This is a genomic window from Neobacillus sp. PS3-12 (assembly GCF_030915385.1).
Classification (GTDB): Bacteria; Bacillota; Bacilli; order Bacillales; family Cytobacillaceae; genus JAEVLT01.
Map to the genome: position 1 here is coordinate 461,371 of NZ_CP133268.1, position 115,343 is coordinate 576,713.

The 115,343-nt window shown below is 37.4% G+C and carries 101 protein-coding genes, 4 pseudogenes and 2 riboswitches (2 of these 107 only partly in view); of the genes and pseudogenes, 35 read left to right on the forward strand and 70 right to left on the reverse strand.

Annotated elements, in window-relative coordinates; all coding sequences use genetic code 11:
* Nucleotides 1–500, forward strand: partial view of a CBO0543 family protein gene (locus RCG17_RS02410; protein WP_308173684.1) — the 3' portion only. The gene continues 25 nt to the left of window position 1, outside the view; the window shows 500 of its 525 coding nt (coding positions 26–525); the start codon falls outside the window, past its left edge; the stop codon is at nt 498–500.
* Between the two features lie 70 nt (nt 501–570).
* Here RCG17_RS02410 and RCG17_RS02415 read toward each other — a convergent pair whose 3' ends face one another.
* The 7 genes and pseudogenes from RCG17_RS02415 to RCG17_RS02445 form a co-directional block, all read right to left on the reverse strand.
* Entirely contained in the window at nt 571–2,769 is a 2,199-nt protein-coding gene (locus RCG17_RS02415) for an ABC transporter ATP-binding protein (RefSeq protein ID WP_308173685.1), read from the reverse strand.
* Nucleotides 2,766–4,493: an ABC transporter ATP-binding protein gene (locus RCG17_RS02420; RefSeq protein ID WP_308173686.1), complete on the reverse strand. Its 1,728-nt coding sequence runs from the start codon at nt 4,491–4,493 to the stop codon at nt 2,766–2,768. The genes RCG17_RS02415 and RCG17_RS02420 overlap by 4 nt, the downstream gene beginning before the upstream one ends.
* A 203-nt stretch (nt 4,494–4,696) precedes the next feature.
* Nucleotides 4,697–5,842: an ABC transporter permease gene (locus tag RCG17_RS02425; RefSeq protein WP_308173687.1), complete on the reverse strand. Its 1,146-nt coding sequence runs from the start codon at nt 5,840–5,842 to the stop codon at nt 4,697–4,699.
* A pseudogene (locus tag RCG17_RS02430) lies at nt 5,842–6,962 on the reverse strand (ABC transporter permease). Before RCG17_RS02430 ends, RCG17_RS02425 begins: the two are co-directional and overlap by 1 nt.
* Nucleotides 6,963–6,981: 19 nt before the next feature.
* Nucleotides 6,982–7,920: an ABC transporter ATP-binding protein gene (locus tag RCG17_RS02435; protein ID WP_308173688.1), complete on the reverse strand. Its 939-nt coding sequence runs from the start codon at nt 7,918–7,920 to the stop codon at nt 6,982–6,984.
* 117 nt (nt 7,921–8,037) lie between these two features.
* The gene (locus tag RCG17_RS02440) at nt 8,038–9,144 is read right to left on the reverse strand and encodes a sensor histidine kinase (RefSeq protein WP_308173689.1); all 1,107 of its coding nucleotides are present in this window, start codon (nt 9,142–9,144) and stop codon (nt 8,038–8,040) included.
* 14 nt (nt 9,145–9,158) lie between these two features.
* Nucleotides 9,159–9,779, reverse strand: coding sequence for a response regulator (locus RCG17_RS02445; RefSeq protein ID WP_308175754.1), 621 nt, complete (start codon nt 9,777–9,779; stop codon nt 9,159–9,161).
* Nucleotides 9,780–10,223: 444 nt separating this feature from the next.
* On the opposite strand from RCG17_RS02445, the gene RCG17_RS02450 reads away from it, so the two are divergent.
* Complete coding sequence (locus RCG17_RS02450) at nt 10,224–10,724, forward strand: hypothetical protein (protein WP_308173690.1); 501 nt, start codon at nt 10,224–10,226, stop codon at nt 10,722–10,724.
* Between the two features lie 287 nt (nt 10,725–11,011).
* Here the strand turns inward: RCG17_RS02450 and RCG17_RS02455 are convergent, their stop codons facing one another.
* Nucleotides 11,012–11,569: a hypothetical protein gene (locus RCG17_RS02455; protein WP_308173691.1), complete on the reverse strand. Its 558-nt coding sequence runs from the start codon at nt 11,567–11,569 to the stop codon at nt 11,012–11,014.
* A 222-nt stretch (nt 11,570–11,791) separates the two neighbouring features.
* On the opposite strand from RCG17_RS02455, the gene RCG17_RS02460 reads away from it, so the two are divergent.
* Nucleotides 11,792–12,247 carry a C40 family peptidase gene (locus RCG17_RS02460; RefSeq protein WP_308173692.1) on the forward strand — a complete coding sequence of 152 codons (456 nt, stop codon included), beginning with the start codon at nt 11,792–11,794 and terminating at the stop codon, nt 12,245–12,247.
* 90 nt (nt 12,248–12,337) lie between these two features.
* Here the strand turns inward: RCG17_RS02460 and RCG17_RS02465 are convergent, their stop codons facing one another.
* From RCG17_RS02465 to RCG17_RS02480, 4 genes are all read right to left on the reverse strand, one after another.
* Nucleotides 12,338–12,604, reverse strand: a complete 267-nt coding sequence (locus RCG17_RS02465) for a hypothetical protein (RefSeq protein WP_308173693.1) — start codon at nt 12,602–12,604, stop codon at nt 12,338–12,340.
* Nucleotides 12,605–12,777: 173 nt separating this feature from the next.
* Complete coding sequence (locus RCG17_RS02470) at nt 12,778–13,104, reverse strand: hypothetical protein (protein ID WP_308173694.1); 327 nt, start codon at nt 13,102–13,104, stop codon at nt 12,778–12,780.
* 95 nt (nt 13,105–13,199) lie between these two features.
* Nucleotides 13,200–13,301, reverse strand: a riboswitch (SAM riboswitch).
* A gap of 203 nt (nt 13,302–13,504) precedes the next feature.
* The gene (locus RCG17_RS02475) at nt 13,505–14,005 is read right to left on the reverse strand and encodes a DUF1648 domain-containing protein (RefSeq protein WP_308173695.1); all 501 of its coding nucleotides are present in this window, start codon (nt 14,003–14,005) and stop codon (nt 13,505–13,507) included.
* 150 nt (nt 14,006–14,155) lie between these two features.
* A complete protein-coding gene (locus tag RCG17_RS02480) occupies nt 14,156–15,001 on the reverse strand; it encodes an aldo/keto reductase (RefSeq protein ID WP_308173696.1) in 846 nt (281 codons plus the stop codon).
* A gap of 1,037 nt (nt 15,002–16,038) precedes the next feature.
* Between RCG17_RS02480 and sigH the strand changes: the two genes are divergently transcribed.
* Nucleotides 16,039–16,728 (forward strand): RNA polymerase sporulation sigma factor SigH, encoded by a 690-nt coding sequence (gene sigH / locus RCG17_RS02485; protein WP_374120891.1) that lies wholly within the window; start codon nt 16,039–16,041, stop codon nt 16,726–16,728.
* Nucleotides 16,729–17,280: 552 nt separating this feature from the next.
* On the forward strand, nt 17,281–17,811 hold the full coding sequence (locus tag RCG17_RS02490; protein ID WP_308173697.1) for a hypothetical protein: 531 nt from the start codon (nt 17,281–17,283) through the stop codon (nt 17,809–17,811).
* Nucleotides 17,812–18,076: 265 nt separating this feature from the next.
* On the opposite strand, the gene RCG17_RS02495 is transcribed toward RCG17_RS02490, so the two are convergent.
* Complete coding sequence (locus RCG17_RS02495) at nt 18,077–18,319, reverse strand: hypothetical protein (protein WP_308173698.1); 243 nt, start codon at nt 18,317–18,319, stop codon at nt 18,077–18,079.
* 137 nt (nt 18,320–18,456) lie between these two features.
* On the reverse strand, nt 18,457–18,768 hold the full coding sequence (locus RCG17_RS02500; protein WP_308173699.1) for a hypothetical protein: 312 nt from the start codon (nt 18,766–18,768) through the stop codon (nt 18,457–18,459).
* Nucleotides 18,769–18,976: 208 nt separating this feature from the next.
* Between RCG17_RS02500 and RCG17_RS02505 the strand changes: the two genes are divergently transcribed.
* Nucleotides 18,977–19,465, forward strand: a complete 489-nt coding sequence (locus RCG17_RS02505; protein WP_308173700.1) for a YsnF/AvaK domain-containing protein — start codon at nt 18,977–18,979, stop codon at nt 19,463–19,465.
* Nucleotides 19,466–19,535: 70 nt separating this feature from the next.
* Nucleotides 19,536–19,919, forward strand: coding sequence for a YsnF/AvaK domain-containing protein (locus tag RCG17_RS02510; RefSeq protein WP_308173701.1), 384 nt, complete (start codon nt 19,536–19,538; stop codon nt 19,917–19,919).
* Nucleotides 19,920–19,985: 66 nt separating this feature from the next.
* Here the strand turns inward: RCG17_RS02510 and RCG17_RS02515 are convergent, their stop codons facing one another.
* The 3 genes from RCG17_RS02515 to RCG17_RS02525 all read right to left on the reverse strand — a co-directional run bounded on the left by RCG17_RS02515 (nt 19,986) and on the right by RCG17_RS02525 (nt 21,869).
* Nucleotides 19,986–20,471 (reverse strand): GNAT family N-acetyltransferase, encoded by a 486-nt coding sequence (locus RCG17_RS02515; RefSeq protein ID WP_308173702.1) that lies wholly within the window; start codon nt 20,469–20,471, stop codon nt 19,986–19,988.
* Between the two features lie 229 nt (nt 20,472–20,700).
* Nucleotides 20,701–21,507, reverse strand: a complete 807-nt coding sequence (locus RCG17_RS02520; protein ID WP_308173704.1) for an HAD family hydrolase — start codon at nt 21,505–21,507, stop codon at nt 20,701–20,703.
* Between the two features lie 200 nt (nt 21,508–21,707).
* Nucleotides 21,708–21,869 (reverse strand): Fur-regulated basic protein FbpA, encoded by a 162-nt coding sequence (locus tag RCG17_RS02525; RefSeq protein ID WP_308173705.1) that lies wholly within the window; start codon nt 21,867–21,869, stop codon nt 21,708–21,710.
* 228 nt (nt 21,870–22,097) lie between these two features.
* Between RCG17_RS02525 and RCG17_RS02530 the strand changes: the two genes are divergently transcribed.
* The 4 genes from RCG17_RS02530 to RCG17_RS02545 all read left to right on the forward strand — a co-directional run bounded on the left by RCG17_RS02530 (nt 22,098) and on the right by RCG17_RS02545 (nt 24,934).
* The gene (locus tag RCG17_RS02530) at nt 22,098–22,295 is read left to right on the forward strand and encodes a PLD nuclease N-terminal domain-containing protein (protein ID WP_308173706.1); all 198 of its coding nucleotides are present in this window, start codon (nt 22,098–22,100) and stop codon (nt 22,293–22,295) included.
* Entirely contained in the window at nt 22,295–23,212 is a 918-nt protein-coding gene (locus RCG17_RS02535) for an ABC transporter ATP-binding protein (protein ID WP_308173707.1), read from the forward strand. Before RCG17_RS02530 ends, RCG17_RS02535 begins: the two co-directional genes overlap by 1 nt.
* Complete coding sequence (locus RCG17_RS02540) at nt 23,209–23,973, forward strand: ABC transporter permease (protein ID WP_308173709.1); 765 nt, start codon at nt 23,209–23,211, stop codon at nt 23,971–23,973. Before RCG17_RS02535 ends, RCG17_RS02540 begins: the two co-directional genes overlap by 4 nt.
* Before the next feature lie 151 nt (nt 23,974–24,124).
* Entirely contained in the window at nt 24,125–24,934 is an 810-nt protein-coding gene (locus RCG17_RS02545; protein WP_308173710.1) for a hypothetical protein, read from the forward strand.
* 46 nt (nt 24,935–24,980) lie between these two features.
* Here the strand turns inward: RCG17_RS02545 and RCG17_RS02550 are convergent, their stop codons facing one another.
* The 5 genes from RCG17_RS02550 to RCG17_RS02570 form a co-directional block, all read right to left on the reverse strand.
* Complete coding sequence (locus RCG17_RS02550; protein WP_308173711.1) at nt 24,981–25,727, reverse strand: TSUP family transporter; 747 nt, start codon at nt 25,725–25,727, stop codon at nt 24,981–24,983.
* Nucleotides 25,728–25,810: 83 nt separating this feature from the next.
* Nucleotides 25,811–26,443, reverse strand: a complete 633-nt coding sequence (locus RCG17_RS02555) for a nitroreductase family protein (RefSeq protein ID WP_308173712.1) — start codon at nt 26,441–26,443, stop codon at nt 25,811–25,813.
* Nucleotides 26,444–26,629: 186 nt separating this feature from the next.
* Entirely contained in the window at nt 26,630–27,163 is a 534-nt protein-coding gene (locus tag RCG17_RS02560; RefSeq protein ID WP_308173713.1) for a methylated-DNA--[protein]-cysteine S-methyltransferase, read from the reverse strand.
* A 48-nt stretch (nt 27,164–27,211) separates the two neighbouring features.
* Nucleotides 27,212–27,493 (reverse strand): hypothetical protein, encoded by a 282-nt coding sequence (locus tag RCG17_RS02565; protein ID WP_308173714.1) that lies wholly within the window; start codon nt 27,491–27,493, stop codon nt 27,212–27,214.
* A gap of 260 nt (nt 27,494–27,753) precedes the next feature.
* Entirely contained in the window at nt 27,754–28,059 is a 306-nt protein-coding gene (locus RCG17_RS02570; RefSeq protein WP_308173715.1) for a hypothetical protein, read from the reverse strand.
* 151 nt (nt 28,060–28,210) lie between these two features.
* Here RCG17_RS02570 and RCG17_RS02575 point away from each other — a divergent pair, with 151 nt between their 5' ends.
* Nucleotides 28,211–29,047, forward strand: coding sequence for an RMD1 family protein (locus RCG17_RS02575; RefSeq protein ID WP_308173716.1), 837 nt, complete (start codon nt 28,211–28,213; stop codon nt 29,045–29,047).
* 641 nt (nt 29,048–29,688) lie between these two features.
* Here RCG17_RS02575 and RCG17_RS02580 read toward each other — a convergent pair.
* Complete coding sequence (locus tag RCG17_RS02580) at nt 29,689–31,065, reverse strand: MFS transporter (RefSeq protein ID WP_308173717.1); 1,377 nt, start codon at nt 31,063–31,065, stop codon at nt 29,689–29,691.
* A gap of 252 nt (nt 31,066–31,317) precedes the next feature.
* Between RCG17_RS02580 and RCG17_RS02585 the strand changes: the two genes are divergently transcribed.
* Nucleotides 31,318–32,574 carry an MFS transporter gene (locus tag RCG17_RS02585; RefSeq protein ID WP_308173718.1) on the forward strand — a complete coding sequence of 419 codons (1,257 nt, stop codon included), beginning with the start codon at nt 31,318–31,320 and terminating at the stop codon, nt 32,572–32,574.
* Between the two features lie 76 nt (nt 32,575–32,650).
* Here the strand turns inward: RCG17_RS02585 and RCG17_RS02590 are convergent, their stop codons facing one another.
* Together RCG17_RS02590 and RCG17_RS02595 are read right to left on the reverse strand one after the other, a co-directional pair.
* Nucleotides 32,651–34,828, reverse strand: coding sequence for a transglycosylase domain-containing protein (locus RCG17_RS02590; protein ID WP_308173719.1), 2,178 nt, complete (start codon nt 34,826–34,828; stop codon nt 32,651–32,653).
* A 73-nt stretch (nt 34,829–34,901) separates the two neighbouring features.
* On the reverse strand, nt 34,902–35,135 hold the full coding sequence (locus tag RCG17_RS02595; protein ID WP_308173720.1) for a hypothetical protein: 234 nt from the start codon (nt 35,133–35,135) through the stop codon (nt 34,902–34,904).
* A gap of 391 nt (nt 35,136–35,526) precedes the next feature.
* Here RCG17_RS02595 and RCG17_RS02600 point away from each other — a divergent pair, with 391 nt between their 5' ends.
* Complete coding sequence (locus tag RCG17_RS02600) at nt 35,527–35,910, forward strand: hypothetical protein (RefSeq protein ID WP_308173721.1); 384 nt, start codon at nt 35,527–35,529, stop codon at nt 35,908–35,910.
* 17 nt (nt 35,911–35,927) lie between these two features.
* On the opposite strand, the gene RCG17_RS02605 is transcribed toward RCG17_RS02600, so the two are convergent.
* Nucleotides 35,928–36,434, reverse strand: a complete 507-nt coding sequence (locus RCG17_RS02605; protein WP_308173722.1) for a hypothetical protein — start codon at nt 36,432–36,434, stop codon at nt 35,928–35,930.
* 154 nt (nt 36,435–36,588) lie between these two features.
* Here RCG17_RS02605 and RCG17_RS02610 point away from each other — a divergent pair, with 154 nt between their 5' ends.
* Nucleotides 36,589–36,789, forward strand: a complete 201-nt coding sequence (locus RCG17_RS02610) for a hypothetical protein (protein ID WP_308173723.1) — start codon at nt 36,589–36,591, stop codon at nt 36,787–36,789.
* A gap of 3 nt (nt 36,790–36,792) precedes the next feature.
* A complete protein-coding gene (locus tag RCG17_RS02615) occupies nt 36,793–37,062 on the forward strand; it encodes a hypothetical protein (protein ID WP_308173724.1) in 270 nt (89 codons plus the stop codon).
* 55 nt (nt 37,063–37,117) lie between these two features.
* On the opposite strand, the gene RCG17_RS02620 is transcribed toward RCG17_RS02615, so the two are convergent.
* The 6 genes from RCG17_RS02620 to RCG17_RS02645 all read right to left on the reverse strand — a co-directional run bounded on the left by RCG17_RS02620 (nt 37,118) and on the right by RCG17_RS02645 (nt 43,105).
* Entirely contained in the window at nt 37,118–37,366 is a 249-nt protein-coding gene (locus RCG17_RS02620; protein ID WP_308173725.1) for a hypothetical protein, read from the reverse strand.
* A gap of 64 nt (nt 37,367–37,430) precedes the next feature.
* A complete protein-coding gene (locus RCG17_RS02625; protein ID WP_308175756.1) occupies nt 37,431–38,165 on the reverse strand; it encodes a bifunctional metallophosphatase/5'-nucleotidase in 735 nt (244 codons plus the stop codon).
* A gap of 11 nt (nt 38,166–38,176) precedes the next feature.
* On the reverse strand, nt 38,177–39,040 hold the full coding sequence (locus RCG17_RS02630) for a metallophosphoesterase (protein WP_308173726.1): 864 nt from the start codon (nt 39,038–39,040) through the stop codon (nt 38,177–38,179).
* A gap of 147 nt (nt 39,041–39,187) precedes the next feature.
* Complete coding sequence (locus RCG17_RS02635) at nt 39,188–40,294, reverse strand: GerAB/ArcD/ProY family transporter (protein ID WP_308173727.1); 1,107 nt, start codon at nt 40,292–40,294, stop codon at nt 39,188–39,190.
* Nucleotides 40,294–41,505: a Ger(x)C family spore germination protein gene (locus RCG17_RS02640; RefSeq protein WP_308173728.1), complete on the reverse strand. Its 1,212-nt coding sequence runs from the start codon at nt 41,503–41,505 to the stop codon at nt 40,294–40,296. The genes RCG17_RS02635 and RCG17_RS02640 overlap by 1 nt, the downstream gene beginning before the upstream one ends.
* Entirely contained in the window at nt 41,495–43,105 is a 1,611-nt protein-coding gene (locus RCG17_RS02645; protein WP_308173729.1) for a spore germination protein, read from the reverse strand. The genes RCG17_RS02640 and RCG17_RS02645 overlap by 11 nt, the downstream gene beginning before the upstream one ends.
* A 134-nt stretch (nt 43,106–43,239) precedes the next feature.
* Here RCG17_RS02645 and RCG17_RS02650 point away from each other — a divergent pair, with 134 nt between their 5' ends.
* Entirely contained in the window at nt 43,240–43,431 is a 192-nt protein-coding gene (locus RCG17_RS02650; RefSeq protein ID WP_308173730.1) for a hypothetical protein, read from the forward strand.
* 93 nt (nt 43,432–43,524) lie between these two features.
* Here RCG17_RS02650 and RCG17_RS02655 read toward each other — a convergent pair whose 3' ends face one another.
* Nucleotides 43,525–43,848 carry a hypothetical protein gene (locus RCG17_RS02655; protein ID WP_308173731.1) on the reverse strand — a complete coding sequence of 108 codons (324 nt, stop codon included), beginning with the start codon at nt 43,846–43,848 and terminating at the stop codon, nt 43,525–43,527.
* A 313-nt stretch (nt 43,849–44,161) separates the two neighbouring features.
* Here RCG17_RS02655 and RCG17_RS02660 point away from each other — a divergent pair, with 313 nt between their 5' ends.
* The 3 genes from RCG17_RS02660 to RCG17_RS02670 all read left to right on the forward strand — a co-directional run bounded on the left by RCG17_RS02660 (nt 44,162) and on the right by RCG17_RS02670 (nt 46,584).
* Entirely contained in the window at nt 44,162–45,010 is an 849-nt protein-coding gene (locus RCG17_RS02660; protein WP_308173732.1) for a basic amino acid ABC transporter substrate-binding protein, read from the forward strand.
* A 185-nt stretch (nt 45,011–45,195) separates the two neighbouring features.
* On the forward strand, nt 45,196–45,789 hold the full coding sequence (locus tag RCG17_RS02665; protein ID WP_308173733.1) for an amino acid ABC transporter permease: 594 nt from the start codon (nt 45,196–45,198) through the stop codon (nt 45,787–45,789).
* A 69-nt stretch (nt 45,790–45,858) separates the two neighbouring features.
* Nucleotides 45,859–46,584 (forward strand): amino acid ABC transporter ATP-binding protein, encoded by a 726-nt coding sequence (locus RCG17_RS02670; RefSeq protein WP_308173734.1) that lies wholly within the window; start codon nt 45,859–45,861, stop codon nt 46,582–46,584.
* Between the two features lie 71 nt (nt 46,585–46,655).
* On the opposite strand, the gene RCG17_RS02675 is transcribed toward RCG17_RS02670, so the two are convergent.
* Nucleotides 46,656–48,107 carry a DHA2 family efflux MFS transporter permease subunit gene (locus RCG17_RS02675; RefSeq protein ID WP_308175757.1) on the reverse strand — a complete coding sequence of 484 codons (1,452 nt, stop codon included), beginning with the start codon at nt 48,105–48,107 and terminating at the stop codon, nt 46,656–46,658.
* A 265-nt stretch (nt 48,108–48,372) separates the two neighbouring features.
* Here RCG17_RS02675 and RCG17_RS02680 point away from each other — a divergent pair, with 265 nt between their 5' ends.
* The 3 genes from RCG17_RS02680 to RCG17_RS02690 all read left to right on the forward strand — a co-directional run bounded on the left by RCG17_RS02680 (nt 48,373) and on the right by RCG17_RS02690 (nt 52,114).
* A complete protein-coding gene (locus RCG17_RS02680) occupies nt 48,373–49,134 on the forward strand; it encodes an SPFH domain-containing protein (protein ID WP_308173735.1) in 762 nt (253 codons plus the stop codon).
* Between the two features lie 160 nt (nt 49,135–49,294).
* Nucleotides 49,295–50,371, forward strand: coding sequence for a PrsW family intramembrane metalloprotease (locus RCG17_RS02685; RefSeq protein ID WP_308173736.1), 1,077 nt, complete (start codon nt 49,295–49,297; stop codon nt 50,369–50,371).
* A 369-nt stretch (nt 50,372–50,740) separates the two neighbouring features.
* The gene (locus RCG17_RS02690; RefSeq protein WP_308173737.1) at nt 50,741–52,114 is read left to right on the forward strand and encodes an extracellular catalytic domain type 1 short-chain-length polyhydroxyalkanoate depolymerase; all 1,374 of its coding nucleotides are present in this window, start codon (nt 50,741–50,743) and stop codon (nt 52,112–52,114) included.
* A gap of 34 nt (nt 52,115–52,148) precedes the next feature.
* Here the strand turns inward: RCG17_RS02690 and fabF are convergent, their stop codons facing one another.
* From fabF to RCG17_RS02730, 8 genes and pseudogenes are all read right to left on the reverse strand, one after another.
* Nucleotides 52,149–53,405, reverse strand: a complete 1,257-nt coding sequence (gene fabF / locus RCG17_RS02695; RefSeq protein WP_308173738.1) for a beta-ketoacyl-ACP synthase II — start codon at nt 53,403–53,405, stop codon at nt 52,149–52,151.
* Nucleotides 53,406–53,570: 165 nt separating this feature from the next.
* A complete protein-coding gene (locus tag RCG17_RS02700; protein WP_374120937.1) occupies nt 53,571–54,722 on the reverse strand; it encodes an RNA-guided endonuclease InsQ/TnpB family protein in 1,152 nt (383 codons plus the stop codon).
* Nucleotides 54,697–55,235 (reverse strand): annotated as a pseudogene (locus RCG17_RS02705) (MerR family transcriptional regulator). The gene RCG17_RS02700 and the pseudogene RCG17_RS02705 overlap by 26 nt, the downstream one beginning before the upstream one ends.
* Nucleotides 55,236–55,567: 332 nt before the next feature.
* Nucleotides 55,568–56,263, reverse strand: coding sequence for a Crp/Fnr family transcriptional regulator (locus RCG17_RS02710; protein ID WP_308173740.1), 696 nt, complete (start codon nt 56,261–56,263; stop codon nt 55,568–55,570).
* Between the two features lie 178 nt (nt 56,264–56,441).
* Nucleotides 56,442–57,131, reverse strand: a complete 690-nt coding sequence (narI, locus tag RCG17_RS02715) for a respiratory nitrate reductase subunit gamma (protein ID WP_308173741.1) — start codon at nt 57,129–57,131, stop codon at nt 56,442–56,444.
* Complete coding sequence (gene narJ / locus RCG17_RS02720; protein WP_308173742.1) at nt 57,107–57,682, reverse strand: nitrate reductase molybdenum cofactor assembly chaperone; 576 nt, start codon at nt 57,680–57,682, stop codon at nt 57,107–57,109. The genes narI and narJ overlap by 25 nt, the downstream gene beginning before the upstream one ends.
* Nucleotides 57,683–57,737: 55 nt before the next feature.
* Nucleotides 57,738–59,204, reverse strand: coding sequence for a nitrate reductase subunit beta (narH, locus tag RCG17_RS02725; protein ID WP_308173743.1), 1,467 nt, complete (start codon nt 59,202–59,204; stop codon nt 57,738–57,740).
* Nucleotides 59,194–62,878 (reverse strand): annotated as a pseudogene (locus RCG17_RS02730) (nitrate reductase subunit alpha). Before RCG17_RS02730 ends, narH begins: the two are co-directional and overlap by 11 nt.
* Before the next feature lie 361 nt (nt 62,879–63,239).
* Here RCG17_RS02730 and RCG17_RS02735 point away from each other — a divergent pair.
* Nucleotides 63,240–64,562 (forward strand): MFS transporter, encoded by a 1,323-nt coding sequence (locus RCG17_RS02735; protein WP_308173744.1) that lies wholly within the window; start codon nt 63,240–63,242, stop codon nt 64,560–64,562.
* A 60-nt stretch (nt 64,563–64,622) separates the two neighbouring features.
* Here the strand turns inward: RCG17_RS02735 and RCG17_RS02740 are convergent, their stop codons facing one another.
* Both RCG17_RS02740 and RCG17_RS02745 read right to left on the reverse strand, forming a co-directional pair.
* Nucleotides 64,623–65,156 carry a DinB family protein gene (locus RCG17_RS02740; protein WP_308173745.1) on the reverse strand — a complete coding sequence of 178 codons (534 nt, stop codon included), beginning with the start codon at nt 65,154–65,156 and terminating at the stop codon, nt 64,623–64,625.
* Between the two features lie 207 nt (nt 65,157–65,363).
* Nucleotides 65,364–67,004 carry a GMC oxidoreductase gene (locus RCG17_RS02745; protein WP_308173746.1) on the reverse strand — a complete coding sequence of 547 codons (1,641 nt, stop codon included), beginning with the start codon at nt 67,002–67,004 and terminating at the stop codon, nt 65,364–65,366.
* A gap of 215 nt (nt 67,005–67,219) precedes the next feature.
* Nucleotides 67,220–67,399: riboswitch (Lysine riboswitch) on the forward strand.
* Between the two features lie 127 nt (nt 67,400–67,526).
* Here RCG17_RS02745 and dapA point away from each other — a divergent pair.
* Nucleotides 67,527–68,414, forward strand: a complete 888-nt coding sequence (gene dapA / locus RCG17_RS02750; protein ID WP_308173747.1) for a 4-hydroxy-tetrahydrodipicolinate synthase — start codon at nt 67,527–67,529, stop codon at nt 68,412–68,414.
* Between the two features lie 135 nt (nt 68,415–68,549).
* Nucleotides 68,550–70,013 carry a hypothetical protein gene (locus RCG17_RS02755; protein WP_308173748.1) on the forward strand — a complete coding sequence of 488 codons (1,464 nt, stop codon included), beginning with the start codon at nt 68,550–68,552 and terminating at the stop codon, nt 70,011–70,013.
* Nucleotides 70,014–70,084: 71 nt separating this feature from the next.
* Here the strand turns inward: RCG17_RS02755 and RCG17_RS02760 are convergent, their stop codons facing one another.
* From RCG17_RS02760 to RCG17_RS02775, 4 genes are all read right to left on the reverse strand, one after another.
* Nucleotides 70,085–70,942 (reverse strand): dimethylarginine dimethylaminohydrolase family protein, encoded by an 858-nt coding sequence (locus tag RCG17_RS02760; RefSeq protein ID WP_308173749.1) that lies wholly within the window; start codon nt 70,940–70,942, stop codon nt 70,085–70,087.
* A 97-nt stretch (nt 70,943–71,039) separates the two neighbouring features.
* Entirely contained in the window at nt 71,040–71,468 is a 429-nt protein-coding gene (locus RCG17_RS02765) for a hypothetical protein (protein ID WP_308173750.1), read from the reverse strand.
* Between the two features lie 984 nt (nt 71,469–72,452).
* Complete coding sequence (locus RCG17_RS02770; RefSeq protein ID WP_308175758.1) at nt 72,453–73,325, reverse strand: DMT family transporter; 873 nt, start codon at nt 73,323–73,325, stop codon at nt 72,453–72,455.
* Nucleotides 73,326–73,584: 259 nt separating this feature from the next.
* Complete coding sequence (locus RCG17_RS02775; RefSeq protein ID WP_308173751.1) at nt 73,585–74,535, reverse strand: ribose-phosphate diphosphokinase; 951 nt, start codon at nt 74,533–74,535, stop codon at nt 73,585–73,587.
* 251 nt (nt 74,536–74,786) lie between these two features.
* Here RCG17_RS02775 and RCG17_RS02780 point away from each other — a divergent pair, with 251 nt between their 5' ends.
* Nucleotides 74,787–74,930 carry a hypothetical protein gene (locus RCG17_RS02780; RefSeq protein ID WP_308173752.1) on the forward strand — a complete coding sequence of 48 codons (144 nt, stop codon included), beginning with the start codon at nt 74,787–74,789 and terminating at the stop codon, nt 74,928–74,930.
* Nucleotides 74,931–74,969: 39 nt separating this feature from the next.
* On the opposite strand, the gene RCG17_RS02785 is transcribed toward RCG17_RS02780, so the two are convergent.
* The 4 genes from RCG17_RS02785 to RCG17_RS02800 form a co-directional block, all read right to left on the reverse strand.
* On the reverse strand, nt 74,970–75,473 hold the full coding sequence (locus RCG17_RS02785; protein ID WP_308173753.1) for a hypothetical protein: 504 nt from the start codon (nt 75,471–75,473) through the stop codon (nt 74,970–74,972).
* Nucleotides 75,474–75,709: 236 nt separating this feature from the next.
* Entirely contained in the window at nt 75,710–76,633 is a 924-nt protein-coding gene (locus tag RCG17_RS02790) for a VOC family protein (RefSeq protein ID WP_308173754.1), read from the reverse strand.
* A gap of 12 nt (nt 76,634–76,645) precedes the next feature.
* Nucleotides 76,646–77,143: an aromatic-ring-hydroxylating dioxygenase subunit beta gene (locus tag RCG17_RS02795; protein WP_308173755.1), complete on the reverse strand. Its 498-nt coding sequence runs from the start codon at nt 77,141–77,143 to the stop codon at nt 76,646–76,648.
* A 17-nt stretch (nt 77,144–77,160) separates the two neighbouring features.
* A complete protein-coding gene (locus tag RCG17_RS02800) occupies nt 77,161–78,426 on the reverse strand; it encodes an aromatic ring-hydroxylating oxygenase subunit alpha (RefSeq protein ID WP_308173756.1) in 1,266 nt (421 codons plus the stop codon).
* Between the two features lie 490 nt (nt 78,427–78,916).
* On the opposite strand from RCG17_RS02800, the gene RCG17_RS02805 reads away from it, so the two are divergent.
* Complete coding sequence (locus RCG17_RS02805) at nt 78,917–80,380, forward strand: S8 family peptidase (RefSeq protein WP_308173757.1); 1,464 nt, start codon at nt 78,917–78,919, stop codon at nt 80,378–80,380.
* Nucleotides 80,381–80,434: 54 nt separating this feature from the next.
* Here the strand turns inward: RCG17_RS02805 and RCG17_RS02810 are convergent, their stop codons facing one another.
* From RCG17_RS02810 to RCG17_RS02855, 10 genes are all read right to left on the reverse strand, one after another.
* Nucleotides 80,435–81,019, reverse strand: a complete 585-nt coding sequence (locus RCG17_RS02810; protein ID WP_308173758.1) for an HAD-IA family hydrolase — start codon at nt 81,017–81,019, stop codon at nt 80,435–80,437.
* Between the two features lie 115 nt (nt 81,020–81,134).
* Nucleotides 81,135–83,048 carry a XylR N-terminal domain-containing protein gene (locus RCG17_RS02815; RefSeq protein ID WP_308173759.1) on the reverse strand — a complete coding sequence of 638 codons (1,914 nt, stop codon included), beginning with the start codon at nt 83,046–83,048 and terminating at the stop codon, nt 81,135–81,137.
* A 127-nt stretch (nt 83,049–83,175) separates the two neighbouring features.
* Entirely contained in the window at nt 83,176–84,993 is a 1,818-nt protein-coding gene (locus RCG17_RS02820) for a ferritin family protein (RefSeq protein ID WP_308173760.1), read from the reverse strand.
* A gap of 95 nt (nt 84,994–85,088) precedes the next feature.
* A complete protein-coding gene (locus RCG17_RS02825) occupies nt 85,089–86,108 on the reverse strand; it encodes a ferritin family protein (RefSeq protein WP_308173761.1) in 1,020 nt (339 codons plus the stop codon).
* 279 nt (nt 86,109–86,387) lie between these two features.
* Complete coding sequence (locus RCG17_RS02830) at nt 86,388–94,460, reverse strand: glycoside hydrolase family 94 protein (protein ID WP_308173762.1); 8,073 nt, start codon at nt 94,458–94,460, stop codon at nt 86,388–86,390.
* A gap of 143 nt (nt 94,461–94,603) precedes the next feature.
* Nucleotides 94,604–95,239 carry an FMN-dependent NADH-azoreductase gene (locus RCG17_RS02835; protein ID WP_308173763.1) on the reverse strand — a complete coding sequence of 212 codons (636 nt, stop codon included), beginning with the start codon at nt 95,237–95,239 and terminating at the stop codon, nt 94,604–94,606.
* Nucleotides 95,240–95,432: 193 nt separating this feature from the next.
* Nucleotides 95,433–95,570 (reverse strand): hypothetical protein, encoded by a 138-nt coding sequence (locus RCG17_RS02840; RefSeq protein ID WP_308173764.1) that lies wholly within the window; start codon nt 95,568–95,570, stop codon nt 95,433–95,435.
* A gap of 168 nt (nt 95,571–95,738) precedes the next feature.
* Nucleotides 95,739–96,482, reverse strand: a complete 744-nt coding sequence (locus RCG17_RS02845) for a hypothetical protein (protein WP_308173765.1) — start codon at nt 96,480–96,482, stop codon at nt 95,739–95,741.
* Nucleotides 96,483–96,578: 96 nt separating this feature from the next.
* Complete coding sequence (locus RCG17_RS02850) at nt 96,579–96,818, reverse strand: hypothetical protein (RefSeq protein ID WP_308173766.1); 240 nt, start codon at nt 96,816–96,818, stop codon at nt 96,579–96,581.
* Nucleotides 96,819–96,820: 2 nt separating this feature from the next.
* Complete coding sequence (locus RCG17_RS02855) at nt 96,821–97,144, reverse strand: heavy metal-binding domain-containing protein (RefSeq protein ID WP_308173767.1); 324 nt, start codon at nt 97,142–97,144, stop codon at nt 96,821–96,823.
* A gap of 190 nt (nt 97,145–97,334) precedes the next feature.
* Between RCG17_RS02855 and RCG17_RS02860 the strand changes: the two genes are divergently transcribed.
* Together RCG17_RS02860 and RCG17_RS02865 are read left to right on the forward strand one after the other, a co-directional pair.
* Complete coding sequence (locus RCG17_RS02860; protein ID WP_308173768.1) at nt 97,335–97,892, forward strand: helix-turn-helix domain-containing protein; 558 nt, start codon at nt 97,335–97,337, stop codon at nt 97,890–97,892.
* Between the two features lie 125 nt (nt 97,893–98,017).
* Nucleotides 98,018–98,740 (forward strand): CPBP family glutamic-type intramembrane protease, encoded by a 723-nt coding sequence (locus RCG17_RS02865; protein ID WP_308173769.1) that lies wholly within the window; start codon nt 98,018–98,020, stop codon nt 98,738–98,740.
* A gap of 49 nt (nt 98,741–98,789) precedes the next feature.
* Here the strand turns inward: RCG17_RS02865 and RCG17_RS02870 are convergent, their stop codons facing one another.
* The 3 genes from RCG17_RS02870 to RCG17_RS02880 form a co-directional block, all read right to left on the reverse strand.
* Nucleotides 98,790–100,463 carry a ribonuclease J gene (locus RCG17_RS02870; RefSeq protein WP_308173770.1) on the reverse strand — a complete coding sequence of 558 codons (1,674 nt, stop codon included), beginning with the start codon at nt 100,461–100,463 and terminating at the stop codon, nt 98,790–98,792.
* A 514-nt stretch (nt 100,464–100,977) separates the two neighbouring features.
* Entirely contained in the window at nt 100,978–102,519 is a 1,542-nt protein-coding gene (locus RCG17_RS02875) for an IS200/IS605 family accessory protein TnpB-related protein (protein ID WP_308173771.1), read from the reverse strand.
* A 227-nt stretch (nt 102,520–102,746) separates the two neighbouring features.
* The gene (locus tag RCG17_RS02880) at nt 102,747–103,610 is read right to left on the reverse strand and encodes a LysR family transcriptional regulator (protein WP_308173772.1); all 864 of its coding nucleotides are present in this window, start codon (nt 103,608–103,610) and stop codon (nt 102,747–102,749) included.
* Between the two features lie 111 nt (nt 103,611–103,721).
* On the opposite strand from RCG17_RS02880, the gene RCG17_RS02885 reads away from it, so the two are divergent.
* The 3 genes from RCG17_RS02885 to RCG17_RS02895 all read left to right on the forward strand — a co-directional run bounded on the left by RCG17_RS02885 (nt 103,722) and on the right by RCG17_RS02895 (nt 106,935).
* A complete protein-coding gene (locus RCG17_RS02885) occupies nt 103,722–104,828 on the forward strand; it encodes a citrate synthase/methylcitrate synthase (RefSeq protein WP_308173773.1) in 1,107 nt (368 codons plus the stop codon).
* Nucleotides 104,829–104,962: 134 nt separating this feature from the next.
* Nucleotides 104,963–105,865 carry a DMT family transporter gene (locus tag RCG17_RS02890; protein WP_308173774.1) on the forward strand — a complete coding sequence of 301 codons (903 nt, stop codon included), beginning with the start codon at nt 104,963–104,965 and terminating at the stop codon, nt 105,863–105,865.
* Between the two features lie 182 nt (nt 105,866–106,047).
* A complete protein-coding gene (locus RCG17_RS02895) occupies nt 106,048–106,935 on the forward strand; it encodes a LysR family transcriptional regulator (protein ID WP_308173775.1) in 888 nt (295 codons plus the stop codon).
* A 123-nt stretch (nt 106,936–107,058) separates the two neighbouring features.
* Here the strand turns inward: RCG17_RS02895 and RCG17_RS02900 are convergent, their stop codons facing one another.
* The 5 genes and pseudogenes from RCG17_RS02900 to RCG17_RS02920 form a co-directional block, all read right to left on the reverse strand.
* Complete coding sequence (locus tag RCG17_RS02900; protein WP_308173776.1) at nt 107,059–108,288, reverse strand: DUF438 domain-containing protein; 1,230 nt, start codon at nt 108,286–108,288, stop codon at nt 107,059–107,061.
* 159 nt (nt 108,289–108,447) lie between these two features.
* Nucleotides 108,448–111,635 (reverse strand): annotated as a pseudogene (locus RCG17_RS02905) (SNF2 helicase associated domain-containing protein).
* 41 nt (nt 111,636–111,676) lie between these two features.
* Nucleotides 111,677–112,051 carry a VOC family protein gene (locus tag RCG17_RS02910; RefSeq protein WP_308173778.1) on the reverse strand — a complete coding sequence of 125 codons (375 nt, stop codon included), beginning with the start codon at nt 112,049–112,051 and terminating at the stop codon, nt 111,677–111,679.
* A gap of 160 nt (nt 112,052–112,211) precedes the next feature.
* Nucleotides 112,212–112,379: a hypothetical protein gene (locus RCG17_RS02915; RefSeq protein WP_308173779.1), complete on the reverse strand. Its 168-nt coding sequence runs from the start codon at nt 112,377–112,379 to the stop codon at nt 112,212–112,214.
* 88 nt (nt 112,380–112,467) lie between these two features.
* Complete coding sequence (locus RCG17_RS02920; protein WP_308173780.1) at nt 112,468–113,577, reverse strand: citrate/2-methylcitrate synthase; 1,110 nt, start codon at nt 113,575–113,577, stop codon at nt 112,468–112,470.
* 223 nt (nt 113,578–113,800) lie between these two features.
* Here RCG17_RS02920 and RCG17_RS02925 point away from each other — a divergent pair, with 223 nt between their 5' ends.
* Nucleotides 113,801–114,697 carry a LysR family transcriptional regulator gene (locus RCG17_RS02925; protein ID WP_308173781.1) on the forward strand — a complete coding sequence of 299 codons (897 nt, stop codon included), beginning with the start codon at nt 113,801–113,803 and terminating at the stop codon, nt 114,695–114,697.
* A gap of 204 nt (nt 114,698–114,901) precedes the next feature.
* A protein-coding gene (locus RCG17_RS02930; RefSeq protein WP_308173782.1) for a MurT ligase domain-containing protein crosses the window boundary here: on the forward strand, nt 114,902–115,343 show its start. Its footprint extends 1,028 nt past the window's final position; 442 of the gene's 1,470 nt are visible here — the first part of the coding sequence; the start codon lies at nt 114,902–114,904; the stop codon falls past the right edge of the window.

Sequence of the window (115,343 nt, forward strand, 5' to 3'; positions counted from 1 at the left end):
TTATTGTTGCTGCCTATAAGTGGGGAGATTGGAGAAATTGGAAAAAGTATTACCCTACGTACTTATTTTGGATCGGCGGCGATTTCTTTTATAATGCCTTACTTCATAACCATAGGCCATGGTATTTTTCCAAAGGGATAATTGGAGAGAACATTTTACATGGTCATTTAATTATTTGCATTTTTATCATGTTGTGTTGTTATACTTCCACCCTTCTTATCTATCTGGGAAGATTCCCTGAACAAAGAACGAAACAATGCTTTTGGATCTTGCTGTGGGTCTTTATTTTTAGTTCTATTGAATTTGTTTCCCATACGTATTTCCATTTGATTGTGTATCAGTACGGTTGGAACCTCTATTGGTCAATGCTTTTTAACCTGGTCATGTTTACCGTATTAAAAATTCATTTTAACAAACCATGGTTAGCATGGATTATTTCGATTTTATTTTTAATTTTTCTTGCCAATGTATTCAACATACCTAGAGAATCGTTTGAATGACGATTCTTTTTAATTTTTAAAAAAGCTAACTCAAAATGATATTTGAGTTAGCTCTTTTAAGACAATCTTATTATATAGCATCCGTATCTAAGTTTTTTCCGCTAAATTGGCTGTTGTATAGGTCAGCGTAGAAGCCGCCTTTTTCAATTAATTCCTTATGGCTGCCCATTTCAATAATTTTCCCTTTGTTCATAACCAGGATTAGTTCAGCATCGCGAATCGTAGAAAGTCGGTGTGCAATAACGAAACTTGTGCGGCCTTCCATTAGATTGGACATGGCTTTTTGAATTAACACTTCGGTTCTCGTATCAACGCTGCTGGTTGCTTCATCAAGGATCAATATCGTTGGATCAGCAAGAATGGCGCGAGCGATTGTTAGCAACTGCTTCTGACCTTGAGAAATATTGGTTGCCTCCTCATTTAGGACGGTATCATAGCCATCAGGAAGTGTACGGATAAAATGATCAGCATGTGCCGCTTTTGCTGCCCTTACGATTTCCTCCATCGATGCCCCTTGCTTGGCATAGGCAATATTATCCTTAATCGTTCCGTTGAATAGCCATGTATCCTGCAGCACCATCCCGAACATTTTCCTTAGTTCATCCCGCTTCATATCTCTAATATCCACATTGTCGATACTAATCTTTCCTGAATTGATTTCATAAAAGCGCATTAATAAGTTAACTAATGTGGTTTTACCAGCTCCCGTAGGTCCAACAATGGCAATGGTGTGCCCCGGTTTGACGTCCAGGTTCATATCTTCAATTAACGGTACTTCTTCTTTGTATCGGAAATCTACATGATCGAATTTTACCTCTCCTTTAGGGAAATCAATCACTTTAGGATTGGACGATTCAGTAATTTCTTCGGACTCATCGAGAATTTCAAAAACACGCTCGGCACAAGCAACGGTTGATTGAATAATATTCGCAATTTGTGCTGTTTGCGCAATTGGCATCGTAAAGGAGCGGGAGTATTGAATAAACGCTAGGATGTCCCCTAAACCCAAAAGGTTTTTGGTAATCCAAATTCCCCCAACGATACAGATTCCAACGTAGCCTAAATTGCTGACGAAATTCATCAGCGGAAACATCATACCTGAGATAAATTGTGCTTTCCATCCTGCAGTATATAAGTTTTTATTAATTTCTTCAAAGCGCTCAATCGAATCTTTTTCACGTCCAAAGGCCTTAACAATTTTATGCCCTGTGTACATTTCTTCTACATGTCCGCTAAGATCTCCCAATTCTTTTTGCTGGGAGGCAAAGAATTTCTGGGACTTTTTGGCGACTACAGCAGTTGAGACAACATACAATGGCAGTGTAATCAGCATGATCAGAGTGAGGATCGGGCTGATTGTTAACATCATGATAATGTAGCCAATGATCGTAATAACCGATGTGATAATCTGTGTCAAACTTTGCTGCAAGGTATTGGCAACCGTATCAAGGTCATTGGTCACACGGCTCAATATATCTCCATGGGGATGAAGATCAAAATATTTCAGCGGCAGTTTGGCAAGTTTTTTATCCACTTCCCTGCGCAAATCCCGTACCGTTTTCTGTGCCACCCCTGACATCACTAACCCCATCACCAAACTGAAGATGGAGCTTATTACATACATTCCCAACAACATCAAAGCGATGTTACCAATATAATGGAAGTCATATTTTCCATTGGTATCTCTTATTGCCTTAACGGCCCCCTTAATTTGGTCTTGGGTCAATTTAACGTTTTTATTTCCGGATTGTGCAGGCATCTTTTTGCTTAAGTCCAGCATTTTCTGTACAATATCAGCTTTTTGGTCAGCGTCTTTCACCTTACTTAGCATTGGCAGTTTCATAAATTCTTGGATCGCTTTTGCCGTTTCAGGATCCACCTTTGCCTGCTGGGCCTGTGCATTCGGTGTTTGCTGCATCTGCATCTGTTGCATTTGTTTCGCTTGCTTGCTTGCTTGATCAACTGCCGCTTTTTGAGCATCCGACATTTTCTCGAGCATCATTTTTGCCATATAGGCATCCTGTAATCTGTTCATCGCTTTACTCATAATTTTTGGTGCAGCGATCGTAAATGACGTACTTGCAATGGCAAAGACCAAGACGATGATTAAATTTAATGTATGTGGTTTTAAATACCTTAACAGCCTCTTTAATGTTCCTTTAAAGTCTTTGGCTTTTTGTACAGGTGCGCCAAAATGACCGCCACCGCCAAAGCCTCCGCCGCCAGGTCCTCTGCCTCCGGCGCGACTCTGATTTTTTTGCTCACTCATGCAATCTCCTCCTCAGACAATTGTGAGGAAACAATTTCCTGATAGACCTTACTTGTTTCTAATAATTCCTTATGTGTGCCAATGCCGGCAATCACACCTTCATTTAGGACGATGATTCGATCGGCATCCCTTACCGTCCCAACCCTCTGGGCAACAATAATAACGGTTGCTTCTGCCGTTTCAGGTTTAAGTGCTGCACGCAAAAGTGCATCCGTTTTGAAATCCAATGCTGAAAAACTATCATCAAATACGTAAACTTCAGGTTTTCTTACTAACGCCCTTGCGATGGAGAGACGCTGTTTTTGCCCCCCTGAAACGTTTGTACCACCTTGGGAAATTTCATGTTCAAAGCCTTTATCCATACTCTCAATAAATTCAGTTGCTTGGGCAATGTCAGCCGCATGTTTAATATCAGCTTCTGAGAACTGCTTATTGCCAAATCTGATGTTTTCGTTTATAGTTCCTGAAAACAGAACAGCTTTTTGAGGAACAAAACCAATTTTGGCACGAAGAGTCTCCTGAGACATTTCTCGGACATCCACCCCATCAATCAGAACACTGCCGCTATCCACATCATAGAATCTTGGAATCAAGTTGATCAATGTGGATTTACCCGCTCCTGTACTTCCGATAATGGCCGTTACCTCGCCAGGTTTGGCCGAAAATGAGATGTCTCGCAATGCTGGTTGTTCTGCACCTTGATACTTAAAAGTGACATCTTTGAATTCAATATAGCCTTTCTGTGTAAAGGACGCTTCTCCTGCTTCTTTATCGGTTATTCCTGGGTGAGTTTCCAATACTTCATTAATACGAACCGCAGCAGCTTGTGCCCTTGGTACCATGATAAACATTAAAGAAAGCATCAGCATCGAAAACATGATTTGCATCGCATACTGAGTAAATGCTGACAATGCCCCCAAGTCCATGCTGCCCTTGCTGATAAAGATTCCTCCGAACCATAATACCGCTAAAGATGTAAAGTTCATGACCAGCATGATCGATGGCATCATGAATGCCATGATTTTATTTACTTTTATATAATTTTCTGTAAGATCGACATTTGCATCGTCAAAACGTTTTGCTTCATGTTCAACCATATTAAATGCGCGAATGACACGAATTCCAACAAGTTTTTCTCGTAAAACTAGATTGATTCTATCTATTTTTCCTTGAATTCTTCTAAAAAGCGGAATCATACGTGAGGCAATTACCGCAATAACACCAGCCAAAATCGGTATCGCGATGGCTAGTACCCATGTAAGCTGCCTGTCTTCTCGTAAAGCCATGATAATTCCGCCAATGGCCATCATTGGTGCACTGATCATCATCCGCAAGATCATGACTAAAACCATTTGAACTTGGTTAATATCATTCGTTGTTCTTGTGATCAGTGTTGCGGTACCGAATTTATCAATTTCATGCAGCGAAAAGCTCTCAACTCTTTTAAAAACCTTACTTCTTAGGATTGTGCCCAAACCTACTGCGGTTTTTGATGAAAGAAAACTAGCAATAATGGCACAAACAGCTCCCCCACCAGCAACTAAAAGCATGAGCCCGCCAATTTTCATAATTTCTCCAGTATCTCCCTGCATGACTCCTTTGTTGATAATATCTGACATCAAAGTTGGCAGATAAAGATCACTCAATGTCTGCAAAAATACAAAGGCCAGTACAGCGATGATCATGGCAGTATACGGTTTTAAATACTTAAACAGCCTTAACATACATAGACGCTCCTTTAAGTCTTTTTAGATGAGAAAATTCATTATATATAATTTAGCGATTTGCCTCCCCTATTTGATTACCCTATCATAATACATCCTTTCAAGTTACGAAACATGTATTCCCATTGTATATTCTACTTTTTTTTCAAGTTCCTTGGCATCATGATTTTTACAATATCTTGACGTTATCTTTGTTGCTCCTGTTACACAAAGTTTTTAACACTATTACTTTTACCAAATTTGTAGACAGCAACTAAGAAAAAGGCAACTGCAAAAACCGCCAAAATCAAATAATTAAGATATAAAGTATCAAAATGATTGCCTTGCTGCAATTTACTAATCGTGTCTAATGTCCAGCGCTGTGGGAGAAAATCAGCTAGTTTTTGAACGGCTTTAGGCATGATCTCTACCGGCCAAAAGCAGCCAGCAAGCAAGCATGTTGGAGTTACAACTAAGTTTTGCAATGCATTAACGGAAGCCGAACTGCTAGCGAAAGAAACAAGCATTAACGATAACCCAATTGCCACTACGGCAAATAATACTAACACAGCGATCATTTGCCAAAAGGAAACATACATTTCTATATGAAAGATTGTAGTTACGAAAAACAAAGTACAGAGGATTTGCGCTACCATGACAAGCAAACTAACAGCAATATTAGATAACACATATGTTCTGGCATTAATTGGTGATGATAACAAACGGAAATACGTTCTATTTTCCTTTTCTTTTATGATAATTTCAGAAAAGTTACCAGCAGACATCAACATAATCATGAGAAGAAATCCGATTGTTTGATAAGTCATTCTTTTACTTTTGGAAGTATCCTTTAACGACTCCGTTGAAAGTTTAAAATGATCCTGTTGATATTTCGTGTACATTTTTTCAAATATGTTTGTATCTCCAGATGAAGCTTTTCCGATGAGGATAATATTATCTAGATACTGATACAAATAAGACTTAACAAATCCCGTAACTTCTTCCCCTTTGATGGCAACGATTTGGATGTTGGCTGGTTTTCCTGATATGATTCTTTCTGAAAAACCATTATTTAAAATGATGACACAGTCGAGCGCTCCGTTAGATATTTTTTCATTGACCTTACTGTTATTGATTTTTTCAACATTTACGTTTTGAAGATTTGCTAAAAATCGAACGGTATCATTCGCAATAACATGTCGGTCCTGATTAACCACTCCCACTTTTAGAACCTGGGATCCTGGATTACCATAAACAAGAAAAGAAATTAAAATTCCGATTAACGGAACACCGAAATAAATAACAATATTTCTTTTTTTGCTAAACGTGACTTTCAGTATTTTTTTCATTAACCAAAAAATATCCTTCATCACAAACCCTCCCTTCTTTGAAATATAAAAATGGCTATTCCCAAGAAAAGAACAGATATCCCCAAATTCAAGCTGATGGCTTGAAAAAAAGGACCGAAATCATTCATATAGATGATTTTGGTAATCGCCTGATTCGCCCATGTAAGCGGTGATAGATTTGTAATGAACCCTAAAATTCCTTTTGCATTTTCGATTTTAAAATAAGCTCCCCCAAAAAAAGAGGATAGTTGGAGGAAGACCATGATGATCATTTTTGAAGCATCAGGAGTTTTTGCCATATAACTAATTCCTAACCCGATGCTAAGCGCCAAAAAGACTTCAGATAATAACAAAATAAATACAAGGCCAATGTGGTCTCCCCAATTCGCTTTAAAAGCAAAATGACTGAAGATGATGACAACAAGCAAACATAAAGCATTAACGAAAAGGTACCCGAGAATTTTCCCTAGAAAAATCTCTCCCTTTCCAATCGGCGCTGCCACTAATCGAAGCGCAGTGTTCCTTACCCTTTCACTGCGGATCAGCGAACTTGCATAAATTGCACCATATAGAGCGATCATCGTGGTCATTGCCACGGCATAATAGTCCATCGAACTTTGCTGCTTTGCTTCCTTTAATGTGCGTTCTTGGATAAAATTATTTTTTTGTACATCTGTCATGACGATGTTTACATTCTCAGGAGCTATACTTGCAACTGCCGCTGCGACGTTATATTTATCTGCATAGGCTTTAAGCATTCCTTGAACAATACTTTCTTCCATATTATTTTGTTCGCTGCTATACAACTGGATTCCCTTATCACTAATTTCAACATAAGCAGTGTAGTTATTTTCCTTGACCTCTTTTTTTCATCCATGTGTTTAGTCGTCCGTTTAAAATGGATTCCTGTCTTCGCAGCCTTCTTGGCAAATGCTTCAAATGATGCTGTAATGGAAGGGCCTGCAGTGCTTTTATATAAAACCCGGATGTTATCAACTGTAATTTTATGATTAAAAGCATTACTTAAGGACGTGCCAAGAATTAACATTAATACGATTGGAAATGCAAGCATGAATAGAAATGTACGCCGATCACGGATATTCTGCCTGATTTCCTTTAATGCGATATTCCATATATTCAAGGGTTGTTCCTCCCATAGATTATAAATCTCGTAAGTTTCTTCCTGTCAGTGTTAGAAAAACGGCCTCAAGATTTGGTTCCTTTTCTTCTAATGAACTGATTTCAATGTCATTGTTAATAAAATGCTGAATGATTTTGTTTAAATTATTGACATCGAACTCTGAATTGACTTTTAGTACATTTTCATCTAATTGAACAGATCTTACTCCGGTAATCAGTTTGAATTGGTCAAGCTTCAAATTTTCAGTTGATTTCACTTCAATCCAAATGTCTTTTGTGTTGGTGATGATGGCTATCAATTGTTCCTTCGTTCCCTCAGCGATAATTTTCCCATGATCAATAATGGCAATTCTTGAACAGATTTCCTCGACTTCCTCCATGTAGTGACTTGTATATATAATCGTGCAGCCCATGTGGTTTAGTTTGCGGATCGATTCAAGGATATAATTCCGTGATTGAGGGTCAATTCCGACAGTCGGCTCATCCATGATAATTAGCTTTGGCCGATGGGCAATCGCACAGGCAATGTTCAGTCTCCTTTTCATCCCTCCAGAGAAATTCTTTGGATACTCATCCTGCTTTTCACTTAATCCAACAAATTGGAGTGCTTCATCGGCCTTTACTTTCAAAGTATCGCCCCGTAAGCCATATAATCCAGCAAAAAATCTCACATTTTCCAGTGCTGTGAGTTCTTCATAAATGGCTATGTCCTGTGGAACAATGCCAATATTCATCTTTGCGAACCTGCTGTATTTGGCAATATTCTTACCAAGAATGTTAATCTCACCATCGCTTATTCGTAATAAACCGGCAATCATGTTAATTGTCGTACTCTTACCTGCACCATTTGATCCCAGAAATCCAAATATTTCTCCTTCAGCTATGTTTAAGGAAATATTGTCGACGGCAATGAAGTCGGCAAATTTCTTCGTAAGGTTTTTCAATTCTAAAACATTCACGGTTTTAGTCACCTCTCACTCTTTCTGTTCTAAGTATATAAAAAAGGATGAATCTGCTTAAGTGCAGGACTTCATCCTTTTTACATGAGAATCTTCATATCTTGATCATTAATTTTTTCACGATTGAATGGGCAGTAGCATCCTTACCGAAAAACCCTCTGTTCCATCCACAATGATTGTCCCATTAATAGAAGCGGCCCTTTCCTCCATCCCGATAATTCCCATACCTTTTTTGATTTTTTCTGTCCCTTTGCCATTGTCCTTTATTTCGGCTTTTATCATTGTATTTAATACGTGCAGCTCAATTGAAATAACTGTCGCATGCGAATATTTAAGGGAGTTCGTCAATGCCTCTGTGACATTCTCTTGAATGACCTTCCACTGGATTGGCGTAATTCTTTCAATATTGCCTTTATAAACAAAAGGAATGGAAAGTGAGTGTTTTGCAGAAAATTCATCTACAAATAATTTTAAACGATTTATTCCCATTTGCTCTGAAGGAGGCTTTAAGCTTTTTAAGGTTACTCGTATATTTTCAATGCCTTCTTTGGAGATATTGATCGCATTTTGTAGCAGCTCTTGAGCCTTGATTTTATCCCTATCAAGTAACCGTTTTGAAGCTTCCATTTGGATAAGTGCACCAGTCATCGCGTGACCAATATTATCATGAAACATCTGTGCAAGCCGATTCCGTTCCTCTAGTTTAAACGTATATTCAGACTGGCGGATAAATTCTTTATTTTCATTGAGACTCTTTGATAACTTTGCTAGGTCTTTTCTCATCTGATCCAGTTGGTTTTCCTGATGCTGAAGTCTTGATGTAAATTGATCAAGCATTGTAAAAATAACGAAACTAAACAATGCCACAAGCCCATACTGATAAGCAATTTTGATTGAAATCCAGCTCAGCGGTAAAAGAATAATGACAAACAAGGCGCCCTTTTTCTTCATATAAAAAGAAAATAGTTCACAAATGTTTAGCGGCACAAGGATCAGAAACAATGGCTGCACCGCACAATAGGAATATCCGATCTGCATGATTGATAAAAGAAGAATCACTTTTTTACTTATTTCTTTTTTAACAATGTAAATAGCAATATTCGAACATAGATAGATTAAAAATGATAAGACAACCCAAGGAATATTCGTAATCGGAGAATGTATGTATGTTAAAGCAAGGTAAACCATCAAGATCAATTTACAGATAATCAGCCAAAATTCCATCTTTCATCCCTCGGTTAATTGACTTTTCCTGTTAAAAAATAAATGGCAATCTGCGTTCGATGTTCAAGTCGTGTTTTCCCTAAAATTGAACTGATATAGTTAGCGATTGTTCCTTCTGAGATAAAAAGCTGTTTTGCCATTTCCTTATTCGAGAGTCCTTTTGCGATATGGCTCATAATATCGAGTTCTCTCTCGGTAAAAAGACTCTTATCTACCTTCGTGTCAGGTTTCTTCTCTCCTAAGTTTGCTTTAAGTTTTTCAAGCACCACATCCTGCATCACTGTATTGCCATTATAAACACTTTTAATCGCATCACGGATTTGCTCGGGGTCATTATTTTTTAATAAATAGCCCTTCGCGCCATTTTTGATTGCATCAAGAATGTATTCATCATCGTCAAATGTCGTTAAAATTAACGGCTTCGTCTTCGTTTGTTCCGTTATCAGTTTTGTTGCCTCCACGCCATTCATATTTGGCATCCGAACATCTAACAGGGCAATATCGACAATATGATTTTTGCAAAAATGTACAGCCTCCAGACCATCATTTACAGTTGCGATTACATCAAATTCCTCATATGTATTTAAAATGATTTTCATTCCTTCGCGAATAAAGGAATTATCATCAGCAATCATCACGGTTATTTTCAAAATATCACCATTTCCTTTCGTATACCTCAATTGCAGTAAAATATTTCTTCTTGATTTTATAGCATTTTGCTGCATACTGTCACTACTCAGTGATCAAGCCAAAGTTTTTCTATTACTATTAAAATCTTCAACTATTATGAAAAATTCATTTGTTTTCAGATAATTCAGAATATACATCTTTTATCCTATTGTCATTTGTGTTATATTTTTTTATACTTTCTACACATCTTCTGTTTTTACTCACCAAAATCCTAATCGGTAACAAATCAAAAAATCTCCTTAATATCAAAGAAATAAAGGCAATCTCCAATATTTGTTTCGATTCCATTTTATTTGTTTTTATTCAAAAGATTTTGGTTATAATGATGGAAAATTAATTGTTAAGTTGCTTAACATATAAATAACCAATAAACACAAGGGGGAATGGGTTTGAAACAATACATAAAAATTGAAAGCGCATACAAATTTATGGTTCCTTTATTTATTTCAGGAGTATTCTTTTTATTAAGTTTTTACTTCTGTTTGTTAAGTGTGCCTCTATATGTTTATTCTCTGCCGTTCTATGCATTCTTCCTGTTAATATCATTATTCCTTTATTATCGGATTGATAAAGATCTAAATCAATTTATTAAAAAAGGAAAGCAAACGTTGGTACTTTATAATTTTTATCATAACTGCATTGGGATTTACTTAATATTATCTTTCCTTTTATTTGGTGTGTCGGTTGCTTATATGCCTTTCTATCATAATGGAGGTTCGACCTTTGTATGGTATTGTGCCCCAATGAGTTTACTATGTATGATTAGTTTTGTTCAATCACATAAACGAAAAAAATGGCTAAAAAGGATTATAATAAGGAAACAATCGAAACTTTTTCGGTCAAGTAACAGCAGTGCTACACATTTAAAATTAGTGATTGGGAAAAAGTAATGCTATGTAACATAAAAAAGGACAAATGATTTATTATTTTTCCTTCACACAAATGAACACTAAAGGACAACCATTAATGGTTGTCCTTAAGAAATATTTCCCTTTTTAGGGTATATAAAATGTTTAGTTTTGTGGGGTTTTTTTAAGATGATATGAATTACTCGTTATTTTCTTGGGAGATGATCATGAATCAACTTATTAAAGTCGTTGCAGCAATTATTGAAAATGAACAGGAAGAAATTCTATGCGCCCTAAGGTCGCCGATCTTTCCTTTTTAAGATTGAACATTACCATCCATAAAAAAGAATGGTGTCTTTTTCAAAATTGATCGTTTTTAATAACCTTGTCAGTTCAAACAGAATGTATTCGTACTTCCAAGATGAGGTTATTTTTTGCTGATTTTCATTAAGATTTATTGCAAAACCCTGCTCCCATTCGTTTAGGATGCACCGAAGATACTTTTCTTGTTTTTCATAAGCTCTTCCATCTTTATCGTCCACAAGTAAGTTTTTATATATGGAAATCACCTCGTTTTGATAAATATCAATTGCTTCTAAAAGACCTGCTTTTCCAACTATATATGGTTGAAAATCTAAAAGTTTTTCCATTACTTCTTTCCTTTCAAATAATGGGACACCTATAGAAATAATTCGTTCAGCTGTGTCATCCCAGTATATTCTCCCAAATTCGCATATTTCTTCTTTTGGTAAGCTTCCAAGGTAAAAACAGCCTTCCTCTTCTTCATCCTCACTTTTAAAGTTTTCAACCAGTTCTTCATAAGTCATCGATTTAATCTCATTAACAAGATCCTTGCTTACTTTATACATAAAATGCCGATGTCCCATTTAAAATCCCTCCTTTTATATCTCAAAAATTTCATTCCTTACAACTTTAATACGAACAATAGACACTATTAGTTTCACAGTTTTTTAATTTTGATTGGATTTTTAAGTTAATTATTATTTTAAAATAGTATTGTAATAGAATTGTAATTTGCCTGTGACTCCTCTGTCATACCTTTCTCGTATAGTTAAGTCATCAAATCACACAACGAGGAGGAAACAATCATGCTAAAGAAATTCATCTTAGCTATTACATTCGTTGTTTCTTTAAGCTCTTTGTTTGCCAACATGGGTGATAAAGCGGAAGCAGCAACCTATAATTATCATACAGCAGCTATTCATATTGCAGAATCAAACATCGGAGTTCCTTATCGATATGGCGGAATGTCTCCGAGTGGATTTGATTGCTCAGGTTTAGTAAAATACTCGTATGCAAAAGCTGGAAGAACATTAAATCGTACAGCTGCGCAAATGTATTATGGAAATGGGTACAAACCTTCTTACCTTCAGGCCGGCGACTTATTGTTCTATGCACCAACAAAAGCAAGTGCACCAACCCATGTAGCTATTTACATTGGTTATGGAAAAATGATCATGGCTTCTTCATCAAGAGGAGTTATCATCACAAGCACAAGCAATTCATACTGGCATCCAAGATATGTTGGAGCTAAGCGTGTTTAAGTAAAAATCAAGCCTAAATCAATCATTACGATAAAATGATTGATCTAGGCTTTTTATTTTACAAAAAAAGAGCTGCTGAGCAACTCTTAGCTAAACGCTTGCACCAGCTAGCTCACCTTCTGATAGTTTTGCTAACTTAACATCAAAAAACACCTTATAAATTGTATCGTTCCCATCCTGGATTATAGAATGGCTTACATAACTTCCTTTTAACGCTCTCTTCATATCATCATAAATAAACCATTCCCGCCAATCTTTTGCCGAATCAATTAAGCTCTCGATGGTGTAAGGGCTTTCATAGTTTTGTGTTAACAGAATCTCTTGAGAGAAGGTGTTACAGACTTGTAAGATATACAACTAAAGCACCTCCAATAAATTTTTAGATACTTTCATTATAGCACAATTGGAAAAAATTTCTTTAATGAAAATGTGAAAGAAGCATGGCAATTTAGCAACTTTATGATCTTCATTGACTTTCCTGTTCATAGCGAACGATCCATTTACCAAAGAATTCTGTAAAAAGATATGCACTAACTTAAAATCGTTTCAATATAATTTCCACTTCCCCTTATGACTTCAAGGCCTTGTTTCTCCAATTCCGTCCATACTTTCCGGTCTAGTCCAAATGGACTAGTTTTTTGGAGGGAGTCGAGTTCATTTTCGGAAATCTTAACATGATAATATTGGTCACCATTATTAATCATGAACTCATATTTTTTTAGCTTCAACAGAAATACCTCGTAATTCCCATCCCATTCCTTTAGTTGATGTTCAATCGCAGTGGCAACATACTTAATAAATTCTTCTCTACCCATATTTCGAGCCATGTAACCTCTTATCTCCTCATTAATGTCCATATCCCATCTCTCCCTAAAAATATTGGTCATTTATGTAAAATACCACCTAAAATAAAAACCCCTGTTCCGCTGGATGGAAAAGGGGTCATTACACCGTTTTATCATCCAAAGCATTGCTTTGCTGGTAGTAGCACCTTGCGTTTAGCAGGTTGCTGTGACGTCCATGAGCCAGTTCTCTCAGCCACTCTTGATAACTATTTATTTAATTTTATTATACAGCTAGAAACCTTTACCATTCAACAATTGTTGCCAAACTTTTCTATTAATTTTCAGCATCCTTTGGTATTCGATGATATTTTCAAAGACTCTATAAAAGTGATATAAAATTGCTAGCAACTACTATCCTTAGTCTATCACCTGTTAAGTCTGAACAAACTTTGCTTCTTTCCATCAACTGAGTCTATTTCTTGTCAGTTTCAAAAAGACGATACAGTGAGATTCCAATGGTGCAAAAGATAACGATTAGAAAAATAGGAATGGTCCACATACTTATTAGCGTCTTTCCAAAAGCCGCCTGAACGGTTCCCCAAGAAATGTATGAAAAAAGCAATAACATTTCAAAACCTAGGATGACCAGCATTCTTCTTGCTTCCAAATATAGCTTTGGAGCATTTTTTTCGGTAATCATAACCGGATAATTATATATGTGGGGAAATCTCTCTAGGATGGACATCATCACAAAGAGAATCAATCCTATCATTGGAAGAATCCAGAGACTTCCTCTACTCCCCCATCCATCCACATTACCTGATGCGTTAAAATGAATCGGAACTTTATTAGGCAAAGCAATCCAATGGTAAAATATAGTTAAGAACATGATTACGATTAATGACACAGAGAGTACTTTGATTACCTTCTCTAAAATTGTCATTGGTATGGATAAAATTGGACGTGTATTCATTTTTCCATTCTCCTATAAGATTCTGTTCATATCTATCATATAAAATATCTAATATGTAAATGCTACACATATCTTGCAAAATTGTGTCAAAAAAAAGCGCAGCACTTATTATCTAAGCGCTGCGCTTGTATGTTTTATCTTCGAATTGGTCTAAAACTCTTCATATATGGCAGGGTCCTGATTTTTCAATCTGCCATTAGGGCGGGTTAATCCTGAGATCAAGCCCATTTCTGTTTCATCAAGAGAAAAGTCGAAAATAGAAATATTTTCGAGTTGACGTACTCGTGATGAAGATTTAGGTATAGAAACTGCCCCAAGCTGGTAATGCCACCGTAAAATGACTTGTGAGATAGTCTTGTTGTGCTCTTCAGCAATCCTTTGTAGATTGTCATTTTGGAGGACATCATTCATTTGGCGTCCAAGTGGGCTCCAAGATTGTGTCTTAATATCATTTGCTTCATGATATTTTCTTTGATCAGCCTGATTGAAATATGGATGTAATTCAATTTGGTTGACGCTTGGTTTAACTCCAGTTTCCTTAACAAGAGTATCAATATGTTCAGGAAGGAAATTACAAACACCAATCGAACGGATTAAACCCCATTTTTTTGCATCAATTAATGCCTGCCATGCCTCAACATAATGACCCTGTTTAGGGTTTGGCCAATGAATTAAATATAAATCGTAATAATCAAGATTAGCCCGATACAATGATTCCTGAATGGTAGCAACAGCTTTATCATACTCTTGATAACGGCCTGGTAATTTGGATGTGATTTTTAATTGGTCTCTAGGAACTGAACTTCGTCTCAAGGCTGCCCCAACTGTTCCTTCATTTTCATAATTGTAAGCGGAATCAATTAATCGGTAACCAGAATCAATTGCACTCTGGATCGAATTAGCACCCTCATTCCCTTTGAGGGTATATGTACCCAAACCTATTACCGGCAATGTAAGACCATCATTAAGTGTAATCTCTGGAACTATTTTAGCCAAATTCTGTCACTCCTTTCAGTAATATTACTAGATTACCATATATATGAATTGATTTCATTGATTCTGTCTATAACCCAAATTACTAAAGATTCATTAATAGTTTATGATTTTCTATAATTTTTATTGCGGATTTCATTGATTCATTTGCTAGTTTGTTTTTATTCATATTTTAAAAAAACATCCCAAGTTTATTCAATATCAATAATTAATCACCAAAAAGGATCTTTAACTATTCAGCCCTTTTGGTTCATACTGACGATACGTATATTCGATTATTCAAATGAACGAAAAATTAAAGTTAAAAGTTCTAATTAATGAAGGATGACTATTTTGACAAGGCATGGAGAGCTTAAGTAACAACTGGGTAAGTATTTTCAATAATTTCTGCTGAATAACTTCTTGTCGACGAAGAGGATTTTATAGAATATTTTTATTTCCTAGGCAAGCGCAAAGACCGACAAAACCTGATTTTTCTATAGTCCTTTTTCCCCTTTAAACGACATAAAGTGATTCAAACTATTCATTTTTTTATTTTTTTCAAAATAAAGAAGAGGCCTTTCCCCTTCGTTATTCTCTATTTATTTAGAGGACAATTCTACAGTTTTTTTATTTCCAGCAGATTTACCCCCTAAATATCACAGCTTAAAAGCATTCTGGGGCGATTTTTTAAAAAAATAGTAAAATTCTCCCCTTTTAATAACAGTCAACTACGGACAGTATAATTGTAGGAATGGTCGAGATTGCGTACAGGAAATTTCCACCTGGAAATTTTCTATCGATCGAAAAAGCAAAATTTGTCGAACAATTCCCAATTTATTTTAAGGACATTTTAAGTTATTATAAAGAAGGTATATTGCTATATTGATATAGCCTTTTTTCACTAGTTAATTTTAGTATTTATTTTGAATTACAAGGAATTTTTATTATGCTCGATTTTGCTAAGAAAAATATTACAATTTTAAAATATTGATTAAAAAAAAGATTAAACAACAAAAATGAAGCAGCCATAATGAATAATTGTAATAGGAGGATATAGAGTGAGTGTAAACATCAAGATGAATATGACTGAAAATTACGGAAAATTAGAGGACGAGAGTTTAGTAGAACTATTCCATAATGGGGACAGAGAATCTTTAAATTTTTTAATCGAAAAATACCAAAAACTTGTTCGGGTAAAAGCAAGAAGTTACTTTTTAATCGGCGCTGATAGAGAGGATATCATCCAGGAAGGAATGATTGGGCTTTTTAAAGCTATTCGTGACTTTAGAAGAGAAAGAATGACTGCTTTTCGATCTTTCGCAGAACATTGTATTTATAAACAAATTGTTACTGCGATTAAAACCGCCAGTCGGAAAAAGCATACCCCTTTAAATTCTTATGTCTCACTAGATAAGCCCATATATAATGATGAATCAAACATTACGCTATTAGATATCATGCCTGAAGAAAAAATTACAAATCCTGAAGCTATTATGATTAAAAAAGAGTCCATCAATGATATAGAGCTAAAAATACATGAATCCCTTAGTTGTTTCGAACAAAAGGTTTTGGCCCTTTATATTGATGGTCAATCCTATCTGGAAATTTCTGAAAAACTATCCACCTCCATCAAATCAATTGATAATGCACTACAACGGGCAAAAAGAAAACTTTCAGGGGATATTCCAAAATTGGAAATATTGAAAGAAAAAAAAGCGATTTATTTTCGATTGTTTCAACATTTATAAGATCACTTTTAACATCATATTTTTATATGAGCGAATGAAACAATTTTCCATATTAAGGGATCCTATTGGAAATCTTTACTTTTGAAAAAATATATACATATCCCCTTTTCAGAAATAAATGTTCTATATCCTCTTGGAATTTATACCTGTCTTTCAATCATAAATAATACTCATTGGAATCGCAAAATAGCTTTACACTTTTTGTGTAAAGCCTTTTTTTCTCGAAAAAGGTAAAACTGGTTAAAAAAATTTTTTTAATTAAATAAATGCTCGAAAAATTCCCATTTGCCAGTTTTTTATGTTGTAATAGATGGAATATTGTCGAAATAACTAATAATTCCCCTTTTTATGTCTAAAAAAGAATAAGTTGGGTTGGTTGACAATACACACATCTAGGTGTAAATTACACATATGGTAAATAATTTTAAGAAGGAAATTGAAGAAAAACGGCGAAATTTTTATAAAACTTATATTTTCAAAATTAGAAAAAGTAAGTTTTTTTAAAAAAGGCTGGACCTTTACTACAATAAAATTTTTTGGAGGGTTTTAAAAATGGCAGTAGCAAAAAAAGAAGAAAAAGTAATTAATGTAGTCGATGTATTTTGGGATGGCTGGTTTAATAGCTTCAAAACATTCCAATCTTTTCAAAAAGATGTAGAAGAAAAATCATTACAAGTTTTTGAAAGTCAAAAAGAATTAGTTCAAGCTGCTAGTAAGCAACTGACTCAATTGGAAGAGGAATCTAAAAAATTAACAACTGAATTGAAGTCAAATGTACAAGAAGTATTGAAAAACGCTCTATCTGTCATTGGTGCAGATAACCTATTAGAAATTACTGACAAGTTTGAAGAAGCTGGCCAAAAAGTTGAATCTTTGGCTTTCAACCCAAGCAAAGCTACAATTGAAGTTCTTTCTAAATCACATGCACAATTAGAAAAAGCATTAAAAGAAGCAATTGCTCAACAACAAAAAAATCGTGCTGAAGTTCTTAATGCGATCGGCGGTTATGTGGATCAACTTAAAGAAACTCAAAATGGCGTATTAAAAACTTTTGATTTAAGCAACGTATTAGTTGCAAAATAATCTGAGACATTCAGATTATTATCATATACAAGAGCTCGGTTCGATTGAACTGAGCTCTTTGTATTTATTCCAGCTTAATGTTCATACCGATAGGAATCCTGTGAATGGTAACTTCTAGATTTTATGTTATTTAATTCTTCCTTTGTTAGCATTTCATCACCTCAATAATTGTCCTCTTAATTAATTCTTTTCTTAGGCTTTTTATCCCTTTTTTTCAGACAAAATGAAAAACCGTCATTGTTATAAATGACGGCATCTGGAGTAATCAGGCATATTTTATTCCGGCAGGCTTTATATTGTTGATATCGTCTGACCCACAAGGCGTTACTGCAAAGGTCATTTCACATTTTGGACAGTTCATAATCACCGTTTCCAATGTAAAAGTTTCTCCGCATTCACAATGGATTTCATGTGGGACCAGTGGAGCAAAGTCCTCTTTTCCTTTACTTTTCACATGATCAACGATAGCTTTCCCGTCAAATAAAGTTGTTGTACAACCGCAGCTCATTCACAACCCTCCAAGGCTTTTATAAAATAACAACTAAAGAATAGCATAGAAATCGGGAAATGAATGAGCTGATATTTAAACACATTATGAACTTATTTATACAAAATTTTCATAAATGGACCGGGCAGTTTGCCCGATCATTTATTATTTAGATTGTTATTGATGTTATCGCCGTTATTGTTGTGAGGATCATTAACCCTGTCGCGGGTGTTGATGTTGTCACGGTTATTAATGTTGTTAGGATCATAAATGTTGCCATTATTTATTCTGTTCCGATTTAAATCATTATCAATATTCCGATTATCATTTGCGGGATTATTGATTCGCATTAAGGGACCTCTATGGTCAATATTGTCGTCGTTAACATTGTTATTGTTACTACCACAACCACCTAATACCATGGCGGAAAGTACCGCTCCTGAAAGCAACAGGCCAATTTTATTTTTCAAAGGTAAAAACCTCCTTTTTCAAACTATTTCTGACTTTCATACATAGCATTCCAAATTTCTTGAAAATATTTATTAGTAATTTTTACTTTACAGATACCACATACTTCCTAATCCATTTGCCATTTCTTCCTATTCTTTTAGAATAAAAATCACCCATGGACACACTCTATAAAGGCTTGACTTTTACCAACAGGCAAGGGGGAATTTGATGAACAATTTATTTGGTTTCTTCGACGATGAACAATCACCAAAGACTGAAAATGAAAGCAGTTTAAGCACCCAAAATACCCAAGAAAATGGCTCACTTGAGCTTCATAAAGAAGAATTGGACATTACCAAGAATAGTGTTGATGTCGGAGAGGTAGTTCTCTCAAAAGATGTTGTTGAAGAACAAAAATCAGTCGATGTTCCCGTTATGCATGAGGAAGTCGTCATAAAGAGAACCCCTTTGAATAACGAGCGAAGTGACGCTCCTATCGGTTCAGAGGATACGATTCATATACCTGTCAGCCAGGAGCAAGTCCAAGTTAATAAGTACACGGTGACAACAGAGGAAGTCTCTGCTTCAATACATCAAGTAGAGGAAACACAACATGTTGAAGAAACACTTAAACATGAAGAGGCACATGTTGATACTACAGGAAGTGTGAATGTTATTTCAGATGATCCAGAATTTAGTGATATAAATAATAGATAAAAAAAGAGCACCGTTTCACTGTTAAGCAGTGAAACGGTACTTTCATCAAACTTATATGGAGGAGATTACATTGCCTGAGCAGCATGATTCACAAATGCTCCAATTACATAAAGAGGAGTTACAAATCAGCAAAAAATGGGTAAATACAGCTGATGTTAAAATATACAAAAATACTTATAAGGAGGAAAAACAAATAACGGTTCCCATAACCCGTGAAGAACTTGTAATTGAGAAAAAAAAAGCAAATCCTCAAGGTTCATTTGACGGAGAAATTGAAACGATTCGAATTCCTTTAAGCGAAGAGCGTATAGAAATTACCAAGCATCCAGTTACTCTTGAAGATGTGGAAATATATAAAAATCAATTAGAAGAAATTGTGCACGTTAACGAAACAGTAAAAGAAGAAAAACTTCACATCCATACAAATGGGGATATAATGGTACATGACCAATAGTTCTTACCATTTTCAAACATCATTGATTAGATCCTTCACACACAGCTATTTACCTAAAAGCAGAAATTACACATATAAAACCATTTGTACTGTTTTTAATGTGTAACCTTGAAAGTCATCATCAAATTCTGAACCGACCGTAAATCCTTTTGCTTTATAAAAAATTGATCCGATCCTGTTTTCTTTTTCTACGTTTACAAAGAGCTTTTTAACGCCTTTCAAGGCCTTTATTCCCTCATTCAGCAATGCTGTCCCTACTCCATTCCCGTGGTACCGGGGATGCAAATAAATCGCAAGCAATTCTGCTTCCCCATCTTCTTTTACTGGAGAGAAATTAGCAAAACCAACTAATTCACTTTTATTTTCTACAACAAGTATTAAAGAGCTTTCTAAACGTTTTTTCATCATTTCATCATTATAAGCAGATTTTAAAAAACTGTCCTGGATTTTGCGGGGGATCATTCCCTCGTAAGTATAATTCCAACTTGTTTGGGCAATCTGCTGAACATGTGGTATATCATCTTTCCTCATGTTACGAATGACAAATTCCAAATAAACCATCCTTCTTATCATTTAATTTTTAATATTGATTTTCACTCACCTCTAATTTGAAGGTAAATTCATATTAACATGTATTTGGAAAAATCACTCTTCTTAACTTACTTATTTTGCAGCATCCTCTAAATGTATTTTCCTTATAAAAAAACGCTTTACCTTTTAAAGTAAAGCGTTTTGGCTATTGATCTCATATGTAAACATTTGGCAGGCAAATAAAAGTCTTTTAAGTATAGAGATTATCCTCCTTCTCGTTTCTGTTTTCAGTACCAAAATGGGAAGTGGCCCTCATCCTATTTCGATCTTCCATTTGAATTTGCTTATGTATAACATCAGGAACTTTCCGAAGTGAATCTACTGTAAAAAACGCACCTTTAGGGTGTACTTTTACATCCACAACATCATATTTCCATTCCGTTTCCGCAGGAATGTAAATTGCATTAATATGCTTCTCCAGTGCCGGAACTATATCAGTTCTTAATGAATTTCCAATCATCCAGGTCTTTTTCGGGTCGGCTTTAATTGTTTTTAAGATATCAGATAGCGCAGTGGTATCCTTATATTCAGATATAAAAATTCGATGTTCAAAATAAGTAGTCAGCTCTAATTGAGTAATTTTTCTCCATTGGTTTGCTTCGTCTCCACCAGTGTGTAAATACAGTTCATGCCCTTCCTCTTTTAATTTATCCAGTGTTTCATTCATAAACGGGAGCGGTTCTACAGGTGTTTTGAATACTTTAAAGCCCAGCTCCCTTACATCATCAATTTCAGACGTTTTCTTTTCTCTACCAGCTAAATCACAAAAATATTTATACGTACCAACAAATGACTCAGGAAATCGCTTTGAACTCAATCCATATTCTTTAATGGATGCCAAATCCAGTTCGAGCTGCTTTTGTTTTATTTCTTCCGCTGTAAGGTGGTTAAACCATGCAGTCATTTGATTGACAAACAAATCAATAGCCTGGTTAAAATATTTATTGCAATAGGCTAATGTATCGTCAAGATTAAATAAAATATTTTGTTTGCTCATTTTCTTCTCCTGCCCGAAGATATTTTGTTAATATGAATATCTTCCCCAGGTTCTTGGGAATATTACCTTTTATCCTCCGTTAAATAAGAAAAAGAGTCAAAAAGTATAAAAACCTTTTGGCTCTCCCGCTTTTTTTAAGGTGTATATGTTTTGAATATCTCCAAAAAATAAAGAACATTTTTTATTGAACAATCGGACCTTTATGGTTGCAGGTTTGCTTCTTGTTGATAGATATATTTTAATTCGCTTAATGTCATTGAATTTAATTCTTTATCTTTGGGTTGGTAGTTGCCAGTTTTGACGAGTTGATCAATATAGAATTTTTTTACCCGCTGAAGTCCCTTTTCTAATAGTTTCTCCATTATGTAACCCTCCCCTTCAATAATTTTGCAAACGCTTTCGTTTCTTCTTAAACCTATAATAACTTATTTATTCCCTTTCTGCTTTACCCATCTGTGACAATTGTGTAACACTTCACATAAACAAAATTATGGAAATAATAATCAAAGAAATTTAATTAATTTCTTAATTGACACATACATTTTTAGAGTATGCTTGAGATGAAAAAAGAATTTCAGGAGGAGATTGATATGGAAAATATTTTGCATTCATTACCCCTAATTATTCCAATTATTATTATTGAACTTGGACTAACAATCGCTGCTTTAATCCACATATTTACGCATAAAAAATACCGGATGGGATCTCGCTGGGTGTGGGTAATTATAAGTTTTATCCAAATCATCGGACCCATCACTTACTTTATTTTTGGCAGGAGTGATGAATAATGAACATTCTCCAAATACAAAACCTTTCAAAGAGCTTTGGGAATAACAAAATTATCGACAACCTTTCCTTTTCAGTTTCGGAACATTCAATTTTCGGGTTTATCGGCCAAAACGGAGCAGGGAAAACCACAACAATGAAAATGGTTTTGGGACTCCTGAAAGCCGATAGCGGAAGCATTTCCATTTGCGATGAAAAGGTATCGTTTGGACAAAACAAAACCAATCAATATATCGGATACCTGCCTGACGTTCCTGAGTTTTATCATTATATGCGTCCCGAAGAATATCTAACACTATGCGGCGAAGTAACCGGGTTAACTCGTGAGAATATCAAAAAACGGACTGAAGAATTACTTACACTTGTCGGATTGCATGGCGTAAACAAAAAAATTGGGGGCTTTTCACGAGGAATGAAACAGCGGCTTGGAATTGCACAAGCGCTTTTAAATGAACCCAAGCTCTTAATTTGTGATGAGCCGACAAGTGCACTTGACCCCTTCGGAAGAAAAGAAATACTAGATATCCTGCAGCAGGTTAAAGGAAAAACCACTGTTGTTTTTTCTACACATATTCTATCCGATGTTGAGCGGATCTGTGACCATATTGCTGTCCTTAATAAAGGAAAAATAGCTCTTTCAGGAACCCTATCAGAACTGAAAGCCCAGTACAAGGCCGATTGCATGATGATTGAATTTGCGAATAAAAAGGACAAGGAACAATTTATTGCTGCACCGCAAATTGTTCCATATATGGACAAAGCAGAGCAAACAGATACAATGATCACGTTTCAGGTAAAAGATGTATCGAAGACAGAAATCGTGGTTTTGAATGTTCTTTCGGAAAATCGAATTTTACCATTGAAATTAGAAGTCATGGAACCAACCATTGAAAGCCTTTTTATGGAGGTGGTAAAATGAGTGCTTATTTAGCTTTTACAAAAAAGGAATTCATTGAAAATCTTCGCACCTATAAGGTTTTTATTATGTTAGTTGTATTTCTATTGTTCGGATTTATGAGCCCTGCTCTGGCAAAGATGATGCCTGATCTATTAAAAACAGCCATTCCTGCAGGTTTGGAAATCAATATTCCAACTCCTACCGCACTTGATTCTTGGGGACAGTTTTTCAAGAATGTAGGGCAAATGGGTTTACTTGTGCTTGTCATTGTTTTTTGTGGAATCATGGCAAACGAATTCAGTCACGGAACATTAATCAACATGCTGACAAAAGGATTAAAGCGAAGAACTGTCATCCTTTCTAAGCTTACAACAGCAACAGTAATCTGGACACTGAGCTATCTCCTTGCGTTTATTCTTACTTATTATTACACCGCCTATTTTTGGAAAATGGATGGCATGCATCATACCTTTTTGACATTTTTTAGTCTATGGCTGTTTGGCGTATTCCTGATCAGTCTGGTGATTTTTGGAGGAATATTATTTAAAAACATATATGGTAGTTTGCTTGTCACAGGCGGAGCGGTGGCAGTGATGATGCTTATAAACATTCTCCCGAAGGCACATAAATATAATCCCATCATTTTGTCTAGTGATAATATGTCTTTGCTTACCGCAAAACAGGATGTTTCTGATTTTATACCGGCAATCATTATTTGCTCTGTACTTATTGTTATTTTGGTCACCATTTCTGTTATGGTATTTAATAAAAAGCAAATATGAAGAAAAAAGAAGGCTTCTAATAATAGCAGCCTTCTTTTTTGAGCATGACTAGAACAAACTTTTGTTTTTTATTATCTTGAAATGACTGTTTTTTATTAAATAAAACTATTATAATATAATTAAAAATCTGACTTTTTTCCTAGGTGAAAAAATGAATAAAATAAAATTGGACCTTGTAAATAATGTAACTAGTATCCTCTTTGTAGTGATATTTTTAGAAAACGCATTCATTTCTGTCCTTTATTTTGACCGGGTTAAAATGATGTTATTTGAAAACAGTGAATCTATTTTTTATAGCGAAAAGGGAGATTACTACTGGTGGATTATTGTTACTTCACTGGAATGGTTTCTTTTATATGTGTATATCTTGGGAAAGCTAATCTACCGCAGGTTGGAGTTGTTCGGTTATTTTCAAACAGGAAAATCACAACAACGTACAATTGGTAATGTGATTTCTTTTAGCTACAGAAGAGAAAGAAGAAAAAACATTAACGATTTTTTGTTATTTAAATTAACAAACAAAAAGAATTACAATACCTTCAATAAAGTTTTTTGGTACTTCCAAATTGTTTTACTCCCATTGGCTGCTTTTTTCTTTTTACTACATATAAACATTTCAGATAGCGGGATCGAAGTACAATCAATCCGACATATTCAACCTAAAACCTACAATTGGCACGATATTAGCCAAGTGATTATCTATGAAAAAAAAATTCAAACTGATACGGAATCGGATATCATTTATTATACTTTGTTCACCAATGATCATACTTCCGTTAATTTACTACGATATGTTGATTCCTATCAAGAAGTAAAAAAAATCAATGAAAAGCTAATTACGCATAGAGTTCCAGTTACTTTTCAATCCTATGATGAAGCAGTTGTTTACCGACAAGGAACAGAATTAGAAAAGACAGAAAAACAAGCGTTTTATGATATCTTTTTAAAACACAAAAACTAGCATTCTGCTAGCTTTTGTTTGCGATAAGTGGACAGTCCTGTATTACCTAGAGATAAGTTAATAATTGCTTAAAAATTAACCAAACTGTCATGACAAAAAATAATGGTTTTACAAATTTGCTTCCCTTTGTTACAGCCACCTTTGTTCCCACTATGGCACCGACAATCCCTGAAGCAGCCATGATGAGTCCATATAGATAATTAACGTAACCAAATTTAATAAAAATAATAAGTGCAACCACATTACTTGTGGTATTGAGAATCTTAGAATTAGCTTGAGCACTCACGAAATTTATTCCTGTGGACAAAAATACAAACAAGAGAAATGATCCAGTCCCCGGGCCAAAGAACCCATCATAAAAACCAATGATGGTAGACAAGGCAATTAAATAGGTAACTAATCCTTTCGTTAATGGCTTCGGATTTTCATGTTTTCCGAAGTCCTTTTTTAAGAATGTGTAGATGAGAATTAAGATTAATAAGACAATAATAATTGGTTTCAGCCATTCACTTGGTAAAATTTTTACAGTAAACACACCTAAACCTGCTCCTAAAATAACAAAAGGGATTATTTTTTTCATGAGCTGGGTGTTTACTTTTCCAGATCGAATGTAGGCCAATGAACTGCTTATGGATGCGATCGCTCCTTGCAATTTATTCGTCCCTAGCACCATATGCGGCGATAATCCTACTGATAGCAGAGCAGGTACAGAAATTAATCCACCACCGCCTGCAACAGAATCAACAAAAGCCGTGATAAACCCCATTACTAACAAAAATATAATATGTTCCACGATGTTGACCTCTTTGTTTTATGTATTTTTGCTTAAAAAACAGAGGAGGACCAATAGAATACCCTGTCCCCCTCTATCTTTTATCAAATAAAGTCAATTAAAACATCATCTAAAGGTAATCTTGTTGTCTGAAAAGCAGATTGTGCAGCTTTACCGACAGCAATAAGAACTACTGGGAAAAAGCGTTCCGAAACATTAAATTTTTCTACAAATTGTTCTTTGTTAAAGCCACCCATTGGTACAGTGTCATAGCCACGATCCTTTGCAATTAACATCAATTGCATGGACACAAGACCGGCATCAAAAGAAGCAATATTTTTTCTGACTTCATCCGAAGCGAACGGATAAGTTTTGTTTGTGCCTTCAATAAGGCGGTTCATGTTCGCTTCATCCATAAATCCCGCTTCAAATGCTCCCCTGTAGACTTTTTCTACATTTTTATACATTTCTTTATCGCCCAAGACAGCAATAACGGCAGAAGCTGTTTCTACCTGCTCTTGATTGTTCGCTATTGCTCTTAGTTCTCTTTTTGTATCCTCATCTTGGATAACGATAAAGCGCCATGGCTGAAGATTACTTGATGATGGTGCGAGAGTAGCCTCTGAAAGCATGCTTTTTAGTTCTTCTTGAGAAATTTCAAAAGCTGGATCATATTTTCGAACTGAATGACGTTCTTTAATAACTTCAGATAAGGTTTTCGTTAATGTTGCTTGCATTTGTTTTCCTCCTTTATTCTAGCAAAATACTAATGATAAGGACAAATGCAATCTTACTATCTCAAAATAATTTCGTCAATCAAAATAAATTGGATATAATTCGTACTTCGATCAAAGCTAGCTAAGTCTTTTGAACTTTACATAATTTTGTTATTGTAGACTTAAGTAAACTTCTATCTATGAAGGTTAGAGGTAGTTTTGTTCCTCTTGTTCCAATTCCAGCAATTTTCTCTTCATTTCTAAGCCGCCGCGATAACCAGTAAGCGCCCCGTTCTTTCCAATAACACGGTGACATGGAACCGTTATTAATAATGGATTGTCTCCTATGGCTGCCCCCACTGCCCTTACAGCTTTGGGATTATTGATTCTGTTGGCAATGTCCATATAAACCTTTGTCTGTCCGAACGGAATTTCACAAAGTGCATCCCAGACAGCAAGCTGAAACGGTGTTCCATGATAATCTAAAGGAAGCGTAAACTTCCTTCGCTGTCCCTCAAAATATTGGATAAGTTCATCAGCATAGGACTCAAGTTTGTGGTCATCTTCAATCAAGGGACATCCATGAAATTTCTTTTGAGCCCAAAGAGATAACCCTTCAAACCCTCCATTCTCCGAGCCAACAAAACAAAGCCCTTTCGTAGTAGCTGCTAAATATAATTGCCAGCCTTTGCTGTGGAGTATTGTCCAATAAATGGAAGGGGTATCAAATATCTTTTTCATTTCTGACCTCCAAACCCAATTGTTTTACCCATCAACAAATAATAGAGTTTATAAAATGATATTCGCAAAAATATATAACAAAACAATACTAACCAAAATGCATATATTCGAAATTGTGCCTATTAATATAGTCGTTTTATATTTAAATTCATGTGCGTACGGAATAACAGCCAAACCGATTGGGAGAATAAAGCCCATCAAAAGGGTGGTCCGAAACATTTGATTAAATGGGAGGAGCGTTTCTCCGTCTTTTTCTTTTATTAGGTTCATTTTTTTAAAAAGATAACCGATCCCAATGATGGCGATAATGAATAAAAATTCCATATTCACCTTGAATTCCCTCTTTCTCTGAAGCGATCATGCAGCATGTACAGGATAATTCAGGTAAAATAATATTAAAAGTATCCTTCCAATTATATAAAAAAGACATGGGTTTAACCCAAGTCCTAAAAGTCGAAATCTTTTTCTTATTATCCATTTTAACGTATATTCATCATAGATTGGAAGTAAGTTTATGAAAGTGAACAAATTATTCTCACGAAGAGCTTTTTAAATAGCTTATGTTCATCCACTATTACTAAATTGACTGTTTACCTATTATTTTTCATCCATTCGATTAGTTCGGAAATGGCATCCTCAAAATCGACTGCTGCCATTCCGTCCTCTGGAATCTGGCCCATACAGTCATCAAATTCATCGATTCTGGCAATGAAATCTTCCATACTCTCATCAGAATTTTGTTTTTTTGATTGGTATTTTTTTGCCTTATTCATTAGTTCAATAAATGCATCATCATCTCCGACTTCATCAATTAAACTCCAAACTTCTTGGAGCACTGTCTCTAATTTTTGCACCGAAGAATGAAGTTTTTCTAACTTTTGGATAGTATTTTCCAATCCTACACTTCCTTTCATTTTAAAGATCAACTTAAAACTTCTTATTTATTATCGGAGGCAGAAGTAAAAATTAAACAATTTAAGAGGATGGTTCAGAAATCATTATGGAAAGAATAAAATTTAATGAACAAATAAGAAAAGAGCGATGAATATGAACCTAATGACATTTAAAGCATTTGCTATTACTCGTGAAATTGATCTAAACAAAATCGCTATAAGATGCGGGATACCAAAGAAGTTCACCTGGGAAGAACCATTAGCGATAAAAGGAACTATTCTTCAATCCATACTAAATAAAGAGATAGACAAATTACAAATGGTGCTCGTTTTTTCTTTTGGCAGTGTTGTATTTATTAATTACTCCCATTCAGATGAAATAAAGATCTTTTTAAATTATCTCCGAACATTTGAATCTGATATCGATTTAAAAAATATAGATCGATATACAGATGATTATAACCTTCATATTGATGAAGCGGACAAAATTGAATTAACAGACGAATATGTAGTCGTACCTGAATATGAGGAATTTTATCCGGAATTGATTTCCACAGTGCTGGCAAAATCTGTTGCTCTTGAAAAAACAGAGGAACAGCTTGGACAAATCCACGATCGGCTCGAAACCATGATTGATCGGCTGGAAAAGGGAAAGCTCAGAATTGGAAATAAGGAACTGGCAAGAACTACCGCAAAAATCCTTCGGCATGAATATAACACACTGGCCTATATCATGATATTGGACAAACCTGATATTACCTGGGCAAGCAGTGATGCAAATGAATTTTACGACAAAATGATGGAATTTTTCGAGTTAAATGACCGCTATAAAATCTTGAAAAGTAAAACAGAGATTTTATACAACATTATGGATGGTTTCTCCACCATCAGTCATTCGATCCGAGGTCTTTTTGTTGAATGGATCGTTGTTGTCCTTATCGTCATCGAAATTGCCTTGACCGTTTTTCAAATTGCCGGGTGGCTTCCATAGGCACCACTTAAAAAGCCGAAGATCAATGTCAAGTTAAACCAAGACTAAAAAAGGCGGGCCATCAGAATTCTCGCCTTTTTTCACATGAATGGGGATTAGCTGTTGCCTTTAATTAGTTAACATAATAATATTATTATCAGAATAGTATAAATTGACTACCGATAGACTTTTTCCTAAATAGCTTTTTCGATGCATTTATATAAACCGTGATGACCAGCTAACCATAGCTAGTATTAGTCTTTTTTAAATATGTCTAGCTGCTGAGGAATTATCCCTAAAATTAAAAACCTTGTAAAATGAAAAACAGCTATTTGAGGAAAATAATATCTTCAAACAGCTGTTTTTTTAGATTATTCTTTTACATATTCCTTTTGAACATCCTCTTTTGTACTAGAAACCTTTGTTTTTGCAAAGGTAATGACTGGATTCCAGCTTCCAGATGAGGTTGAACACTCTTTTTTTCGAGTGTCCTACCTACAGGTACCATATTACTTTAGGGTGGTGCAGGTGGTACATCAGTACCTACCAAAAACAGTGTTTGGGGAGTGCCTGACGGTGCTTGCCATTCAGAGCGTCACTCATCTAATTTTAGACGAAAAAACCTGAGTGGCTAACCCAAGCCCCCACTGAAACATTTCATCTCAGTGGGGGTACGTCGACATTGCTTTGTTTGATTCTACTTTTTTGCTTCTGTACAACTGGCCGTCAAAAGAACTGTACCTTTCTTGTACAAGTAAATAGCCGATTGCCGCAATAATACTTGGTACGGCAAATGTTGCAAAGGCAAGGTTTGGCCTGATCCCTGTTGCAAGAATTAAGGCAATAACGGTTGGAGCAAGGATCGAGCCCACACGCCCAATTGCCTGTGTGTAGCCCATTCCAGTTGTTCGAATATCGCGCGGATAAAATTCGGTAATGTAGGGATTCGCTAAATTCATCGCACCAACCGTGCAAGCTCCACCTATACCAATTAAGATATAAAGGGCTACCATATTATGTGTTAAACTTAGGGCAACAAAGGTCAATGCGCCAATGAAAAACATGGTAACAAGCACTTTACGGTAGCCTACCTTTTCAGCAAAATAACCCCCGCCCATCGATCCAATGATCTGTCCGAAACAAAGAACCAAATTAAAAGATAAACTCGAACTGATACTAAATCCTGTTTCTTGCATCATTTTTGGAAGCCATGTACTTAATCCATATACCAGCATTAACGTGCAGAATACAGCAATCCAAAAGCAGATGGTGCTAAATGTCCTTTTATTTTTAAATAGCTTTGCGACAGGTGTTTTTTTAACGCCAATATCAAATAGCTTATACTGAAACATATCTTTTTCAGTATAATTCCCATTCGGATCTACTTTATTGAGGATTTCGACAATCTTCTTTTTATTTTTCCTCTCCATATAATAAGAAAGAGATTCAGGAAACATTTTAAAAAAGATTGGGAGTCCCAATAATGGAATTGCAGCAATAAAATACAAAATACGCCAATCTTCATTTGAAGAAATAAGATACATACCCATTAAGGAGGCTAGAATTCCTCCTATTGAATAACCACAATACATCAATGCTACAATAATCGGCCGATTTTTAATGGGAGAATACTCTGTCATCATTGAAATAAGATTCGGCAGTAATGCACCCATGCCAATTGCAGATACGAAACGTAACATGGCAAAGATTTTTACATCAGGAGAAAATCCTGCTGCTAAGCTAAAGAGGCTGAAGAGAACCATTGAGATGACCATTATATTTTTTCTGCCATAACGATCAGCAATTGGTGCCAAGAATAGGGCCCCCAACATCATCCCGAACAAAGTAAAACTGCCAACTGCCCCAGACTGAAGCGACGTAAAATGCAAATCTTTCATCATCCAAGGCAAACCTACACCGTACAATGCAATATCATACCCCTCAAAAGCAATGGCAAAAAAACACCAAATAAAAACTCCAAGATGAAAGCGATTAAATTTACTCTTATGAACCACGTCTGGAGCCACTATACTGCGCATCCTTATCCCCCAATTTATTTTTTTATTTGATTAAAATTAGTTTTTATATTATTCTGAATATTTGACTTTTATTTTATAGAATAAATGACATATTGTCCAGTATATTAGTCTATTATTTCGCTATATGAAACATAGAGAATGATTTTCCCCCAATTCTCATAATTATTATTAGAATTTATCCTCACTATGATCATGGCCTATTTTCCCAAAAAGCAATTTGCTGCTACCCAACGCCATTAAGGAGGAAAACGATTGAGCAAGTTGACAAAGCAAGAAAAAAGCTGGGTTTTTTATGACTGGGCGAACTCTGTTTATTCGATTCTCGTCACAACTGCGATCTTTCCATTGTATTTCAAAGCAGCAGCGAAAGAAGCGGGGCTTGCTGCTGCTACTTCAACAGCCTATTGGGGCTATGCTAATTCACTTGCAACACTGCTTGTCTCCATTTGTGCACCGATTTTAGGAACCATTGGCGATTATAAAGGTTTTAAAAAACGATTTTTCACTTTTTTCTTTGGTCTTGGAATCGTGTTTACCCTTCTCCTTGTTGTGATTCCCGCTAACCAATGGCTTTTTCTATTAATCTGTTATATGTTGACTGTCATCGGTTTTGCAGGTGCTAATATTTTCTATGATGCTTTTTTGGTCGATGTTACTACCGAAGAGCGGATGAACCGGATCTCATCAAGAGGATTTGCCATGGGATATATCGGCAGTACCATCCCTTTTATTATTAGTATCGCACTCATTATTTTTTCACAAAAAAACGTAATCCCCTTATCTGTTACAACTGCAAGTCAAGCAGCCTTTGCGATTACTGCTTTGTGGTGGGGCTTGTTTACCATCCCGATGCTTAAAAATGTGCAGCAAAACTATTATATTGAGAGAACTCCAAAGCCGATTTCCAGTTCCTTTAAACGAATGCTAGAAACGATTAAAAATATTAAATCCTACCGCCCATTATTTCTATTTTTAGTAGCTTACTTCTTTTATATTGACGGGGTTGATACTGTCATCACGATGTCAACTGCCTATGGTTCAGATTTAGGGATCAGCTCACAAAATCTGCTTATCATTCTGTTTGCCACCCAGGTTGTCGCTGCCCCATTTGCCATGCTTTACGGCAAATTAGCAGAGAAATTCAAAAGCAAAACGATGCTGCTCGTTGGTATTTTCGTTTATATTGTCATTTGCACGTATGCTTATTTCTTAAAAACCACCCTAGATTTTTGGATCTTGGCCATGCTTGTTGCTTCCTCACAGGGGGGAATTCAGGCACTTAGCAGGGCCTATTTTGCCCGTCTTGTTCCTAAAGAAAATGCCAATGAGTTCTTTGGCTTCTATAATATCTTTTACAAATTTGCTGCGATCTTGGGTCCTTTTTTGGTTGGAGTCACAGCACAATCTACAGGGAATACCAACAGTGGCGTATTCAGTCTCATCTTTTTATTTATTATTGGCGGAGTCATTCTCCTCCGGGTACCCGAAACAAGCAAAGTTTCAGCTTAACATTCAAATCCAAATTTAACTTCTCACGACCAACTGATTCCCATCGCAAAAAAAAGGCTTGGATTTTCCAAGCCTTTTAACCATGATTATGCTTTCCTTTATTTGGTTTCATTTTTGGTCCTTCTTGTTTAAACTTTGGTCCTTGGTCATTAAATTTTGGTCCATCCTGTTGTTGTTGATCTCCATTATTATTCCCACCATTATCAAATGGGTTATCATTTTGAACTGGTGGAACATATTTATCTTTTGATCCCTTAATGTATAGTTCATTATTAAAATTGTATACGTCACTTGGCTGCTGAAAACTGCTTTGGTCTGTAGCTAATGATAGCATCATAGCTCTAAACATTTGCTGCGAGATTTTAGTCGTATCACCCAACAGATAGTTGCCTGTACCGTTTTTAGGATATCCAGTCCAAACAGCCATTGTGTACTGCGGTGTATATCCAGCGAACCAACTATCATTTGTTGCATTTGATGGATATCCAAACTGTGCGCTTGTTTTGGCATCAAAATTTGTTGTGCCTGTCTTTCCTGCAACATCCAATCCAGGTACATTGGCTGCCGTCCCCGTACCCGAATTAACAACAGTCCTCAACATGTCTGTTACCATATAAGCCGTGTAGTCATGCATGACACGCGTTGATTTTGGTGTAAAATCAATGACCGTTCCATCGGGTAAGTCAACTTTCTGAACAAAATGCGGCTTATTGTAAACCCCTTTATTTCCAAAGGCACTATAGGCCCCTGCCATCTCCAATGGGTTTACGGTATTACTTCCAATCGCAGTTGATTCATAAACCTTATTGTTATCAAAAGTAATCCCAAGATTTTGGGCAAAGGTTTGTGCCTTTCCAATCCCTACTTCCCGCAAAGTCAGTAATGCAGGAATATTGTATGAATACTGAAGTGCCGTTCTAATCGACAACATTCCATGATATTGATGATCCCAGTTTGAAATTGACTGACCATTTGAGTACATCGTCTCCTGGTCATTAATTTGGTGCGCTGTAGACCATTTTAAATTTTCAATCGCTGGGCCATAATCGAAAATTGGCTTAAATGAAGAACCCGGCTGACGCTTAATATCAATCGCAAAGTTGTTCCCTTTGAAGGAAGCTTGATAATTGTTGCGGCCGCTTCCGATTGCTCGAACTTCCCCAGTTTTTGTATCTAAAAAGACGAAAGCGCCTTGAAATTGGTCATTTGGATAAGAAATGATTGCATTGGTGTTCATTATTTTGTCAGCATAATCTTGTGCCTTTGGATCTAAAGTTGTATAAATAGAAAGTCCATCTGTGCTGATATCAACATTTTTCAGCTTTCCTTCCACTTCTTTTACAGCAGCATCCAAAAATCCTTCATACGGCATACCTTGATTCGCTTTAGTAACAAGTCCTTCCGTTACAGGAACTTTCATGGCATCCTGCATTTGTTTCTTCGAGATGTAACCTTGCTTATACATAGAATTCAGAACAACGTTGCGGCGATTCGTTGCAGCTTTTTGGTTCTCTGGTTTGGACGGATCATAATTACTTGGACTCTGCGGGAGTCCTGCCAACATTGCAGCCTCAGGAAGTGTTAATTTATTTAAACTATTGGCATCGATTCCGTAATAGATGTTCGCTGCAGCGGCAACCCCATACGCTCCATCACCAAGGTAGATTTTATTTAAATACATCATTAAGATTTGATGTTTCGAATATTTTTGCTCCAGCTGATAGGCCAAGCTCCATTCCTGTACTTTTCGTTTTATTGTTTTCTGAGGAGTCAAAAACGAGTTTTTTATGACCTGCTGTGTTATGGTACTCCCGCCTTGAGCTCCAAAATGACCAGTCAGGTTCTCGAAGATTGCCCTGGCCGTTCCTTTAAAATCGATCCCATTGTGTTCATAAAAATGAGCATCCTCGGTGGAAATGAATGCATGTTCTAACATTTTGGGAACTTGGGCATACGTAATCTTTGTTCTCTTTTCTTTGCCATATTCGTAAAGAAAATTCCCGTTTTTATCGTAAAACTTTGTTGATAATGGAACTTCCAGTTTTGATGGATCCAATTTAGGCGCATCTTTAATCATTGTAGCGAACGTGGCTCCACCTATTCCAACAGATACGACACAAAGGACAACAAAGAAAATGATCACTTTTTTTAACAAAGAGCCTTTTTGGGGTGAACTATTCCTTTTTTGCTGGTTTTGTCTTGTTTTTTCGGCTTGTTTTCGTTCCTGACGATAATGATACGATTCTTCTGGCATTTATTTACCTCTCCCATATGTGAGTTACTCAAAGTTGTTAAAATAAAATTCTATTCATTTACCTGTATGACTATTAGTTATATTGATATTTTGACAGGGGCTGTTCATCCATCACTCGGATATAACGGATGGAAGAAGAATCAATCCAATAAACCCCCTGTTCGCCCTTCGCAAAATAATACGATTGGTTTGCAACTTTATCTAATATTTCTTGGACGACCTCTTCCTTCTTAACATCCATTTCTTTGATGATTTTCTCTCGTCTAATTTCATTCTCCAAAGTATAGCAAACTACAAATTCCTTCAAACTATTTCTCCCCTATTCTCTTTCTATAGATCAATTTGTTTAATGAACGACATTTAGGACATTCATTCATAATATAAATCTTCAATATATACAAAATAAAAAAGATGGAATCAGTATTCTACCTTAAGATTAGTCCTGAACCCATTAATACTATTACGATAGAAATATTATTTTTTAGGGGGTACTAAAATTTTTCTTTTTAAAAAAACTTTTGAAAAAAAAAAACGAACCCCAACATCGGTTCGCCACATGTTCATCTTATCTTGTACCACCATATCCAATGATCTTTACTCATCCCCATAGACCTTTATTTGTATACTAAGCCCTAGTTTAATTGCATAAATTTTAATTGTACCAATCGTACTTAAAAATCATTAAAGGAGGGGAGTTTATGTTTAACTTTTTTTCTTTTAAACAGAAACATAAAAAAAAAGATAAGATAAATTCCCAGATTGTAACAAGATTAGATCGGATTATTGAGTTATTAGAACAGAATCAAAAAGAAAATTCTTTGAAAAATATTCAACTTGATCAAGTACATATTGATTATTTAGAGAATATTATCTTTCGGCTAGATCATATTGACATTGAAGAACTAAGTGGAAAACTGGTAATTGGAAATAACATAAGCACGACTGATGACTTAAAGGAATCGTTGATCTTTAAGGTTGACAAGGAAAACGCGAAAAAAGATGCGATGTCAGAATCTTCTTTATCTACTCATGAACACATGGAAAAAACCTCAAAAGGCTTTCGTTTCCGCAACGACATTTAATTTCACAAATACCAAATTCATGCTTCCTTTGTTATATTCGCTATTTTAATATCTTGATCATTCATAATTCCATCCGCAACATCTTGGTCGCAATTTATATTCACATTATTTATAAGCTTATTTTTGTCTCCAAATAAATTTCCTTGAGTATAATTAGCTTTGTCGTTTGAATCCAGCCCGTTGATATGACCTTTTCCAAGAAAAAATGTACTACTGTGTGCCATCGCATTAACATTTATACTTTCAAGCGTGAGATTGGTTGTGTCGTCAGCAGGTTGTTCAAAAGATATGTTTATATCACGGTCGTCAATTGGCGTATCGATGAAGTCAGGGTCGTTTAAAATGGAGATATTATGATATAGTAAGTTCGATTGTCCGCTTATATTTCCGATCACACTGTTTTCTTTTCCATGTGTACTCCAGCCAATTGCAATGTTCCGCTCTCCAATAAAAATGCCCGATTGCCTCGACATCGTATGCACATTTATATCACCAGTAAAATGAAAATTTGAAGTTTTTGCCATCAATGATTCACCACGTTTGGTTTATATTCTTGAATTAACTTATGTAAATGGATTAGGGTTTGTGCTGTTTGCTTAAAATGACCTGTGTCATTCGCCCAATCATTGAATATAGTAGAAAAAGAGAACATTCATCACCAAAGGGGAATTTGGCGAAATGATCGATTTATCATTAGGAAACATATCGATAACAAACATCGGAGATTCATCAGGCTTTTTTATTGGTAAAAAAAATACGCATAAAGCTTTCCGATCGAAACGGATCATTAACGAGGTTGTTGGTGAATTATCGAGTAACGAAAATGTGATCATACACAATAATTGGGTAAAAAACAAACATAAAGGGAAGGATGAATAGCTTATGGCTTCCCCTATTTTATCTCCCACGTTTCATATTGGAACGATAAAAATCGGCAATATTGAGGGTGCTTCTTGTTTTAGTATCGGTAACAACTTTATCGAAGATTTTAAAAATAGTAAAAAACACAATCAAGGGTTAGGAAATATCCATGGTGATCGAAATAACCTCGCCCATTCAAGCGCCTCTCTTACCAATCATGAGCAAGACTCATCAGCAGAATCGGAGCAAAAATCGAAAGAAAAATTTCATAGCCACACAAAAAAACAATAAACCCTTCATCGTTCAGAGGGTTTATTGTTTTTTTATTGTTATGGTTTTATCACCTTTAAACATTTCCAGCCACATTTGGTTTAATATCTTGGTCAAAGATCACGCCATCGAACATTTCAAAGCTATCTGCTATATTATTTAAATTCCCTGTAACCGCATTTGCAAAACCATACATCCCACCAAGATTTAAGTTATATTTCCTGTTAGCATCCATCCCATTGATAATCGATTCACCCACGAGAAAGGCAGAACTGGGCTGCAGAGAATTTACATTTAATACACCTAAATTCAGGACTAAGGGCACGTTTGTTCCCTCCCATTTATTTCTTTCTTGTAACCTATTTTATGCTTTGTTACCTGCCTTGTGATTAATGAGGAATAACAACGTTTGGATAGTTCTGTTTTAGATAGTTACTTAGTACATCCACCACGAGCGGACCAGGCTCGACCGATCTCCCTTGTTTAAATGCAGTAAACTCATCTCCTCCATCAGCTAAATAATCACTAATAGCAACTTCATATTCTTTAGTAGGTTGAAGATCGTGCCCATTCATATCTTTCAGCTCAACAATACGTTTGCCAATAGGGGCATTTAAATCATAACTGTACGTTATACCAACGGCTTGCAGCATGTCATTCTCCTGACCTATTCTCCACTGCTGCTCTAAAGCAAGTTTTATTTGCGCTCCAGTTAAGGTTACCTTATTTACATGATTACCAAAAGGCAAGGCGGTATAAAGATTTTCTAAAGAAACATTCCCCTTCTTTAAGCTTTCCCTCATTTCACCTTGATGAACAAAGGCTATTTCTGTTCCCATCGTTTTTCTCTCCGATTCCGCAATCATTTTTGCAAGAGGCGATTCACCTTTTGCGTCTGGAATTCGGCTTATATCTTCCGAAATAGCACCTACAATCGTATTAAAATTACTGCCTAGCTTATTCTGATACTTTTTTAGAAGTTCTATCGTTTCTTGATCTGGTTGAAATTGATTATGTGCTGTAAGGATAATCTTTGCTTCTTTCCTGACGATATCTTTTGTTTTGCGATCAATGGTAATGTTTACTTGTGTAAAAGCTTTGCCATAGGAATATGCCTGAACAATAAGCTTACCGTCTACAACGGTGTTGGCGTAGTCATGACTGTGCCTTGCCCAGCAAAAATCACATCAACCTCTTTATCGATTTTTGGAGCCATCTGAGTTAATGCATCCGTCGGATTTGTCCCTTGCTGATCCGATTTCGCTGAGACATGTGCGAGTACAACAATAGCTTTGATTCCTTTTTCTTTTAATAGCTTAACTGTTCGATTAATCGCAGAAACTTCATCGGTAACTTCTATTTCCTTTCGATTTTCGGGAAGGACGTAGAGATTGGTCTCAGTTGTAACCGCACCAATAAAGCCAATCTTAACTCCATCAATTTGTTTGATCACATATGGTGGTAATAAGGGAGTTCCCGTATTTTTATCGATGATATTTGCTGAAATATAAGAGGCAGTGGAACCCGGAAAATATCCTGTTTTTTCATTAAATCCTCCATAAATAAGACGCTTCATCTCATTTACTCCATGATCTAATTCATGGTTACCAGGTGTTCCGACATCAAAGTGAAGTTGATTGAGAAATTCAATGGTAGGTTCATCATGAAATTGAGAAGAAATTGGCGGACTCCCACCCACCATGTCACCTGCATGAACAAGAATGGTATTGGAGTTTTCTTGTTTATATTTTTTTAAATAGGCAGCAAGGAACTCGGCCCCTCCTGTTTTCACTCCAGATACACTTTGATACTTGTCTAATTGACCATGAAAGTCATTGACGCCTAACAATTGAACATGAAGGTAGTTGTTGACAGACGCTTGAGAGCTTGCAGGTTGAATTGAAGTGGTTTGATTGGATGAGAATGCTGTTAATCCAAAGGAACTCGAAATGATAAATACAAAGATGGACAAAGAAGATACGACCTGAAATTTTGACAACTTCCGATCCCTCCTTCTGAGATGTAACTTCATAATACCTCCGAATTATAATTTCCATATAAAGGGTTCGTAAAATTTTTATTAAAAAGGAAAGATTGAAAGAGGCCCCCGAGGGGAATGTCATCTTTCCCCCTCATCTTTTCAATCCTATGTATTCGCATTTGCTTCCTGCAGCTTCCTTTTGAATAAAAATCCACTCCCCCATAGTAACAATGGAAGCCCAAACGCTACCGATAAAGAGAAAACTACCCATGGGCCTTCAAGAAAATTCATCGCCCGAGTATGGTCGATGATGATCCAATATGCAGCCCCATTAAGGATTAATCCAACTGGAATAATGACTGTTCGGTAACTTTTCAGGTTAAAAATCGAACCAACTGCCCGACATGCACAAAATAAGCAGATGGACATTTGTACAAGAAGCGAGAAGGCAAAGAAAACAACCATAAACAGTTCATAACGTTGAATAAACTGGCCAATATGTGCACTTCGTGCCATTTGCATACATGCAACAATATATTGTTTGGTGACTTCAGGGGATAAAACGGCCGCTTCTAAAATAGGCCATTGTAAGACCAATAATCCTCCAATAAGGATTCCTGCAATTCCAGACCTTGTCCATGTATTATTATCTTTCACATTTGGAAGGATCACCCCTGCCATGATTGTTGCCATTGCCCAATCGGTATCATTTTGTCTGCTTGCCCATATAGTACGCCAAAATCCTGATTCCAATATGGGCAGTAGTTCTTTACTATCAAATTCCTTAATGGTGCCAAACATAAGCAAAATATTAAAGACAATAATAAAAAACACACCAACAAACGCTAGGCGGCCTATTACTTCAAGTCCCGAAAAAACACCATAACATCCTATCAGGAATGAGACTACAAGAAAAAGATAAGCAGGCATTTCCGGTAAAAAATAATCCATTAAATGATAAACATACGTAATCATTACCGTAAAATAGGCCCCTGTAAAAAAGAGAAAAAGAATCAAAGCAACAATTTTCCCTGCCCATTTTCCTATCAATTTTTCCGTATGTCCCATAAAATCTAATTTCGGAGCCCGACGAATCACCAATGTAGTCATTACCATCATGATACATCCTTGTATGGTAGAAAAAATTGTGGCAGTCCACATATCACCACCAACTTCACGTGCCATGATCCCCTGAGTTAACCCAAGAGCCTTTGAATATACCATATTAATAATTAATGCCAATAGCATGCCATTGGAAATCTGTATCTTCACTATTTATTACCTCCCTTCTCTGAAATAGTAGGTAGTTTTAATAAAACCGGACTGTTTATATGTGCTTGGACGCTGACGTTAATTTTCACACGACTAAATTCTTGATCCCAATTTTTTTGCAGCTTCTTCCATTCGGCTGGATATCTATTTTCAAACACTTCACCTAATTTTAGAAAATCAATTTTATATTTTTTCTGGGCTTGATTAATAACACCTTGTAACTCATTTTGAAGCTCTTTTTTTAATTCTTCCTCTAAGGTTTTTTTCATATTTTCAAAAGGAATCGTACAACTTGACTCGACAAGGTCAGCATTAGCCGTTAACATCACACTAAATTCCGGCTTGCCGCTTCTATAGAAAGGCTTGACTTGAAATTTTTGATGTTTAAGCTCAAGAGATACTTTTTTAGTTGAATTTTCCGATGCACCAGGACATGGGAGAGGCACGACAGCAGAATCTACTTTTTCAATAAAAAAAAGCAAACCTCGCGATTGAATGGGACTTAACCAACCTGCCAATTTATCACGATGAAAAACAGCACTTCCAGACAGTTCAATCTGTTCGATTGAACCAAACTGTTCCGGCTTTTTGTTCGAAATGCCGCGTTTTCGCAGCTGCATTTTTGCTAATACAGGATGAGTACTCTTACTTAAAAAAGATTCTTCAAATCTCATGACATTTGTCCGCGGTGCTTCGGCGACAATCTCGTTATAACGAAATAATTTATCTACCGCTTCCCCAGGAACCACTTCTAATCCTGTAACAGTAGAAACTAAGTCAGCTGCTTTATTTGGTGTAGCCACAACCCAAGTGTTCATTCGGGTTTCATGATTTCTTGTGAAAAAGTCAAGAATATCTCTTACCCCCCTTTTGGCTACATCCTCATTAATCACAATGATAAAATTTTGGGCCCAAAATACTCTACGTGATACAAAGCGGCCTAAATTTCTCATCGCCGCAAAAATACTCTCTCCTTCTGCCGTCGCTGAATAAATAGGTTCTCCTGTGGCGCCTGATGGTGCACCTGTCTGACCTCTCGCATCTGCCGGGCGTACCATCTGAGCTGTAATTTGAATGGTGCCCGGCTTTTTGCCTTTATCAAACCCTACAGCCGTAACCATGGCTAATTCATTAATTTCTCTCTTCCCACAGCCGAACAATAACAAAGGAAGTAAACAAACGATGATCCATCGGGATTTTTTATTCTTCACTTTGGTTATTCCTCCCCATCCTTAATCCCTTTTCAGGTTGCCCGTTTGAATCTGAAGCAGGAGGCATCGGCATTTGATTTTTCCCTTGCCGATTACCCTTCCCTTTTGCCAGACGGGGGAGCTTATCCATTGCCCAAATTGGCGGGCGAACGATGATATCCTTTTGGTCGGAAGGAATAAATGGTGTAACTGGTGCAAGATAAGACAAACCAAATGAACGAAGGGAAAGGACATGAATGGTAAGAGCAAAAAAAATAGCGGCAAATCCTAATAAACCTAAAGTCCCCGAAGCAATTAACAGGGGGAAGCGAAGAACTCGAATCGAAAAGGAGGCCGCATAATTTGGGATGGCAAAGGAAGCAATTCCTGTAATCGCCACCACAATAACAATAGAAGGTGACACAAGTCCCGCCTGAACAGCAGCTTGACCAATAACAAGCGATCCAACGATACTCACAGCAGAGCCAATCGATTTCGGCATTCGCAACCCGGCTTCTTTGATAAATTCAAAAACAATCTCCATCATTAAACATTCTAAGAGAGCGGGGAACGGAACAACTTCTTTCCCAGAAGCAATTGTAAAGGCAAGGGCCGTCGGAATCATTTCTTGATGAAAAGAAACCAGCATGACATATATAGATGGAAGTACAAGGCTGATCATAAACGCAATAAAACGAATAATTCGGAAGAAAGAGCCAGACCAATATCGAGAGTAATAATCATCAGATGCTTGTATATATTCCCAAAAACTTGTTGGAACGATGAGTACGAAAGGTGTATTATCTACAAAAATAGCAACTCGGCCCTCTAAAAGGGAAGCAGCCACCTTATCAGGTCTTTCTGTACTTTGAATCGTTGGAAACGGTGACAACGGTGCATCTTCGATTAATTCTTCAATATAACCACTCTCTAATATTCCATCAATCTTAATACTTTGAAGTCTGTTCTTTACTTCATTTACAAGGTTTTCCTTTACAGTTCCTTCTATATACGCAATATTGATATCTGTTCTTGTTTTCGTTCCAATGACCATTGGGTCAAAACGTAATAACGGGTCACGAATTCTTCTGCGAACATGGGCGGTATTTGTTCGAATGTTTTCGGTAAAACCATCGCGGGGACCTCTGACAACTGCTTCTGCCTCAGGCGGGCTTATACTTCTAGTTTCCCAGCCTTTTGTCGATACAACTAATGCCTCATTACAGTAATCGATTAATAGTAGTGTGTCTCCGGAAAGAATGGCATCGACGCCTTCCTGAAATGTTGAAATTTCCTTAATACCGCTGTTAACCATTAAGTGCGTCTTTAATTTTTCTGTCAAATGACGACCTGAAATGGCTTTTTCCAATCGAGGACTGAGAATTACGAGAGATTTCAATATTTTTTGGATGTTGATTTCATTAACTAATCCCTCCGTGTAAAAACAAGCACCTTGGCATTCTTTTTCACCTTGAAAGACAAAATCTCTTTTATGGAAATCAACACTTGGCTGGATAATTTTTTTGATGATTCCTACATTTTCATTTAAATGGAAATGAAAATGTTCTTGAAGCAGCTGGTCAATTTCTTGTTGTACAGGTTTAGAATCAGGGACTGACACGACCCATTCCCCCTTTCCATTTTTAACCGTGTTCTTTTCTTTTTTCCAAAGTGCAAGAGAATTATTCGTTTTTTAGAATGAATAAAAAGTAAATGGGAAAAATGTTTGAATAGTTAAGCAAGGGGGAAAGCTCTGTGGACTTTTATCATAACTGGCTATACGAATACATCCTAAATACAAATTGGTTCATTTGGATTATCATCATTTTGGTTATGGGAGGAAATATCGTTTCACCCATTCTCTTATGGTTTTTGATGAGCGGAAAGAAAATCCCTTTTTTCAATAAAAACAAACAACAGGATACAGCAGGTGTAAAACAAGAGTAAAAATGAGAAATTATTATTAAAAAAAAACAACTGACCTAATAACAGATCAGTTGTTTTATGTATGGATTGATTAATACCAAATTTTGCAAATAATCATAAAACTGTATCGATATAATTCCCATGACCCTTAATAATCGTAATCCCTTGCTTTTCTAACTCTTTCCATATTTTCCGATCAAGTTGAAATGGACCTCTTTTTTGCAATGAATTAACTTCGTTTTCAGATAATTTAACATGGTAATAGTGATCTTCTTTTTTTACCATTATTTCATAGTATGATAGTTTCAATAAAAAAACTTCGTAATTGTGATCCCATTCTATCAATTGCTGTTCGATTTCCTCAACAACATGCTTGATAAACTCTTCACCGCTATGATTATTAGACATATATCCTCTAGCAAACCCGTTTATATTCATGCCCATTTCTCCCCTTTTGTTCTGTGGAAAATACCTGAGCCAGTTCTCTCGTCCACTCTTAATACCCATTTAATTACCTTTATTATACAACCAGAAAACTTTACCAAACAACTTTTATTCCAAACATTTTCGGTTCGACATTATATATTTTCCTCTTATTTACAATAAATAAGAGATAATCGGCAAATGGGAAATTTTATAAAATTACAAATTATAATACTATTAAAATTTTTTGAGTTGACAAACATTGAATATTAACAATATTATAGAATTGTCGAATATATTGATATATTAACTGGATGGGGGTTTTATTTTGTTTACTAAAAAAATGTACGGGTCGCTATTACTAGCAGGGGTACTGACAACAGGTTTGTTGGCTGGTTGCGGCAGCAGTTCTAGTAAGACTGCATCAACTGATACTGCAAAGAAGGATACATCTTCAGCACAAACAATTAAAGTTGCAGCTGATACTACTTTTCCTCCATTTGAATCTGAAAAGGATGGAAAAGTCCAAGGGTTTGACATTGATATGATCAATGCAATTGCAAAGAAAGAAAATCTTAAAGTTGACCTTTCTACCATGCAATTCACTGGACTCATACCAGCCCTACAAGCTAAATCAATTGATGTAGCCGTTGCGGGAATCACGATTAAGAAAAGCCGCTTAGCAGCTGTTGACTTTTCCAATGCTTACTACAAATCCGGGATTTCTGTCCTTACAAAAAAAAGCACATCTGCTAAAAGCTTAGATGACCTTAAAACAAAACTTGTTGCAACGAAAAAAGGGACATCCTCTGTTGATTTGTTAAAGTCTAAAGGAATTCCAGAGCAGAACATTAAGCAATACGACAATATCAACGATGCTTATAGTGCTCTTGCCAGTGGCGGTGCAGATGCTGTTGTCTTTGATACTCCAGTGAACCAAGATTATGCAAATACTCATAAGGATGTACATGCAATCCAGTCGATTCCAACTGGAGAGTATTACGGAATCGCTGTTGTAAAAAGTAATCCAGATTTATTGAAAAAAATCAATGACGGTTTAAAGGCAATTAAAGACGATGGCCAATATGCTAAACTATTTGACAAATACTTTGGCGGGGATAAGAGTGGAGTTGTTAACGAAGAGCTTGCTCCAGATAAAGCTGCTTTAGACGAGTAAATATTCACTGCTAATTTTAAACATTCATAGGGCGTAGCTCTCATGTGCTACGCCTATACGTTTAGGAAAAATATATTATTCTAATAAAATATTTACTAATTTTCTAAACCCAACTTGATTCATACATCGGTCTTTTAGGCCCGCCACTCGGTGAGTTATTTCTATCATAAAGGGGGTATATTCCTTTGAATTCTTGGAGTATTATGGAACACGCTTTCCCTCAATTATTGCACGGTTTGGGGAGAACGGTTGAATTTTCTTTGATCGCTATTATATTTGCTAGTATTATCGGACTTATTGCTGCATTATGCAAGCTTTCTCGTTTTAAAGTGTTAAGGGGAATCAGCTGGGTATATGTTGAAATATTCCGCGGAACCCCGTTATTAGTACAATTACTTTTTATCGCATTAGGATTGCCAACGATTATTCCATTAAATAAATGGTTTGGATCAGATGTTTATCCTTATATCGCTGCAGCAATCGGACTCGCTTTAAATGAAGGAGCTTATATTACTGAAATTATCCGCGCAGGTATTTTAGGCGTGGACCGCGGGCAAAGTGAAGCGGCACATAGTATTGGTATGACTCGCACACAGGCGATGATTCATATTATTTTGCCGCAGGCCTTTAAGAGAATGATTCCACCATTGGTCAATCAATTTGCACAAACAATCAAGGATACATCATTGTTAGCTCCGATTGCGATCGTTGAACTGCTGTACACGGGCAAATTATTATCGCTGAAAACTTTGCTGGTTTTCAAATTTATGGTGAAGTAGCCATTTTGTATCTTGTCGTAATTTTCTCACTTACACGCTTTGCCGGCTATCTAGAGAGGAGGTTGCAAATTGATAAACGTTGAACATTTAAAAAAATCGTTTGGTCATATTGAAGTCTTAAAAGATGTGACGGTTGAAATCCAGCCGCAGGAAGTGGTTGTCGTAATCGGACCTTCCGGCAGTGGAAAAAGTACCTTTCTCCGCTGCTTAAATGGGCTGGAACAAGCAACAGGTGGAACAATCACGATCTCTGGTACAGAAATCACCCACTCAAAAGTCAATATCCACAAAGTTTGCCAAAAAGTCGGGATGGTTTTTCAACGATTTAACTTGTTCCATCATTTAACGGTGCTTGATAATATTACAATGGGCCCACGTAAAGTATTAAAAATGCCAAAAGAAGAAAGTGAGAAGTTTGCCCGTCAGCTTCTCGAAAAAGTTGGATTGGCACATAAAGAAAATAGCTATCCAGATGAGTTATCCGGAGGTCAGCAGCAGCGGGTTGCGATTGCCCGTGCGCTTGCAATGAAACCAGAAGTCATGTTATTTGATGAACCGACTTCAGCACTGGATCCCGAGATGGTGGGAGAAGTGTTAAAGGTTATGCAGGACTTGGCAAAAGAAGGCATGACCATGGTTGTCGTAACCCATGAAATGGGCTTTGCCAAAGAAGTCGGCGACCGAGTGTTATTTATGGATGAAGGTACCATTATTGAACAAGGAAAACCTGAAGAGATGTTTCGATCACCAAAGAGCGAGAGAACAAAAAGTTTTCTTGGCAAGATATTACATTAAAAATCATGATTTAAAAAAGATGATCGGCATTTTCGAAAAAAACCGAAATGCCGATCATCTTTTTAATTTTGCTATTGTAATTGTGGAACTTTCTTTATTTCCTTTTTACGAACAGGAACGGTCTCCTCACCATTTGGTTTGCTGTTCCGTATAAAGAAAGACAAAATAAAAGCTGCGATCGTCAGATAGGTTGCAACCATAAAGGCGTCATTAATTCCCATAACCGTTCCTTGCTTAATTGCCAAAGCCATATGAACCTTATCGGTCGGTAAGATTGCGTTTTGTTTCATGATCGTTTTAAGATGGCTTTCTCCGTTATTCGTCATAATGGAAACAAAAAAGGCCATTCCCACTGCTCCAGCCACCATCCGGAGTGTATTAACCATGGCGGTACCATATTTATTCAAACTAAGACCTAGATCGTTAAGACCAGCCGTAAAGATTGGCATCATCAAGATTGACATTCCAAACATTCTGACTGTATAAACCCATAATACGTAGGAAAATGGAGTGTTCGTTTGGAGCCTTGTCAGAGCAAATGTAGTTAAAATGGTAATGGCTAACCCGATAATTGCTAGCCATCTAGCTCCAAATTTATCAAATAGCTTTCCTGTAATTGGCGACATGATCCCCATCACTACACCGCCTGGTAACATCATAAACCCTGCTTCGAGCGGGCTAAAGCCATGAATGGTCTGCATATAGATTGGCATTAGAATCATTCCCGAAAACATCGCCATTGTAACAATGACGTTAATAACGGTTGTTAACGTAAACATCTTGTATTTGAAAATCCGAAATTCAAGAAGAGGATGATGAACAGTCAGCTGGCGCCAAACGAACAAAATTAAACTAACACCACCAATAATAAACAAGCTGACTACCTCTGGATCCCTCCACCCTTTCGTACCTCCTGTAGCAAAGCTATAGAGAATTCCGCCAAAGCCAATCGTTGATAAAATTACCCCAAGGACATCCAGCTTCGGCCGGCTCGTTTCTGTTACGTTTTTTACAAGAAAAATAGCAATAATAAAGTCCAAAAGTGCAATTGGGGCAATCACATAGAAGATCAAGCGCCATGAATAGGTCTCAATAATCCATCCAGCCCATGTTGGTCCTACCGCTGGTGCAAAGTTCAACGCTACCCCAAAAATCCCCATTGCAAACCCGCGTCGCACAATAGGAAATATCGTGAAAATCACATTTGTTATTAATGGAAAAAGGATCCCTGCGCCGATTGCCTGGACCACTCGAGCCATTAATAAAATGGGAAATGTAGCTGCTGTTGCACAGATAAAGGTTCCGATGGCAAATACACCCATGGAAAAAAGGAACAACTGCCTTGTTGTAAATCGTTCCATTAAAAAAGCCGTAATGGGAATGACGATTCCGTTTGTTAACATGAAAATCGTACTCAGCCAATTGGCAGTAACGGCGGAAATTTTAAAATAATCCATGATTTGGGGCAGTGCTACATTTATGACCGTTTGATTTAAAAACGCAACAAAAGCACCCGCGAGCATGACTGCAAATATTGGTGCTGTTCGTATTGCTATCTTTGAAACTTTCGTGTTGACCAAAAAAATTCCTCCTTGAGGGCGCTGATAAAGTACTTGATGATATTTTTCATATATATTATGTTCAAGCCATTTTTTAAATATAATTTGTCCTCTGATTGAGTGCAAGCAAAGTGGCTTGAGGAAAGAAAAATTATTTTAATTTCCTTCGTGTAAAATCTGTTAAAATATAGGAAGCATCACATCATTTCTATTCTAAGGAGATGGCTTTATGGTAACAGGCATGATTATCCCTATAATTGCGATCTTTTTATTAATCATTCTTTTTTTCAGCACGATTCGGATTATTCAGCAATACGAGCAAGCAGTCGTCCTTCGTTTAGGACGCTATTCCAGATCGCTTGAGCCTGGCATCCATTTTATTATCCCGCTCATTGAAAGTGTACGAAAAATTGATATGCGGATTCGAGTAGAAAATGTTGAAAATCAAGACATTATTACCAAAGACAGTGTCCCGGTTACCTTGAATGCAGTTGTTTACTATCAAGTTGTGAATGCCCAAAAAGCGCTTCTTGATGTTGAAAACTACCGAAAAGCCACTTCAACCTTAGCTCAAACGATACTTCGTTCAAACTTGGGTGCACACACGATGTCAGAAATGCTGACCGAACAAAAGAAATTAGATGATTTGCTGCGAAAAGAGCTAGATCAAGCAACAGAACCATGGGGAATTAAGGTAACGGGGGTCGAAATACGATCAATGGATCTCCCAGAAGGACTAAGACGTGCCATGGCAAAAGAGGCAGAAGCTGAACGTGAAAGAGTGGCGAAGGTTATTGCTGCTAAAGGAGAGTTTGAAGCGGCTGAAAAGCTGGCCGAAGCTGCAGAAGTCATCAGTAAGCAGCCTGCAGCGATGCAACTGCGTATGCTGCAAACCATGACAGAAATTGCTGCAGAAAAAAACAGCACTATTCTTTTCCCTTTTGACGCTACTTCAGGACTTGCAAGTTTATTTGGAAAAGAACAAAAATAAAACGAATCTTAAAAAGGTAAAGTTGATCCATATTCAACCTTACCTTTCTTTTTTATGTATTTAAATAACCTGTTTTTCCGTTTATTTCCCCTCTATTTTACACATATTATCGAAGAATGATGTTTGCGTAACTATGTTGTAACGAAGGGGTGGACGAATCATGCAATGCCCGAATTGTGACTATTCGAATCGGAAAGAAGTTAGGCTCTGTTTAAAATGCGGCCATGAATTTGCTAGCATAAACAATAACGAACAAGACCCAAACAGTTTATTTTATGAGTTTTCACAGCTTGTCGATGGGCTCCCAATGCACCAACGATCGGTTAAACCCAAATTTCAAAATATATTTTCACGAGTCTTTCGAATGCATAGTGATGTTGAAGCTGAACGACTTTTTATTGTCGGAACCTCTTTAACCACTCCCACTCTTGATGAAGTAGTGGCTACATGGCCCAAACCATGGCTTTTTACAAGAGTTTTCCTTTTCGCACTTTTCGCTTACCTTGGGTTGTACGTGGGTGTCAGTTTGTTTGGTAATATCAATTTTATCCCTGGCCTCATCATAATTGGTTCCTTTGCTGTTCCCTTTACTACACTGATTTTCTTCTGGGAAATGAACGCTCCTCAGAATATTGCCATCTATAAAATTGTTTATGTGGTGTTAATCGGGGGGATCCTCTCGTTGTTGTTGGCTGTAATATTTTATGATATTCTGCGTCATAACATCAATCCTGTCACGATTGGAATCGTCGAAGAACTTTCCAAGGTGGTTGCTGTTATCTTTTTTGTACGCCCGCTGAAATATAAATATATCCTTAATGGCTTGCTTCTAGGGGCAGCCATTGGAGTAGGTTTCGCTGCCTTTGAAACGGCAGGATATGCTTTACGGGCACTGCTTTCTAACAGCTACCACATGCTTTATTACACGATCATCTGGCGCAGTATTTTTTCTCCAGGTGGGCACGTTGCCTGGGGAGCTATAGCGGGAGCGGCACTCTGCAGGGTTCAAGGAGATTCGAAATTACAGTTTAACATGTTATTTAAGCCTAAATTTTTCCTTTTCTTTGTTTTAGTTGTGGCCTTTCATGCCCTCTGGGATTCTCCTTGGATCAGTAATTATCCAATCGGACAGCTTTTCCTCATGATCCTATCCTGGGTGATCGTTTTCAGAATGATCAAAATGGGTCTAAATGAAATTAATGAAAAGAAAAGAAATTTTACTACTACCGCAAGATAATTATTAGAGTTCATTTCTAAGATTGAAAAAAATGAAGCAGCTGCCAAAATATTTTTTGGCAGCTCTTTTTATTCTTTAGTGAAAAAGTACTAGTGAAAGTCTATGCATAAATAATTCACCAAGACGAATTCCCTATCACCTTTTACTTATTTTTTTAATTATTTTAATTTCACACAAAATAATGGTTAATATTAATTTAATTGTGTTAATATAAATAAAATTATGGCATTATTTAGTAAATGTTAGATAATCTATCATCATTTGTTAACTAACAACCATTAATTTAGTGATAATTTTGTAAAATTTTACCTCAATTTGTGACAACCATCGGCTGTGAATGAGAAAATAAGTAAACGGATGGTGAGTGCTTTGGGAAAATTTCATGATTATATCTTTCAAGGTTTTAAATATAAACTTTTTATTCCAAAAACATATAAAGCAAAGAAAGATACACCGTTAGTGGTAATGCTGCATGGCTGCGGGCAAGATCCAGATGATTTTGCTGAAGGTACAAAAATGAACGCACTTGCAGAGCAAGAAAATTTTCTTGTCCTCTACCCTAACATGAATCACCTGTTTAATCCTTCTGATCCAGCTGGTTATAACCCTTTTGGCTGCTGGAACTGGTTTTTAGATAAAAATCAGCACCGTGGGCAAGGGCACCCCAAATTAATTTTTGAAATTATTGAAGAAGTGAAAAGAGGATACCATATTGACGCAAATCAGGTGTTTGCTGCTGGTTTATCTGCTGGAGGGTCTCTAGCTTGTATCCTCGGGGTTACCTATCCTGATGTCTTTAGTGCGATCGGCATTTGTTCGGGATTAGCCTATGACGCTGCAAATGTCTTTTTTCTGACAGACCCTATGGCAGAGGATGCTAAAAAAAGTATGGAAAAAGGTGTACCTGATCCCTACGTATGCGGGAATAATGCTTTTGCCGAAATGGGAGAGTTTAAGAAAAAAATGAGAGTCATTGTATTCCATGGCATTTGTGATACAACGGTTCATCCGATAAACGGCCAGCAGGTTATCACCCAGTGGGTTCAAACCAACTTTTTGGTCGAAGGCGGCATAGGAAATGTTGAAGTAACACCTTCTAAAATCAATGCTGGTATTATCGGTGGAAAAAGCTTTACCCAGCATATTTTCAGCGACGACAGCAGTGAACCCTTATTGGAACTTTGGATGGTTGATAAAATGGGACATGTATGGTCCGGTGGAAGTCCAAATGGATCCTATACTGACCCCTCAGGTCCAAATGCTTCAGAAATAATGTGGAGGTTCTTTACTAAAAGTCAACAACTTCAGAATGAAAAAAAAGCTTCAAAACAGGTTGCAAAAAAAGATGTAGGAGCAACTTTGAACGTACAGGTTGAAACATCAAGAAACCTACCCGTTGAACTGGTCCAATTATCAGATCCTGCTTCAGCAGAACCGTTCGTTCAAATTCAGGCCCAGCCACCTTTCGATCAGCCAATCCTTTCATCAGAACTGTTACCAAACGAGATACATGTATCTGCCTCAGAGCACCCTGTCATTTCCCCAGACGATTCAGATGATATAACACCCATACACACTGAAGGGCAGTCTTCTGTTCATATGCCTATCCCATCATCAAATGATAATCAGGAAAGCAAAACAAGCATCGAATCATCGATTCAACCTGTGAATCAATCACCAGACAAACCAAAAAAGAAGATGTTTTTTACCCTTCTTTCAAAATTCACAAAAATAAAAAGATGAAATAAAGCCGCCAATTTCTGACGGCTTTTTCCTGTTAATGAAGTACGATGTCTCTTGTGAATTTTTTAAAAATCAATGTTGCATTATGACCCCCAAAGCCTAATGAATTGGATAATACAACCTCAATATCCTTCTTTTTGGCCTCATTTGGGACATAATCTAAATCAAGGTCTTCGTCCGGTGTTTCATAATTGATTGTTGGCGGGAGGATTCCTTCTTTGATGGCAAGGAGAGAAAAAATCGCTTCAATAGCACCCGCTGCCCCTAACAAATGACCTGTCATCGATTTCGTTGAACTTACTGATAAGCGATAGGAATGTTCATTGAAAACCTTTTTAATTGCGATTGTTTCATATAAATCATTATAATACGTCGATGTACCATGAGCATTGATATAATCGACTTCTTCAGGGGTAATACCGGCATCCGCCAATGCTATTTTCATTGACCGTTGTGCCCCTTCCCCTTCTGGGGCAGGCGTCGTGATATGGTGGGCATCCCCCGTCGAGCCATAGCCAATTATTTCTCCATATATTTTTGCATTTCGTGCTAACGCATGCTCTAATTCCTCTAGTATTAAAATCCCTGCTCCTTCGCCCATGACAAAACCATCACGATTCTTATCAAACGGCCTGCTTGCTTTGTTCGGATCGGGATTTTTCGAAAGTGCCGTCATATTTGAAAAACCAGCCACTGTCATTCCTGTGATGGTTGACTCTGTTCCCCCGGCGATCATAATGTCAGCATCACCATTTTGAATCGCATGGAAGGCATCACCGATGGAATTTGCACCCGAAGCACATGCTGTAACTGAACAATTGTTGATTCCTTTTGCCCCAAGTTCAATCGAAACCTGCCCTGCTGCCATATCCGGGATCAACATCGGAATCGTAAACGGATTAACCCTTCTTTGGCCTTTTTCAGTAAACTTTAGAAATTGTTCCTCGAATTCACCCAAGCCGCCAATTCCGGACCCGATCCAAACACCTACACGTTCAGGTGAAATATCCTCACCAATGCGCAGCCCTGCATCTTGAACAGCCATTTTACTTGCCGCAACTGCAAACTGAGTGAAGCGCCCGACTCTTCTCGTTTCTTTTCTATCCATGTATTCTTCCGGTGCAAAACCCTTCACTTCTGCCGCAATTTTCACATCTACTTTTTCTACATCAAACCTGGTTGCAGGGCCAATTCCAGAAACACCCTTTTTTATTTGTTCCCAAGTTGTAAAAGCATCATTTCCCAGTGGTGTGACGGCCCCAATTCCAGTAATCGCAATTCTTTTTTTCATATGATGTTCTCTGCTACTAAAAACATAAACAAATGTCATCATTTATTTATGCTAGACTTTTCCTGCTTCCACGAACCCGACCTCGCCATTTGCCCGCTACTATCGTTGGTTTGGCTCTCCACAGGCGTTCATTCCGAGGTAGCCCCCCGTACTAACAACTATTAGCTATCGTGTGGTGACAACTGTATAATCAGTTGCGTATTTCAGATTTAAACTGGCGTTAAAATCCCTATCCATTTCCATGTCACAGAATGCACATTTGTATGTCCTTTCAGACAACGATAATTGAATCTTTTTGTGACCACAGCAAGAACATAATTTAGAAGAAGGGTAGAATCGGTTAACGATCCGCAATTCAATTTTTAGCTGATTGCATTTATGTTCCAACCATGTACGAAAATAGTGGAATTTTTGCTTTTGAATACTTTTAGCAAGATGATGGTTTTTCATCATCCCCTTCACGTTTAAATCCTCAATCGCAATAAAGGAGGGTTTGGTTTTCACCACTCGAGTTACGACCGTCCGAACATATTCTGTTCGAATATTGGTTAATCTAGCATGAAGTTTTTGAACGACTTTGATTTGTTTATGGATGTTTTTATAGTAGCAGGGTTCACTTCCTTTCATTTTGGTTTGTTTTTTCTTGGCTTCATACTTACGACTTAATTTCTTTTGTTGACATTTTAAACTTTTTTCCAACCTCTTAACTCGTTGGGAACGATTAATGTTTCCAAACACTTCTCCATTACTGCAAATGGCAAAATCCCTGATACCTTCATCAATCCCAATTCCGTCATGGTTGTTAATTTGAAGTTCTTTCTCTCTTGGTTGTACCTCACATAAGACCGATACGTAGTATCGCCCCGCTTTTTGAGAGACCGTACCACTGATGACTTGGGCGTTTGTTGGGATATAGCCGAACTCTTTTAGCTTAACCCAACCCATGGTAGGAATCTTAATGCGATGACGTTCAATTGTCCAATCAGTCTTGTTATTCTTAGGAAAGTAGGCTTTGATATCTTGATTTTTCTTCTTTTTGAACTTTGGAAACTTTGCCTTCCCATCAAAGAAATTACGAAACGCTTTATCACCATTCATAATGGCTTTCTTGACGGCTTTACTGGATACCTCTTTAATCCATGGGTCTTTTTCTTTGGTATACACATTATTCAGCCACTTAGAAAAGTCCATGCCACTCATGAACCGTTTCTCTTTTCCGTAGATTTCTTTGTTGGTAGACAAATAGAGATTGTAAACATAACGGCAGACCCCAAGGGTCTGTTGGGTCTTGTCAATTTGTTTTGGAGTCGGGTCTATCTCCGTTTTGTAGGCTTTTTTCATAACTCATTATCTTCTTTCAATTTTTTTGTATTTTCTTAGACCATAAATACGACAAGAAAAAACATGAATAATTGAAATTAAATCTTGGACAAAATACTCTTGCGAAGAAAGTGTATCATTGTGTACTACCACTATTTCTACTCCGCACTTTTTTAAAAATCCTTCAAACCATACATAACTAAATCGTACAAAGCTATCCTTGTGAGAAATACCACCCTTTAGCATTAGCAAGGTACGTAAAAACTCAATTTGATTCTCTAAATCTTTCTTTTGGCTTTGATTGGATACTCTAGCATAAAGGATGGTTTTCCCTACTTTATTTTCCTTTGGAATCCCCATATATTCCCGATACTGTGTTTCATTATAGTATCCTCTCCCTTTTGGGTTTCGGTGAGCCTCCAATTTGTCTTCGTTATCCCAACGCTGTAGTGAAATGACACTTACGCCCAACATGGGTGCAAACTCTTTGGGTTTGTAAATTTTTTCCATAATTACATTTACTACAATTGTTAATATTTGTATATATTTTTATAAACTGTTTTGACCTCCTACTAATTATTTCTTTTTGCCCAATCAAAATTCATTTATTAAACAAGCTAGATATAAATTTTCTTTTTATAAATTCACCACTCTATTTTACCTACTAATAGTAGTAGCTGTCACGTTCAGAGTTTTCAAAATCCGTCAAATATTCCTTTTTTACTTGGTAAATAGTTGTTATTCCTGTTGTTGAGAGGCTAATAAAAAAAGGAACTCAGTAAACAATTACCTGTTTTCAGAGTTCCTTTTTACTTATATTTTTCATTCAAAGAAATGATTACCTAACAAAATATCTCTTGTTTTAATGATTCCTGATCAACATATAAAAAGCCTTCCTCATTTTGGAATATATAGTCTTTTCTTTTTAATTGGGTTATGGTTCTACTAACTGTTTCCCGTGTAGTACCAATCATGTTTGCTAGCTCTCTATTTGTAAACCTCGAGGTATATTTATAACCCTTATCTGTTTTTGTACCATTTGTCTGACAGAGCCTGATTAACAGTAAAATAATTTGTTCATAAGTATTATGAAGAATTTGTGCTTCTAATCTCCCTTGCAGATCAACGATTCTTTCTCCCATTTTCCTAAAAATGTTAACACAAAGGCTAGGGTGGGAAATTAGAATGTCTTCAAAGTATTCAATCGGAATGACAATTAATTGTGCATCTTCTAAAACTTCTGCATGTGATGTGTAATGCCCATCTCTAAAGAACCCTGTATACGGGAACATTTCACCTGGCACAAGAATAGAAATAATTTGTTCTTTTTCGGTGAGGTCGGTTTTATATATTTTTACTTTTCCTGAATGAATAAAAAAGACTCGGTCAAGCGGGTCTTCCTCCATATAAATATACATATTTGATCTGTATAAACGCATTTGGGCAACATCTGCAAATGGAGTAATCTCTTCTTTGGATAAACCTTTAAATAAAGGAATGTCGCTTAGACATTTCACAAATTCTTGTTTTTGTTCCATATCATTATCACCTTCAGAATGATAAATAATTACATTTATAATAAGTCTAATACAACTTATCCCTAAAATAATTGATTACCATCAATAATTTAAAAGGTTCGGTTTCCATAAAAAAACCACCCATAACATGATGGATGGCTCTTCAGTATGATCTTTAATTTTTTGTAAAAAAACTGCTTTACACGCTTTCCCGCCTTGGTTTGCGTTTACGATAGATTACATAGCTTCGAGTTAAATAGCGCAATGGCATGCTAAATACATGAACAAGACGCGTAAATGGCCAGGCTGCAAAAATTCCCATTGTGGAAATTAAGTGGATTTTAAACCAAACTGGCACGCTGGTTAGATAGCCCGCATCAGCACGGAAAGTTAATACACTCCTTAACCAAGGGCCGATCGTAGTTCGATAATCAAATCCTTTTGGATTAATATTTAGAAAAGTAGCAGAAATACCTGATAAAATCACAATCGCCAGAAAAATTAGCGTCACCCAGTCGCCTTTAGAACTGGTGCGGATTAGACGTCTTACCGTCGTTCTCCGGTAAAGAAGGACGAAAATACCAATTAGTGCTGCTACACCTGCAGGAATCCCTCCACTGAGGGCGATGATATGGTATTGTTGCTCCGAGACACCCATTGCCTCATAAACCTCAATCGGAATCAATAACCCCATTACGTGGCCGAAAAAGACAAAAATGATGCCCCAATGGAAAAGATTACTTCCCAGTCTAAGAAGTTTCTTTTCTAATAGTTCGCTTGATTTGGATGTCCAGCCAAATTGATCATGCTGGTAACGGTAAAAATGACCGCCAATAAAAATTGTCAGGACTATGTATGGCAGGACTACCCATAAAAACTGGTTGAACATATTTCCTCACTCCTTCGTACTGCCTTTGTGACCCCCGCATCTTCCAGAGCTCTTAAACAAGCTGATAATATATGGTGGTAAAGATTATTTGCATCAATTAGATGCTTCTCAATCTCTTTTATATTTTCGAAGTACCGCTCAAATACAGGTTTAATTTTCTCTTCATCTACGAGACTGGCAAATTCCAGCATGATTGGCAGGTAGTCAGGCAATTCCTTATCGGTAACAGAAAATCCTTGTAATTTGTAATAATTCTTCAAAAATAATAAATCCATTCCCCGTTCACGCTGTTCACCGCTAGACATATAGGTGACGTATAGATTGGTTTTTTTACCAAAATCAAAGGTATTTACATAGGTTGAAAGAATCGCTGCTGCTGATTTTTTCTTAGCTCCTTGGCAAAACTGGAGCAGTTCATCTTTCATAGGCGAAGATGCTAAATATTCAACCTCTTCTTCGACTTCTATTAAAGAATCGATCCATTCATGATCAGGATAGTTTAACAGATATGAACAAAGTTGGAAGACTTGCCTTGTATCATCACTCATCATTTCACCCTGCTTTCTATTAAGGGAGGGATAAAGCCCCCACCCCATTTTAATCATTTTAAAGTGTCCCGCATGCTCCTGGTCCGCCGGCAAAGGCAAGGCCGCAGCTGCCTTGTTCATCGTATAAATCGGCTACTTGTTCACGGTGTGAAGCAGGGATTACAAATCGATCGTTGTATTTTGCAATCGCAAGCAGGCGGTACATATCTTTCATGTCTTGCTCTGTCAGATGAAGTTGCTCGATTATAGCCAGATTTGGTTGTTTATTGGTTTGAACGCTTCTCATATATGTTCTCATCACAGCCATTTTTTTCAATACTGTACGGATATGAGCAGTATCACCAGCGGTTAATAAATTAGCCAAATATTCAATTGGTATCCTCATTTGCTCAATTGCCGGGAAGATTTCTTCAGCATTAGAAGTGCTTCCAACACCTTCGAACATATTCATAATCGGGCTTAGCGGAGGAATATACCAAACCATTGGCAATGTACGATATTCAGGGTGCAATGGCAAAGCAATTTTCCAATCAATAATCATTTTATAGATTGGTGATTTTTGTGCAGCTTCGATGAACTCCATTGGAATGCCTTCTTCTTTCGCCTTCGCAATCACTTCAGGATCGTTTGGATCCAAGAACACTTTTAATTGTGCTTCATAGAGATCTTTTTCATCTGCCATTGCTGCTTCTTGAACCATATCAGCATCATAAAGCATAACGCCGAGATAACGGATTCGACCAACACAAGTTTCGGAACAAATTGTTGGCATACCTGCTTCGATTCTTGGAAAGCATAAGGTACATTTTTCTGCTTTATTCGTTTGCCAGTTAAAATAAACTTTTTTATATGGGCAGGAAGTAACGCAATGTCTCCAGCCACGGCAGGCATTTTGGTCAACGAGAACGATTCCATCTTCATCCCGTTTGTACATGGAGCCTGATGGGCAGGCACTGACACAGGCAGGGTTCAAGCAGTGTTCACAAATTCTTGGCAAATACATCATGAACACATCTTCGAATTCTGTCTTTATTTGATTTTCCATTTTTACAACATTTGGATCCTGAAGTCCTGTTACGTGACCGCCGGCAAGGTCGTCCTCCCAGTTTGGACCCCAGAGGACTTCCATAAACTCTCCTGTTAATGCTGACTTTGGTCTGGCAACTGGCTGAGTTTTCCGAGCAGGGCTGTTTGTTAACGTTTCATAATCATAGTTCCATGGTTCATAGTAATCATCAATTTCTGGCAGATTCGGATTGTAGAATAAGTTCAACAGACGATTGGCTTTTGAACCAGAGCGCAATTGAAGCTTGCCGTTCTTCACTTCCCAGCCGCCTTTATATTGATCCTGATCTTCCCAGCGTTTTGGGTAGCCGATTCCAGGTTTTGTTTCAACATTATTAAAGTACATATATTCTGCACCTGGACGATTTGTCCAGGTGTTTTTACATGTAACGCTGCATGTATGGCAGCCGATACATTTATCCAAATTCATGACCATACCGATTTGTGCTTTAATCTTCAAGCCAATCAACCTCCTTCAGTTTGCGGATCACGACGTTTAAGTCGCGTTGGTTCCCGGTAGGGCCGTAGTAATTATATCCATAACTCAATTGACCATATCCGCCGATCATATGTGTTGGTTTTACGTGAATTCGAGTTGGACTATTATGCGTACCGCCGCGATTATTTGTTAATTTTGTTCCAGGTACATTGATATGACGGTCCTGCGCATGGTGCATGAACGCTATTCCTCTTGGAATACGGTGTGACACCACTGCTCTGGCCACGACAACACCGTTACGGTTGAAACACTCGATCCAGTCATTATCCAGAATATCTGCCTCAGCTGCATCATCCTTGTTCATCCAAACAGTCGGACCGCCGCGGAACAAAGTCAGCATCGGCTGAGAATCAAAATACATGCTATGAACGGACCATTTATTATGTGGTGTTAAGTAATTTAAAACAATTTCCTTACCCTCTACAGCAGGGCGATCCTTCCTAAATGGGCGATGATTTAAAATCGGTTTAAAGGTAGCCATGGCTTCACCAAATTCCTGCATCATCTCATGATCAACGTAGAAGGATTGGCGGCCTGTTACCGTCCGCCATGGAATGAATCTTTCCACATTGGTTGTAAACGGCGAATATCGGCGACCGCCTTTTTCTGAACCGCTGAAGGCTGGAGATGTAATAACCGTTTTTGGCTGGGCTGTTATTTGCTCAAATGTAAAGCATTCCTCTTCCCGTTCTTCCGCTAAATCAGCGAGCTTGAGGTCAGTTTGTTTCTCCAGTGCTTTCCAGGCTTTGACTGCCATTTTGCCATTTGAAGTCGATGATAATGTTAAAATCGCTTCCGAGACGTTCTTGGCAGTTTCAATATTAGGACAGCCTTCACCTAAACCTTCTCTTACAGTACCAAGAACTTTTGTTAACTTTTCATACTCATCTTCAGCAGACCAGGAAATTCCTTTTGTCCCGATCGGAGAATTTTTCACATTTGGGCCCAAAGAAATCATTTTGTCGTAAATACGTTTATAATCCCGTTCTACCACATTTATCTTCGGCATAGTTTTTCCTGGAATTGGTTCACATTCCCCTTTACTCCAGTCTTTAATGATCCCTAGGGGCTGTGCCATTTCCTGCGGTGAATCATGAAGCAGCGGGGTTGCAACGACTTCTTTTATGGGTTCTAAATTTAAGTCTGTCGCCATTTCCGAAACTGCTTTTGCGAGCGATTTAAAGATGTCCCAATCTGAGCGGGACTCCCACGGAGTGGAAACAGCCGGATTAAACGGATGTATAAATGGATGCATGTCTGTACTGCTTAAATCATGCTTTTCATACCATGTTGCTGCAGGCAGGATCACATCGGAATAAAGTGCCGTACCAGCCATTCGGAAATCTAAATCGATTAACAAATCAAGTTTACCTTCTGGAGCCTCATCCCGCCATTTCACTTCTTCCGGTCTGATGCTGTCATCATCCTCATTTAATAGTCCATTTGTCGTACCCAGTAAATGTTTTAAAAAGTATTCATGTCCCTTGCCTGAGCTTGAAATAAGGTTTGCACGCCAGACAAATAGATTGCGAGGGAAATTCACTGGGTTGTCCAGGATCTTCGATTGAAAATTGTATGTGACGATCTTTTAATTTCTTTGCTACATATTGGCCAATATCAGCCGCTGTTTTTAAACCAGCAGTCTCTACTTCTTTAAATAAATCAATCCCGTTTTGATTAAAGGTTGGATAACAAGGAAGCCAGCCAAGCCTAGCTGCCATCACGTTATAATCTGCTGAATGATCATAACGCGCCTTTTCATAGATTGGCGAAACATGGTCGCTTATCGGCTGCTCTTCATAACGCCACTGATCAGTAGCAAAATAGAAGAACGAAGTACCATTTTGCAATTTTGCCTGTGCTCCCCAATCCCGAGCTGTCGCAATCGTTTGCCAGCCCTCTGCCGGGCGGAGTTTTTCCTGTCCGACATAATGGGCCCAACCGCCTCCGTTCACACCTTGTGCTCCAACTAAAAGGATAAGGTTTAAGACGGCGCGATAGATCGTATCTGCGTTATACCAGTGGTTAATTCCTGCTCCAACAATAATCATCGAACGTCCATCTGTATCAAGGGCATTTTGGGCAAATTCACGGGCTATTTTTGTAATCAGTTCTTGTTTTACACCTGTAACACCTTCTGCCCAGGCAGGTGTAAATGGCAGATTTTCTTCTTGAGTTTGTTTGCTGCCTATACCTGTAAGCCCTCGATCAACTCCATAGTTCGCTAGAGTCAAGTCATAGACAGTTGTTGTATAAAAAACTTCACCGCCAGATTCTACTTTTCTTATCGGAACATGGCGATATAGCACTTCATTGCCTTCGGATGAGAAATATGGGATCTTTACCGTTGATATCTCATCCTCAATTCCATGGAAGGATAGGCGCGGATTGATCTTTTCACCTGTTTCTTCATCAACCATTTTTAAGTTCCATTTTGCTTTACCTTCCCATCGGGCACCCATTGTTCCATTCGGAATCACAAGCTGACTAGTAACCTCATTAAAGAGTACTGGTTTAAAATCATCATTATTTCCTGACTTTCCTAAATCCTGTGCGTTTAGAAAACGATCAGGAAGGAAGTGCTCTCCATCTTTTTTCAATGTAACCACAAATGGAAAATCAGTGTACTGTTTCGTATAGTTAATAAAATAATCGTACTGATTGTCTACGTAATATTCCTTTAAAATCACATGACCCATTGCCATTGCCAAGGCCCCATCTGTTCCTTGCTTCACTTTTAGCCAGTCGTCTGAAAATTTAGTTGACTCAGCATAATCCGGACTAACTGAAACCACTTTTGTGCCACGGTAACGAACTTCTGAAAGGAAGTGTGCATCAGGTGTACGGGTCTGTGGCACATTAGAGCCCCATGTTAAGATATAGCCGGAATTAAACCAGTCACTACTTTCAGGAACATCAGTTTGGTCGCCCCAAATTTGCGGTGAAGCAGGTGGAAGGTCGGCATACCAATCGTAGAAACTTAGCATTGGTCCACCCATTAAACCCATGAACCGAGAACCTGCTGCATAGCTGACCATCGACATTGCCGGTATTGGCGAGAAGCCAATGTTTCGATCTGGACCATACTTGATTACAGTATAAAGAAGTGAAGCTGAAATAAGCTTCAATACCTCATCCCAATCCCCGCGTACTAATCCGCCTTTACCTCGTGCCTGCTTATAGATCTTTGTTTTTTCCGGATTTTCAACAATACTTTTCCAAGCATCCAATGGATTTGCATTCTCTTTTATAGCTTCTCGCCACATATTCAATAGAACGCCGCGGACATATGGATACTTTACTCTTGTCGGGCTATATAGGTACCAGGAAAAGCTGGCACCACGAGGACACCCGCGCGGTTCAAAGTCCGGCATATCAGGTCCGGTTGAAGGATAATCAATCTGCTGACCTTCCCATGTAACAATTCCATCCTTTACAAAAACGTTCCAGCTGCATGATCCTGTGCAATTGACACCATGCGTGGAACGAACAACTTTGTCATGCTGCCAACGGGAACGATAGGCCTGTTCCCAACTGCGGTTTTCATATGTAGTTTGACTGTGATTGTTGGCTTGTTTTTCGATCGGCTTCAAATATTTCAGGCGGTTTGTTAAAGGTGACCGCTTTTTTTTCATTGTTATCTCTCCTTTGTAAGATCGCATTTCTTAGAAATTCCGACATCTCACACCAACGAATTCAAAAGTTGGCGATTCATTTCATGGTTTAACAGTAGCAATTAATAGACAGTCAAAACTGTTAAGTACTTCACACAACTAGGATATTTCACAAAATAGACACAAATAGACATGAACGAAAGAACACAAATTTGAACTTCTAAATAATGTTGTAAATTCTGTGAACTGTTAAGATTTTATGAACATGATTTCAGATGTGAAGTACGTCACATCTCAAAGCAATGGGAATTTCTTACGATATGTTCACAGACATGGGAAGACCGAATGCATTCTCTATACAAATAAAAAAGGAGGCAATAAAATGAATGAAGAAAATTTAATGAAGAAATATGGTTTAAAGGGAAACCCCAAAATAGGGTTAGCCTTGGCAACTTTGGGATTTTTCGTGGGTTTCTCAGCAGTATCGCTGTTTGGATCTGTAGCAACTCAATTTAGTAAAATGCTCGGATTGTCGGGAGTATTATTAGGATTTTTAGTTGGTGCTCCACAGCTTTTTGGTTCATTATTACGTATTCCTTTTGGAGCTTGGGTAGATAAAGCTGGAGGCCGAAAGCCGCTAATCATCCTTCTATCCATTTCGATTGTAGGAATGCTCGGTTTAACAACAATCATTTACACAGGAAATTTAACAGTAAAAATGTTTCCGCTCGTCGTATTTTTTGGTTTATTAGGCGGATGCGGGGTTGCCACATTTTCAGTAGGCAGCACGCAAACTTCATATTGGTTCCCAAGTAATAAACAAGGTGTTGCATTAGGGGCATATGGAGGATTAGGAAATACTGCTCCGGGCCTATTTGGAATAATCCTTCCACTTGTTTTAGGTGCATTTGGCTTAGCTGGAACTTATACAATGTGGCTTATTTTTCTAGTCTTTGGAACAATTATTTATGCTATATTTTCAAATGACTCATATTATTTCCAATTAAAAAATAAAGGCTTTTCCGATTTGGAAGCACGTAGAATCTCAGGTCAATTAGGACAAGAGCTGTTCCCAACAGGTAAGGTTAGCGAAGCATTAAAAATTGCAGCCAAGGTACCCGGCACTTGGACATTAATAGCCTTATACTTCACATCTTTTGGAGGTTTCTTGGCTTTAACTTCTTGGTTTCCTACATATTGGGTACAATTTCATGGCATGAGTGTAAGAACAGCAGGCCTTCTAATGGCATTAGGTTTTTCACTCCTAGCTTCTCTTCTTCGGGTGTACGGTGGACGGCTGGCTGATAAGTTTGGCGGTGAGAAGGTTGCCGTAATAAGTTTTGCAATGATTTTAGTCGGAGCCCTTCTTTTAATGGTAACCACTTCTTTCGGATTAGCTTTAATTGGTGAAGTGATTATGGGTGCTGGTATGGGATTTGCTAATGGAGCAGTTTTTAAACTGGTACCAACCTATGTGAGTAAGGCACCAGGCGGAGCTATGGGCTTAGTCGGGGGGTTAGGGGCATTTGGCGGTTTCGTTGTTCCTCCATTAATGGGAATGTTTGTAGATGCTTTTGGAAAAAACGGGTTCTCCAGAGGCTTTATCCTATACGTTATTCTTTCCGCCATCTCGATCGTTATTTCCTTTATGTTAATGAGGAAAAATAACCAGACTATCGTTACTGGACAAAGAGTTACTGCATAATCACATTATTAGGGTCACTTAGAAAATCTCTAAGTGACCCTTTGGGATTTGAAGGAGCTTTTATTTTGGAAAATCCTTCGATTCTAAATAACGTTCCTTTATAATCTTGCAATGATGCATCGCATGGCCGGCAATAATATAGGCAGTTCCTCTAACGGTCACTCCAGTATTATTCGCTAAGCCCTTCCTTAACCACGCATCAGCATTTAAACTTTGCAACAGGACTAATGTTGACTCGCGAACAACTGAAAAATGTTCAAGAAGCTGTTCAAATGCCTGATCATTAAACGAGGAATTCGCTACATACAGACTTTCATCAAAACCTGGCAACGAAACCGTTTCCCCTCTTGCAATGCTCATCAAACGATAGGCCATAATCCTTTCCGTATCGGTCATATGTCCAACCACTTCTTTTATACTCCATTTACCAGGTGCATAGCGGAAAGTCCCCTGTTCTTCGGTAACTTCTTTTAAAAGGAGTTTCGTATCCTCCAATTGTTTCGTTAAAATTGAAATAATATCTCCTTCTGGCACTGCATTTACATAAGGTAAATAATATGGGGCAAATTCATCTTTTTCTGGCCGATTTATCATTTTTTTCAACTCCACTTCAAATATCATTACTTTGTGATTTTGCTCCGCAAATATGTATGTTTCTATAATTAAAATTAAATCACTATTTTTATTATATCAACTATTTTGATTGGAATAGTGCAAATAATCACATATTCCTAAATGCCTGACCAATATCATTTGCCTAAGGGTTAATCGATCAGCCAGGCATTTTGGCATTAAATTTCCCTACTTCCCAGCAATATAATCAGCGGTCTGAAAGGCTAAGGCCATCATTGTAAAAGTTGGATTTGCTCCGCCAGAGTATCGCATTACACTGTTATCCGCTACAAAAAGTCCTGAAATATGATGAACCTGCCCATACTTGTTTGTCACAGATGTTTCTGGGTCATTCCCCATTCTGCACGTACCCATTTCATGAAAATCAAGTCCTGGAGGGCGAAGACAAATATCACTTTCCGATTTTATCCTTCCGTTTATTACTTTTAATATTTTTAGCATATCATCACGAATTAAATTAATAAGCCGATAATCATTTTGACTATATGAATAATTAATATTTATTTTTGGTATGCCAAACTGATCTTTTTTTGTTGGCTGTAAGGTAACTCGATTTTCAACCCTTGGCTCCACTTTCCCGAATCCTTGTAAATAAAATGGAATTTCATTTTGTAAAGGAATTCTCCTTTCATGATAAAAAAATACTCCACCACGTCCGTACATTTGAAATTGATAAGGCCCCTTCTCAGCTTGCGGAATTAATATACCAAGATTCCCCATATTCTCAGGGTACTCTAAACGATTTAATGTTCCATCCACCTCTAGAAAGGAGTGGTTAACCAAATAATGTCCGATTGCTTTTTCTTCTATCCCTGAATTTAATAAGATCCTTGGAGTTTCCAGTGTACTTGCGGATAAAATAATGTTTTTTGCTCTAATTGTGTATTCTTTGCCTCCCCAAGTTAAAACTTTAACCCCTGCAGCTTTATTATTTTCTACTATTACCTTTACGGCACGGGAAAAAATCCCTAAATCAAAGGGACTTAAATTAAGTGCCCTTGCCAAAAAATCAATCGAACTAAAAAAGACATCTGAATTCACTTTTCCAAACTTTGACTGTGAAATATCTACAGCAATTGGCGTATCGATGCTCTGGGGAAAACCATTTTGACGGAGACGTTCTAGTAAAATATCATTAATCAAAGAATCCTTTGTAAAGTCTTGTGAAATCCTCAATATTTCTTCAACACGATTATAATAGCCAACTAAATCCTTATAAGCTATGGGCCAATCATTCTCGTTAAATTCTACTTCGTTCATCCGTGGACATACAGCTGACCAAAACAGCGTTCTTCCTCCAAGTGCAAAAACAAGCCGTGCTCCAGAGAACTGAGGGAGTTCCCACCCGACAGGGGTTGAAATTTTTGGATTTAAAAAATATTGTTGGAATCGTTCTACTTCTAAGGTTGAAACGTTTTGGGCATGAGTCGGCAATAATAATCCTCCTGCTTCAATCATTCCAATTTTTTTGTTTTTATTTTTCCAATTTTGACATAGACGATAAAGAGCTGTGCTTCCTCCTGCTCCACTTCCTACAATAAGTGCATCATATTCTTCTGTAGCCATTTTTTCGACTGGAGTAGTTGGGATCCAAGCATCTAAATATTGGTCGGGCATTTGTGGCTTACATTCTGGAGGGTATTGGCGTATGTTTGTGGGTGACGAAGGTATATATACTTTACTTTTTTTGATTTTACGATTCGGGTCTGATATGTGGGGATTAGCGGCAAGAAGCAATTGAACATCACAATGATGGAGAGCCGCAATGGAGCGTAGTGTTTCATTTTGTTGGGCAATGATAATTTTCACAGGCATTCCCCTTTCAATAATCTATTTAATACATATTATTTTCTTTAAACCCCTATAACATTTTTCACAAGTTTTAAAAAAATAAAGAACTAACTGGTTCGATTTCTCCATTTTCAAATGGGTTTTTCCAGTTTAATTGCTTTTCCCTTGATTTATATGAAAACTTTTGGTATATTTACAGACAATTAGATACTTTCTTACTTCAATTCATTGGAGTAAGGGATAGAGGCGCAAAGACCATAAGTACACTATTTGAGGAAAATGAGGTCCAATGACAATGGTGGAAAGGGGAATTTGCCGAAGCTTCAAAGAAACTCATTTTCTTGAAGCTGGTTCTGTTATTGAAGAAATACAGAACTGTCATATAGGAAACTATATGGAGGGCTATCTCACGCATAGGAACGGTTTTTATTAAAGTTTCTACTGCAACAGTGAGCCTTCACTGTTGCTTTTTTGCGTTGATAATAAAAGGCCTAAACCACCACCTCTAATTTTTGAAAAACTTTTAAAAGGGTGAGAATAATGAATTTTGGCCAAGTATTAACAGCTATGGTTACACCATTTGATCAAAATGGCGAGATTGACTTTGAAGCAACAAGAACTTTAGTGAATTATTTGCTGGCAAATGGGACTGATGGATTAGTTGTATCGGGGACAACAGGGGAATCTCCGACACTAACAACAGAAGAAAAAGTTTCCTTATTTAAGTTTGTTGTCGAAGTTGTTGCTGGAAGAGTTCCAGTGATCGCTGGTACAGGATCAAACAACACAAGAGCTTCCATCAGCTTAACGAAACTTGCCGAAGAAGCAGGCGTTGATGGGATTATGCTTGTTGTTCCTTATTACAACAAACCTAATCAAGAGGGATTATATCAACATTTTAAAGCAATTGCCGAATCTACTAAATTACCAATCCTTCTTTACAATATTCCAGGACGAAGTTCTGTCAATATGACAGCTGAAACCGTCATACGATTGTCAGAGATTGATAATATTGCAGCCGTAAAAGAAGCTAGCGGAAACTTAGATGCAATGGCCGAAATTATTAGTAAAACTCCTAGTGATTTTGCTTTGTACAGCGGGGATGATGGATTGGCATTGCCAGTTTTAGCGATCGGCGGCAATGGGGTTATTTCAGTTGCCTCACATGTTATTGGGAATGAATTGCAAGACATGATTAATAGTTTTAACAGCGGGGATCATCAAAAGGCTGCTTCAGAGCACCGCCGCCTGCTCCCGATTATGAGAGCTTTGTTTGCTGCACCAAACCCGGCACCAGTAAAAGCAGCTTTGAACATGAATGGAATTTTTGTCGGAGGTCTTCGCCTACCTCTTGTGCCATTAACTGATGAAGAACAAAGAACATTACAAAAGGTTCTTCCAGCAATTAAAGTGAATACATTTAACTAATAAAAAAGGTGGTAGCCAGCAATGGTTTCCACCTTTTTACTTTAGGCACGTATGTACATACGTAAATTTTTTTCGTTTAATTTCAAAAAAACTTGGTTACATTGTTGTTATTAGTAATCGAAAGGGCAATATGTCATGCAAAAACTAGAAATGACCGAAAAAAATATAGAGACCGCTATTTTCCAATTTATTTTTCCATTTTCTATAAAAAATGGAATTGAACTAAATATGTTTCCTTTTTTAAGAGATAACCATTTCAAACCCTTTCGGTTGGATCATTTAGATGATGAACGTGCTTATTATGGTGATTTTCATGTTTCTCACCGCGATCTCGAAGCTTATTTCCTTTCCTTTACAAATCGGATTCTTTTTCCGCACTCAGAAAATCAAAAAGGATTTCAGAGGTACTCAAAGCCAATAAACGAAAAAGTCTGTCTAAAAACTGATTATGTTTCGATCCCTTTTCAAGTGAATTCAATTGATGTAACACTTTGCCCATTTGAATTAGGACTATTTACGATTAGAACTGAATTGACGGAGCTGCTAATGTCGTATGCTCTGGAGTTTGGTTCACTTTTTCGTGTACTCGAGCCAATAACCAATCGGGAGGCAAAAGTACAAATTGAATGTAGCAATGAAGTTTTTAATTCAATCGAAACTTTTGTGTTTGACTTTCTTTTCGCTGGATTGGCCGATTTTTTCGAAAGAAGAACCAAAAAGACAGCTTATTTTGAAACCTTTCCTTTTTTTGAGGATGAGAGAATGTATGTCCAATCCTTGTTATCCCTAAAAAACAATGAAGAGATCAATACAGTGGATGTATATCGGGCTGGGAGTTTATCTGGCCTGGATTCAAATGGGAAATTATATGTTAGTGCCAATAATCTTACCTATATTCAAGATTACCTAGATCAGCATAGTTATAATCGTTGGGCCCCTAGCACACATTTTGTTATTGATGAACATATTTTTACCTGTATTACGAATGAAAATGGCCCTATTCTCTCTGAGATAGCTAATCACATCTATGGAAAATTCTACTATGGGCTGATATTAAATCTATTTCATAAAGTAGTTTTATTAAAATTAGCACACGCCCATGCTGTTTTAGATACAGAACGTGATTTCAAGGAAATGGAAAAATTGATTTTTTCGATCAATTCGTTTACCGCAAATTTTTTCTCCTTGGAATTAGTTACGGAGTCCCGCAGCCAAGAAATCTTTTTTCAAATTCGAAAAACCTTCAATATTGAACTATTATATAAAAATGCAAAGGAAGCACTTTACAGCTTATTTAAATATCAAGAAAACATTACAGCCAAAAAAAATAGTTTGTTGCTTCTCGTATTGACACTCTATTCAGTTATTGGCCAGATGCTTGGAATGAGTATTGTAACAGGAGATTTTGCAGGAAGGATTAAATGGGGCCACATCATGAATTACAATATGGTCGAATTATTTGCATTGTTCGTAGCCGCAAGCGGCATCATTATTTCCCTGGTCCTTGGGTATCAGCGTTTTAATGATTGGATCTCGTTTAGAAAAAATCGGAAAGCATGGATTGAGGAAACGATTATGTCATCTGTGAAGAAGAAATAGCCTTATATCTTTACAGTATAGAAAAACGCTTGGACCAAAATAAATCCAAGCGTTTTTTAGGCAGTTATCCATCATGTTTCCCTTAGAATCGGAAGTGTACAACACCGAAAAGATCCTCCAGATTTAATAATTTCAGTAATATCCACTTCAATCACTTCAAAGCCTCGATTGCGTAGTTGCATGTTTACATTCTTGTTAACTGGCAAGCTGAATAACCTTTTATTTCCAATACTAAGTACATTTGTGCCTAGCTGAAATTGTTCTTCTTCTGAAACCTCAATTAATTCATAACGGGATGCAAAAAAGTCGATGTCTTTTTTGGTTAGGGCGTTTGGATATATTAGTGCCACCTCTGGTGAAACAACATTAAAAACACAGTCCAGATGAAGATATTTTTCTTTAAATGGAATAGCGATGACATTGAATTGATTTAATAGACGTTGCAACTGTTCGACTGCTTTCATATCTGTTCGATTACTTAGCCCCGCATATATATTTTCTTGATCGATTACCACGTCTCCGCCTTCAATTCTTTCCTCTGCTAAATTATAATAAGAGATTTCTTCATCTTCGAGCCATTGTTTTAAAACATCCTCTTCACCCCCGCGAACATCCGTTGCCATTTTAGCAACAAAGATTGTTTGACCCAACGTAAAGCCAATATCACGAGTAAAAACTTGTTCTGGATATTTTTTATGATACGGCAGTAAAATAACTTCGATTCCATGATCCTGCAAGGTTTTTACAAATTCCCCATGTTGAAGGAGAGCTCGTTCAATATGTATTCCTTCGTCTTTAAAATATTCTTGTGTTTCATTTATAACTTCACGTATTGTCATATATTGTGGCTGGCATAAAATAACTCGCTTTAACGTATCATATTCGCTCATGCAAAAAGTCTTTTTATCTGTCCCAGGGCTGTCTGCCATGCATTTACCTCCTTTTTTTAGTATCATTTCCTAAACAATTTTATATATTTGCATGAGAGAATTCGGATGACTATTTACTTATTTAGTGTCTTGGCTCTCATTTCTTTGAATATTGCTTTTCCCGATCTTTTAATATGTCCTGAATAATTTCGATATGGACGGATGCCCATGAATTTTCCCGAAAGTGAAGAATAACACTTATGGTGATAATAATAATATAGACAATAACAAATACAATCCATAGAATACTCCCCTCTCGAAAAAGATAATCCTGTAGTTGTTTTGAAAATAGAAGCAATAACCAAGGGATAGAAGAAACAAGAATTGGAATAATTCCAGATCCTTTTTTCTCTTTGAGCATGCAGTAATAAACTTGTCTCAACGTATTACTATTAATTGAATTGTAAAATTCCTGTATTTTTTCGATTTCACAAAGACGTTTCATGTATTTAAATTCTTGATTGCTTGTTGAGTGCCTTTTAAGTTGAATAAATAGTCTATGAGCATCTCCCCGTAAAGATAACATCTTCCCTCTCCTTTCCATTTTTTCTTTACTTAAAAGGCTTAGCATCTAATCTTTTATTTATTCATTATTTCTGGTACATATATGATGAATAAATAACGCAGCCGCTCATTTTTTGAGCAACTTCCCAGTCTGTCGAAAAAATCGGCAGCCCATCATCTTATTCAATTACTTTAATAACTCACTGAGTTAATATGGTGTAATAGTTTTGAAGTATAGGCTGTTAAACAGGTCTGTTGATTGGCGCTCCAGGCACTTCGCTTTCCGCGGGCGTGCCGTGGAGCCTCCTCGGCGCGAAAAGCGCCTGTGGGGTCTCCCCAGCCCCGTACTCCCGCAGGAGTCTTCGTGCCTTCCACGCCAATCAACGAGTGTTTTCAATAAAGTTCTTCAGCTCAACTAATAAATCAAAAAAATGGTGAAACCAATGTTTAATCCAAAGGATTAAAGGAAAATGAACAAGGACCCAGTATCTCATTGCTCTATGATTTGCTGTTGCTCATGATTCAGGTTACCTCACTAGCCCTATTTGCAAGTGGCTATCGGACCGAAATATCTTAGAAGTAATTGCTCATAGACGATATTGCTTTACTACTGATTTATTTTCAAAAATGAGATTTATATGTTTGTCCAAATTGTTACAGACTGCCCAAATATAAAAAAGTATGCAACACACTTAGCAAAGTTAGATAAAAAGTGTGTTGCAATACAACTGGTTGATTTACCACCCTGTTGATTGGAGCGGAGGGCACTCGACTCCTGCGGGATCAAGAGGTCACTTGAGACCCCACAGGCGCCAAAGCGCCGAGGAGGCTCAAGGACCTCCCCGCGGAAAGCGAGTGACCGGAGAGGAAATCAACAGGCCCATTTGCAGGAACCATTCAAAAAACTTAGTATTTAAATTCTGGTAAAAAAATGCCGAGAAAATACCCCTTTCTCGACAATCTGCGAAGCCGCTCTTTTTTAGAGCGGCTTCCTATTATGTTTTATTTATTTTTCTGATGGTCCTTTTCTAGCCATAATGGTGACTGTAACGAGAATACTTAACCCACCCAATAAAGCGGCCCAGCCAAAATGGACGTGTAAAAAAGCAACGGTAATAATGGTAGCTGAGAGTGGCTCCCCACAGGACAATACGCTTGCTTCAGCTGCAGAAATATATTTTAAACTTGCAATATAAATATAAAACGCAATAAGGGTTCCGAAAATAACCACAAAACTGATAAGCAGCCATGTAGGTAATGAATTTTGGCCTGAAAAATTCCATGGCGAGTGAATGAATCCCATACCGATACCGCCAATCAGCATTCCCCAGCCTGAGATGAGTGCCGCACCATATTTTTGCAATAGGCCTTTAGGGTAAAGCGAATAAAATGCCAAAGTGATCGCTGAAATGATTCCCCAAAATACAGCCAGTGGTAAGATTGAGAAACGATGAAAATCACCGTTTGTAACAAGCAAAAATGCTCCAAAAATCGCAAGAAATACCGAAATTACCTGTGAAACTTGTGGCATCCTCCGCAGACGCAATGCAACATAGATCGTAATAAAGACCGGCCCCATATACTGAAGAATCGTTCCAGTGGCTGCATTGCCGTAGTTAATTGCTGCAAAATAGGAATATTGAACACCAAGTAGACCGATGATTCCGAATAACACTAGTTTAAGAGCATCCTTTTTGTCTTTCCATACAGAAAATGTATATTTTATGCCTGATGTAACCGTAATACCCATAAGCATTAAAAGTCCGGCAACACTCATTCGGACTGTGACCAGCCATTCTGGACTAATTCCAAAATGTTGAAATAATACTTGGGCAGCAGTCCCGGATATCCCCCATAGTACTGCCCCGATCAGCACCATCGAAAGTCCTTTGAAATGATTAAATTTCTGACTTGAATTAAAAGATGCAGAAGCCTTACTTTCTGACTTCTCCATTAATTTTGAGTTTGCTTCTACATAATTCAATGTTTCACCGCCCATTTATTGTACAATAATAAAAGTATCATAATTCTAAAAATTATAAAACCTTATTTTCTGTTTCAATCTGATAAGTAGAGAAAAAAGAGCCTGAATTCTCAGGCTCTTTGCTTAAAAACTTTATTTAATCCAACACCAATTTTTACTCAAACAGAGGACTCACAGCTTTTTCGTTATGGATTCGATCAATTGCTTCTACTAGTAATGGTGCTACTGATATACATGTGATCTTTTCAATCATTTTTTCCTTCGGCAGTTCAATGGTATTCGTTACAACTAATTCTTTTATCGGGGACGACTCGATTCTGCTTATTGCCTGATCAGTGAAAACTGGATGCGTACAGCCTGCATAAATGGATTTTGCCCCATTTTCGGCTAAAGCTTTTGCAGCTAATGTGATCGTAGTGCCAGTATCAATTAAATCGTCAATGATAATGGCATTTTTCCCTTCAACATTACCAATGACATAGGTGATTTCAGCACCATCTGCTTCAAATCGGCGTTTATCAATCAGAGCAATAGGAGCATGTAAAAGGTTCGCCATTTTTCTTGCTCGTACTACGCTACCATTATGTGGTGCCACAATAACAACGTCTTCCAAGCCCTTTTTCTCAAAATACTCCGATATAATTGGCAACCCAAACAAATGTTCAACGGGTTTATCAAAGAAACCTTGAATTTGCGGAGAATGAAGATCCATTGTTAGGACTCGAGTTGCCCCGGCATTTTCAAAAAGATTCGCCATTAGTTTAGCTGTAATTGGTTCCCTGGAGCGTGCTTTTCGATCCTGACGTGCATATCCGAAGTAGGGGATGACAACATTGATTTTATTGGCAGAAGCCCTCTTCATGGCATCAATCATAATAAGAAGTTCCATGATATGTTTATTGACTGGTGCTGAAGTAGATTGAATGATATACACTTCACAGCCCCTGACACTTTCTTCAATATGAATTTGGATTTCTCCGTCACTAAATTGAGAGACAGAACAATTCCCCAGTTCACAGCCTAAAAGATTTGCCATCTCGTTTGCCAATTCTTTATTAGAATTTAATGTAAACAATTTAAAACCATTTTTTAGTTGATATGTCACCTTTTGGCCTCCACCTTTATTAATTCCTTTATCCATTATTTTATTGTACTAAAAATAAATGGATACTGTCACGTCCTGTGACTTGTCTTAAAGTACCAGGATCTTTTTCTTATTGGAATACAATAACATTGTCGCAGTATTCACTGTAAATTTTATATAATTTTGGATTTGATCTTTTTATTTTCTAAAGTATAAAAAATCTGGACTCGCTCAAAACTAAATATACTTGTTCAAATTCAGGAGGTTTTGTCGTGGGCCATAAATGTTTCTATTGTTCAAATGATATCGAAGAAAACGAAATCCACCTTGTAACCTTTCATGTAACCAACAATGAAAGAGAAGAAACACTGTGCCATGAGTGTTATCAAGAATGGCTCCAAGGGATAAATGGATAAACATCACCACAAAAAAAGGGTCCGTATTCTGGGCCCAAATCACTTTTCGCTCCGTTTACTCCAATAATTATAAATTAACTCTTTGAAAATTTCATTTAACTCTCGGGCTTTTTGCTCTTTAAGCCACTCTACTTGATCGATCGGTAAATTTAACTTTAGTGTGACCTTTTCATTTGGCATTTCTACTTTTCTAATCTCTTCTATTGTTATGCCTTCATCTAAATCGGGAAATATGCTGTTATTTTCATTGATTCTCTGTAATTCTAAATACTCATTCGGGTCCTCTACATCCATAAAAGCATTCATTTGCGGTAATCTTCCAGATAAGAAATGAACATTCATGATTGAACTGATTAATCTGCCACCATCCAACTCTATTTCAATGATTAATGTTTCTTCATTTTTATATCTTTTTAAAACAATTTCACTGACAATCATGTCCAATTCTAATGTAAATCTTGAGTTTGATTCAAAAATATAAATCATACTTTTAAAAATATGGATCTCTTCTCCATCGATTTTTACAGATTTTACACTTACCATTCGTCTTCCTCATTTCACAAACATAAACAATTTACTAGCCTTACACTTAAACAAATTAATAGTAATATATGTATTTTACTCAACTTGAAACTTTTTTTAAACAATATTAAAAAAGTTGGTGAAGAAGTTTATTCTTTTCTTCCTCACCAACCGCCATAAATTTATAATTTTCCTACTATTGTTTATATTTGCACTATGAATATATTATTAACTTATGCTATAATAAACGTATCTTATTAAACTTTATCTGGTACGGCACTTTCGATTACGCCAAGAGATGCCATCCTATGATCAGCGGTCTGGCCGCCCCAGAGGTCAATGGTTTCAGGTTCAACTGCTAAATATTTTGGCTTGCGGGGATTGACTTCCGGGAATTCCTCCATGCCAAAGCTGTATTCAACTGTAAAGCCGTCTGGATCTAAAACATATAAGAAAATTGCGCCTGATGGAGCATGTCTGCCAGGACCCATTGCGATTGTAACACCGTTTTGCTTAAAACGATTGACGGCTTTGCCGATATCGTCGATTGTCGAAACCATAAAATTCAAATGGTGAAAACCGGTTTCTTCGCCTTGGAAAACAGCAAATGAATGATGGTATGGAACCGGAAAACATCTGAACCAGGCACCAGCCTTTTCAGACAATCCTGTACCGCCAAAATAATCGGAAACCACAAAATTGAACACTTCATTGTAGAATTTAATCGCTTTTTCGACATAAGGTGTTTTTAACACGACGTGGCCTAATTTTTGGATTTCAGCGACAGTTGGTTCATATTCTAATGGCATTTGGGCCATATCACTGTAGAATTCATAGGTTATGCCTAAAGGGTCCACCACTCTGAATGTCCTGGCCTGTTTTAGGATATCCAACTCTTTCAGCGAAACCACGTCAGGATTCAATCCAAGCCTAGCAAAAAATTCGAATGTTTCTTCTACCATTTCTGGTGTTTCCAATTCTAGGCCAATTCGATTTAATCCTGGATTAGTCCCCTGTGTAAGAACCAGATTATGATGGTCACGGCTTGAACGGAAAAAAGCAGTATTCGGAACATCGGACTCGACCCTTTCCAAGCCAAGCAGTCTTCCATAAAAGTCACAGGATTTTTCAAGATCGCATACATTTAATGCAATATAGCCTAGCTTACTGTAGCGAATCATCTTTACATCTCCTTATAAGATAATACTGATTCTGGAATGCGGTCTTAATCCTTCAATATCCAGAACTGCTTTGCGGTCCTGAATTTTTATTTCGTTATTTTCGGTTACTAATGTGTAATAATACTTCCCTACATAAGCGTCAGTAAAGCCATATCTCATACGGTATACGATAAAATTGGCTGTCACTTCTATTTTACCATCGGCTTCATTAAGAATCTGAACGTTGGTTATAAATCTGCGAGTGCGTGACCGTGGGTTTTCAGCATGTGAAAATTTACTGCTTAACCGTTTTACTCGAGCTTTTAATCGATGGTAATCATCTGCGATAAAGTAAAGGGATTCTTTGTAATCTCCATCATTATTATCTGTTGTTGGAACAGAGTAAGTAGAGTTTTCTGTCATTAAGTTAAACCATTCGTCTAATTTCCACGAATCCAGTAAATCTGCTTCTTTATAAAAAAACTGTTCAACCGTTTGCTGGGTAACTTTTTCTTCTTGGGATATAGTCATAATTGGCGCCTCCTCTTTTAAATAAGTTGTTTCTTTTCAGCTTTAGCCTGCATTAACTCATTGTACTTTCTCCAGAATGCCCTCATTTGTTTTTCATCAGTAGTTGGTGAAATCTCGCGGTCCATTCCTCTTGAAATATCAGACCATTTAACTTCATTAATTGTATTTTTAAAACCTAATTGAGCTGTTTCTAATGATTCAATATCATCTGGTGTTGCAAAGCCGCTTGGTCCAAGGAAAGTTAAGAACGTATCTAAACGATGCTCCTTTTCTTGTGCATTTTCATCAATTGGACCTACTGCCCATGCTGTTACTTCCATATAGTCAGGGCTGATTGGATTAAATGTTCGAATCGTTAAAGACATGATGTCATTGATAATTAAGTTAGGGAAAATCCATACGTTTCTGCTGACGTCACACATCATATGGGCTTTTTCTTCTCCCACCCGCTCAACAATTTTCGCACGTAACTCAGCAATCCGTTCCTTCGTTTCTTCATCCCAGTCTGCTTGGGCTTTAGCAATTGGCCTTCCCCATGGTGCTTCGTACTCCATAACAGCATGGCCGTTTCCTAATGATTTTCCTTGGCCATATAAACCATTTGAAACATCTTGGCCTTGATCCGTCAAATATTCAAGGTATGTTTTATGGTTATAAGCAACATGATAACCATCAATACTATTTTCACCTAGAAGTTTCCAGTTTGCCCTGATTGCATATTTTTGTGTTCCTTTTAATACTTCCATGCCAACCTCGGACTGATCTGCAACATAATCTAAGTACAGTTTTGCTTCTCCTAAGTATTCTTCTAAGCTAGTGGCATAATCATCAAAATTACAGAATACAAAGCCTTTATAGCTTTCACTTCTAACCTCATGTAAACCGTAGTCTTTTTTGTTAAAACTCTTTGGATAACTGGCTTCTAATGGTACACCAACTAGAGAGCCATTTGTTTTAAATGACCATGCATGGTACGTACACAAAAATGTTTTGCAATTTCCGTTATCGCCCCGGCAGACCAATGATCCTCGATGTGTACATGTATTTAATAGCACATGAAATAATCCTTCGTCATCACGAGTAAAAATAATTGGTCTTCCAGCAACGTTTCTTGTGTGAAAATCACCACTATTTTTTATTTCTGATTCATGTCCTACATAAATCCAGCACTTACTAAAGATTTTTTCTTGCTCCTCTGCTAAAATCTCCGGATCAACAAACGTTTTGCGGTTTACCAAAAACTTGCATTCTTCTTTGTTATCAATAATATAATTCTTTCCCATCTTCATCACCTCTTTAATATAATTGGTTCATCCATTTTAGATATCTGCCTTTCATCCCTCAAATCTCCTAGCAGAATCTGTAACCCCTTACATTTCACTCACCGCCTTAAAAGGAAGGTTTAATTTTCCAAAGTCTTTAAATATTCAGAATTTATTAACAATGTAAGCATATCACTCTTGTAAAATTTCCGTCTAATAGAAATAATCTCGATTAACAGGCTTTTTTTAAAAAAAACATTTATTAAAAGCTATTTTCGCTAGAGAATTTCAATGTCAAATAGAAAATAATTGTATTTTCATTATTAAATTCAATAAAATATTTATAACTTTTAATCATCGAATATTTGAATATTCATTTATTTTCTTGAAAAATCGCATATATACAAAAATATAAATTTTTTTGTATATATGCCCGTCCCTTATCCGCTTTTTCAGAATACTTTATTGTAAACAGGACAAGCGGATTTGCATCATTAAAGGGAGATGTAAAGTGGAAAATAATATTAGTTTGCTGGTTGGTTTTGTTCCTCAAACATCTGAGGAACAAAAGAGTCAATTACACAACAAACTAGGAGGAAGGTTTATTACAAAATTCCCAGAAATTAATGTGGAAGTTGTTGAAGTAACAAGTAATGATTTACAAAATAAAATAGTTGATTATCAATCATCGATTCATGTAGCTTTTATTGAGGAAAATAATTATTTTAGCGGAAACAATATTCTAAAATCTCATTCTTCAAATTTTTTAAATGACCGCTTTTATAGACAATGGGGACTGAAACGGGTGGAATACGAACCTGCCTGGGTAGTAGCCCAACAAATGAAACAAAATGTTACTATTGCCATTTTAGATACTGGGATTGATTCTAATCACCCTGCCTTATCTTCTCGCATTGTAAAGCCAGTTAATTTCACCACTAAAAACAGAAAAGACTATCGCGATGTGAATGGCCACGGAACCCATGTTGCTGGCATTATTGCAGGAGTAACAAATAACAAAATTGGTTCAAAAAACAGACCTGTCAGCATTGGAAAAATTATGCCAATCAAAGTGATCGGACCAAACGGAGGGCAATCCAAATGGATTATTGCCGGAGTTTTATATGCTGTCTTAAATGGCGCCAAAGTTATTAACATAAGCATCGGAGGACCGCCATTTAGTAAAGCCCTTCAACGTGCCATCAACTTTGCATGGCAAAAGGGAGCTGTGATTGTTGCCGCCGCTGGTAATGATGGAATCGAACAAGTCGAGTACCCTGCAGGATATAATTTTGTGTTAGCTGTTTCCGCCGTAAACGAAGACCATAAGCGGGCTGAATTTTCAAATTGGGGGATGAACATTGGTGTAACAGCCCCTGGTACCTCGATTCTTTCTACTACTCCAATTTATTCTACCCATAATAGATTACCAATGTATGATTCTTTACATGGAACTTCACAGGCTACTCCTCTTGTTAGCGGTCTTGCTGCCCTTTTATTAGCCATTAACCCCGACTTAAGGAATGCAGAATTGATCCAAATGATTCAACAGTCTGCTGTTCCAATTGATGGAAAAGGCAAGCAATGGAATCATTATTTTGGCTATGGATTATTAAATGCAAAAAATGCATTAAACCTTTCCATAGGTACAAAAACCCCTAATTTTAATTGGTGGAAGACATCCGATAGAGGGTGTTTTTATGGACAAATTGTAGATCCATTAGAAAATCCTCTCGCCAATACCGTTGTCACTGCGAGACTGAATGGAAAGATTATTTCAGCATACAAAACAAGAAATAATGTTCCCACAGAAAAAGGAGCTTTTGACACGGATGGGATGTTCCGTCTGCAAAACCTTATTCCCGGCAATTATCGTATATTTGTTGAATTACCCGGACATTCACCTATTGATATGGGGAATTTTACAATTACAGCGGGGGCTGATACTATTTTACAACTCGTTTGCAAAACCTAACTATTTGAACTAGTAATAAGGAATCAACACTCTAAAAAGTTGATTCCTTTTTGTTTATTTATTTGCTGAAAAATGTCCAAGGACAGCAGTCTGAAAATCACTGTAGCTATCGAAATAATAATCAGCTTGGATGTTTCGATTTTCAAAGGCCGCCGTTTTAATATCTAATTTTCTGGCAGGGATTAAATCTAAGTCACGATCTCCAACCACTAAATCAATATTGAATCTATTTCGGACATATTCATATGAAGAGCTGTCTGGTTTCCTCTTAAATCCCTCTTCTTCAACTGAAACAATTTCAGTAAAATACTTTTTTAAGTCGAATTTTTCAAGCAATAGTAATGTCGAATCCTTTTCACGATGTGTCACAATAATATTATGATCAACTGAAGATAATGCTTCTTCTAAAAAAGGGAAAGGAGTGCTGCTAATTTTAGCATAACGATTGTATAACTCCCGATATTCCTCTCTCCTGTCTTCGCTAATGCCATAATGCTTAAATGCGGTTTTCGAATCTTTTTTCAGCCATGTTAATACTTCGCTTGGATCTAGATTTTGTCTGCTTAGTTGTATGAATCCTTCAACAAGTGCTGGATAGGTATCGAAAAGGGTGCCGTCAAAATCCCATAAGATGTTCATTTCTATTCCTCTTTTCTTAATGGACGTAATCAAGTTATAAGTATAAATGATCAGGTAAATAAAGCAAATTCCTCATAAACAATCCCCTCCATGCCTGAAGGGGGATAGAGGTACGTTATAATTCAATGTCAATCATGCCGTAAACAATTAAAAGCTGAATGGCAAAATAAAGCTGTAAATAAACATGAGGGTTTCGGATATCGGATTCCAGAAGAGATTCAATCTTTTGCAAACGATAACGCAAACCACTGATGGATAACGCCAAGGAACAAGAGGTCAGTTCAAAATTTCCGCCATTCGATATATACACATAAAGAGTTTTTACCGTTTCTGCGCCCTTTTTCTTATCATATTCCATTAATTTTCCTAGTAAATTTTCAATATACCTATTGATCATGCTTTCATTGCCAGCCTGAATTAAAATTCCAACCGCTCCAAGGTCATGAAAGGAAAAGATTTGCCTTTGTTGATTTGCCATCTGAAATGCGGCCAATGCTTCATCATATTGATAATACGCTGTTTCGATTGCCGTTGCGCACATGCTTGTCCCGACTTTAAACTTTTTCATTCGATACATTGTTTGGCAATCTTCAAGAATCCCTGTAAAAAATTGTTTAATATCCAGGCCTTGTTCCTCTATACCTTTTGATTGGATTAAGATTACAATATTTTCTGATCTTTGCCCTATTAAATAACGGACCTGTTTTTTCGAAAAGAGTATGGAGAGGGTTCCGATCAGCTTTTCATTGAATTCTATCTGTTCCTTTTTTATCACCCTTTGATTTTTTTTTACTTGATTGAGGACCGCAATATAAAAGGAATCTTCTAAATTAATATCTAAATTGAAGCCCCACTTAAGAATCTCTTCCTTTGTTAATTGTTTGCTTAATATCTGTTCAAGAAAATATCCTCGTGAACGTTGCTCTGTTTCAATCGCAATCTGTTGGCTTAATAAATAAAGAGAACTGGAGGCCGCCGTTTTTTCTAAAATCATTCCGTATATTTCTTTAATTTCCTCACATTTTAAAATTAACGTACAAAATCCTGCAAGCTTTTGCCTAACAATGATCGGTGAAACGAGATAATGGTTGCCTTTGGCATATGATAAAAGTTTGGTAGAAAAAATCTCAGGATCCTTGATGCGTTTATTCCGCTTCTGTGAATCTTTCAGATGATTTTCAAACCATATGTTTACATCCTGATATAATTCTTCTGTTTCCACTTGCGTTAACCCTACTTTTGCTAGAGTACGCCAATTTTGATTTGAAATGACAATTGGCACCCCTAAAAAATCATTGACCATCTCTGCAATGGAATATAAGTCCTTTCCAAGCATAATTAATTCCATTAATTTTTTATGAAAATCAAAGGTTTGATCCAGGTTATCACGCTCGATCACAATCTGTTCATAAGCTTTTTCTAACTCATGAATCATATTATTTTCTTTGAAAAAACCCAACTCATCATCAACTTGTCCTCCCCAATCACTTAGGGTTTTCCCTTCCCACTTGCATGATGAGTGTCCCATTGCCTGACATCTATGCTCTTTATAAATTACCTTCGTTCCCAGTATCTCTGATGTATAGCCGCTGGCATAACCAACCAATATATGGCAGGAGGCTTCCTTGCTAAAGCCAAATAAGCGGATATGTTCTTGTGCCTCATAGGAACTCTCCCATATCCCTTCAATATGGAACCGTTTGTTTTCCGGATCAAGCTCAATAATTTTCCCTTGAACATCTGCATGCCCCATCAACGTATGAATTTTTGTACCCTCCATGATAATTTCCTCAAGAGGGGCCCCCTTCATTTGTTCCATCACTAATGCGGCATCACTTGCTCCCAAATTCCATCCGTATTGTATTAGAAAGGTTTTGGCTCTTTCGGTACCAATTGTTTCAATCAAATTTTTACGAAGTGTGCCAATTCCATGTGAGGGTGTCATAATCATTCTTTGATTATTATAAAAAAGAGTTCCATTATTGGATTGAACGATGTTTAATTGTTTTTCCAAATTATTTTTCAACATATCCTGCCACCCCCACTTATATATATATTTAATTATACTATATCTTTATTGGGAGTAATTCGCTGAATTTTATCAATATTCAAAACATTACCCTCACAACAAGATATTGTGAGGGTAATCATCGTTTTTAGCATGCGACAATTTGCAATGGCGAGCCATTGTGGAGGCCAAATTCTTTAATATTTTGTTCAAGCGGAACAGAAACTTCTCCTTCCGGTCTTATTGTAACAAGACCATATTCCCTGCCGTTATCCTTAAGATTCCACGTTTCCAGTGCCAAATCCAGCAATTCTTTTCCAGTCATGTTATAATTCGCCCGAATTGAAATGTAAGTTAGGCACATCTCCCCGCCTGTCAAATCTCTAGGGACAACGCTGACTAGTAAATTATTTTCATCATGTAAATATAGCATTCTATCATTCTCCCTTTTAACTAAATCTCTTATCCATATGCAATGCCTGCCGATATTCAAGCCATCTCTTCCGATCAGCAGATGAGTAATGCTCGCCGGCTTCTTCGGACTGAATCCAAGGTATTTAAATAAATCGAACGGCATATTTTCGCCAAACTCACCGCCTACATATGCTTCTGCAGGCCACCACATTTGTAAATACTTTTCTGGCTCCTGTTCAAAGATATGTTTACATCCTGGTGAACAAGTCATATGAATATGTCCATTATGTTCACTATACTGTGTCCATGATTTAGTTGGATCATCTGGATTAACAAATTCAAGCGGGATTTGGCAAACCCTGCAAACCGAAGGGATACCAGGACTTGGTACAGCCAAGACTTGATCACCCTGTCTTCTGTAATATTTTGCATAATGTTGATCGAACTTAGGATATTCGTTTGATAACCATTCGTAATCATCTTCTTGTAATTTAAATCCTCTAAACATATTAGCGTGTTTATAGTGATCGAGAATCCTCATCGTTGTGTGGGAATAGGTTTCTTTTTCCTTTATTGCATCCTCTGCATGTAATGGCAGGCGGATTCCATATTTTCTTAGTTCCCTGAATAAGCCATTGAAAACTTGTTCCTCAATATAAATTTCAAATGCTTTTTTCCAAGAAATTGGGCGAATGCGAGGATAATAATCTACTAGAACGGCAACAACCGAAAACATTCGGTAGGCTCTCCAGAACCACTTATCAAGCCACTTTTGAATAATTGGTACATTACGGTCGTCTTCTTCTAAGAGCATTTTTAAGGCTGTCATCCCTAATGCCATATGCCTAGCTTCATCCGACTGAACTGTCTTGCCAACAGCAGCAAAATGTTCGTCACCAACAGCAGCTGCAGAAGCACCAAATGGCAGGAATAAGATATTTGTAAAGCAATATTCAAATGAAAAGGAAATAGCCATTAACGCTTCAAATGGTCCCGCTGTTAATGCATCGTCAAAGAATGACTTTGGAACCGTATTAAACCAATGATTTTCATTTGTTTGGGCATAGGCATGCAGTCCATCATAATAGTGACTCATATGAGCGTAGTGCTTAAGTTCGATCTGCGCATGACGCAATTCATCAATCGCCTGCGCAAATGTTGCAAAACGTATTTGTTCAATTGGAATATTTCGTCCAATATAGGCCATTAAGCGATGTGCTTGATATTCAGCAGGCTGAACGGCAACTGCAAATGCTTTAACCCCTTCGTACCAGCGGGCATCAATTACTTTTGCATGACCATGATTGGCTTCAAAGGCATTTGCTACAGCATGATAAATCGAATCTTTTTCAGATTGAATTTTTACATATTGGTTGTAGGTAACTTTAAATGGATCTTCCCATTTTTTTGGATCTTTAAGGTGAATACCTTCTTTTTCGATCAATGGATAGATTTTGTTGATATCAAAATGCTGCGGGTCCCACATTAAATCTCTCGTTTGAGCTTCAAATTTTTGCCTTGAACTTAATTTTGTATTTAATAAAATACTCATTGCTTGTCCTCCTTATTTACAAATAGATATCCCCAATTTCTCATATCTCTTTTCAATTATTTCTGATTCTATCTGGTCCAATAAATCAGCAATATTCATTTGAAGATTATGTTTATCAAATAAAGGCTGAAGTGCCAATACCGCTTCATAGGCTTTCGGATACCACTTATCAACCCATTCCTGAACGATTTCGATGTTTGCCATCGTTTCTTCCGTGTTTCGCGAGGATCAGTTAATGTACGGCCCCAGCGGTAATCACCAGGCCATTCCTCGTAGCCAAGCGATTTTAAATAATCCCATCTGCTTGTTGCTTTGTCATTAACCAGTACATCAAATAACGCAAACGCCCAATCCGCATGCCATTTATTTTGCTTGTCAATCTGCAGGTTGAGACTGGCAAGATGAATGTCACCAACCTGTTTTGCTTTTTCATTTAAATGAACATACATTAAGTTTCCAAGTAGCAGATCGAGCGTTAAATTTTGTGCCACTAATACTTCAGCCCAGTCATTTGTAATCAAGATTTCTTCCACATATTTCAGAAGCGGCTGATAACTTGGTTCTCTCGTCCATACATCTTTCCCATACTGCAAAAACTCGCCGTGATGCTCCTGCATATTCATCGCCCATGTGGAAATCCATTGGGCTCTGCCAATTTTGTCATAAGCTTGGAATGTCGCACATTGTTCAATGGCTGTCCCTAGTGCATATCGGATTACATATTGCATTTGCACGTTTTCACCATATTCTAAATGGCGCATTGGTGTATAAATATCCCGAACTGCATTGACCCAATTTTCAGAGAGAGATTCAATGATTTCCAAATTTGATACTAGTTGAAAAGCTGACTCTACCTCTTCTGCGAGTTTCTTACGGTCACGAATATAAGTTGTATACCAAAATTTCTTAGGATCCCTGAACGTCTCCCAATTGGAACTTTTTAATCTTGTGTACCGTGGGTCGTAAATGTCATAATCACGTTCATCAAAAATATGGCGGTAGTGTCCATGAAGATATGGCTGCTGTCTTACCGTTACCACTTCATACTCATTTTTTGTTTTCCAGTCCCAAGGTTGTTTTCGAATCCTTTCAATTTGATTTTGCGGTTGAGTCATAAGAATTCCTCCGTTTTCTTGTATTTCATATTGTTAACGCTTACATATTTCCTTGCTTAAGTTCTCAGCTGATCATTATGTTTCTTTATTTATTTAAATTTTCTAACAATTTTGATTTTCCTAAATTTCTTCACTTTAATCTAGTGCAAAAATCTTTGGTTTTTTTGATAAATACTGTATTAAAAATGCGGAAAATTTTGATCTGAACCAGAGTAATCTTTTCTCAGCAGCCAAAAAAGGAAGGCCGATTTTTATTTCGGCCTTCCTTTTTTTATAATGTTATCCGACAGTGCTTGTACGCTGCTTTCCAATATATACTTCAACTTGATGTGTTTTTTCATCATCTACAAGTTCCAGGAATGGCTGCGTTTCTGCATCTTTTCCATCAACCACCCATTTAACGGGAACACCATGCTCATGCTGGCAATAAACTTCAAGAGAATAAATTGTTTTCCCGAACCGATAGTCAATGCTGAACGATTTCCAATCAGCTGGAACACAAGGTTGAATGGAAAGCTGATTTTCATGAAGCTTCACTCCTAATACATATTCCAAACCAGCTTGGTACATCCAGCCTGCTGCACCTGTATACCATGACCACCCGCCCCTGCCTTGATGTGGACTCGCCGTATAAACATCTGCTGACATAACAAATGGTTCATTTTCATAGATCTGCACGTCTCGGAAAGTTAGAGTATGATTGATCGGGTTTAGCATTGAAAATAACTCAAATGCTTTATCATGTCGTTCTAACATCGCCCATGCGACAATCCCCCAAATGACACCATGCGTATATTGTCCGCCATTTTCACGAATTCCAGGAGGATAGCCTTGAATATACCCAGGACTTGGTTTAGAGCGGTTAAACGGTTTTGTTAATAAACGGGCCAGATTTAATTCGCGATCAACCAGTTCTCGGTCAAAAGAGAACATCGCTCTTTGCTGTCGCTCTCGATCGGTTCCTTGAGAAATAACCGACCATGATTGTGCAATCGCATCAATACGACATTCCTGATGCTTACTTGTTCCAATCCATTCGCCAGTATCAGTGAATGCACGGCGAAACCACGATCCATCCCAAGCATTTCGGTTAAGATTCCGTTCTAAATCATGCACCGCCTGTTCATATTGTTCAATTACAATATCAGAAATTGTCTCTTTTCCGAGTGTGATAAATCGCTTGAGTATATCCAAAAGGAACCAGCCTAACCAAACGCTTTCACCACGTCCCTTGGCACCAATGCGACTCATTCCATCATTCCAATCGCCAATCCCCATTAATGGAATTCCATGTTCACCAAACTTCAACCCATGACGGATGGCCCGTAAACAATGTTCAAGGAGTGTACCTGTTTCCTCAGATACTACCGTATTTTCGTATCGTTCCAATTCTTCTTCTTTGAGCACATCACTATGCAAAAATGGAACTATTTCATCAAGAATCGTTTTATCTCCTGTTTGTTCAATGTATCGTGATACTGTATAGGGTAGCCATAACAGGTCATCTGAAAATTTAGTACGAATTCCTTTATCTGTTTCTTGATGCCACCAGTGCTGTACGTCCCCTTCTTGATATTGGTGAGCGGCATTGATGAGTATTTGTTTTCTTGTGATCGCTGGATCTACATGTAAAAATGCAAGTGAATCCTGCAATTGATCACGGAATCCAAAAGCCCCTCCTGCTTGATAAAAAGCGGTTCTTGCCCATAAACGACAGGCGAGTGTTTGATAGAGGAGCCAGCCATTCATCATAATATCCATTGCCCGATCTGGTGTTTTAATTTGTATCTGACCGAGTGTTTTTTGCCAATATTGATCTACACTTGAAATCGTATTAGTAAAGGATGATGGTTGACTGTATTGGTTAATTAACCTAAATACCTCTTCTTTTGATGTTTCACAACCCATCAATAATGTTAATGTGACCTCTTCACCTGCATCAAGATCGACTATTGTTTGCAAGGCACTGCAAGTATTTGAAAAAGTACCTGCCCGTTTAGAAAGACTTTTTTTCAAAAGGGCTGCAGGAAAGTTTAATGTTCCACCTTTACCAATAAATTCTGTGCGGTCACCTGTCCAGGTATACGCCAATTGTCCACTATAATCAGAGCTGGCTATGTGCATGAAAGAGATTGCATCACGAAAAGTTTCTTGGTAAGCATTACGAGCAAGCAAGGCCTGATGATCTTCATCCCATTCACTAACGATGTACGGTGCCTGCATTTCCCGAGTTACCCCTAAAACCCATTCTGCATAATAGGTAACCGCTATTTGCTTTCGATCTCTACTTGAATTACGCAAATTTAGTTTGATTATTTTCAAAGTATCATTAAGTGGAACAGTCACTTCCATCTTGTGGACTACATCCCCATCTAACTGTTCAAACCGACTATAGCCTTTCCCGTGCGTCACAAGGTACGTAAATTGGTCCCCAGCAGGTTTAGGGGCTGCTGACCAAATTTGATCCGTCTGAAGATCTCGAAAATAAATGCACTCTCCAGGCTGGTCAAGGACAGGATCATTTGTCCAAGGTGTCAGCTTACATTCCCGTGAATTTTGCCACCAGGTATAGCCAGTACCAAAATCTGTGATCAAGCTGCCAAAACGTTGATTCGCAATTACATTACTCCAAGGTCTTGGTAAATAGGCACCCGGTTGAACTAAAATTTGATAGGCTTGACCATCTTCAACAAAACCACCCCAACCATTGAAAAATTCTCTTTCTAGATTAGGATTTGATGTTTGCTGGCCTCGTTGCGCTTTTCTGATGACCGTCGGCACTTTTTTCGGTCCATTTTGCGAAGCCTCTTCAATGCGCAATTGGGCGCTGATGCTTGGACCACTAGCCTTTAATTCAACACGTGCTGTTGCACGGAGTAAAATTCGTTCTTCCTCTGAAAGGTGTTCTGCTTTCAGAGCAATGATTCGCTTCAAGTCCACCATGCCTCTTGCGGCTAGTTGATCCCTTAAGAGATTCATCAGCTGATCTTGATAGCCGCCGATTGTTTCATCCAGGACTACAAGATCAACTTCCATCCCTAATAGACATAGGTATTGATGTTGACATGCTAATAAAACGATAAAGGGTAAATCAGCGAGATGATCAATTGTTACCATCGCAACAGGAACATCTCCGCTAACTCCATGCGACCATAATGATGATTGACCCAGTTTATTCTTTTCGATTGCTTCACTTCGTAATGCCGAAAGTGGCGGCGTAAAGAGAAGTCTGCCCGCCAGCATTTGAGCGACTGTTGCTTGCTCCCCCGTTAGATGCCTGTGGCGAAGATCAATTTGTGAGCGAACCCACGCCATATGAAATGTTCTTTCGGCACGATTCGGCGATTGTAACTGTTGAATAATGTCCAGTGCCTTTTCCTTACTTTCTGCTGCACCAGTAATAATGAAAACAATTACTGATTCTTTTGGCGGTAAATGAATTCTCCGTCTCATGATGAAAGCAGGGTCTACAACTGACCCAACTAAGCCTCGAAGACGCGAATGGGTTGCCTTTGGTTTCTGAAGAGAGTAACCTCTACCGATAAATTTTGCCCGATCGGTTTCAAATTCATAATCTCCACTTTCATCACCCTCAACATATACAGAATGAACTGCCCATGCCTCCTGTTCCTCATCCTCACGTCTCCTTTTTTTGGCCAGCAAGCACTGTGCATCTGCCTCATGGCTTGTTTCAATAAACAATTTGCTAAATGCTGGATGCGCATTAACCGCTGAAGGCTCTGCTAATGCTAATTCAAGAAACGTGGTTACCTCTAGGATTCGTTCTTCATCACTGTTATTAACTACCTTAAGCCGCCGCACCTCCGCATCTATATCAGGAGATACCGTAATTTCAAGTTCGGATGTGATATCATGATAGGTTCCCTCATAGACGGTATGATCTAAACGGAAGGTTGACTTCCCATCCTGGACATTTTCACAAGGAAATCTCGTTATACTCCAAGTATCGTCTTTGGTAACGTCATGCAAATAAATGAGTGGACCAGATGTATCTACTACTGGGTCTTCGATCCATCTTGATATGGAAAGACCGTTCCAAGTTAACATCCCTGTTCCATTGGTAGAATTGATACTTGTCATACGGCTGTTTGACAATACATTTACTTCAGGTACCAATGTTTGGCCAGTAAATGTTCGTTCAGAATGGGTTACAGGTCCTTCAAAGACAGGGAATGGTTTTTTAAGACCAATCGGTTCCTCGATGAAGGTTATTTTTTCTGGTATCCGTTCTTGTAATAATAAATCTGCAGCTCGAACGCGCAAATCGGCATGGAACCTTTTAATCATCTTTTCCTCAGTTAAAAGGTTGGCCAAGGTTAACATACTCATCCCTTGATGGTGTGCCATATAACTTTTTATTACTTGATACCGTTCACCTTTTGGCATTCTTCCTGTTGTAAAATCAACTGCTTCAAAAAAACCAAATTCACCCTTAGCATCTAATTTTTCAAATTGATGCAAAGCGTCAAGAGCAGCATTCCCTGCAAAAGGCAATGACATAATGGTTGCATATGGTGCAACCACAAGGTTCTGACCCAATCCGCGGTCTAGTCCAACTCCCGGAACACCAAATGCACGGTATTGATAGTTCAGTTGATAGTCAAACGCAAAGTAACCGCTTTCTGAGATTCCAAACGGGATTTGATATTTTTCAGCATAATTACGCTGTTTCTTCACAACTCCTCGGTAAGTAGAATCCCAGATCGTATTTTGATATGTCCTCATAATCAGACTTGGCATTAAATACTCAAACATCGTGCCTGACCAAGATAACAAGATTTTATGTTTTTCCGATAAACTCATCGTCCTGGCTAACGAAAACCAGTGTGAGGCTGGGATTTGTCCCAGCGCAATAGCTACAAAACTTGCCTGCCTTGCCTCCGATGCAAGTAAATCATATAGAGTTGTATCCTTCCTGTTTGTATCTACATGATACCCGAGTGAAAACAATCGCTCGTCGGCATTGTACAATGATTCAAAATTGGTTTGTTCAATAATCTGATCAATTTCAAGAACAAGCTCATTGATTGTTTTTCCAAATCCCGACTCTTGCTCGCCTAACTCAAGCAGCCCTTGGCGAACAACCATTAAATAGCCGATGAAATTTCCGGAATCAACTGTTGAAACGTACCTAGGAAAAAGGGGTTTGGCAGAACATGTATCGTACCAATTTAATAGATGTCCATTCCACTTTTCCATTTTATGAATCGTTTCGAGTGTAGCACCAATTCTTTTTAACATTTCAGCAGTGCCAATAAACCCCAAATCTCGCGCTGCTAGGACACACGCCAAATAGAGCCCTATATTGGTTGGCGAAGTGCGATGTGCAATGGTTTCCTTTGGACTTGGATGATATTGTACATTATCCGGCGGAAGATACGATTCCTGTTCGGTAACATAGCGGTCATAAAACGACCAAATTTTTAAGGAAAGTTCGTTAAGTTCAGAACTAGCATCTCCCAGCCATTCATGGGCAGTAGACTTTTGTGGTTTATTAAATTGTTGAAAAATCGGCTTTGCCAAAAGTAACAGTATTAGACCAACTGAACCAATGAACCAGCCAAATGCCCCACCAGTTAACAAACAAACCGCAACAAAAATTATTCCAGCGATATATCCGACTCCCTCGTACATAAACACTTTGCCATTTGCAGAACGGCGATCTGTTTTTGCAGATGGAACCCATTCAAGCAGGTTTTTCTTGCTGACAAATATGCGATGGAGAGTTCTGATAATGGCATCTAGTGAAAGTATAGTAGAAAACGGCAGTGCCAAAAGCATTAGAAAACACTGTTTAAAACTTGTGGCCAAACTATTTAAGTTTTGACCAAAAACTACGGCCAGAATGTCCCGCAAAAATGGCAAAAAGATTGTAATCATTACAATCGTTTCCCATACCCATCCTCTTCCAGGGAGAGTATCTATACCGAGAATGGCTGTAATGAAAAGTGCAGGGGCCATCAGACTACGGCGCAAATTATCGATAATTTGCCAGCGAGTTAATCCACATAAGCCCACTTTCTTGCTTTCACCATTGCGATCCTTACAGCTTCTGCCCAGCCATTTAATCAGCTGCCAGTCTCCACGTATCCAACGGTGTGCCCTTTGTTGGTATGCATAGATTGTCCCTGGATGTGACTCTACCACTTCAATATCAGAAGTTAATCCTGCCCTTAGAAAACCACCTTCCAGTAAATCATGGCTTAGGACGTGAAAATCTGGAATTCTGTTTACAAGGGTTTTTTGAAATGCCTCTACTTCAAAAATCCCTTTACCAACAAAAATCCCTTGGCCAAAAAGATCTTGATAGGCATCGGAAACAGCAAAGGCATATGGATCTATCCCTGGCTTTCCTGAAAGAAGTGCTGAAAATCGTGATTTTTGAGTAGATTCAAAACTTGAACCGATTCTAGGCTGAAGGACTCCAAATCCTTCCACAACACTTGTTTCCTCAGCATTTAACCGTGGACGATTATATGGGAAATGAATGGTTCCCGCTAAACGGCCGACAATGCCAATTGGAAGCTGTGTATCGTGGTCAGTGGTAAACACATAGCGGATGGTTGGCAGAATCTCTGCCGCTCCGTCTATGATTGAGAAACTTGTTTGTTTGTTTCCGTTGATTAACTCAACAAACTCAACAAGTTTACCTCTTTTCCGCTCCCAGCCCATATAAATGTTATCTACTGAATTGTAAAGGCGTTTTCGGTGAAATAGAAAAAATTTATTTTCACCATACTTTTTACGCAATTCATTTATTCGTTTTTCTGCATAGGTCACAATTTCCTTGTCGTTCAGCATAACCTCAGATTTTGCATCTGCAAAGTCTGCTAAAATCGCAAAATAAATGTTGTCCTGCCGATTTGCTAAATAATGAACAAGTAACCGATCGACAACATCCTCTACTTCTTCAATACTTGACCAAATAATTGGCATTACTACCATCGTAGCTGCTTCTGCAGGTAGTTTTTTGGAGTAATCATACCGCAAAAGAATGGTAGGATTACAACATTTAACGATCAGATCATGTATGATCGTGATCGTCCATTCACTTACAGGTAAAAGAAGGGCTAAAACGATAGCCACCTGCGATAATGCCCTTATTGAAATACCATAGGAGACCCATTGACCAGCCAATAACATTAAAGCTGCAAACAAAATAATGGTACCGATTATATACGAAGCTGATGGTCTTCTGAGTACAGCCACCTGTGGCAGCACTCGTGGGCGAGTCGAACGACATAGATCCTTTCGTAATAGGTTAATCCCGTGCGGATCCAGTAAGTAATATGCTAAACAAGCTTCACGGGGTTGCAAGATATCGCTCGTTTTATTGGATTTTGAAAGATTTATTGCCGTTTGTGCAACTAATGTTTCCGGAACATTCAGCTGATAGGCAATTTTTGCAGCACGGCTGCGGAGTAGGTCCCTGCTCGCTAAATCCATTTGTTCAAAATCATGATTTGGATCAGATAGCAATATTTTTTCAAGTTTTGATATTTTTGTAAAGGTCAACCGCCATGGCAACCGTTCGATCAAATGTAGGCTCTGCACTAGGTAACCGCATGTTACCTGAAGTTCAGCTTGAAGCTGATGTTCCAGTGATACCATTTGTTCAAGGTTTTTTTCGCTATTTTCCACATACGCTTTAAGCCAGTCATGTACAATTTGAATATTTGGCTCCCATTCTCTTAAATGTTGGACAAAATGTACAATTTCAACTGGCCCGAGTGGGTTTTCTCGTGCCTCTCGTTCTAATACAGCACGAATTTTGTCAGCAGACATATTTTTTGAACCAATTTGATCTAAAATGGAAGTGATTTTATGACACACGTTATGGCGATTCCTAACATCCCTCATGACTACAGCCAATCGCCTTATAATAATAACCCTCATTGCATTAATGAGTGCCCAGCATTCCACATCTTTAAGGATCGAAACCTCTTGATAGGACATTACATATTCTTCAAAAGAATGACTATCGTATTTCCCGCCTACATGTTCGAGGTAATCACTGCAAAGTTCGTATATTCTTGGCATACCCGTTGAGTTTAATCGAGGCAGCTTTTTAAGGACTGCACGGGGCATTTCACGAACAACTACTTGAGCTTGTGTCTCAATAAAATTAATGTGATCAAGCAGCCAATCCTCTGCGGGCTGAGTACATATTGGTTTTCCGGCCTGTAATTGTTCAGCAAATTCATGCAGACTTGCCAAGTCCGACCTAAATGCCGGCCAAAATGGTTTCGGAACTTTTTTTGTGGAACTAGCTTCATGCATCAGGGCGAACTCATGAGCCCTAGTCTGTAATTCTTCGTTATTTAAAATCATAAGCTCCTCCCTTATGGTACACATTGAAAATATTCCCAAGGGAGAGGAATTTCATACATTTTTCGACTTTCTATTTAAATTTTTACGTTATCCAAATACCATAAAAAAAGAGCCATCCCTACGGAAGACTCTTGACCAATCTCTTAGAATGTATGTGCTGCATCTTTTGCACGGGCAATAGCCTTTTCTTTAATTTCCTGTGCTTTATCAGGCATTGCATTGTGTCCCTCTACAAAAATACCTTCAAAAGAAGGAACGCCAAAAAATTGCATCATGATACCTATATATCGATGACCCATTTCCATTGCTGCTGCAGGTCCTTCAGAATAGTTGCCTCCACGAGCTTGAATATGTAAAGCCTTCTTATCAGTTAACAAACCAACAGGTCCCTCTGCAGTATATCTAAAGGTTTTGCCTGAAACGGCAACAGAATCAAGATATGCCTTCATAACAGGAGGGAATGAGAAATTCCACATTGGCGTTACAAATACAAATTTATCGGCAGCGACAAATTGCTCAGATAACTCAGATAGTCTGCCAACCTTTGCTTTTTCTTCTGAAGATAGTTCATCAAAACCTGTTCCAGATTGGAGTTTTCCCCAGCCGCTAAATACATCAACATCAAGCTGCGGAATATTTTCTTTATAAAGATCTAGATGAATAACTTCATCATTTGGGTTTACCTGTTTATAGGTGTCAATAAATGCTTTTCCTACTGCCATGCTGTAGGATTTTGTGTCATCGTGTGGATGAGCAGTAATGTATAAAACTTTTGCCATTTGAATCTATCCTTCCTTCAATAAAGTTTGACATTCTAGTTTGTGTAAAAAAACCAGAACCATTCTAATATCTCAGATTAAAATATTCTTAATCCGAGCTATATTTTAATTAATACCTGTTTTTATTTCAAGTAATATGCATATTACCAAATAAAAAAGGATTTATCTTGGAGACAAATCCTTTTTTTCTTATTTATTTATTTATTTCAAAGGTATAAGGGTTACCGCTAATATTGCTTCGCATTTCATCTGTCAAAACAAACGGTTCATTTGGCACAGAATCAAAATTTATTGGAAAAGAGCCATCATAATGTATTGAATTTTCCTCCATATGTACTAGTCACCTCCAACTATAGTATTGATCATATTTTACGAATTATTTATGAAAAAAGATACAGTTTTTTCAAATTATTTTGAATATTCAAATCACAAAAAGGTATTTAACCTTTTCAAATATCCTTTTTGTGTTAATCCATTAATTAATCTCGTATACCCTTTTTTATTTGAAATACTTTTTAATTTTCTGTTTCATCTCTTCTTTATTCTCCGCATACTGGCGATGACGGTGGCCGTTACCGCCAGATGGGTGTGGAAAACCATTTAAAACCCCATCAGCATTCATATAGTTGTTTTCTGCAAGATAGGCTAGTGCTTTTTCAACATTAACACCTAGTGGGATAATTAATGCTTGATTTAACTTTTCTAGTTCCTTCGCAAAATTTTCAATCACATGCCTTTTAAGGATCTCAGTTTTTAACAGATTTGGTGTAGAACCGCTATAGTTTTTCCTATTATAAAATACAGGGTATGTAATAATCGATGTGGTCTGGACGAGATTGCTAGCCGTTGTAAAAAGATCGCTTGTGGACGATATCCCTAAATAGGTATGTAGTTGAAGTTCATCTAGCATCGTAATTAAATTTTTCCTCATAGTTCCTTCAAAGCTGGAATTCTTTTTCACTTGATGCAAAATTTCTTCATCCGTCGCCTCTTTATCCTTAAAATCCATTACAGTTTGATAAGAAACTTTCATTTGATGAAGGCCTGGGGTAATACCGGCAATCACTATTTTTGCCTTTTCATTAATATGTTCAAATGGAGCGTAGTATATTTCCAGCTTCCTCTTTTCATCTTTTTCAAGCAAAAACTGTTGGCTGAGAATGGACTCCTCTTCTAGCGGTGATGGCAGAGACAAGATAAAATTTTTGTATGTATCAAATTTTGAATAGGATGCGATCGACATGAAATTTTCCTCCAGTTAACGTTTAATTTTTACTATAGCAAGAATAGGGAGAACATGAAAAGCAAAAGGACGGAAGCAAATGCAACCGCCCTTCTTTCATCGAATATTTTCATTATTTTTTTCTTCAATATATTTTCGCTCACCTGTGTTTGGATTAACATAGACCCGTGTTACAACCTGTGTAACTGGATCAATAGAAACCTCTTGCGTAGGTTCAAAGCCCTCAGCAGGAGCAGAGCCTGCGGCATTGTAGCGCTTGTCTTTTCGCTTGGAAATCACCCAAAAAATGAGAACTAATGTTAATTGAAACGCCAGGTAATAGATAAACCATTTCATAACTATTTAACCTGTTCTACAACAACCGCTGTCCCATATGCAACGATTTCACTCATGTTCTGACCAATCTCGCCAGAATCATAGCGAAACATGATGACTGCATTAGCCCCCATTGCCTGAGCATTTTTTGTTAACCGATCCATCGCCTGCTTTCTGGCATCTTCCAGCATCTCCGTATATTCCTTAATTTCACCACCTGCCAAAGAGCGGAAAGCGGCCGTGACCTGCCCTGCAAATCCTCGGCTTCTTACGACTAGACCAAAGCAAGCACCTTTGATTTCTTTAATTTGGTACCCCTCAATTTTTTCGGTTGTTACAATAATCATTGTAAAACCCCCTATAAGTGATGATGAACCATTATTATCATTTGTGATAATAATAACCGAGAAGTGAAAATTTGTAAATCATTTTTATTAATGTTAATTATTAGAAATTTTTCTTCCAGATGATTGACAAATACTAAGGTATATTTTATTATCATTATCAATAATGATAATAAAAATTAAGGTGATCCTAATGAAATCCAAAGCAGACTTAATCTTACATCCTGTTCGAATGCAAATAGTACAGACTTTAGCTGGCGGTCAACAATTTACTGTTCATGATATTGCCCTTCGGTTACCAGACGTACCACAAGCAACCCTTTATCGCCATTTAAACAAGCTTGTTAATGGCGGAGTCATTGAAACTGTGGCCCAAAATCAAGTAAGGGGAGCCATTGAGAAAGTCTATGCACTCGCAAGTGACGGCATGATTTCAGCCCAGGAATTTGCTGAAAGTTCGAAAGAAGAAAAGATGGGGGTGTTCATCCAATTTGTGAGCGGAGTCATCAATAACTTTGGTGAATATTTAAATCAAGATACAGTAGATTTTGTAAAAGACGGAGTAACATTTCGGCAGGCAGAAATGCATATGAATGATGAAGAGTTTCAAGAGTTTGCCCAAGGCCTTGCAAAAGTATTTTCCAAGGTAATGAATAATGAACCACGTGAAGATAGAAAAAAACGAAAAATAACAACCATTATCATTCCGAAAGTCAAAAAGGAGAGGATCGAGAATGACCTACCAAATTAGTGAAGAGAATGCAGTGATTACTAAAGTTGGCTGATCACTCGTTTGAAACAATCGTTGAAAAATAGAGAAAAAATTTTGGGGGAGAGTGTTGATAATGAAACAGCAGATTAAATTCAGCCGGATTTTTGGGTGTATTAAGCTTAATCGCTATGTTGATTGGAATTCCATACATGATTGCAGCTTTTGGAACTTCACCCGCTGTAGCAAAAGTGCCAGTTTCAGTACTGCTAACAGGTTCAATTGTTCAATCTACTATAACAGCCTTTTTGTTTGCTTGGCTTGGTTTGATTATGGGAAAGTCAGTTGGACTTGATGCTCCCATTTTTCGCAGGTGGATTACAAAAACAGGTACAGCACAGTTTCAAAGAAAGAATGTTGTGTTTGCTTTAATTGCAGGTGTAATCGTTTCGCTTATTACAGCAGGCTTGGATTACTTCATTTTTTTGCCCCATATCCCAAATATAGCAGATAAGGCCCCTCATATTTCTCGACTAGCAGGATTACTGACTTTTATGCAAGGCGGGGTATTTGAAGAAGTTGTGGTCCGTCTCTTCATTATGACTTTGATTGTTTGGATTCTATTCAAGTTATTAGGGCGCAAAAGCGGCGCAAAGTCCTGGATGTACTGGGTAGGAATCATTGGAGCCGCAATTCTTTTTGGAGTGGGCCATCTTCCCGCAGCACAACAAATGTTTGGTCATATTACCCCTTTCTTTTTTGTCCGGACGATCGTATTGAATGGATTGCCAGGATTGGTGTATGGTTATATCTATTGGAAAAAAGGACTTGAGTATGGAATGATCGCACATGCCATCAGCGATATCGTCCTCCATGGTTTTTTTGGATAAATTTTAAGAGACGGGGACATTTAATTTCCCGTCTCTTTTTTCCCATTTTTTAAATCTCAATGATAATCGGCAAAATCATCGGTTTTCGTTTTGTCTCTTTAAATAAGAATTGCCCCACTGTTTTTTTTACGTTTTGCTTGATCACATTCCATTGGCGAAGATTTTCTCCTCGCATATCATTAACCGTTTTTTTAACCAGACGGTTCACTTCTTTTATGAGCTCTTCTGAATCTTTTACGTAAACAAATCCCCTGGTGATTGTATCTGGATCGGAAATGAGTTTTTGTTCATTTTTGCTAAGGGTTAATACAATGACCAACATGCCATCCTCTGATAGCTGTTTACGGTCCCTTAACACCATTTCTCCTATATCTCCAACACCCATTCCATCCACATACGTATCTCCAGATGGGATATCCCGAGTCTGCCTTGCAACCCCGTGTTCAATATCGACTACATCCCCATTTCGAATAATGAAGGTATTTTCTTTCTCGACCCCAACAGATACAGCTAACAAACGATGGTGATGCAGCATTCTATATTCACCATGTATAGGAATAAAATAGGTCGGCTTCATTAATGTGATCATCAGTTTTAAATCTTCCTGATATCCATGCCCAGAAACGTGCATTCCTGTAGAACTTCCTGAGCCATAGATAACGTTTGCTCCAAGCTGAAAAAGATTATTGATAATTCGTGAAACATCTTTTTCATTACCGGGTATTGGCGATGCTGCCAATATAACAGTATCTCCAGGGTAAATGGATACACCGCGATAGCTTCCGCTTGCAAGTCTGGCGAGAGCGGCCATTGGTTCCCCCTGACTACCAGTACAAAGGATTGCAACCCTTTCAGGTGAAATTTTATCAATATCGTTTACGTCTATCAGCATTCCCTCAGGTATATCGATATAGCCCCGTTCGATCGCGACCGATACCACATTTACCATACTTCTTCCCAGCAGTACAAGCTTACGGTTTGTTTTAATGGCATAATTAACAACCTGCTGAACACGGTTCACGTTTGAAGCAAAAGTAGAGATAAAAAGTTTACCTTGGGCTTTCATAAAAGCCTCATCCATATGTCCAGCCACGATTCGCTCTGATGGAGTCAGACCAGGACGCTCAGCATTCGTGCTCTCTGAAACCAGCGCCAAGACCCCTTTTTTACCAATTTCAGCCATTTTATGTATGTCCGAATATTGATTATTTTCAGGAGTCAGATCGAATTTGAAATCCCCAGTATGAACGACAGTTCCTTCAGGTGTCTCAAACACAATCCCCAGACAGTCTGGTATACTGTGGCTTACTTTGAAAAAGAAAACCTTTATCTGTCCCAACTCTAGCTCTGACCTTGAATCTATTGGTATTAGTGTAGTATCTCTTACAAGGCGATGCTCTTCTAATTTTAATTCAATTAAACCAAGGGTGAACTTTGTCGCATAAATAGGAACATTTATCTTTTTTAAAAAATATGGAATTCCACCGATATGGTCTTCATGTCCATGAGTCACGACTAATCCTCGGATGTGTTCCCTATTTTCTTCAAGATAAGTCATATCGGGAATAATCAAATCAATACCCAACAGGCTTTCATCAGGGAACTTGCCGCCGCAGTCAATGATCACCATATCTTCTCCATATTGAATGACATACATGTTTTTACCAATTTCATTGATGCCACCTAAAGCAAAAATCGATAATAGATTATCATTGGTTCTCATGGTGAATCCTCCCAATTCGAATTAAATAGTTGTAGTATTCCCTTTTGGAAATGTTTTTATTAAAAAAATGTATGGTGACTGCAACTGTCAAAAAAAATCGGATTGACAATTTGATAAATGCCTGCCCAATTTTAGTTCCCTGCTAAACCGTTCCTAAAAATATAGACATTTATATACAAATATGTCCATATGTTCTATAAAGAATTAATTCTTTACTAGCACGCAAAACGAACAGAGCTTTTTGCGAATCGCGTTAGGGAATCACGCCCTAATTCCAGAATGGAAACATCCGTACAATTCGAGTTTTCCAACCAAAATTGACTTGATCGTCTCCATCGCAGTTTTGTGAATTTGTTCCTTCTAACTCCTTCACGAACAGGATATCTCTCGACACTCTGGATCGGCTGTTAGCCGCGCTGGTTATGAAAAACATGGAATCAAATTGGAGTACGTAGTCCTTTTCTTCCTTGCAGGTAAAAAGGAAGCGTTGCTCCAATTTTATAGTTGAAGCTATTTATCGATCAGCTTTTAATAGTTCAATTTTATCTTGGAATGCATACTCTTTTTTGTAATAGTTTGTAAGAGTTCGCCACTTACTGAAATTTGATTGTTTCCTATCAAGTCCTTTAGGGAAAGTGAGAACTGTATCATATTTTATTTTTTCTGGTTTTAAAAAATATCCTCTTCTGGCAATCACACAAGCTGCTGCTTCGTGAGAACTTAATCCATAACGTGCCATAAATTTCATATGTCCAATTTGGCTTGTATAAGCGGGATTTATTCTCCTTATGTTCACCCCTGCCTTTTTCGCTTTTGCTTCGATTAATGCTTGAAAGGATGAATAGGCAAAACCCGAAAGCATGCGGGCATAGCTGGCACCCATCTGCTTTAATTGTGTTTTCTTTCTGGTAAAATTCAACTTCTCAATCACGATATCTTTTTGAACCAGAACCGCATCGTTCAATACTTCTTTTATCGCATCACTTAATGAAGCTTTGACCTGTTCTTTCCTTCTGCCGTACATCGAAACTTTGATCGTGTCTCGATGAATTGGATTTCCATAACGGTCCACCTCACAGATCGCCAAGAATCCTGTATTGAGATCAATTCCGATTAATCCATTTCGATTGGATGTCCCGATTGGAGGAGTTTCTCTTTCGACCGTTGCATTTACATACCAGCCTTTTTCCTTCTTGATAAAACGGTAAGTGATGGAAGTAAAATATTTTTGTGGTTTCCCATTGCGAGTAAAACCCATATAGGGAATTTTCGCCTTATCCAACCATTCTTGTCCGTAAGGGAACATGACGGATGGAAACTCGATGTACTTCCCGTATTTCCCAATGAAGCAATCGGCAACTCGTAACCTGAGCGTATTCTCTACATTATACGTGGCAGACTGGTTTCCGAAGGTTTCATCTTTAGAACCGATCACAAGAAATTGGGAGCTTCTTGCCTCGACCCAATCGTTCTTCCACTGTTGATGATCTTTGTATTCATTTTCAATTAAATGGAATTGCTTATGAAAGAGTTTCTTTGAACCAAAGCAGATACGGATTCTCTTTGTGTCACGGTCGACCTTTAGCTTTTCAAGCTTTTGTTGCAGGTTTCTCAATCTTCGTTTCTTTTGGTGAAGAAAATGTTTAAGGTTTTTATACTTTTTTACATGTTGACGAAATAACGGATTTGTTTGTGGAATTAGAAGAAGTTTCTGGTGAAGTTTTGCTGTTTGATTTGTTTTCTGATGAATGATTTTTTGCAGGTGAACGGTTTTAGCTTCTAAATCTTGAAGATCCAAATCCCTTTTTTCCAAAAAAGAAGAGACCTTTCCATCCAACTGCATTCGTATGGAGTTAAACTGACGAGACGTAATGCCATATTGCTTTAGAAAGGTCTTTTTAAGATTGGAAGGGGGAATTTCCTTGATATGAGATTGAACAAATAGTTTGCGTTCTAGTTTTCCAAAAAACTTTCCATACTCTATGAGGTACTGATCAGATGTAGATCCACGATTCAGTTGGATGTTGCAGAGTTTCGTTTGGTACGTTTGAAACATCTTTTATCACACCCCAATCAAATTTGTTTTTGGTTTTAAACTATATTTTAAATAGGTGTAGGTGTAGGTGTAGGTGTAGGTGTAAGTATAAAAAGGTATTTTCAAAATAGTATTTAATAATTCTGATTCTAAAATAAGAATGTACGTTCTGCACTATGATAATTATAGTATAAAAAGACATGTTTGTCTATTTTTTACTATATTTTTAAAAACTGCTAATAACCCCTTTATAACTGATAATTCAGGAGAAACTCTAAAAACTTTCTTTGCTTTGTATGTTGAAATTTCATTACCGCATAGGTATTGGCTTGAGGAAGCTCAATCGTGTTACATGGAACTTCAATCATTCTTCCTTCTAAAAGCTCCTTTCTTACCGTACAAAGAGGTAAAAACGAAACGCCCAATCCTTCCATGATAAATTTCTTGGTGATATGTACCTGCGATACCTTCATCATTTTTGCAGATGGATAATTCCTTTTGACCAATCGGCAGAGATTGTCCCAGTAGGCATGATGGTTATGCGTCAGAAGAAAATTTGAGGTAAGTACAGCTTCTTCGTCTACGAAATCCAACCCATCATTCGAAGTAACTAATATAACCTTATGACTATACAATTGTTCACACACTAAATCGGAATGGACAGTGTTTAAACAAGATAACCCAAGGTCAACCTCTTCATTCAAGACCGTAGCTTCAATATCTGTTGACTCGACAATTTTTACAGATACCTCCACCTGGGGATTCTTATTTAAATATGTTTTTAGGACAAATGGAAGGATTGTATCAACGAGTAATGGAGATATGGCCAGAGAAAGTTTCGTTGTATACCCCTGCTTAAAAGATTGTAAGTCATCCAGCCCGCTTTGATAGATCTCTATTAATCTTTTTGCATGTTCAAAATATCTTTTTCCCTCTTCGGTTAATCTCATTTTCTTTTTATCCCGTTCAAATAATTGCACACCTAATTCATTTTCTAATTGCTTTATATGAACAGTTACAGAAGGCTGTGAGATATATAAAAGCTCTGCTGCTTTTCGAAAATTCCCGCATTGGGCAGCGGTTAGAAACGTATTTAACCAACTTAATTCCATTCTAGAACACCCCATGATTAAAAATATTAATTAAAATAATTAGAAATAATTAATTTTCATAATTATTTTTATTTTATAAAATAGTTTTTAAAAATGAAAGGGGAAATTTTGATGTATATTCCTGGATTAAAAGGTATTGTTGCAGCGGAAACAAAAATCAGTCATATCGATGGGGAGAAAGGTGTCCTTAGCTATCGTGGCTATAACATTTTAGAAATTACAAAAAAGTATTCTTTTGAGGAAACCGCCTATCTGCTTTGGTTTGGGGAATTTCCCAATAAAGAACAATTAAAATTTTTAAAAGATCAATTGTCCAGTTTTCGTGAACTTCCAAAGCATGTTGAGGAACTATTATCTCATCTTCCTGCTGAAATGGATATGATGAGTGTGCTTCGAACAGCCATTTCCGCTATAGGAGGCAAGGATTATACATGGAAACCGACCGTTGAACAAGCCATGAGATTAACTGCCCTTTTCCCAACAATGATCGCTTATCGAAAAAATCAGTTGGAGGGAAAACCGTTTATACACCCAAGTAAAGACTTGAATCATGTAGAGAATTACCTTTATATGCTAAATGGGAAAGTACCTTCCAAAGCTCATGCCAATGCCTTGGAAACCTATATGATTTTAACGATGGAGCATGGGATGAATGCTTCTACTTTTGCCGCAAGAGTAACGGTATCGACAGAGTCAGATCTTGTTTCAGCGATCACATCAGCAATTGGAACAATGAAAGGACCATTACATGGCGGTGCACCTTCTGAAGTAATCGACTTATTAAATGAAATCCATGTAATGGGAGATGCAGAAGAAGTCGTTCGTACGAAGCTGGCTAACGGCGAGAAATTAATGGGATTTGGACATAGGGTATATAAAACGGTAGATCCCAGAGCTGCAGCATTAAAAGCCAAAATAAAGGATTTTACTGGCCAGGACCCATGGCTTGATTTAGCTTTGAACGTAGAAAAAATTGGTATCGAACTGTTACAAGAATATAAACCTGGACGGTCTCTTTATACAAATGTTGAATTCTATGCTGCCGCCATCATGAATGCCATTCAAATGGAACCAGAGTTATTTACACCTACCTTTAGTGCCAGCAGGGTGGTTGGCTGGAGTGCACACGTACTAGAACAATCAGAAAAGAATGTAATATTTAGGCCTGAGTCCAACTTTATTGGTGAATTTCACAACGAACTGACAACTGCCTTCTAACTGGATGGAAATGAATTCATCCAGTTTTTTTTGCTAGCAAAAAGTTCATAGGCATTTAATTTGAAATACGAAATATATTTGTTGTATTATGTGAAGGATTATTTTTGATATATACGTTTGAAGGAAGTGTCATCTTGAAGGAAATGTCACGTATTAAAACGGTCAGCCTTATTGGTTTTCTTGTGGTTGTATGGGGTATTTCCTGGCCTATTTATAAAATTGCCTTGAACTTTACCCCTCCTCTATTGTTTGCGGGAATGAGAACTCTTTTTGGCGGTCTTTTACTGGCTATTCTGTTAATCTCGAGACGGGATAAGATTTGCTGGAAAGAAAATTGGCGGATTTACATGATATCAGCCCTTTTTAATGTTATTTTATTTTTCGCTCTACAAACTATCGGTCTGATGTATCTGCCATCAGGTTTATTCTCGGTATTGGTCTACCTGCAGCCAGTTTTGGTAGGTTTATTAGCTTGGCTTTGGCTTGGTGAATCGATGTCACTATTAAAGGTGATCGGTTTATTAATTGGATTTGTGGGTGTGGCTACGGTAAGTTCCAGTGGATTTTCCGGGCATATTGCGATGATTGGAATTATTTTAGCCCTATTAACCGGGATCAGCTGGTCAATTGGTACCGTTTTTGTAAAAAGGATCGCCCACAAAGTCGATTCGATGTGGCTTACGGCCTTCCAATTTATCATTGGAGGAATTTTCCTTACTGGCCTGGGGACGGGAGTAGAGAATTATGCAGATATCGTTTGGAATGGTGCATACCTGTCGGGTTTACTTTTTGGTTCTATTTTAGGGGTCTCAGCTAGCTGGATCGCTTATTTTACACTTGTTAATAATGGAGATGCCAGTAAAGTAGCATCCTTTACTTTTTTAGTTCCCTTGATAGCCGTTTTTACCAGTACGCTATTTTTGCATGAAGCTTTTACAACAAACCTTTTATTTGGACTTGTATTCATCGTTGTCAGTATTTATTTGGTCAACCGTAAACCGAGTCTTAAAAAGCAACAGATTGAACAAGCCATTTAATAATTGTTTGAAATAGAGGCATAGCCAAGCGCTATGCTTTTTTATTTGAAAAAGAATAAAATTTTACTATTATTTATGACAAAATATTGCAAATTGCTTTATAATTTGAATATTCCATTACAAATAAAGTTTCATTTCTAATCCATATAGTTTTTCGATTATGTTTCAAAGGGGAGAAAAATTTGGATAATGAACAATTATTGACTTTTATTAATGTATCGGATTTAAAAAATTACTCTCGCGCTGCGGAACACTTAAACTTAACCCAGCCTGCAGTTACAGCAAGAATACAAAAGCTTGAATTGGAATTGAATTGCAGACTCTTCTTGCGAGATGGAAAAAAGATATCTCTTTCAGAAGAAGGATTGGCCTTGCTACCTTTTGCTCAAAAAATAGTCAACTATATGAATGAAGCTAAACAAGCAATCGATACTTTGAAAATTCCATCCTTAACCATCGGATTATCACCTGCCATTTCTGTTTCTGTCCTTTTTCAAGTATTATCGCTATTACGTGAAAAGAACCAGTTTTTATTCGATATTGTCGAAGCAGAAGATTCGACTGAAATAGCTAAGATGGTTACAGAGGGAAGGGTCGATATTGGACTCGTTAGAAACGTGGTTCAATTTGCGGATCTTGAATCAAAGTATCTGTTCCTTGAAAAATACAAATTTATTGTAGGTAAGAACCACGAATTAGCAGCTAAACCTGTCATTTCTTTGAAGGATTTAATTGGCCAAACGATGATTTGCTACCGTAGGCAAACCCCTATTGCTGTAAAAATTGATGAAAAGTTAGTTGGCGTTGAAAAACTAAAACGTATTGAAGTCGGCGGATTTGAAATGGTAAAATTCATGGTAAAAAATAATTGGGGATTCAGTATCATTTCAGAACTTGCGTTAGGAAATGATAAAGAAGATGTGCCCAATCAGCTGAGGGTCATCCCTTTTCCCGAATTTAATGATCTTACCTTTCATATAACAGGAATTTACAAAAAGGATTCACCAAAATTGGAAAACCTACAGTTGTTTTTAGATTACTTTGAATCAACTCTACAAACACTGCAATAAATTAACAATTCAGTGGTTTTCCCTCTAGATATTCCGCAGATTCGTAAATATTGAATAAAAATAGCAGAAAGCAAATAGTCCGCAGAAGAAAACCCTGCGGACTACCAAAAATGAAAGCAGTGATTAAGATAAAATTCGTTTTTCACCTTCAATTGCTTGAATAGGGTCAATGTTTTGGGTGAATTCCAGTGTCCCGATATATTGTCCATTTTCATCACGAACTGCGAAATATCGAATATAAACATATTTATCACGAAACTTAATCCAAAAATCATCACAGTCTTTCTTTCCTGCTTTAAAATCTGCCAAGAGTTCCTCAACTACATGAACACTTCTTGGCGGATGACAGTTTTGAACCGTTCGGCCGATGACTGCCTTTGTACGTGCAAATATTCTTTCCTTTCCATGCGAGAAATATCGGACAACATCCTCGTGATCTATAAAGGTGATGTCAACAGGTAAATGGTTTAACAAGAGTTCAAGCTGTTTTAATGACAAGGTCCCTGTTTCCATTTTAATATAACCCTCCGAAATGGCTTTCTCATCCAAACCCTTCCGCTCTGGCTTCCATTCAGCCGCTGGCCCAGTCAAGCAAAAGCCAATTTCATCACTTTCATGGGCAATTTTAACCCACTCATCTTCGGTAAAATTATATAGTGCCATCGGAAAAAGAATATTTTCTTCACGATAAATCATCCCGCTGACTTCACTAATGATATAGTTTACAGCCCCTACGACTTCTTCTTTGTCTCCACTATAATTTGTTAGTTTTAATTTTGCGAGCTTAATGGAATCACGAATATAATCATCTATTCTCCACATATTGGTACTTGGACCGAATATTCCATACTTTTCTAAATAAGGAAAAACCAAATTCTCTTTACGGCTATAATGCTTATCGATATCAAGCATCATATTGATATCTTCAAGGAGCAAGTACACATGTTCATCTGAATCCGTTTCTGCAAACTGATTTAAATGAACTTGCAGCTTTAATGTTATTAGTTTATCAATTTCTTTATTTTCGAGTATAAACGTATGAATCGGGTGACCTGGCTGTTCTTCAGGGTGTTGTAAGGTCTGCTCCACCTCAATGGAATCTTTAAAGATTTCCAGGTGGTTCGCATATAAATCATGGACTTCGACAATCGAAATTCCTTCATCCTCCAAGAAATCATTTGAGAGCTGGGAAATTTCTTCAATTGTTATTTTTCCAATATAAGCGTCAAAATGTGCTTTAACCTCATGAATATTTCTGCCATTATGAAGTTCCTTAAAAATATTTCTTAATATTTCAAGTCGTTCTGGATTATTTATCGTGTGTTGTTTGCGGTTATTAATAATCTCACTCATAGGTTTCTCCTTTTGGGTACTTTGCTGATAACGTTTCTCAGTAAAAGAATATCACGGATAAAGTTTCATCTATGTGATGTACATCATTAATTAGCCGTGAATTTTTTGAAAAAAATGTGAACAAAGTACCCTTGAGATCCCCTATATTCATGATATTCTCTAGATCATTAAAATTTCCCGGATATCCTCTTCAGTCAACATGGTGGATGTATTTTCTGAAGAATCAATTATTTCCTCAATTAAATTTCTTTTCTTCTCTTGCAGTTCATTCATTTTTTCTTCAATTGTTCCACTGGCAACAAGCTTAATCACTTGAACGTTCTTTTTCTGACCGATCCGATAAGCACGGTCTGCTGCCTGCTCCTCAACAGCTGGATTCCACCAAATATCATATAAAATGACGGTATCAGCCCCCGTCAAGTTAAGACCAGTACCGCCTGCTTTAAGTGAAATAAGGAATAGGTCCCGCTCACCCTCGTTAAAACGATGGCAAATGTCTACCCGATCAACTGAAGGTGTTTGTCCATCTAAGTAAAAAAAACCTCGTCCTTGAAAAGCTAGCTCCCTTCCAATAATCTCAAGCATTTTTGTAAACTGAGAAAAGATGATCACTCTTCTTCTGGAAAGCTTTGCTTCTTCAAGTAGTTGCATGAGCTGTTCAAATTTCGCTGAAGTGCCTTTATAACCATCCACAAACAATCCTGGGTGACAACAGATTTGCCTTAACCTAGTTAAACCAGCAAGGATTTTTATCCGATTTTTTCTAATCGTATCTTTGTTAAGATGCTTTAAGGTGTCATGCCTTAGTTTTGCTAAATAGGCTGCATAGAGCTTTTTCTGATCAGCCAGTAATTCCACTGATTCAATCGATTCAATTTTTTCAGGGAACTCTTTTAAAACATCTTCCTTCATCCTTCGAAGCATGAACGGACGAATTCTCCTTGCAATTGTCTTTCTTGACAGGTGACTGTATTCCTTTAACCCTTGAAATAGTTCAGGAAAAACAACATGAAATATCGACCACAGTTCCTCCGCAGAATTCTCCACCGGTGTCCCTGTAAGGGCAAAACGATTTTCTGCCGTGATTTTTTTTACTGCCTTAGCAGTTTTAGACAACGGATTTTTAAAAGCCTGTGCTTCATCAAAAAACACAGTATGAAAAGATTGTTTTTCGTACCATTTTACATCACTACGCAATAACGGATAGGAAGAAATGACAACGTCCTGTTTTAAAGCTTTGTTCTGGATTTTAGAACGGTTCTGTTTATTTCCATCAATCACAACTGCCCGAATTTCAGGGGCAAATTTTTTCAATTCAAAAAGCCAATTATACGTTAATGACGACGGACAAACAATTAATATAGGGGTCTCCTTATCACGAAGTACGGATAAAACAGATACTATGAAAGTGATACTTTGCAGGGTTTTCCCGATCCCCATATCATCCGCAAGGATTCCACCGAATCCATAACTTGCAAGATTTTTCATCCATTGATAACCCTGCTTTTGGTAGTCCCTTAACACCATTTTTAAACTTTTTGGAATTGGAAACTCCTCTTTCTTCGGATTTGAGAGGTTTTCTAAAAACTTTCGAAAAGACTCCTCAAACGTGAAAACTTTTTGTTCATCACCGAGGTCAAGAAGTCGTAATCCCTGAACTATTGGCAGGTTCAAACCTTTTTCTAAATCTTCATATTGAGAGGGCACAGCCTGCAAAAATCGTTTGATTTCTTCAAAATCCCTTTGTTCAAGAGAAAGCAAGGAGCCATCTCGCAATCGATAATATTTTCGTTTTTCCTCTAAAGCATCTAAAACATCACGGATTTCGCTATCGCTGATCCCTTTTAACTCAAATTTAAATTCAAGCCAATTGGTTCGTTCTTTTTTCAGCTTTACCCGAATGCTTGGGAAAGCAGGTCCTCGAAAAATCCGATTTTTCACGGCGATTGTTGCATAGATTTGGACAAGCCTTTGAAGTTCGGGAACTACATGATAGAGAAATTCATATTCCAGCTCTTCATTATGCAAAAAATAACCTTCTTCCGTTTTTGCAAATGAGCTGTCTTCCATTAACTTGAGAATCGCTGCTTCTTTTTTAACATCCCTGATCAATAATGTTCTTTCTTGTGGCTGTCGATTTTCCAACGGATTAAACACGATATTTTCATAGCAAAATTCTAATCCAGCAAGAAGCTTGTTATTCACTCGGTCCAAATAAAGCTTTGCAATTAGTGGTGTTTTTACTAGTTGATTCGAGATTTTATCATCTATTTTTAGGTCACCTAATTTTTTTAATCCTGGGACCACCTTTTCAATAAAGAAGTCTACTTGTTCAGGATGAATCGGAATGCGATTCGTTCCCACCTGCTCAATCATATGATTTAATTCCAAAAGACGTCCTGTATCCTCACTTTCAAGTGAAACGATCTTGCCTTCTGTTAATACCATATGATAAAGGTCGAGCACGACCATTCGATTAAGTCCATTAACCTTTAAGGTATACCGATTTTCCTCTTTGAAAAACTCAAACTCCAATGGTAATCTCTCTTCTGAAAAACTTAAACTATCGAACGTTTCACCGTTAACTTTTAGTTTAACGAATGGAGCATCTTTCAAGAGTGGAAATATCCGTTTCCATGCCGTAGGAGGAATAATTAATTGTTTTATGTCAGAATGAGCTGGTAATGGGTCATTGTAGACCTTTTCATCTTGAATGATCCTTATTAGTTCTCTCATCACCCTATCAGATTCTTTTTCAAAGCAAAATCTCCCTGGATCGAATGTAAATGATGCCGAAAGTATAGTAGAGATTCCTTCTTTAACATTCACTAAAAAGTTTCGAATTTGTTGAACCTCTTTTGAAGCAATTTCGAGCTCGATCCCAAGCAATTGATTAGTACCTACAGAGATAGGTTTGCATATAAAAACGACAGCCACTTCATTTCTTGTTTCGAAATGGTTCAACCTGCCGGTAAAAGGAACAGAATGTTCATTAAACAAAGTTAAGAAACCAGTTGTCAAACTGCGATTTGTATCCTGGGTTTGTTCAGTTGGGATCGTCCCCTTTTTTGATGCTGGAAGACTGCGATTAAAACTGCAGCAATATGTTGACAATCTTTGTTGTAAGAAGCCAGCTTCGGGCAGCTGCATTTTGAAAGGATGCTGCCCTTCTCGTCACATTGAATCGTGGCATGGAAATCCTCTGAACCAATCACTGTGGCTTCGCAAAAATCGGGACTAAAATGATTAAATTTTACTTTATTAGCATGATAAAAAGAGTCTCCTCTTTTGAAGGAGACTGTTCCGCACATTTCTTTGATTTTTTTTTCATTTAATATAATATTCAAGAGTCTGTTTCCTCCTGAGGGCTAGTCTAGACAATATTGTATCATATTTTTCTCTTTTGAAAATTAAGTAACCAGCCAATACCAAACCGATCAACAAGGTTTGCATGAAGCGCTCCCCAAAATGTTTCTTGAAGTTCCAGAGTAATCCTGCCTCCTTGGCTGAGTGAGTCATACACTTTTCTAATTTCCTCTTCACTTTCACATTCTAAAACAATTCGGACATGATCCCCTTGATTAACTTTACTAAAAGTATCTGAAAAGTGAATGATACTGTTTCCAAAATGCAGCTCTGCATGGAGACATTTTCCATCCCCAGTTTTCTGGATGTTTGTAATCTCCCCTCCAAATAACCCTTGATAATACTCCATGACATTGAGACAATTATCTACAAATATGTAAGGACTGGCACTTTTCATTACAATTCACTCCAGATATATATTTCCCTTGATTTTATCACAAATGACTTAAACTATCATGTTTGTCCTTTCATAAAAAAGCGTCTCATTTTATATTTAACTCACGTTAAAAACCTGAACAGTTTTTACCTGTTCAGGTTTTTACTAGGCTTTTGTGATTCTATGCTTGGATATAGTTCGTGTTTCTAAAATCTAAATCTGCTTGTTCGACTGCCTGCTCAAAAATAATAAAATCTTCCTCTTCCCAAATGGATAGCTGAAACTTTTCCTGTAGTTCTAAAACGATTTCTTTTGGTAAGCTTTTTGTAACATATATTAGCGGCTTCATTTATTTTCAACCCCTCAGCTTATCGATTTACATTTAACAAAACTACTGTTAGTTATTTAGACGATAATCAATCAGCTATAGAAAACTCTTACCGTTCTTCAATTGGAACATATTTTCTTAATTGTGAGCCAATATATTCCGCTCTTGGACGAATAAGTCGGTTATTCGCATATTGTTCTAAAATATGTGCTGTCCAGCCTGACGTTCTGCTAACGGCAAAGATTGGAGTGAACAATTCCCTTGCAATTCCCAAGCTATGGTAAGTTGAGGCTGAGTAAAAATCAACGTTTGGAAGAAGTCCTTTTTCTTTTTGAATGATTTTGTCAATTTCCACAGACATTTCATACAATTTGTCCTGACCAGTAAGAGAAGTTAGTTTCTGTGACATCCCTTTTAGGAATTTAGCACGAGGGTCTCCTGTTTTGTATACACGATGACCAAAACCCATAATTTTTTTCTTTTGAACCATTGCTTCATAGACATAGGATTCAACATTTTCGACTTCGCCAATTTCCTCAAGCATTTTCATTACTGCCTCATTAGCTCCGCCATGCAACGGACCGCTTAAAGTACCAATTGCTGATACAATCCCTGCATAAATATTAGCTAATGTCCCAACTGTTACACGGGATGCAAATGTGGAAGCATTTAGTTCATGGTCTGCATGAAGAACCAATGCAGTATCCAATGATTTAATGGCCAGCTCCTCAGGCTCTTCCCCATTTAACATATATAAGAAATTCTGAGCAAAGGAAAATTCAGGCTTTGGTAAAAGAATTTCTTTTCCTTCTTTTACACGTTGGATGTTTGCCACCACTGTTGAAATTTTTGCTTGAATCTTTAATGCTTTAAGACGATTCGCTTCAGGAGACATATCATATGCATCCTCATCGTACATCTCAAGAGCGGAAATAATTGTTCGAAGCATTGCCATCGGGTGAGTATCTTTTGGAAGGGCTTTCAATAGTGAAGTTACTTCAAGAGGTAATGTTCCTTGTTGAGCAAGATCCTTCCTCAACTTAGTAAGTTCTTCTCGTGTAGGTAATACATCATTCCATAGCAAGTATATAACTTCTTCGAAGCTTGCATTCTCAGCTAATTCATCAATATTAATCCCTCTGTAAGTTAAAACACCATCAATAATAGAACTAATACCAGACTGTGTTGCCACTACCCCTTCTAAACCTGCTGTTGACATTCTACTCTCTCCTCTCAACCTCAAAAATATCAAATTTATTTAAAATATTAAAATATCTAAAAACCTATTATAATATCGCTTTTAATAATTTTCTTAAAATTCCAACTTTTCTATACTTATACTTTACAACCTCGTAATCTATAAGTAAAATGAATAATTAGAATATATAGTATGAATAGAATGAATAAATAGTATGAATAGAATGAATAAATAGGAGCCTATTATGGAATTGCGTGACTTAAAATCTTTTATTGAAGTTGCCTCTCACAAAAGCTTTACCAAGGCAGCGGCGCATTCTTACTTAACACAACCTTCTCTAAGTAAAGCAGTAAAAAAATTAGAGGATGAACTCCATGTGGAACTTTTCGATCGATCAACCAGAAGTTTGCGTCTGACTGATGCCGGAAGGATCGTTTTCCAGCAAGGCCAAAAAGCACTTTGTGCATTGGGGGAATTGGATATCCTTTTGGATGAAATGAAAGAAGTGGTCGTTGGAGAAATTAAAATGGGTGTCCCACCCCTTATTGGTACTCTATTTTTCCCAGAAATTGCCCGTAACTTTCACGATAAGTATCCAAAGGTTACACTCGAATTGGTTGAACTTGGGGCGAAGAGAATCACTCAGCTGGTTGAAAGCGGGGAAATAGATCTTGGAATAATCGTTCTTCCAGCAAGTGAAACAAAATTTGATGTTTACCCATTCATTGAAGATGAATTTGTATTATATCTGCATGAAGATCATCATCTAGCTAAAAACAAAGTAGTAACAATAAGTGATTTGAAGGATGAAAAATTCATCCTGTTTTCCGAAGATTTTGCTTTGCATGATTATATTAAACAATCTTGTGAGGAAGCTGGTTTTACTCCTGAGATCTCCTACCAAAGCTCACAGTGGGATTTAATTATTGAGCTTGTTTCTTCAAACCTTGGTATTACCCTCATGCCAATATCCATTTATTACAAACAAACGAATCAAAATGTAAAAATCATTCCAATTGAAAAACCACATCTTTATTGGAAACTTGGGCTTATCACTAAAAAGGATGCCTATCATTCTTTTGCTTTGAAAGAGTTATTAAAAATGCTCGAGAAAAATGAGAATTCCTCCAATGACACTTAACTGATCTCGTGATAGTTTCTTACCGATATTAACCCAAAGCGCCTATGTGTATAGGCGTTTTCTTTTTTTTGGTAAAACAACATGTAATATTTTCCTCTCTTAATATTTTTCATTGGAAAAATACATGTAGGACATACTAAAAGTGGAGTATTAAGAAAGCATTTTATTTCTTGAAGGTACATATACAAGCATGGGGGAATCGTAATGAGGACAAGAATGGCCATTTGGTCTGGTAAAATGGCAGGGATACTTAGCAAATCAATGGGAAACGATGGGACCACCATTCCGGGGGTTGTCGCTCGGAAAGTGGATCCTCTCTTTTTGAGGCATTTAAGAAAAACGGCTAAAACCATTATCTATATCACAGGGACAAATGGAAAAACAACAACAGCAAACTTGGCAGCCCATTTGCTTCGGTTTGCAGGGAAAAAAGTGATTGCTAATTTGGAAGGTTCCAACATGGTAACTGGCCTGTCTGCTGCGCTTGTCCGTCAGACACCATTAGTTGGATGGCGTGTGAACGAAATTGCCGTAATGGAAGTAGATGAAGCAAGCCTTCCGAAGGTGGTATCTGAATGTGCCCCTGATTATCTGATTGTAACAAACTTTTTCCGCGATCAGCTTGATCGCTATGGGGAAGTTGATT

Coding starts and splice junctions, on each gene's coding strand:
- RCG17_RS02415 (WP_308173685.1), bottom strand. CDS start 2,769: ATGAGTGAGCAAAAAAATCAGAGTCGCGCCGGAGGCAGAGGACCTGGC.
- RCG17_RS02420 (WP_308173686.1), bottom strand. CDS start 4,493: ATGTTAAGGCTGTTTAAGTATTTAAAACCGTATACTGCCATGATCATC.
- RCG17_RS02425 (WP_308173687.1), bottom strand. CDS start 5,842: ATGAAGGATATTTTTTGGTTAATGAAAAAAATACTGAAAGTCACGTTT.
- RCG17_RS02440 (WP_308173689.1), bottom strand. CDS start 9,144: ATGGAATTTTGGCTGATTATCTGTAAATTGATCTTGATGGTTTACCTT.
- RCG17_RS02445 (WP_308175754.1), bottom strand. CDS start 9,779: ATGATTGCTGATGATAATTCCTTTATTCGCGAAGGAATGAAAATCATT.
- RCG17_RS02455 (WP_308173691.1), bottom strand. CDS start 11,569: ATGGGACATCGGCATTTTATGTATAAAGTAAGCAAGGATCTTGTTAAT.
- RCG17_RS02460 (WP_308173692.1), top strand. CDS start 11,792: ATGCTAAAGAAATTCATCTTAGCTATTACATTCGTTGTTTCTTTAAGC.
- RCG17_RS02470 (WP_308173694.1), bottom strand. CDS start 13,104: ATGGACATTAATGAGGAGATAAGAGGTTACATGGCTCGAAATATGGGT.
- RCG17_RS02475 (WP_308173695.1), bottom strand. CDS start 14,005: ATGAATACACGTCCAATTTTATCCATACCAATGACAATTTTAGAGAAG.
- RCG17_RS02490 (WP_308173697.1), top strand. CDS start 17,281: ATGGCAGTAGCAAAAAAAGAAGAAAAAGTAATTAATGTAGTCGATGTA.
- RCG17_RS02495 (WP_308173698.1), bottom strand. CDS start 18,319: ATGAGCTGCGGTTGTACAACAACTTTATTTGACGGGAAAGCTATCGTT.
- RCG17_RS02505 (WP_308173700.1), top strand. CDS start 18,977: ATGAACAATTTATTTGGTTTCTTCGACGATGAACAATCACCAAAGACT.
- RCG17_RS02520 (WP_308173704.1), bottom strand. CDS start 21,507: ATGAGCAAACAAAATATTTTATTTAATCTTGACGATACATTAGCCTAT.
- RCG17_RS02525 (WP_308173705.1), bottom strand. CDS start 21,869: ATGGAGAAACTATTAGAAAAGGGACTTCAGCGGGTAAAAAAATTCTAT.
- RCG17_RS02530 (WP_308173706.1), top strand. CDS start 22,098: ATGGAAAATATTTTGCATTCATTACCCCTAATTATTCCAATTATTATT.
- RCG17_RS02535 (WP_308173707.1), top strand. CDS start 22,295: ATGAACATTCTCCAAATACAAAACCTTTCAAAGAGCTTTGGGAATAAC.
- RCG17_RS02540 (WP_308173709.1), top strand. CDS start 23,209: ATGAGTGCTTATTTAGCTTTTACAAAAAAGGAATTCATTGAAAATCTT.
- RCG17_RS02545 (WP_308173710.1), top strand. CDS start 24,125: ATGAATAAAATAAAATTGGACCTTGTAAATAATGTAACTAGTATCCTC.
- RCG17_RS02555 (WP_308173712.1), bottom strand. CDS start 26,443: ATGCAAGCAACATTAACGAAAACCTTATCTGAAGTTATTAAAGAACGT.
- RCG17_RS02560 (WP_308173713.1), bottom strand. CDS start 27,163: ATGAAAAAGATATTTGATACCCCTTCCATTTATTGGACAATACTCCAC.
- RCG17_RS02575 (WP_308173716.1), top strand. CDS start 28,211: ATGAACCTAATGACATTTAAAGCATTTGCTATTACTCGTGAAATTGAT.
- RCG17_RS02580 (WP_308173717.1), bottom strand. CDS start 31,065: ATGCGCAGTATAGTGGCTCCAGACGTGGTTCATAAGAGTAAATTTAAT.
- RCG17_RS02590 (WP_308173719.1), bottom strand. CDS start 34,828: ATGCCAGAAGAATCGTATCATTATCGTCAGGAACGAAAACAAGCCGAA.
- RCG17_RS02600 (WP_308173721.1), top strand. CDS start 35,527: ATGTTTAACTTTTTTTCTTTTAAACAGAAACATAAAAAAAAAGATAAG.
- RCG17_RS02605 (WP_308173722.1), bottom strand. CDS start 36,434: ATGGCAAAAACTTCAAATTTTCATTTTACTGGTGATATAAATGTGCAT.
- RCG17_RS02610 (WP_308173723.1), top strand. CDS start 36,589: ATGATCGATTTATCATTAGGAAACATATCGATAACAAACATCGGAGAT.
- RCG17_RS02615 (WP_308173724.1), top strand. CDS start 36,793: ATGGCTTCCCCTATTTTATCTCCCACGTTTCATATTGGAACGATAAAA.
- RCG17_RS02655 (WP_308173731.1), bottom strand. CDS start 43,848: ATGAATATAAACGGGTTTGCTAGAGGATATATGTCTAATAATCATAGC.
- RCG17_RS02675 (WP_308175757.1), bottom strand. CDS start 48,107: ATGCTCGCGGGTGCTTTTGTTGCGTTTTTAAATCAAACGGTCATAAAT.
- RCG17_RS02680 (WP_308173735.1), top strand. CDS start 48,373: ATGGTAACAGGCATGATTATCCCTATAATTGCGATCTTTTTATTAATC.
- RCG17_RS02685 (WP_308173736.1), top strand. CDS start 49,295: ATGCAATGCCCGAATTGTGACTATTCGAATCGGAAAGAAGTTAGGCTC.
- fabF (WP_308173738.1), bottom strand. CDS start 53,405: ATGAAAAAAAGAATTGCGATTACTGGAATTGGGGCCGTCACACCACTG.
- RCG17_RS02710 (WP_308173740.1), bottom strand. CDS start 56,263: ATGGAACAAAAACAAGAATTTGTGAAATGTCTAAGCGACATTCCTTTA.
- narI (WP_308173741.1), bottom strand. CDS start 57,131: ATGTTCAACCAGTTTTTATGGGTAGTCCTGCCATACATAGTCCTGACA.
- narJ (WP_308173742.1), bottom strand. CDS start 57,682: ATGATGAGTGATGATACAAGGCAAGTCTTCCAACTTTGTTCATATCTG.
- RCG17_RS02735 (WP_308173744.1), top strand. CDS start 63,240: ATGAATGAAGAAAATTTAATGAAGAAATATGGTTTAAAGGGAAACCCC.
- RCG17_RS02740 (WP_308173745.1), bottom strand. CDS start 65,156: ATGATAAATCGGCCAGAAAAAGATGAATTTGCCCCATATTATTTACCT.
- dapA (WP_308173747.1), top strand. CDS start 67,527: ATGAATTTTGGCCAAGTATTAACAGCTATGGTTACACCATTTGATCAA.
- RCG17_RS02755 (WP_308173748.1), top strand. CDS start 68,550: ATGCAAAAACTAGAAATGACCGAAAAAAATATAGAGACCGCTATTTTC.
- RCG17_RS02760 (WP_308173749.1), bottom strand. CDS start 70,942: ATGGCAGACAGCCCTGGGACAGATAAAAAGACTTTTTGCATGAGCGAA.
- RCG17_RS02765 (WP_308173750.1), bottom strand. CDS start 71,468: ATGTTATCTTTACGGGGAGATGCTCATAGACTATTTATTCAACTTAAA.
- RCG17_RS02770 (WP_308175758.1), bottom strand. CDS start 73,325: ATGGTGCTGATCGGGGCAGTACTATGGGGGATATCCGGGACTGCTGCC.
- RCG17_RS02785 (WP_308173753.1), bottom strand. CDS start 75,473: ATGGTAAGTGTAAAATCTGTAAAAATCGATGGAGAAGAGATCCATATT.
- RCG17_RS02790 (WP_308173754.1), bottom strand. CDS start 76,633: ATGATTCGCTACAGTAAGCTAGGCTATATTGCATTAAATGTATGCGAT.
- RCG17_RS02795 (WP_308173755.1), bottom strand. CDS start 77,143: ATGACTATATCCCAAGAAGAAAAAGTTACCCAGCAAACGGTTGAACAG.
- RCG17_RS02800 (WP_308173756.1), bottom strand. CDS start 78,426: ATGGGAAAGAATTATATTATTGATAACAAAGAAGAATGCAAGTTTTTG.
- RCG17_RS02810 (WP_308173758.1), bottom strand. CDS start 81,019: ATGAACATCTTATGGGATTTTGACGGCACCCTTTTCGATACCTATCCA.
- RCG17_RS02815 (WP_308173759.1), bottom strand. CDS start 83,048: ATGTTGAAAAATAATTTGGAAAAACAATTAAACATCGTTCAATCCAAT.
- RCG17_RS02820 (WP_308173760.1), bottom strand. CDS start 84,993: ATGAGTATTTTATTAAATACAAAATTAAGTTCAAGGCAAAAATTTGAA.
- RCG17_RS02825 (WP_308173761.1), bottom strand. CDS start 86,108: ATGACTCAACCGCAAAATCAAATTGAAAGGATTCGAAAACAACCTTGG.
- RCG17_RS02830 (WP_308173762.1), bottom strand. CDS start 94,460: ATGATTTTAAATAACGAAGAATTACAGACTAGGGCTCATGAGTTCGCC.
- RCG17_RS02835 (WP_308173763.1), bottom strand. CDS start 95,239: ATGGCAAAAGTTTTATACATTACTGCTCATCCACACGATGACACAAAA.
- RCG17_RS02840 (WP_308173764.1), bottom strand. CDS start 95,570: ATGGAGGAAAATTCAATACATTATGATGGCTCTTTTCCAATAAATTTT.
- RCG17_RS02845 (WP_308173765.1), bottom strand. CDS start 96,482: ATGTCGATCGCATCCTATTCAAAATTTGATACATACAAAAATTTTATC.
- RCG17_RS02850 (WP_308173766.1), bottom strand. CDS start 96,818: ATGAAATGGTTTATCTATTACCTGGCGTTTCAATTAACATTAGTTCTC.
- RCG17_RS02855 (WP_308173767.1), bottom strand. CDS start 97,144: ATGATTATTGTAACAACCGAAAAAATTGAGGGGTACCAAATTAAAGAA.
- RCG17_RS02860 (WP_308173768.1), top strand. CDS start 97,335: ATGAAATCCAAAGCAGACTTAATCTTACATCCTGTTCGAATGCAAATA.
- RCG17_RS02870 (WP_308173770.1), bottom strand. CDS start 100,463: ATGAGAACCAATGATAATCTATTATCGATTTTTGCTTTAGGTGGCATC.
- RCG17_RS02875 (WP_308173771.1), bottom strand. CDS start 102,519: ATGTTTCAAACGTACCAAACGAAACTCTGCAACATCCAACTGAATCGT.
- RCG17_RS02880 (WP_308173772.1), bottom strand. CDS start 103,610: ATGGAATTAAGTTGGTTAAATACGTTTCTAACCGCTGCCCAATGCGGG.
- RCG17_RS02885 (WP_308173773.1), top strand. CDS start 103,722: ATGTATATTCCTGGATTAAAAGGTATTGTTGCAGCGGAAACAAAAATC.
- RCG17_RS02900 (WP_308173776.1), bottom strand. CDS start 108,288: ATGAGTGAGATTATTAATAACCGCAAACAACACACGATAAATAATCCA.
- RCG17_RS02910 (WP_308173778.1), bottom strand. CDS start 112,051: ATGAAAAGTGCCAGTCCTTACATATTTGTAGATAATTGTCTCAATGTC.
- RCG17_RS02915 (WP_308173779.1), bottom strand. CDS start 112,379: ATGAAGCCGCTAATATATGTTACAAAAAGCTTACCAAAAGAAATCGTT.
- RCG17_RS02920 (WP_308173780.1), bottom strand. CDS start 113,577: ATGTCAACAGCAGGTTTAGAAGGGGTAGTGGCAACACAGTCTGGTATT.
- RCG17_RS02925 (WP_308173781.1), top strand. CDS start 113,801: ATGGAATTGCGTGACTTAAAATCTTTTATTGAAGTTGCCTCTCACAAA.